We start from the raw sequence: 115343 nt of genomic DNA, 5'->3' as shown, positions 1-115343 counted from the left end.
GTACCCGGGTCGCCGACCAACAGGACATGTATGTCTCCCCTGATCCTCGTGCCATCCTGGAGTATCTTGGGTACGCCGCCTAGGAGTAGTAGTGCTATTGCCTCCTTTATGTCCCAGTATCCATATATGCCTGGCGCAATGCTCGCGATAATCTTCTCCCTTATCCATGGATCCCTGGCTAGCTCCCTGATCCTCTCCTCATCCTCCTTCGTTATCTCTATCTCCTCCAGGACCTTCTCCTGCACCTCGACATTGTTTGCATCAATATAGAAGGAGAAAACCGCCCTAGGGCCGCGCTTATCGATCGATGTCACAGGTGCTACGCGGAGGATCCCGATCACCACGACTCTGTCGCCGGGTCTCGCTGCGTCAACTATGTCGCCTGTCAACACGACCTCTATGCTGCGGGGTATCTGCCCGCCGGGAACCTCCTCGGGCTTCTCCTGTACGACTATTTTCTGCCAGTCTATGAAGACGCTTTTCTCAGGGATCAGCTCGAACCTGCCCGGTTTACCGCACACCGGACACAGCTGTGGTCTCTCAAGTCTCTCCCCCATTTCCCCCTCCTCTGGGTAGTGGAACTCGTGTACGCCTGTCTCAGGGTCTGCATGCCTGTATGTTGCCTTAACTATTCTTGCATCTATCCTGGTGACCCTTGTAACTATCCCTTCTATGGCTATCAGCTTACCAATGTAGTCGCTTGAAATATCCCTGATCCTCAGTGTCTCAGGCGGGTTCCTGAGCCTCGGGTAGAACTTCACAGCCTTCCTAGCGTACTCGGGGTAGTCTCTCTCCACGATCGAGCGTATTGCATCGCTGAAGCTCTCCAAGGCCTCGTCCGGCCTATCTATAAGTGTGTTCGCCAGCTCCCTGCTGTATCCTATTAGATCAGTGAAGTCCACGATGAGGCTTCTCTGCCCCATGCCCACCATTTGCCCTATTCTCTCCTCGTACTTGCGGAGCCCCTCCTTGGAGCGGTATGTGTCTATGAACTTCTTGAAGGCCTCTGTGAGCTCGGCGCCCCTTAAACCGGTTTCAAGGCTACTTTCCCGGCTCACCTACATCAACCCCGATTATCACCTTGAAGTACGTGTCTAGAAGCGTCCTTAGGCTGTTGAAGAATATCTTCTCCTCCAAGCTTAAGTTGTTCACGGCTTCAGCAGGATACCCTGGCGCCGTCAGGAAGCCCACTATTTTCTTAGCTCTCAAACGGGTGAGGGACACCAGTGCATCCCTATACATTTTCACGGATTCGCTGAGTTCTTCGAGGCGCCTAAGGTCACGGGACTTCCCATGCTCCTCCAGCGTCTCCTTTATCTTCTCCCCAAGCCTGCGGTAGAAGTATCCCTTCAACTCCTCGAATCGCGGCTGACTCTTATACCTGTCCTCAAGGAACAGGAGCTTCGCCAGCCTCTCCTTGTCGATGCCGTCCTCGGTTATCGTGGCATATCCTTTCGCCGCCAGCTCTCTGGCCACCCATCTCGGCACTATGTGCTCGGAGCCCTTTGCCAGCTCGACGAAGCCGTCCTCGATGAAAACAGTGATGCCTTGAACGGTGACGGTTATCTTGACCGGCTCCTCCTCGTAGTCCCTCGAGACAAAGCTGCCTGCAAGGAGGCCTACGAGCTCCAGTAAACCGTTCAAAACCGTTCACCAAGGTGATAGTTGATGTGTCATCCCTTTAATATCCTTGCACCCAATATAATCTATCCATGGAGGCTCAAGGTGTCTGGCTTGAGTGAGGCAGAGCTACTGTGGGCTGAAAAATACCGTCCTAGAACACTCGACGAAGTTGTGAACCAGAAGGAGATAGTTGTCAGGCTGAAGAAATTCGTTGAGGAGAAGAGCATACCCCACATGCTCTTCGCCGGGCCACCGGGTACGGGTAAGACGACTATGGCTCACTGCCTGGCACACGACCTCTACGGCGACGACTACAAGAAGTACATGCTGGAGTTGAACGCGTCGGATGAGAGGAAGATAGAGGTTATAAGGGGCAAGGTGAAGGAGTTCGCCAGGTCAAGGGTTGTCGGAGAGGTACCGTTCAAGATAGTCCTCCTCGATGAAGCAGACAACATGACGGCTGATGCACAGCAGGCGTTGAGGAGGCTCATGGAGCTCTATAGTGCTACAACCAGGTTCATCCTGACGGCTAACTACCCGAGTAAAATAATAGAGCCTATTCAGAGTAGGACAGCCATCTTCAGGTTCTCTCCCCTCAGGAAGGAGGATGTCGTGGAGAGGCTTAGATACATCTGCAACGCTGAGAAGGTTAAATGCGATGAGAGAGCCCTTGAAACAATATACGAGCTATCGGAGGGAGACATGAGGCGGGCTATAAACATCCTCCAGACAACCGCTGCCCTCGGGGAGGTAGTGGAGGAGGCTGTATACAAGGTTATAGGGCTAGCGCACCCCAGGGAGGTAAGGGAGATGCTGAACGAGGCTCTCTCAGGGAACTTCACGGAGGCAAGGAACAAGCTTAGAACACTCATGATAGAGTACGGGTTGAGCGGTGTCGACATCATCAGGCAGATACATAAGGAGATATTCAGCCAGGAGGTGAAGATACCTGACGAGATGAGGGTGCTGATAGCGGATCTAGCTGGAGAAATACAGTTCAGGCTTGTGGAGGGGGCGGACGACGAGATACAGTTGAACGCTTTCCTAGCGAGGCTAGCGTTAATAGGTAGAAAATTCAAGACGGGGTAACGCCTTGAGTCATCAAAGAGTGCCCTGGGTAATAAAGTATAGGCCGAGAACCCTCGAGGAGTTCGAAGACCAGGAGGAAGCGAAAGAAAAGCTGATAGCATGGCTGGAGTCATGGGAGAAAGGGGTACCCGGGAAGAAAGCAGCTCTTCTCCACGGTCCCCCTGGATGCGGTAAGACAAGCCTTGTAGAGGCTGTTGCAAGGAGCAAGGGCTACCAGCTCTTCGAAATGAACGCTAGTGATGCAAGGAGGAAGGAGGATATTGACAGGATAGTTAAGTTGGCGAGTAGATCCGGGGCGCTTACAGGGTCTAGGAAGATAATACTGCTCGATGAAGTCGACGGCATGGATCCAAGGGCTGACGCCGGAGGCATCGAAGCCCTTGTCGAGGTGATTAAGGCCACCGCGAACCCTATTATCATGACCGCTAACAACCCGTACTCACAGGCCCTACGCCCGTTAAGGGAGCTCTCCGAGGTAATAGGCTTCAAGAGGCTTAGCGAGAGCGTGGTCGTAAAGGTGTTGAAGAAGATATGTGGAGCCGAGAAGCTGTTCTGCGAGGATGAGGCGCTTAGGGAGATAGCTAGGAGGAGTGAGGGAGACCTGAGGAGCGCTATAAACGATCTTGAAGCATTGGCCGGTTTAAGCGGCGGCGTCACCGTGAATGCCGTTAAAGAGCTCTCCACGTATAGGAACAGGGTGTACGCTCCCTACGAGGCGTTGCAGAAGCTCTTCAATGCCAGATACATATTCCAGGCCAAGGAGTACGCGACATCAACCGATCTCGCACCAGACGAGTTCATAATATGGATCAACGAGCACATTCCGACATACTACGAGGACCCCGAGGAGGTGGCCAGAGCCTATGACGCGTTGAGCAGAGCAGACGTATACATGGGCAGGATAGTTAGAACCCAGAACTGGGATCTATTAAGCTACGTGCTGGAGATGATGGGGCCGGGCGTGGCCTTCGCGAGGAAAACATACAGGTATAGATGGAAGCCCTTCAAGTCGCCTGAGAGACTGAAGCTGATGAGCGAGGCCAAGCGCTCCAGGGAGATAAGGGAGAGCCTGGCTGAGCAGTTGTCCCGCCGTCTCCTAACCAGTAAGACCGTGGTAAGGAGTGATGTGATACCATTCCTCAGAGTGATATTCAGACACAACCCGAAGTACGCGGCGAAACTGGCCAAGGGCTACGGGCTACCGGAAGAGGTTGTAAAGTGGCTTGCAGGCACCCGGGGAAGCGAGATCCTAGGATACATGAGGAAGACGAGGACTAAGTAGAGCTCCCACCGCGTGAGCGAGCCCTGTAGGCTGCGATACCTCCCTTCAAGCTGTATGCTTTAAACCCTTTGCCACGGAGCTCCCTTGCAAGGAGGAGGCTGATACCGCCCGTGCTACAGTAGAGTACAACCGGCTTATCCCTTGGCAGCCTCTCGAAGTCAACCATGCTCAGGTGGAGGGCGCCTGGCAGTGCGTCACGCCTATACTCCTCATAGCTCCTCGCATCGATGACTATGGAGTCAGGCGGTATCGAGTCAACTTCCTCCCTGTAACCTGGCACAGCGTCTTCAGGCCTACCAGTGTGGAGGTCAACTATCCTCAGTTCCTCGACAACCTTATCTACGAGGCCCGCGTCCAGCCTCCCCAGTAGCTCCCTAAGCTTCTCAGGGCTCACCCTTGTCGCCACATGCGTGGGGGCTATAGCACATGCCTCAGCCACTCTTGACGAGTACTCGTAGAGCCCTATCCTCCTCGAGTACCCTACTATCTCCTCCTTATCGAAGCCTATCAAGGGTCTCAGCACAATGCAGCCTGGTGAAGCAGCGTATTCGGCAGCCCTCAGGTTTGCAAGCGTCTGACTAGATGCCTGGCCGAGTGCTTCACCCGTGACTAGGGCATCGTATCCCAGTCTCTCAGCAACCCTGCCCGCCACCATGTACATCAGTGCCCTTAGAACCACCTGCCTGTAGCTCCACTCGATCTTCCCCTCTATTTCAGCTATAAGAGGGGTGAAGTCAATGGTGATAAACCTTGGGTCATAACTGCTAAGCCACTCATCAGCCAGCTTCTTCGCAACGGCAAAGGCTTGACGGCTCACCTCGCTTGAACCCATCATATAGTGGAGGAAGTCGACTTCCAACCCTCTCTTAGCCATGAGCCATGCTGCCACAGGGGAGTCGAAGCCACCTGAGAACAAGACAAGGGCTCTTCCACCACTCCCGGTTGGAAGCCCGCCAGGGCCCTCGATGATCCTGCCGTGGAGGTAGGCTGTGCTACCCCTCACCTCAACCACGACCTCTACCTCAGGGTTCTCTAGGTCAACGCCCGCTGAGAAAGGCTTTAATGCAGCACCGATCTCCCTTGCTACATCAAGCGATGTGAAGCCGTGTCTACCGCTTCTCTTAACCCTTACAGCGAACCTCTTGCCTTTAACGTGTTCAATACTCCTGGAGGCAACCTCCCTCACAAGTTCCTCAAGGCTCGTGAACTCTATTGCCTGTACTTCTGAAACCCTGTGGACCCCGAAAACCCTGCTCAAGGCTTGAAGCGCGTCGCCCCCGGCCTCCACGAGGATCTTGGCATCGGTGAACCTGACCGCGGAGACCGTGATCCCTTTCCTGGCGAGCGTTCTCTTAATGTTCTCAGCGAGCATAGCGTAGAGTCTTGGACGGGTTCTAGGGGATTTAAGCGGTATTTCCCCGGCTACCGTTACAAGGTAGAGTGGCAAGGCCTGCCCCTTCCATAGCTCTCTAGGGCTGGAAACAGTTATTACTCTGCGGGATTATAACCATGTAGACGTAGCCTGGGGACATGTTTTCCACGGGCACGGGGAGCACTAGATGTATGGTGTAGGGATAACGGGCAGGGTGAGCCTCGGCGACAGCGTGGTCGAGTACGACCCGGGGCGTGGCAGGTACCGTAGGATGCGTAGCGATGGAGAAGTAGAGGTGTCGCTGGAAGTATTCGGCGAGCACAGCCTGGTGGCTGAACCAGTCCACTCCCTCTACGTGCCCGAGTTCATCACGAGGCACATTCTCATCGAGCTAGCTGATAAATCACTCATACCGCCCAGCTCCTCGATCGCTTTCACCGTTAAGATCCCCGTGGATCTAGGCGTCTTCGTCGTGGGAGACGACTACTATAGGCTGATAGATGTGATCCCCCTCGGCAAGTACTATAAGTACACGCTCTACGGGCCGCATGCAACGCTTGAAGAGATAACAGGGCTCATATGTAGACACTGGCGGAGCCAGCTACACTATGAGAAGCCTGTTACCGAGCCCGGTGAATGCATCCTTGAGGTTGAAGCAGTGAACGAGGCCGAGGAACCCTTATTCATCTCCAAGATCCTTGTGGACGCTTCATTCACCCCTCTCTTCTATGAGAGGGGCACGTTTAACTGTTACGCTGGCAGGGTGAGGCTCACCGTGAAGGGTAGGGGAAGGGGGGAAGTATCGTATCCCAGGATCCAGGTTCCCCCGGGCTACGTGAAGGCTGATGCACCAGCCGAGCTAAGGCCTCCCCCCGTGCCAGCTGTAATGTGGAGGACGGAGATGATGTGGGGGCTTTGAACATGGTTAACACATCATGGATCCTTCAGGCAGTGATAGACGCCCTTGCATCAATCGGGCTGGGCAGGGAGCTGGCTCTAAGGGTTTTCACAGGGCTCCTAGTGCTCGCCATAGGGTTCCTCCTAGTCAAGGTTCTAACGAGGTTCTCTGCCAAGGTTCTATTCAAGCTGTACCCTAGGCAGGTAACCCTCATAGTGTCGAGGCTCATATATTACACATTACTCTTCATAGTAGTAGTCACCTTTCTAGGCGTCCTAGGAGTCGACGTATCCGGCCTCGTGATCGCGGGAGGCTTCGCAGGCCTCGTGGTCGGCGTAGCCCTGCAGCCCGTCTTATCAAACGTGTTTGCAGGACTATACATTATCGCTGAGAAAGCCGTTCAGCCAGGCGACGCGGTGGAGATCGGGGGAGTAAGCGGTGAGGTCATAGCTCTATCAATAATGTTTACACGTATACGGACATGGGACGGGGTAGTAGTGACCCTGCCCAACAACATGCTCCTCTCCTCCAGCTTCAAGAACTACAGTAGGACTGTAGCGAAACGCGTGGAGGTTTCAATCCCCATAGCTTACAGCGGGGATGCCGAGATGGCTTACAGCGTGGTGAGGGAAGCCCTAGGGAAACTCACCTATGTACTCGTGGAGCCAGCACCCGACATCTTTGTTTCATCCATAGTTGACGGGGGACTCAACCTCACTGTTAGAGCATGGGTCCTAGACAAATACTACTACACGGCGATAAAGGAGCTCCCCTGGGCCATCACCAAGGCCCTCAAGGCCTCGGGAATAGAGATCCAGCCACCGAGGCTCGACATACGGCTTAAATCAATCCCGGAGCCGAGGTCAGGCAACCCGGTAGAGTCCAGTGGCTTAAAAACAAGGTGAAGAGGATTATGCCGTGGAAGCCTCCAGCCAGCACCACATGGTGGATGAGACATGGCATCCCTTACACTTCCAGCTCAGCGGGCTCAGCAGGCAGGAGGCTCCAGTGGCTTCCACATGCTTACCAAGATCGTAGAGTACTTCGAGCTAGAGTTACACAGGGAGCTCAGGGATGTCTCCCTTGAAGAGCTACTAGCATTACTCAAGGCACCCCGGAACCCCGGTGCAATACTTGTAGCTAGATTCACCATGGGGAATGGATCCGGGTGCATTGCTGCCTCGAATGCAGCTTACACTAATGTCCAGTGCGATGGATTCGAACCGAACCCCCTGCTCCCAGTGGCCGAGGCAAACATCTATATACTCAGGTTGAATCCCTCAGTCAAGGATGCTTATCAATCCATGGTGGCATGGGACGTGTTCTCCCAGTGCCTGGAGCCACTGTACCTTGCAGCAATATTCTTCAACAGGGATCAAGCCGTTAAAGGAGTTGAATGCGTGATGGAGAGGAGCAGTGAGATCGTGGAGCTCGCCGAGAGGCTTCGGGGAGCACTAGATAGGAGGGGGAGGAGGACGCTTACACTAGTGCTTAACAGTCTCTCACGATTAACGAGCGAGTTGAACGAGGCGGTTGACACGGGCAGCTGGGACACTGTGCCAGCGGTAGTGAACGAGCTTGCAGCCCTCCACGCCGAGCTCCTCGAAGCCTTAGCCAAGGCGAGGCCCACGGCCGCCCATTAAAGGGTGCGGCCCGCACCTCGTGGAACGTTCAGCAAGCTTTATCCATCCTCCTCTATTTAGCATCAAACGGTGGTGTACGTGAAGCTCGTAGACGCCTACAGCCTCCTCGAGAACATGGAGAACCTCCTCTACAAGCTACTTGAGTACAGGGATAGGGTTCTCGAGGAGGGTTCGGCACCCGGGAGAACCGTTGCAACCCCCCTCGTGAAATACGGCTTCGTCTCCATGCTTAAAGGCGGCGTGATAATGGATGTGACGAACCCTGAGCAGGCTGGAATAGCCGAGGATGCTGGTGCAGTCGGCGTCATGGTGCTGGATAAGCTCCCATACGATGTTAGAATGGCTGGCGGAGTAGCTAGGACGGCCGACGTCAAGGTGATCGAGGAGGTGATGAACACTATAACCATTCCTGTCTCAGCTAAATGCAGGATAGGGCATGAATGGGAGGCAAGGATCCTGGAGGAGATAGGCGTCGACCTCATAGATGAAAGCGAGGTTTTAACACCGGTTGATGAGAAGGCCCATATAGATAAATGGTTGTTTAAGACGCCCTTCGTCAACGGTGCGAGAAGCCTCCCTGAAGCACTGAGGAGAATACATGAGGGTGCATCAATGATTAGGACTAAGGGTGAGCCTGGAACGGGAAACGTTGCAGAGGCCGTTAGACACATGAAGCTCGTGAACAGAGACATCTATGTTCTCAACGGCTACTACAGGAACGGGGATTTAGAGGCTATAAGGATCTACTCGAGGGAGAACAAGGTTCCCTACGAGCTAGCCCTCCTCACGGCGAGACTCGGCAGGCTCCCCGTGGTGAACTTTGCGGCGGGAGGCGTCGCTACGCCGGCTGATGCAGCATTGATGATGTGGCTGGGTGCAGACGGGGTCTTCGTGGGCTCCGGCATATTCAAGAGCAGTGATCCGGAGGCGAGGGCCCACGCCATAGTCTTGGCTACAGCCTACTGGGACGACCCTGAGACAGTGCTGGAGGCTCAGAGAATGGTGTCCGAGAAAGCCTCGATGCTCGGCCTGGATGTCAGGCAGCTTAAACCCGAGGAGTTAATGCAGGTGCGCGGTGAGTAGCATGGTCAAGGTCGGCGTTCTCGCATTGCAGGGGGATTACCTGGAGCACTACCAGTTGCTCCGCTCGCTGAGCGGCGTCGAGGCAGTCCCCGTGAAGCATCCCAGGGAGCTTGAAGGAGTCGACGCACTAGTAATACCTGGAGGAGAGTCCACCACTATAGGTCTACTCGTGAGGAAAAAGGGCTTGGAGGAACCATTGAAGCAGTTCGCCGGGGAAGGCAAGCCTATACTCGCCACCTGTGCTGGAGCAATACTCCTAGCTAGAGAAGTGGTGGATAGAACGGTGGGTGAGACAGGGCAGTATACCCTAGGGTTAATGGATATAGCCGTGGTGAGGAACGCGTATGGGAGGCAGAGGGACTCATTCATAGCGAGCGTCACATTGAAGGATATCGGCGAGGTTAAAGCAGCATTCATCAGGGCCCCCATAATAGCTAGGGCTTATGGTTCAGCCGAGATAATTGGGTTCCTAGATGATCCAACCCTAGGCAGACACGGTGTCGCAGCACGCCAGGGAAACATGTATGCTGTAACATTCCACCCCGAGATAACAGGCGATATAAAGCTCTACAAACATATCATCCAGCAAGCCGGGAGGTAGGAGGATCACGGGTTGAACCAGGGTACAGGGCTTTTTTCACACTGCCTTAAATGCGGTGCCAGGAGTAGCGGGATACATCTTAAATGCCCTGTCTGCGGAGGCGTAACAATACTGGAGTACGAGGAGGCCTCGCCCACCGTTGACAGGAGTGAGGCCAGCATCTGGAGGTACAAGGGGCTACTACCAGGCTTCCCCCGCAGGGTCTCCATGGGCGAGGGCCTAACCCCTCTTAGAACGGTTGACGGAGTGATCGTTAAGAACGAACGGAAAAACCCCACGGGCTCATACTCTGACAGGGCTTCAAGCGTTATTGCAAGCTATATTGCTTCAACAGGGTGGAGGGGTGTTCTAAGAGTGGAGTATGTTGAGGACTTCGCGTACTCTCTCGCATACTATACCCGTGGACTCGTCAACGGGAGGATCCTCGTGGAAGACCCGTTGAACGCGGATGCCGACGAGCTGGTGAAGGCACATAAGCTGGGCTTCGGGATAGAGGTGTGCAACAGTAGTGAGGCCGACCTACCCTACATTAATCCATTAACCATCGAGGGGTTGAAGACTATTCTCCTCGAGATCCATGAGAGGAGGCTTAACGTGGAGAACATAGTGGTGCCCGTTGAAACCGGTACACTGGCTTTCTCGCTCTGCAAGGCGCTCAGGGAGCTCGGCGAGATGGGAATGCATCCAGGGTACATTGTAGTTGGGGCAACACTGAAAGGGTGGGGGAAGCCATGGCTTCTAAACCACTGTAAAGACAGCATTAGAGTGGAGGAGGTGGAGCCGGCTGAAGCCGTTGAATCCCTGCTGAAGCTGAGCAGGATGGGTTTGAGGACTAAGCTGGTTTCAGCACTGGCTTACGCGGTTGCGAGATCCATGGGTGGCTCGATAGCCGTGATCACTATTGGGGAGAAGCAGGTTAGGCAGCGTAGGTCAGTCAGCGGGCTTGGCATGGAGATACTGGGGATCCTGGAGAAACACGGGGATCTCACTGCTTACGAGGTGTGGAGGATGCTTGGAAAATACAGTTTAAGAGGAGTCTACAAGGCCCTGAGATCCCTTGAGGAACTGGGGCTTATATGCGTGAAACACGTTGTCAAAGGCGTTGGAAGGAAGGTTAAAACATACTCTGTATGCGAGGACACATACATAGTCGAATAACCCTCCAGGGTTCCAGTAGCGTTTTAAAAACCCGGGCCCGCATCACGTTAAAACATGACGCGTCAACACCTCTCCAGAATACCCGGTGGCAGGGTTCTCATAGTAGACTACGGCGGCCAGTATACGCACCTCATTGCTAGGAGGATAAGGGAGCTAGGCGTATACTCTGAGATAGTCTTCCACAGGGATGCTGGAAGCCTAGATGTTGAAGGCTACGACGCCGTAATACTCTCGGGGAGCCATTTAAGTGTGAGGAGCTTGAGCAGGGGAGACCTCGAGGTAGCTGAGAAGATCCTCTTCAACGGCTCTAAGCCATTGCTCGGCATATGCTTCGGCCACCAGTTGATAGGATACTTGCTCGGCGCCGATGTTGCATCGGGGTGCGGCGAGTACGGTAGAACCAGGGTGAGTATCACGGGTGGCGACGAGCTCTTCAACGGCTGGAGCAGTGAGGAGACGGTTTGGATGAGCCACGGTGAATGCGTGGAGAACCCTCCGGGGTCCCTTAGGATCCTGGCTGTCAGCGAGAACAGGGTTATCGCTGCATTCAAAGCAGTGGTGAACAATAGGGCTGTCTACGGTGTTCAATTCCACCCGGAGGTGCATCACACGGGGAAGGGGCGTTTACTGTTCGACAACTTCCTCAGGATAGCTGGTGCTAGGAGGGAGTGGAGGGTTGAAAACTACTACAGGTATCTCCTCGACGAGCTACGCAGGGAGGTAGTCGATGACGGGGTAGCGGTAGTCGGGGTAAGCGGTGGCATCGACTCAACGGTTACAGCTCTAATAGGGAGAAAGGTCTTCGGCGAGAAGCTTATCCCCGTGTTCGTAGACCACGGTTTGCTCAGGGAAGGTGAGAGGGAGTCAGTGGTTTCATCACTGGAGAAGCTTGGCTTAAACCCCCTGGTGGTCGATGCAGGCGAGAGGTTTATATCCAGGCTGGAGGGCGTCGTGGATTGCGAGGAGAGGCGTAGGGTCATCGGGGAGGAGTTCGCCAAGATATTCGCTGAGATCGTGGAGAAGGAGGGAGCCAGGTACTTCCTGCAGGGAACCACGTATCCCGACATCATAGAGAGCGGGGGAATACGTGGTGCAGCGTCAGTTATAAAGTCTCATCACAACGTCGGCGGGCTCCCCGAGTGGTTCAGGGACAGGGTCAAGGTTTTGGAGCCAATACGATACCTCTACAAGGATGAGGTGAGGGAGATAGCGCGACTCCTCAATGTGCCATGGGAGCTCGTGGAGAGACACCCGTACCCGGGACCAGGATTAGCCGTCAGGATCATTGGATCCTTTACAAGGAAGAAGCTGGAGATATGCAGGAAGGCGTCGAGAATAGTGGAGGATGTGCTCAGGGAGCACGGGTTCTACGGTAAGGTGTGGCAGGCTTTCGCCGTGGTTGGCGACGATAAATGGGTCGGTGTTAAAGGCGATGCAAGGAGCCACGGCTACATTGTGACCATCAGGGTTGTTGAGAGCGTTGACGGCATGACGGCTGATTACTCGAGGCTTCCATATGATGTCCTCGATGAGATCAGCAGGAGGATCACTAACAGCATACCGGATGTAAGCATGGTGACATACGCTGTGACATCCAAGCCACCGAGCACCATAGAGCCCTGCTGAGGCTGCCTCCCATGAAGGTGGTCTACCTGCCTTGGAGCAAGGCAATAGAGTTATGCTACAGGCTGGCATCAATGATATTGGATAACGGGAGACACTACGATACAGTGGTCGCAATATCCCGCGGCGGACTGTTGCCTGCGAGGATAATCAGCGATGTGATAGGTGTAGACGACTTCATAGTCCTCAGATCCAGGTTCTGGGGGATAGGGGGAAGGATACGTGAGGAGCCGGAGGTAGCGATGCATGAAGCCGTAAATGTGAGAGGCAAGGATGTAATAGTGGTTGACGAAGTAGTCGACACCGGTGCAACACTAGCCAAGATAACGAGGCTCGTGAAGGACATGGGGGCCCGCAGCGTTGAAACAGCTGTGTTACACTATAAGTCATCGAGCTCCTTTAAACCCGACTACTACGCTGAGAAAGTAGATGAATGGGCATGGATATTCTACCCGTGGTCGTTCAGTGAGACACTATACGGGTTGGCCAAGACGAGGGGAGGAGACATATATGAGGAGGCATTCAGGGTTCTAAGAGAGGTCAATGCAACAGAGCTGTACCTCGACCCCCACAGGATAAGGGAGTCCCTTAAAAGGTACACCGGGTGAGAGCAAGGTTTTTAAGCATCCTCTTCCATAGTGAAAGCGGGCATCTTGCTCGTAGTAGCGCTTGATCCACCTGTAAGGGAGAAGGGAAGGAGGAAGACAAGCCTACTCGTAGAGGAGTTAGATAAGTATGTCTCAGGCTACAAGATAGGACTCCCATTCCTCATCAAGCATGGCAGGAGAGGCATCAGGGAGCTCAGGAAGAGTACTGAGAAACCCATTATCGTGGACTTAAAGCTAGCCGACATAGGGGATGTAATGGCTGAGGTGCTGAGACACCTAGCCAGGCTAGGCGTAGACGCTGTCATAGCCCATGCTTTTACAGGCTATACAGGGGCTCTCGAGGACTTGTCGAAGGCATCGATGGCTACAGGCGTAGGCTTAATAATAGTGGTTTCCATGAGTCACAGGGGCTCGGAGGAATACATAGATAGACACGTGGATGAATTCCTCGAGCTTGCTGCAAGAATAAGGGCTAAAGGAGTGGTTGCACCGGCCACGAGGCCCAGGGTGATAAGGCATGTGAGAGAAGTGCTCGGGGACACCGTTGAGATATACTCGCCTGGCATAGGGATCCAGGGGGCTGAACCAGGCTCAGCCCTCTGTGCCGGAGCAAACTACGAGATCGTCGGAAGGCTCATAACGAGATCAGGGAACCCTGGTGAAACAGCTAGAGCCATCAGGGAGATGCAGCTGGAGAGGTGGTTGAAGTGTCGTGGATAAGCGTGGAGCTCTACAGGAAGGGGATGGTGAAGATAGGTAGCTTCAAATTATCGTCCGGGGTAGAGAGCCCCTTCTACATAGACTTGAGGAGGCTCTACATGCATCCAGAGCTGGCCAAGGCAATCACGCTTGAACTGATACGGGTAGTGGGACTCAGCGATGTCGACGCTGTTGTCGGCGTTGCAACAGCCGGGATACCTTTAGCGGCATATGTTTCATGTCTAACCGGTAAGCCCATGGCGTATGTGAGAAGCGAGAGAAAGAACCATGGAACCAACTCATTGATAGAGGGCGATGTCTCAGGTCTCAGGGTTCTAGTTGTAGACGATGTATCAACAACGGGTTCATCAATACTCAGAGCTATTGAAGCTGTCAGGGAGGCCGGGGGGACACCGATGAAAGCCGGCGTGATAGTTGACAGGGAGCAGGGTGCTAGGGGGGCTCTGGCCAGGCACGGCGTGGAGCTATACTGGCTCACCACTGCTAGAAGGATCTTCCAGGACATATACATGCACGGGTTGATCACGGAAGCCGTGTACAGGAGTGTAATCGAGTACCTTGACAAGTACAGCGTGGTCGAAGGGTGAATGCGAAATGTATACCCCTGCCAAGGTTGTTTCAACCGAGAGGCTGAGTAGCTCGATGTACATGAAGAAGGTGAAGCTATTAGACGGCGACACCGTGGAGCCGAAGCCTTTTCAATTCATCCTCATATGGGTCCCCGGCGTCGACCTACTGCCCATGAGCGTTGCAGGCTTCACCAGCGGCGAGATCACACTGGTGGTCAGGGAGAGAGGTGAGGGCACGAGGAAGCTGCTGCACTACGATGGCTTCCTCGGCGTCTCAGGCTTCCACGGTAAAGGATTCGAGCCATGGGGGTACAGGAGGATATTGTTCGTGGCAGGTGGCTCGGGAATAGCCCCCTTCTTCCACCTGGCTGAGAAGGCATGGGAGAAAGACATCGTGGTCGACGTGGTGTGGGGTGTGAGAGAGGCCGGTGAACTATTCAACCCGGCTAGGCTTCTCGGCAAGCCTAGGGGAGACGTGTACGTGGCAACCGAGGACTGCAGGGTAGGCTACTGTGGCAGGGCGTCGCATCTCGCCTCGAGGCTCGTAGCCGGGAACCCTGGTAAATGGGATGCCGTGATAGCCTCAGGCCCCATCGGCCTCCTTCGGGAAGCATGTGGTTCACTAGGAGGGTTCCTCGACGTCTACGTCAACCTGGAGGCATACGTCAAGTGCGGTGTGGGTGCATGTGGCTCCTGTGTTTTAAAACCACACGGCCTCCTCCTCTGCAGGCATGGCCCTGTCTTCAAGTGCAGTGAGGTCGAGGAGTTCCTTAAGGGTGGGACAGGTGCTTGAGGTATCTGTCGCCGGGCTGAGGCTTGAGCACCCAGTTATGAATGCAAGCGGCATACTTGGATCCGAGCCGGAGCACCTCGAGATCCTGGCTGGCTACGGTTTCTCAGCACTGGTCTCCAAGACCATCACGCTGAAGCCCCGGGAAGGCTATCCTCCGCCGATAATAGTGGAGCTGAGGAACAAGGGGCTGCTCAACGCTGTGGGACTGGCGAACCCGGGTGTCGAAGCCATAGGGGGCCTCGCCAAGGCGGCTAGAAGGCTGGGCAAGCCCCTAGTACTCAGCATAGGGGGCGGAGGCATCGACGAATTCGTCAAGCTGGCTGAGGCAGCCAGTGAAGCCGGGGTGGATGCAGTCGAGCTGAATCTGAGTTGTCCGCATGCAAGGGGCTACGGGCTCGAGCTCGGAGGCGATCCGGCACTCGTCTACACTATTGTCAAGAACACTGTGTCCGTGAGCTCCGCCCCTGTTGTAGCTAAACTAGGCCTCAGCGATAGAATAATGGAGTCCGCTGGTAAAGCCCTGGAGGGCGGGGCCAAAGCCCTCACGTTGATAAACACTGTGAAAGCCATGGCCATAGACGTGTATTCAAGGAAGCCCGTGTTGAGCAACAAGCATGGAGGGCTCTCAGGCCCCCCTATACACCCGATAGCGGTTAGAGTCGTCTACGACGTGTACAGGGAGTACAGGGCCGAGGTCATAGGCGTAGGCGGCGTATCCTCATGGATCGATGCGGCTGAACTAATCCTGGCGGGAGCGAGAGCAATACAGGTTGGCACAGCCGTGTTATTCAACGAGAAGGTAGTCGAAGAGATAAACAAGGGTCTACGCGAATGGGTCAGTACACTGGGGTACAGGAGGCTCGAGGAACTAGTGGGAACAGCGGTTGAGTAAGCATAGCGTAGACAAGGATTATAACTGAGAGCCTGCCCTTCAGGGCGGGGAGGAGGTCTAGTCAACACTTATGTAGCATATGGTGATGCTCGGCGACAGTAGTATCATCATTGCAAGGAAAGGCGGGGTCGGCATATACGTTGGTGGGTGACATACTGGTCGGCTACTTGTTCAGAATGGTGTTCACGGGGATATAGGGTTTCACGGTTAATCCCGGAGCATAGTCATGGATAAAATACGGTGTTGGCTGAGACTACTATTGGTGCATGCAGTTGACTGGAATAATACTGCTCCCCCCTCCACGGAGATTAACGGGGATGAGTGTCGAGGAGGCCCTCCTCTCCAGGAGGAGTATAAGGGAGTTCAAGGGTGAAGCCGTCAGGCTTGTGGATCTAGCGTTGATCCTCTGGGCCACGTACGGTGTGAACGACCCTGCCGAGGGCCTTCTGACAACTCCGAGTGCCGGCGCCACTTATCCTCTCAGAGTCTACCTTGTGGCGGGTGAAAAAGGTGTTGTCGACGGGGAGGCTTATCTCGAGGCCGGTGTATACAGGTACGAGCCGCGCAGACATGTACTCGTGCATGTGAGAAGCGGGGATGTCAGGGGGGAGCTGAGTAGGGCTGCATTAATGCAGGAGTATGTAGCGGGTGCACCCGTGAGCATCGTGTTGACGGCTGTATACGATGAGACGGTTAAGGTGTATGGGAGGAGGGGGAGGGAGAGGTATGTACCCATGGAGGCTGGGCATGCCTGTGAAAACACGTACCTTATGGCCACGGCACTAGGCTACGGTGCCGTCGCTGTAGGAGCCTTCAGGGATGAAGACGTGTTGAAGGCGATCGGGGCTGGGAAGGGTGAGACACCGCTATACGTGGTACCCATAGGTGTACCTGTTTCCCGCCGTGTAACCGGGTTCGACGGGCTGGCCGAGTACTTTGAGAGGGCTCGTTCCTGAAACATTTTTTAATGTGCACCATTTAGCATAGCTTGGTGCACAAAGAGGCGGTAAACAATGGCATGCTTCATAACCCCTCTCGTACTCGGAGTAATAGTTGAAGCCCTGAGGAGGCTTGCAAGCGGGGTGGGCAGGAAGCTGAGGATGGATATATGGTCGACAATGCTACTAGGCGGCTCCCTCGTCCTCGCGGTGGAGCACGTGTGGCATGGGGAGGTTGTGCCATGGCCTCCATTCCTCACAGCCATGGAGAATCCTGCTGACATACCTGTAATGTTCCACGAGATGCTCTATGTGGGAGGCTCCATGAGTGCAGCTGTGACAGCGGCATGGCTGGGGATACTGGCATACACTAGGAGCAAGCTCACCGCGCAGAGAACCCCGGTTAAGCAGTTGACCGGTGCCGTCGACCTCCGTGGCGCGGGGTGAGGCAACTAAATGCATCTACTAATACTCCTGGTAGCCGGTGTCGCAGCGACTGCTGCATGGCGCGTGTACAAGGGGGCTTACAGCCTCCACGTGCTGGCTCTAACGCTCTGGGCATCAGTATTGATGTTCACCGTTGACAAGGCCTATGCATACCTGGTTGAGGGCGAGGCCTTCGTAGATGCGAGTCCTGAAAGCATGGCTCTCGGAGCAGTACTGGTTGCAACTGCAATAGTGCTGTGGCTGCTTACATTAGCTTATGGAAAAATGAGGAGGGCTGGGTGAAAACCCTGAGACTTTTTTGAAAACCATGAGGCTAACCGCTTATTTCCTCAATGCTTATAGCTGACACAGGGCAGATCTCCGCTGCACTCTTAGCACACTCGTACAGTTCACCTGGGATCACTCCCACCGAGACCTCACTAGTGGTCTCCACACTGTATTTCGCTACAACCCTGTTCTTCCCGTTGTCATCCCCCAGCTCAAACACCTCGCTGCATGCAGCAACAGCCGCCCCGCATGCCAGGCATATAGAGCGGTTCACTATTACCTTGTACTTGGCCACCTGCCCCACCGTTTCACTGTATCACACGATCCCTTTTAACTATTCGCCTAGGGGGCGAGCCGTGCCGGCAGCGTGGTTGAAGAATACGACATACGTCAAGCGCCACCCTGCAACCTGTCTTCAACGATGTAGACCACAACGGTCGCTACGAGTAGGGAGAGCGATGACACCAGTAAATCCATGGGCTTCCCCGTTAACGCTGTGAGAAGAGCCTCCCTTATAGCCACTATGAAGCCTATCTCAGCCAGCGAGGAGAGCATGCTCTTCCCCAGCTTCCCGCTCAGTATACTCATACTCCTGATTATCTCGGCGTAAATTATTATCGTGAAAATATCCGTGACGAGAACCTGAATACCTGTTGAAGCCGGGTTCTCCAAGAGCACCAGTATGTCCCTTATAGTCACATAGATAGTTAATACTGTGAGAACACCTACCAACACCACTACAATCAACTCTATAACGCCAACCATGACACCGCTCAATCTAGCCAGGCGACCATGAATCCCTCCCACCTAAATGGCACCCCGATATCTATACACCCGGGGCTCAAGTAAATAAGGATTACCACCTTGAGGCGTTCCCTCTCCCACGGTACTTTTAGTTATTTCTAAGTGTTTTAATTCCGTGAGAGGGGTTAGCTCTCTGTGCGGGTTCACTAGCTTCGCCTACACTTCATGGGGCTTCCATCTGAGGAGAGGTATTTTAAACCGATGTTTATGGCTCCAATAATGTCTCTATCCAGGGTTAAACTGCTTCCCAGCCTAGCTAGCCTCAGATGTATTTTGATCACTCTTACTCTCCTCTCTCACCACAGGGCGGATCCTTGGGGGAGTGAATCGTTGCTGGGGCAAACCACTATACCGGTGGAAGCCCCTACTCGTATTTGTACTGGGATCAACCCGTCAGCATGGGTGGAAGGATAGCTATGGAAGTGAAGCTAGAGGTTGGAAAAGGCATTCTCCACAAGGTGGTTGCATAGAGTGGAGGGTGCTACAGGAATGGTTGTTATCGGGTTTTTAACCAGTAGCTGTATTAGTGTAGGGCATGGGAGAGGATTCCTTGACGAGGCTTGACTACAGGTTTATGGCTGTCGACTTGTTGAAGGCGTATAAGGAGTTAATGGATTACAGGATGCTCGAGGAGATCACGGGGCTTGACACGCAGTCCCTGTGGCGTTATGTGAGGAGAGGTGTTAAGCCTAACTCGAAGAGGGCTGCCAGCCTATTCAACAAGCTTACGAGCCGGGATCTGGTTGAGAACCTCGTTAAGCGTGAACTGGTAGAGGTTGGAAACGGGATCTACGGCTTGTATAGGGTCGCGTACAATATTCCGTTGCTCAAGGTGCTCTCATACGTGGCTTTCAGGGAATTCCGTGACTGCGGGGTCAATACTGTTGCAACGGTTGAGTCCGATGGGATACCGTTGGCGACCAGGATAGCTGAGGTGATGAATGCGAAGCTCGTTGTAGCCAAGCACCGTCCTGAAATAGGTGCCAAGGGATATCATCAGGCATCGTATATATCACGGGATCCGCCGGCGTACACAATCCTGTTCACGCCAGCTGATGCGTTATCGAGGAGGGACAGGGTTCTCATAGTCGACGACTTATTGAACACTGGGAAGACCTCGAGGGCGCTACTGCAGCTTGTTAAGGCCGCCGGGGCAAAACCCGTAGGCTTGTTCTCGATAATAAGCATAGGCGACTCCTGGCATAGAATACTCTCAAGGGAGCTTGAAAAAATATACGTGGTCCTAATGCTCACGGGCCTAGAAGCGGCTTGAAGCAGGCTACGAGGTGGCCTTTCTCAGCTTCAACAAGCCCCGGCTCCCTGACCCTGCATTCCTCTGAGGCGTAGGGGCATCTCGGATGGAAGCGGCATCCACTAGGTATGTTAAATGGATCCGGTATCTCACCCGTGATCTTTAATCTGGCGATTTTTCTCCCGTGGATCGATGGCACAGCTGAGAGGAGGGCTCTAGTGTAGGGGTGGAGGGGGTTCTCGAGAACCCTCCTTGAGTCGCCTACCTCGACCACCTTGCCGAGATACATTATGGCTATCCTATTGGAGATAAGTTTCGCAACGGATAAGTCGTGGGTTATGAAAACCATTGTAAGCCCGTATCTCTCCTTAAACCTCATCAATAGCTCCAGGATACCTGCCCTCAGGCTAACATCTATCATGCTCACGGGTTCATCCGCCACGAGAAACTCGGGTTCCACCAGCATGGCTCTCGCTATGGCTATTCTCTGCCTCTGCCCCCCGCTCAACTGGTGGGGATATCTCTCGAACACCTCTTCCGGCGGTGTCAAACCTACATCCTTAAGCATCTCCATGACCCTGATCCTGGCCTCCTCCGGGTTGGCCAACCTGTGGATCACGAGGGGTTTTGCAAGCTGGTCGCCTATCTTGACCCTGGGGTCCAGGCTACTGTAGGGATCCTGGTAGATCATCTGGGCCTTCAACCTTACATGTTTCTCTCTTTCCAGGAGCTCGTGGAGGGGTTTCCCATGGAAGAGCACTGTGCCTTTTGAGGGTTCTTCAAGCCCTATCATTATCCTTCCAAGAGTCGTCTTCCCGCTACCGCTCTCGCCCACTATCGATAGGACTTCGCCCCTGTAGACGTCGAGGGTTACTCCGTCTACAGCTTTTACGACTCTCCTCCTGCCTCTTAGGATCTCTCCAATATCCCTCTTCGGGTAGTAGTATTTGGCTACGTCCACTGTTTTCACGAGGGTCTCCATGCTTCCTCACCTCCTAAGGAGGCATGCGACATAGTGGCCGTTGCCCATGTCTATTAATGGGGGCTCCCTGACCCTGCATTCCTCTGAGGCGTAGGGGCATCTCGGATGGAAGCGGCATCCCTTGGGTGGATCCCTGAGATCCGGTGGGTTGCCTGGTATGGACTTAACTTGTTTATCGCTCCATAGGTCTGGTACACTCTCTATCAGGCCGGCAGTGTAGGGGTGTCCGGGTCTCTCCACTATATCCCTTGAGGCCCCGTACTCGACTACTTTGCCACCGTACATCACTACTATTCTATCCGATCTCTCCGATGCCAATGCGATGTCGTGTGTGATCAGGATTATCGAGGAGCCGGATGCCTTGATCCCGGTGAATAAGTCCATTATTTGATCCTGGACGATCACGTCTAGAGCCGTGGTGGGCTCATCCGCTATGACGAGGTCGGGTTTAAGGGCTATGGCCATCGCTATGGCTATTCTCTGCCTCTGCCCCCCGCTCAACTGGTGGGGGTAGGATTTAACTCTTGAGGCCGGTATACCGACTTCCTCGAGTAGTCTCGCAGCTTTCTCCAATGCCTCCTTATGGTTTAAACCCTGATGTGTCTCTATGACCTCGCTCAGCTGGTCTCCCACGGTTCTTAAGGGGTCGAGGCTCGTTAATGGATCCTGGAACACGAATCCGATTCTCCCACCCCTTATACTCCTCATCTCGCTTTCAGGGAGCTTCAGGAGATCCCTTCCCTTGAACACTATGGATCCACCGACGATCCTACCCGGGGGCGGTACGAGGTTCACTATACTGTAGGCCAGCGTACTCTTCCCGCTGCCGCTCTCACCCACTATGCTGACCCACTCACCTTCCTTGACCTCGATGCTGACCCCGTCAACGGCTCTCACAATGCCTGAGAGAGTGTAGAAGTATGTTTTCAACCCTTCAACCCGGAGCATTAAACCACCTCATTCACGGGTTTTAACCGAGAAGTAGTCGCTGAGCGCTTCACCTATGAGTGCGAAGCCCAGGCTCAAGAGCACTATGAAGAACCCTGGGAACATGCTTATCCACCAGTATCCATTGATTATCTCTCCCTGCCCGCTCCTCAGATCCAGGCCCCAGTCGGGCTGCGGCCACGTGATGCTTAAGCCGAGGTAGCCTAACGCCGCCTCCGTGAGCACGGCGTCCGCTGTGCTGAGGGTGAAGATCACCAGTATTGTCTGAGCCGAGTTACGGAGTATGCTCATCATTATGTGGTGTCCAGGGTATCCGAGTAGTCTCATCGCCTCTATGAACAGCATGTTCTTCAACCTTAATGCTTCAGACCTAACCATCCTGAAGTATGTGGGGACGTAGACCACGGCTAGTGAGATAGCCACGTTGAGCGGGCTGGGTCCAAGGACTGCTGCAACCGCTATGGCGAGAACAAGGCTGGGGAAGGCGTATATGCTGTCCATCACTGTGCTGAGAGCCCTGTCGAGTAGGCCGCCGTAGTAGCCTGAGACGACGCCGAGGGGCACTCCGATCCCCATTGAGAGCACGGCCGATAAAACCACGATGTATAGCACCACCCTGCTACCCCAGATGATCCTTGAGAGGACATCGTAGCCCACGTGGTTTACTCCGAATGGGTGTTCAAGCGATGGAGGCTGGTAGGGTGGTGCAACCCTTGCCACCGGGTCATATGGGGATATTAGTGGTGCTAGCACAGCCATTAACGCTATAGTGGACACTATGGCGAGGCCTGCGGCAGCCATAAACCTGGATGAGGGTGGAAAACCCTTCAACACTCTTCCAAGGATATTTCTCAGCATGGTCATTAATACCTCACCCTTGGATCTATCAGGGCGTAGACGGCGTCCACTACTAGGCTTACGAGGCCGACGATCAACGCGTAAACCACTACTACGCCCTGTATACTTGTATAATCCCTGTACTCTATTCTCTCAACAATGAACCTGCCTATTCCAGGCCAGCTGAAAGTAGTCTCGGTTAGTACTGCACCGCCGAGCAGCATTGCGACCTGGAGCCCCATGTAGGTTACCACCGGTATCAAGACGTTCTTAAAGGCGTAGCGGAGCACCCTGCCCTCCGGTATCCCTCTAGCCCTGTAAGATCTAATGAAGTCGCTTCTCAACACCTCAACCATGTTGTTCCTTACAAGCCTAGTGTAGGAGCCGCTTAGAACTATGCCGAGTGTCAGGCTTGGAAGCACTAGGTGTGCCACGGCGTCTGCGAAGGCCCCTGGGTCACCTGCTATCAGCGTGTCGATAAGCATGAACCCTGTCACGGGTTCAACATAGTATCTCGCGCTGAGCCTGCCGCCCGTAGGCAGGATCTTGAGTAGTACTCCGAAAACATATTGCAGCGTGATCCCGAGTATCGGTATGAAGAGCGAGTATGACACAATGCTGTAAACCCTCATGGCTGCATCCATCCTAGACCTGTTTTTCACTGCTGCAGCCAGCCCGGTTGACAAGCCAATGACTACTGAGACTATGAAGGCGAACACCGTTAACTCGATTGTCGCCGGCAGCCTTTCAGCCAGGTAGTCTGCGACGGGTTTTCCAACGGGGTTTGCAAGCGTTCTCCCGAAGTCCCCTTTGAAGACGCCGATGAGGTAGTCTACGTACTGCTGGTAGAGGGGTTTGTCAAGCCCTGCAAGCCTCCTAAGGTACTCGAGTTGCTCAGGAGATATGTTCTTCGTTCCCACGACTGCGAGGACAGGATCCCCTGGGAGAACCCTTAGGACTATGAATACAAGTGTGTAGAGTATGAGTACAGTAGGCACTATCATGAGCGCCCTTATAACAAGGTACCTGCCGAGGCCAGGCATAGGAGACACCCGGGGTTGCGTGGAGGAGGAGAAAAAACTATGTCTTATACACGGTCCAATAGTAGAAGAGCATGGTGGGACTGGGCTGAATACCCTCAACACCCTGCCTTGCCACTATGTAGAGCACTCCCTGGTATAGCGGTATGTAGGGTACATCCTCTCCCAGGATCTCCTGCACCTGTCTGTAGAGTTGCTCTCTGAGCGTCTGATTACCCGTGCTCGAGGCCTGCTCCAGTAGTTGATCCATAGTGGGGTTAGCGTAGCCTGTACCGGTCCAGGAGTTCGCCGTGCTCTTCAGGAAGGGTGTTGTATAGTCATCTGGATCCAGGTAGTCAGGGTACCATCCAAGCAGGTACATCATCATGTTGCCTTTCCTAGCGTAGTCAACATACGTGGACCACTCGGCACTCTTCACGGTCACCGTTATCAACCCGGTCTTCTCCAGCTGCTCCTTCAGGATGGCTGCTACATCCTTCTCGGTGTCACCGTAGTGTGTCGGCGTGTACCAGAGCTCTATGGTGAGCTTCTTGCTTTCACTGAAACCGGCCTGCCTGAGGAGGCTCCTCGCCAGCTCCAGGTTTCCATCACCATATTTCTCCTTGAACACGCTTACATAGCTCCACATTCCAACAGGTATCATGCTGTAGAGTGGCTGGCCAGCCCCCTTCAACGCCACCTCTATTATCTCGCTCCTGTTAATGGCTGCTGCCAGAGCCTGCCTCACCAGCTTGTTACTGGTGGGGTCGAGCCTCGTGTTGAGGCATATGTACCTTATGAATGTGCCCGGAACCTCGATCACCTTGACATCGCTTCTGCTTTTCAACGCGATTATGTCGGATGGGTTGAGGGTTCTCCACGCTACATCTATCTCCCCGCTTTCAAGTGCAAGCCTCAGCGCTGAGCTACTACCGTACTTCTTGATTATTATGGGGGCCTTCGGCTTCTCACCATAGTAGTATGGGTTGGGCTCCAGCCTTATCTCTACGTCCCTCTGGAAGGACGCTATCCTGTAGGGGCCTGCTCCCCCAGCCGTTTGATCACTGTCAACCTTGTCCTGGGCGTACTTCGGGTTCACTGGGAAGTAGGGTGGCGTCGTGAGCAGTGAGAGGAAGTAGGGTGTAGGCTTCCTAAGCTTGAAGACGACTGTTACGTCATCCGGTGCAGTCACATTTTCAACGAAGTCGGTGACCAGCCACGCTGGATCCCCGTTTATCCTCATGACTCTCTCAATACTTCTAACAACATCTCTCGCCGTGAGAGGCGTTCCATCGCTGAATTTCAAGCCGCTTCTAAGCTTAAACGTCCACGTCATTTGATCCTGGCTCGTGCTCCAGCTCTCGGCTAGGCCTGGAACAATGTTCAGGGTTCCCGGCTCGTATTTAACCAGGCCCTCCATTATGTTGCTGAGGATCTCCCATGTGAAGAAGTCGTATGCGTTGGCTGGGTCTAGGTCGGTGACCGAGTCCGTTACGCCTATTACAACGGGCTTGGCTTCCACCGGGGGTTTAACACCGGCTTGCCTCGAGGATACATACATGTAGACTGCTACCCCAGCCACTGCGACGGCTAACACGAGGATTACCGCGGCAACCTTACCCAGAGCCTTCAACTCCATCACACCAGAATCCTACTATAATGGGCCCGGGTATTTAAACATGGATGGATTTGCAGAGGGATGATGGATTCACCGGGGTCAACTAGGGGATGAGCCTCATCTCAAGTTGCCTCGACCTCCATCCCTGCCCTGAAGGGTTCAATGATTCCCTGCATCTCTTCAGGTTTACATTCATTAATCGTTTTGTGCCCGGGAGACGGGTGGTGGAGGAGTCCTAGGTGGGGGGGAATACTTTACCTCTCTAACTCCTCTACTTCACGGTACCAGGGCTTCGAAGTACCCACCTTGGATCTCTTAACCCAGTTCTTTGTCTTCGGCTTCGCCTCTATGGTTGCGAGGAGCCTGTCAAGTCTTCCAGTTATCAGGGTTGCATCCGCCTCCTGTATCTTACCCTGCTTCACCGCTTCAGCAAGTATATCCTTAACCTTCCCTATGTTTACCACGGCGTCATACCAGAAGCCCCAGTCGTCTGCAAGCGGGGTTGCAACGGCTTCCTCATCTATGCAGTCCGCTTTTCCCCCGCCTTCCCCGCAGAGCCTGTGTGCATGGAAGATGACGGCTAGGTCCACGAGGTCCTTCCAGTTTATCCTGTGTATCTGCAGCTTCTCGAGGACCAGGTAGGCTAAGGGGAGGGTTGGGTAGTCGAGCTCGAGCACGCCTTTACCGGGCTTGTCGCCTAGATACACGTCGTGGCTGAATTCAAGCTTATCGAAGAACACGTCCACATGGTAGAGTCCGCCTGGATGATGGTAGATCAGCCTCTTACCCGCGAACAAGGCTTTAACATATGGATCATACTTGAAGCCCAGCTCTTTCTCAAACAAGTCCATCACAGCCCCCCTCTGCTTACCGTAGGCAGCTAGGTCCAGATCCGTGAAGACAAGGCCCTTATCCTTGAACCTGCCGAGAGCGTCGTAGAGTCTAAGAGACTCGGGTTTATCCCTGCAATGAATATATATGCCGAGCGCACCCATGATCCTTAGGACTACGCCCCTCTCCCTCGCTTTCTCAACTATCCCGACTGCTTCCTCGGCGAAGCCCTCCGCGGGTAGTCCAACGAAGTGGTGTGTCAAGCCTAACCCTCCACCCTGTAGTAGTTGAGTAGCCTGCCTCCATCTATCTCTATAATGTAGCCTTTCAAAACCCCTTCACTATACTCGCTTCCAGGATTCACCACTATGGTTCTCCCCACCGTGTCCTGGCCGCCTGACTCATGTATGTGGCCGTGTAGGCCGATGAGGGGTTGATGCCTCTCTATAACCTTTCTCACAGCCTTTGAGCCCACGTGCTCGTACTGCGGGACCCCCGCCACGGTTACAACCCTTAGATCCCTGGTGAGCTTGGGCGCTAGGTCGAGCATCGTGTTATAGGGGGGTGCGTGGAAGTTGAATACGGCCTTAGAGGGATCCCTCAGCCTGGACACCTGTTTCTCAAGGTGTTTCTCGAGCTCCTTCTCCTCCAGCTCCCTCGGGGTCTTCCATGGCGTCGGGTTCACGAAGGGTGATGAAACTATCTCAACGCCCTGTAACTCTACAACTCTTTCCAAGGGGTATATGACGCCTTTATCCGCGTACGCCTTGATAATGTCGTCTATGAAGGGCTCGTCATCGTTACCCGGCATCACTATCACAGCTACCTTCCCCGTGTCCACCCTGCTGGTCAGGAAGTCTAGCCAGCTCCTAAACCTCTCAGCCATCTTCTCAAACATAACCTTGTTCACGGCGTCAGGGTTAGCCTTCAACTCCTCCAGTCCTCTTTCATCCACCCTTACATAGTAGGCTCCAGCCCCCTCGAGCCTCTCCTCGAACGACCTGACCTCGGCCTCACTCTTCATGACCCATCGGCTTCCAAAATACCTGGCCGTCCACGTGCCGTCGGGGTGGCTTACTATGGGTACGAGGACTTTACCGGTTAGGTCTCCTGCAAGGATGAGGGCGTTGACCCTGTATTCCTCAGAGGCCTTTATCCACTTCCTCCAGACAAGGGTTGAGCCGTGGACGTCAACGGAGAAGAATATGCGTAGCAATATATGCACCTCTCCACTGATGGTTAAAAAGGCTTAGGGTTATAAAAAAGCTTAGGCTGGAGGTATCTGACCATATATCTTCGAGGGGTCTATCCCCCTGGCCCTGTTCCTAGCCATCATTGCGACATATATTGCGATACCTATGGTTCCAGCCAGTATGTTGAGCATCTGCACTGTGGGCTCCGGGTACGATGTGTAGAGCATGAGCCACCAGCCGATCGCGAATACTATGATGCCTATCACGGAGGTAACGATCTTCGATTTGAAGACCGTTCTCTCGAATATGTCAGGCCTCCACCAGGGCATTAAGGCCAGCGCCAACCCCACAGGCCACACGAATATGAAGAGGCTGAAGTCGAGCCAGGATATCAGGGCTGTTGCAAGCTCGGAGCCAAGGCTCTCATAGTATGTGACCACTGCTCCGAGGACTCCGATTAAAGCTGTCACATGGTTAGCCCATGTCGGGGCAGCGAACCTCGGTGACACGGACGCCATTTTCTCGGGGAGAGCCCTGTCGAAGCTCATGGAGAAGAAGCCCCTGACGGCTGCCACCCAGACAGGTATCGCTGTGTTGAGGTACCAGAGGAAGTATGCTAAGCCAACCACTATGGAGAGCCATGGGTTGGGGAAGGCTATGGATACATAGAATGGAACAGATGGATCCGGTAGTGGCTTACCTGGCAGTATTGATTCAAGGACCTCCGGGTGCTCTGATTTAAGGTATGCGTAGGCCGCTAGGAAGTCGTATCCGAACACGTAGGGTAGCACCATCGCGTTGAACACGTAGAGCAGCATTACTGCGATATACCCTATCAGCAGTCCTCTCAAGTATGATCTAGATGGGTCTTTCACCTCGCTCCCAACGAAGGTGGTAACCTCCAGGCCTGTCCACGCCCAGAGGGTCCAGAAGAGCATGCCGTATGTTCCAGTGAACAAGGAGTTAGGTGTGAGTGCTGAGATGCCGTAGCTTCCAGCCGTCTTCTCGTCTAGTGCGGCACTAATTATCTTACTGCTGGCGCCCTCACCGTAGACAGCGTCGAAGGCCTTGGTCCCGGCGCCAGGCCCCAGGGAGGCTAAGGCTATCAGTGTTGCCAGCGTCACCACCAATGGTATTACCGTGCCTATCCTCATAGTCCACTTAATAACCTTCATCCCGCCCAGGTTGAGGAGCCAGAGGATGAAGACTAGTACCACAGCTACTATCAGCTGTATCACCGGGTCCACCATGGCGTTAGCGGCGTCGAGGAGCCCCTTGCTACCCGTTGCTATGCCTGCAACAGTTAACGGGCCGCTGAAGGCTTTCAGCCCTATGTACATAATGAAGCCAGCGCACATTGCTCCCCCGCCGCCCACTATGTAATACCAGAATGGGAGGTAGCCGAGGACGGGGTGAAGGGTTCTCGAGACCACAACATACATGCTGTTGGATCTAGGGAACGATGCCACTATAAGGTAGAAGGCTATTGTAAGCGGGAGGAATATGATGCCCGCCACTATGAATGCCAACGCGATGTTGCCTCCATAGGTGTCAGGGTATCCCAGGGCTTTCACAGCATAGTACGTCATTCCAGACGCAGCCGGAGTAGCTATGGACCACAGGGCTATATCGATCCAGGATAGTTCTCTTACGAGGCCGGATGCCCGCCTCGTGAAGACTACTTCCTCGCTCACTATCCCACCAATAGACCCCTAGCTACAAGTAGTATTCTTTACGAGGGGTGGGTTAATAAATATCTCTACGATGAAAACCCGGTTCAAACATACATTGATCCCGGCGGCAGCGAGCGTTGAAAACACTGCGGAGAACTACTCCCTGCAACCCATAGACACCTATAGCCTCCGCCAGGCCTCACGAGTCGCCGGCACGGAGCCGTGGACGCGTTAATCAGCCCCGTGGATCACGCTGGAAACAGTGGTGAACCTGCCGCCGGCTACATGTAGCAGGAAGCCGGCGGAAAGCGAGGGCTCCATGCCCGGGTATGCTTCAGGCGCATAGTGTTCCTTAACGACTTCACCGGCGAAGAACTCGTGGTCCCCGTAGACCCTGGAGTCCACCACTCTGCATTCAAGGTTTGCGACGGCATCCTCAACGAGCGGTGCCTTAACAACCTCTCCTCTCCTCAGCTTGAAGCCGAGCCTCGGTACCTTGGAGGGCCCGCTCTCTGTCCCGGCTAGCCAGACGCCTCTCAACATGCTAAGCGTTGGCACGGCTACAACGAACTCGCCATGCTTCTTCAGTAGTCTATGGGTATACCTCCGAGGCGACACCGACACCCCGACCATGAAGGGCTCACCGGACAAGACGACAACCCAGTCAGCGGTCATGACGTCGAAGTGCTCCGGGTAAACACCAGAGGTAACAAGGAATGTCCTAAGAGGGTAGAGGAGCCTGTAGGGTTTCTCCATGGATCCCCTCACCAAGCATCACTTCAGCATAGCAGGCTTATATCTCTTCAGCCGCCCTCATAGATTGAAACACCTGTATCGGGCAGTGATGACGCGCCGCGACGTTGCGAGGATTGCACCAGGCACCATGGTAGTGGAGGCTGACCTCCTCCCCGTCCTAAATTGGTTTCCCCGTTTAAGGGGTTCACTGATCCCCCTGCATCTCCCCGGGTTTACACACGTCATCTACGGGCAGACAGAGCGTCAGAGACCCCTGTCTCTACGAAGGATGGTACGGGTTCCGTGTGCTGTTTGGGGCGACTGCCCGTGAACCCTGGGTGAGGCGGGAGCCCCTGGATACGAGTGAATATAAAGATTGATACCTACTGGGCAAACATGTGGGATGCTTGAATTAGCGTCGTGAACCATACCTGATCCACGTGGCAGCCTTGTTTGTGGCGTAGAGTGCGCCGGCTGCAATGAGGGCTTTAACCACGTCTAGGGCTATGAAGGGGGCTATCCCCTGAGCCACAGCCATTGCGAGAGCCACGTGTAATGGAGCATTGGAGAGTATGGTGACCCATGCAGCCAGGTACGCTGCACCCAGCGCGTAGACAGCGGTGATGGAGGCTGCTAGGGCTGTGAGGAGCCTACGCGGTGTAACCAGGAGGCCTCCGCCAATGATCCAGCCTCCTACAGCGGCTGCAACGGTGAAGCCGAGTAGGTAGCCGAAGGTCGGTGAGGAAACATAGCCTGGCCCGCCACCGTAGGCGAAGACGGGTAGGCCTGCTAGACCTAGGAGAACATATGTTGCTGTAATCCTCCACGCCCTCCGGCCCAGCGCGAGGATCTCGTAGAATAAGACGAGGGTTTGAAGCGTGAAGGGAACCGGGGTGAAGGGTAGTATAAGCCTTATCCTTGCTGAGAGAGCTAGTCCGGCTACCCCGAGCACTATGATCAAGGCTTCACGCATCAATGCTTTCAACGCGATGCTACCCTGGGTCTTTGACTCTACGAGGACTTTCTGCTGGGGTACGCATATTGCTCCACGTTTCCGCTGCTTCATTCCTGTGCACCCGTTGAACCGACCCAGTGCCTGATCTCAGCGTGGCATTCTCAGGTTATTAAGCATTAACCACGTGGTCAACCATGGAGCGTCCTCGCCAACCTCACTATCTTACCGGCTACATCGGTAGCCGTCTCACCGAGGACGAGGAGCAACGGCTCCTTCCCGTGCTCACCGTAGTCGGCTATTATATCCGGGATCACTCCCCCGGTTCTCCTAACAGCCCATTCAACCCCCCACCTAGTTGTACCGCCTTCAACACGCTTCACCTCGGGTGGTTCAAGCCTCCTGTCGAAGTACGATGTCTTGAAGCCGAGTCCACGGGCGGCCTCCTCCCATCCATCAGGCATAGCTATGTCTGCTGCAGCCCTTATGGAGGGGTTGATTCTCATAGCTGTTAACACCGCGTTCGCAATATGCCTCGAGACCCCGAACTCGGGTTTCCCCGGCACCATTAAGCCATCCCTGTACCTTGTGATCCTGCCTGGAACCGCCGCTACATCCATGGGGGTTCTCGCATAGGGGTGCTCGATCGCCATCCCTATGTTGATGCCTACCTCTGGGACTAAGGCGTTAACAAGCTTCTCGTTATCCTTCAGCATCCTGACAGCCTCCTCCACGTTGACCAGCACCCTGTATCTCTCGGCGGGTATGTAGATGTATGCGGATGGGTTCACTGGCCCGTGGCCGCCGCCTACCTCCAAGCCGTATTCTATCGCTGTCTCAACGAGTTCACGGGCTACTCTGACAGCCTCCTCTATGCTTCTCCCCTTGGCTAGCCCAGCCGCTATTGCTGCTGAGAAACTGCACCCGGTCCCATGCTTCGTCCGCCTCTCTATTCTACGCCCCTTGAACTCCGTGATCCTGCCGGCGTGGTAGAGGACGTCGATAACTAGATCGCCCTTCATGTGGCCTCCTTTAACCACAACTGCTTCACACCCGTATCTCTCCGCTATTTCACGGGCAGCCCTCTCAGCGTCACCGATACCCTTGATCTCCTCTCCTAGTAGCACCTCTGCCTCAGGTATGTTGGGTGTTACCACTTTGGCTAGCCGTAGAAGCCTCTTCAACTCCTCCACGGCATCCTCGCGGAGCAGTCTGGCTCCAGACTTAGCTATCATCACTGGATCCACGACCAGTGGGAACCCGTATCTCTCAACCGCCTCCGCAACAACTCTTATTATGCCGCTGTTGCTCAGCATCCCTGTCTTAGCGGCGTCCACCCCTATGTCTTCCACCACGGCCTCTATCTGCGCCTTCACGATCTCCGGGGGCACATCGTGTATGGCTCTAACCTCCCTCGTGTTCTGGGCTGTGATACTGGTGATGGCTGAGGCGCCGTGCACCCCCATGGCTGCGAAGGTTTTAAGATCGGCTTGAACCCCGGCTCCGCCGCCGCTGTCACTGCCCGCTATGGTTAAAGCCACTGGGATCTGCTTCACCTGCCGCCACCCAGCTTCTCCATGACCTCGAAGAAGACCGGCCAGAAGGGGTCTTGAAGCGGCCTGTCAACCCTGCTGACCCCGGATGCATCCACGAGCTCCACGCCACTGCCCTCGACGACCTCGCCTATGACGGCTGCCTCAACCCCTGCCCTACGCAATGCCTCCAGTGCTTCGCTAACCCTACTCCTCTTCACAGTGGCTATCAGCGTCCCCTCGCTTATGGCTGCAAACGGGTCTATCTCCATCCCCGTGTACTTCTCGAAGGCCTTCAGCACCTTGGCTACATCGCCCCGTATGAAGAGCCTGTCCCTGTACACCCTGATCCCCACCCTGCTGGACTCGCTTACATCGTGGAGAGCCCCCCATACACCGTACTCTGTTGCATCATGCATGGCTGTTACAACGGTTTTAAGGCCGGCTCCCGCAAGGGCGAGGGCGTCGGGGACAACTGTCTGGAGCCAGAAGATCCCCTGGGCCTCCCTTGCGAAGCCACTGCCATACTCTGCTTCGAGCACGCTTGGAAACATGACGGAGAGTATGCCGGCTGCCTCAACAGCCGGCCCCTTAGTCATCAGGACTAGGTCGCCTGGCCTGGCATCCGCGGGTGTCACATAGTTCCCTCTCCCTGTCACACCCATCATCACGGCCCCGCCCAGCATCGGGTAGTCGACGCCGCCATACCTACCAGTGTGACCGCCCACTATCGCTATGCCGAGCTTCTCGCACTCCCTGTGTATCGCCATCCACAGGGTCTTCAACTCCTCATCCCTCATGGAGAGCGGGAGATTCAGGTCTATGAACAGGTATCTAGGGGGGACCCCTGATACAGCTACATCGCTGGCGAGTATGTGGACAGCGAACCAGCCACTCCTCTCCCACCCGTACTGGGGCACCACGAAAACCGGGTCGACCTCGAATATGAGGCTCTTATCCCCTACATCGACCACGGCGAAGTCGACGCCGTAGGAGGGGCCGACGGCCACTTCCCCGGCCACGGCCCCAAGGTGCGGGAATATTATTTCCTCGAATACTTTCTTATCCACTTTACCAATCCTATACGGGCCCACATGGATCACCCCAATATAAGCGCTAAGAGGGTGGAGACAGCCAGGGAGGGAAGGGTTGAACCCGTGATCGCACCGATATCCGAGAACAAGGGTATCTCAACCTCTGGGAGAATGCTGGAGGCCGAGAGGAGGATGTAGAGTACTGTGCCGGCGACCCATGCTACTAGTCCCCGGGTCTCCACGTGAACCACGGGATCCCTCCACTCAACGTAAGCCAACCTATTCCTGAGGAAGTCGGCTACCATAACCCCTGAGAGCGAGGTGAAGACTCCGCCTATGAGCAGTAGGAACCACTCGTATGACTCCACCGGGAAGACGAGGCCCACCCCTATGCCGAGGACGCCTGCGACAACTATATGCTTCCTTATATCGATACGCGGCAACGTGTTCTTGAGGCTGATCGCCGCACTGTAGACGTCGAGGAACGTGGTCGTCGTGGTTGACAACACCACTAGGAGCATTGCCGGCACGCCGAGCCCGTAGACAGCTATCACCCCAACCGGGTCGGGCTGGTTGACGAGGAGGTTGGATAACGCCCCTATAATGTAGAAGAGGCTGCTGGAGGCAAAGTAGCCTACATAGGTTCCCCAGAAAGCTGCCAGCCCGCTCCTAGAGAACCTCGAGTAGTCGGCTGCCACGGGAGCCCATGACACGGGCATGGCTGCAGCCAGGTCTACCCCGAGCCAGAACCTTTCATCGATAACTAAGGGTTCAGCGAGCAGCCGCGGCAGGTCACGGCTGGACGCAACCACTGCTGTGAGCCATGCCGACAGAACCGCTAACGCGGCTGCTGAAGCAAGCTCCACCCTCCTCCAGCCCTTCACCCCTGTAAGCGCCCAGGCAACAACTGCGAGGCCTATCAGCATTATTGAAGACGAGTAAACCATCCACCCCTTCAAACCCGAGGCCTCTGCTAGAACAGTCTCAGAGGCCCTGGCAGCGACAACCAGCATTACAGCCGTCCAGCCTACGAGCTGAAGGTAGTTGGCGATGGATGCTGCAATCGACCCCCTTGAACCCAAGCTGATCCTCGATAAAACCATTGTGGGCACACCCGAGTAGTAGCCCATCAGCGACACCGCAGCCAGGATCGTGTTGCCGAGCAAGTGCCCAAGGATGGTTGCCAAGATGGCTGAAGGCAGGTTAAGGCCCAGCACGCCCACCAGCATCGCGCCGGCCCAGAACTCCGCTATGCTTATCCCGGCGCCGAACCATATGCTGAAAACCTCTGGGAAGCCGAGGCTCCTCTCCCCGCGTGGGACGGGCTTCAAGTCCAGCTCATAGCCTGCCACACATTCCACCCGTGTTGACGGGGTATTGATTACAGGGTTAAAAATACTTTAATAATTAAGTTATCGTACCAGCATCCATGAAACACAGCCCAGGGAGGAGTCCACGGGTCACGGTACCGGGGAATTAAGTGGAGAAACATGATCCAGAACGCTTCCCATGTGCACTGACCTCCTCTCCCGTCTTGAAAGACACGGGCTCCCGGGTGCAACACATAAATAGATCATGTATGCTTAGACACATCTTCAGAGGGGAGATAAGTGGTCCTGGATCCAGGGCCCATACCGAGGCCTTTCACACTCAAGTACTTCCCCTTTAAAGCTGTCGAAGGCAGAGGTGCCAGGGTGCTTGACGCCGAGGGAAGGGAATTCATCGACTTCGTGTCGGGTGCAGCGGTCTACAATGTCGGGATTAACAGGGAGGAGGTTGTCAACGCCGTGGTTGACCAGGCTAGGAGGCTCCTCAACTATACATCCCTCTACTTCTACATGGAGGAGCCCGTTAGGCTTGCGAGAAAACTGGTGGAGGTGACTCCAGGCCGCTTCGATAAAAGAGTTGTCTACGGGTTCACGGGCTCCGATGCGGCTGAGATAGCTTTAACCTCATCCATGAACTACACTGGGAAGCCATGGCTCCTCTCCTTCACTGGATCATTCCACGGCACACTATACCTCTCGCTCTCAGCCAGCGGGATCTTCGCTGGCAGGGGGAGAGGGGCAGCCGTCTACAGGAGAGTCCTGTACGCCGAGTATCCGAATCCCTATAGGAATAAATGGGGGGTCGACGGCTACGAAAAGCCAGGCGAGCTCACAGCCCTCGCCCTAAGTGAGGTCGAGGAGAAAATCAGGGAGGCCAAGGGGGATGTGGCCGCCGTAATCTTCGAGCCCGTGGAAGGGGACGCAGGGGTCGTAGTGCCGCCTGCCGGGTTCCTAAAGGGTTTAAGGGAGGTGGCTGATCGCCACGGCGTAGTCTTAATAGGTGATGAAGTGCAGACCGGGATAGGGAGAACCGGGAGCATGTGGGCCGTGGAGCATTTCAGCGTGGAGCCAGACCTCCTCCTAGCTGGGAAGGCGCTTGGAGGCGGGATGCCTATATCAGCGGTAATCGGGAGAGCCGAGATCCTGGAGTCACAGCCCCTGCTTGGACTAGGCTTCACCAATATGGGGCACGCTGTATGCGCCAGGGCCGCATTAGCCACCATCGAGGTTGTTGAAAAGGAGCACCTAGCTGAGAGGGCAAGGGTTCTCGGAGAACACGCTTCCAAGAGGCTTAGAGAGATCGCTGAGAGGGTTGAAGCGGTGGGGGATGTGAGAGGCCTCGGCTTGATGATAGGTGTTGAAGTAGTGAGGGATAAGGCGTCGAGGAGGCCTGACAGGGCTACCGCACTGAAGACTTGCTGGAGGGCATGGGAGAAGGGACTCCTGGTAACGACTCTAGGGAGCCATGGAAACGTGTTGAGGATAATGCCCCCGCTCACTATATCCATGGAGGAGCTCGACAAGGGGATCGATGTGCTCGAGGAGTCGCTGCGCGACGCTGTCGAGGGCAGGGTGCCCGACGAGGTACTCGGGTTTATGCAGGGCTGGTGAAATACAGTAGGGTTATATAGTGATTGAGCCAATAGTATAGTGGGTGGACCCAGGGTGAGTATAGACGAACTCCTTACACAGGCGAAGGGCGATAGAAGCCTAGTGGAGAAGATCCTGAGCGTGTTCCCCGGGTACAAGGGGTATAAGGACAAGGAGGTCCTGAGGGAAACCGACAGGATCGTCAGGGAGAAGCTCTACACGCTTCTAAAGGATGCATCCGGCGAGCTCAGAGCCCTGTTCAGGGAGATAACCGGTGCCCAAGGCTACTCCACCCTAGCCGGGGAGGTTGAGAGACTCCTCTACAGGTGTGACGCGCTTGCCGAAAGAGTGAGGCACGCTCCCTACGGGTACAAGCCCTTCTTCAACGTGGTGAGGATCAACAGCGACGACCTCTACAGGCTACTACAGTACGATGCATCCCTTGCAGCCGGCGCAGTATCCCTGAGGAACACTGTGGCAAACGCGAGGAGAACACTTGCATCCATCGGGGTCGGAGGCCTCGATGTTAAGTCTATTGAGGAGGCAATCCGGGTACTCGAGGCAAAGCTCGATGAGAGAAACCTTGCACTGATGAAGGCGGTGGAGGTGGCCTAGGTGTCGAGGAGGACGAATGTCATCGAGTGGGTTAACCCCGGCCCAGACGACATACTATGGGTGTACCCGTATGAGGACATAAGGTGGGGCAGCGTTGTAGTGGTGCACGAGTATGAGGCAGCGGTCTTCATGAGGGATGGGAAGATATACGATGTCCTCCCACCGGGCAGGCACACTATTACAACCCAGAACATACCCCTCTTGACGAGAGCATACAACCTTGTCATGGGGTACGGTGAAACCCCCTTTAAAGCCAGGATAGTCTTCATCTCCCTTAAACAGTTCAAGGGGAGGTTCGGGACATCCACGAGAGTAAAGCTCGGCCCGCGCACCCTCTACATGACGGAGCTACAGGCCTACGGGGAATACTGGTTCAGGGTAGCCGACCCAGTCCTCTTCCTCACCCAGGTTGCCGGGGCCGTCCCAGAGCTCTCAACACCCGCTGTAACCGAGTTCCTCAGAGGCCTCTTCACAGAGCAGTTCATCCAGGAGCTCGCCAACTACACAGCGATAGATGTATACACGAGGCTCACAGAGGTGACCACGAGGATTAAGACAGGCACTATTTACGAGGCATTGAAGCAGAGGGGCATAGAGCTCATAGATGTGAAGATAGGCGGGGTCTCACTACCCCAGCTTGAGAAAATGGAGAAGGAGGATCCAACATACGGGCTACCCCTGCTCCTCGCGATACAGAAAGGCGAGGAAGACAAGGTTCTCGAGATAATAAGAACAGTGGAGACCATGAGGGCCCTCGGCAGGTCGCCCGGCGTGGGAGTTCTAGGAGCCCTCGTAGCCCTACCGCAGATGCTGCCGCAGACAATGGCTCCCCAGGTACAGCAACAACCCCAGCAGCCACAGGTGCAGCAACCCCAGCAGAAGTCGCCGACCGACAAGCTGAGGGAGCTTAAGAAAATGCTGGACGAAGGCCTCATAACCCGTGAGGAATACGAGCAGTTAAAGAAGGAGATACTCGAGGAGTTCAAGAGATCCTAGCGGTGGAGTGAATGGCATGGAAGATCTGGAAGAGCGATGCAGAACGCTTCGAGGAAGAGTACGGTAAAGCCTTAAACGAGAGGAACAAGGGTAACCTGGACGGGGCAGTCGAACACTTCAACAAGGCGGCGGAGATAGCCTCGGCCTCAGGGGACCAGGGGCTGAAGGCCAAGGGGGCTCTCGCAGCCGCCATGGCCAGCATATACTCCCTCGTTAAATCCCCGTCAGAGGCCGCGTTGAAGCAGGCTATGGCAAGCCTCCGCAGCCTCAACCCGGAGGCCGAGCTAGACCTAGCCCTACCCTATAGGGTTAAAGCCGGAGAGCTCTACAGGGAGCTCGAAGCCCTCTCAGCCTACCTCACGCTTCCCCGCATCGACATAGGGAAGCTCCGAGGCATGAAGCCCGGGGAGCTAGACGAGCTCTCCAAGAGATACGAGGAGGCTGCCGGCATACTCCTCCAGTATGGGAGGGATAAATTCCTGCTTGAAGACCTCCTCAAGCTCGACACACCTCAGAAAACCGCTCTAAGGCTCCTCGCACTCTCAAGGTTGATGAAGGCGGTTCTAGCCGAGAGAGAAGACCCTGGGAGAGCAGTCGAGCTCTACACGGAGGCCGTTGGATACTTGTCAAGCATAGCGGATCAAAGGTACTCGGCCACAGCGAGTAAATGGCTTGAGAAAGCAGGCAAGTCAACTAAGTGCTGGATATGCGGCAGAGACATGCAGGGCGAGGACGTGCACTTCGTGTACCTGCCGGCCACGATAACCCCGTATATTGCGAAGAGGTATGGTGAGGAAGCCCCGAACATGCTGGTTGAATCCGGGGGCGGCCAGTACATCGCGGTCTGCACAGCGTGCTACACCGCGATGTATAATCTAGGCGACGCCATATCGAGACACTACTATGAGCTAGCTATGAAAGCCCTCGAGGACGCTGTGAGAAGGCTTCAAATGGAGATAGACGCCTTGAGAAACGAGTGCAGGGCTAGATGGGTTGCCGGAGCAGGTAGACCAAGGTAGGTGGCTCCATGGGCGTCGAGCTCGTCGGACTTAGATGCGTTAAGTGCGGGGCCCCCCTACCCCAGCCTGAGAAAGGGTCTGAATACGTTAGATGCGAGTACTGTGGCACTGTTCAAAGAGTCGTCGACGCCTCCCAGTACACTGAGAGGTTGAAGAGCGAGATATATAGTTGGATAAGGGAGCTGCTCCCTGTTTCAACAGTAGGCGTGCAGACGATCGACGTGTTAGCCAGGCACAACATATTCATTGCGAACATAAAGCCAAGGATCCTCCCCGAGTACGCGTCCCTCAAGGCAAAGGTCTTAAAGCTGCTTTCAACACCCCTAGTGCTCCCCAGGGGAATAGGCTTGAAGCCGGATATAGACGACCCGAGGAAAGCCTTCGAGAAGCTGGCCAGGGTTGAAAGCCTCTCCCAGATGGTCGTAGTCGACGAGGACAGGGAGTTCTACAGCGGTGTTTACGCAACATACGTGTTGAACGCCCACTTATCCAACTACGTGGAGACGGCTTTAAGCGGCGACATTGATGCAGCAGTAAGGAACCTTGAGAAGCTTGCAGAGAGCCTGCCGGGCACGGGCGTTGAGGAGGCAGTGCTCCACAGGGTGAAAGGGGTTGCAAACGCCATGAAGGCGTGGAGCAGCCTGGAGAAAGGGGATTACACATCAGCCATGCCCCTGCTTGAAACAGCATCCCTAGAGCTATCTAAGGCTAGGAGCCTCGCCTCAGGCAGCCCGCAGCTAGCCATGATGCTGCCTCCGGTGGACGTCGAGTTAAAGCTGGTTGAAGCCATGAGGAATATAGCTGAATGCGAGAAAGCATTGTTCGAAGCAGGGAGGCAGCCCCAGGAGGCAGCAGCCTTCATAGCTAGATACATTAGAACCGTTGAAGAGGTTAGGAGCAGGGTTAAGAGAGACATAGGCGTGTACCTGGAGCTCTCCGAGAGCCTTAAGTCGCTATACCTGAGCAGGCTGGGCAGGGAGACCGTCGAGGTATTACCCGGGGAAGGCGAGGTAGCCCTCCCACTCTACGTTGTCTCAATATCATACACATTCGTCACGGGATCCCTTGTCTGGAAGAAGGGGCGTGAATACCGTGACCACCTCCTCGTCCTCGCAACACACCCCTACGCATCGAAGCCCGTGACAGACACATTCAGGCTTACAAGCGGCTTCCTAGACCGCTTAAAAGGCCGCGAGGAGAAGCTCACAGTGGACACCGTGTCCAAGGCCCTCTCCACATTGAAGAGAGACCACCTACGGGTCCCCGCCGTACCCCCATTAATAGACAGGGCTGCAGCCGAGGCACTGGTTGACTCATACCTGGCAAACGTCTCCTCAAGGCTCCAGGGAAAAGTGAAGACGGGTGCATCACACACTGAGAAACTGATCTACGCGCCGGCAAGGATAAGGGGAGGAGACATCTACATAGAGGCACTAGGCGAGACCCAGGTAGCCCTGGGCCCACACCTAGACGTAGTCTTAAAGCTGGCTGTGAGGTGATGCCTCATGGTCAAGATGGAGCACCATGTAGTAGCCGCGGCATTAATCCTCATACTAACAGTAGCGTTAACATACCGGTACCCCGTGGAGATAGCTGTATCAGCACTCCTAGTATTGCTCGGTGCATGGATAGCTGTCACAGGGCTCCTCGCGAAACCCGGGAGACATGAAGCCTCGGTGAAGACCCCTACAAGCCGTGTAGCATTCGGCGGCCTCACCGCGACGCTTGGAGCAGCACTCATGGTGAGCGCTGTGACAAAGGATGCCAGGGCCGCATTGATAGCCGTCATCACACTCCTATCACTCACAATCACAGCGGCCATAATTATTGAGAGAAAGCTCTAACCGGGTGCAGGTGGTTCCGTGGGAGCGGTTAGTTAAAAATGTTTTTCCCTATACTCCTAGAATCGTCTTCAGGAGCGCCATCCTCATGTAGAGGCCGTTCCTAGCCTGCTCGAAGTATATTGCTTGGGGAAGCACATCTACATCCGGCGTCAGCTCCCAGACCCTTGGCAGTGGATGCATTATCAACGGTATCCTCCCATACTTCCTGAGCGACTCATAGGATACCGTGTAGCTTCCCTTAAGCCTCTCATACTCCTCCGGGCTCATCCTCTCCTTCTGCAGCCTCGTCACGTAGAGGACGTCAACCCTGCTTACTACTTCATCGAGGCTCTCAGCGAACTCGTACCTTGTCCTCCTCTGGTCAAGTATCCTCAATACTTCTTCACGCGGCCTCAAGGCCGGCGGGGAGATGAAGTATATTGTTACATCCCTGAAGTTCGAGAGAATGTAGGATAGGCTTGAAACCGTTCTCCCATACTTCAAGTCCCCCATTAAGCCTATGGATACGCCGTCCACCCTGCCCAGGCTCCTCCATATAGTGTACACGTCGAGGAGGGCTTGCGTCGGGTGCTCATTATAGCCGTCGCCGGCGTTCACCACGGGGGCCCTACATATCTCGGCTGCCTTAGAGGCGAAGCCCGGCTCCCTATGCCTTACAACAATCACGTCTGGATTATAGCTGTCAACTGTTCTCAAAGTGTCCTCCGGGCTCTCGCCTTTAGCCCGGCTGGTAACCTCCTCGGGACCCAGGTCCACTACGCTGCCCCCGAGCCTCACCATTGCGAACTGGAAGCTCAGCCTCGTCCTAGTGCTCGGCTCGAAGAACGCTGTGAAAAGAATCCTCCCCTTGGCTGCCTCAATCCTCTCGCCGGCTTCAAGCCTTCTCCTGAGCTCCTCTGCAATCGTGATAAGCCTCTCTACATCGCTCCTAGTGAACTGGAGCGCTGATATTACATCCGAACCCTTATTCATCCCGGTGCACCATTCAGCTACTATAACCAGGGATCCTTATAGGCTTAACCCACACACCCTTCTGCTCCCCTGTGATAACGCCGTCTCTGAGGGCTACCCTGCCGCGGATGACCACGTGTCTCACCCTCCCCTTGAACCTCCACCCTGTGAACGGGGTTAGCTTATACTTGTATTCAAGCCACTCCTCTGTCACCAGGGTCTCCGAGCCTGGGTCCACTATCACGAGGTCTCCGTCGAACCCTACGTCGATGAAGCCTTTCCTAGGCCACAGCCCCCAGAGCTTAGCCGGGTTCTCCGCTAGGAGAAGCGGTATCCTGGTAAGCGGGATGATGTTTCTGAGCGCTAGATCCAGCATTGAAGGCAGGAGTGTCTGCACCCCGGGCATACCTGATGCAGCACTCCATATATCCCTCCTCTTCTCCTCGGGTGCGTGGGGCGCGTGATCCGAGCCAACGGTGTCCACTCCTCCTTTAGCCACGGCTTCAACGAGCCTCGCCCTGTGGACCCCTCCCCTTATAGGCGGGTTAACCTTGATGAGGCTACCGTACCTGGCGTAGTCCGGTTTATCCAGGAGGAGGTAGTGTGGACACGTCTCCCCGTAGATCTCCACGCCAGCCCGCTTAGCCTGTGAAACAGCTTCGAGAGCCTGGGCTGACGATATGTGGACTATAAGGGGCCTTCCCCCTGTGTGCTTAGCTATGGCTGCTATCTTGACTACACTGTACTCCTCGACCAGAGGGGGCCTTGCATCGTCGTGGAGCGCTGGATCCATTCCGCCAGTCGACCTTGCTTTCTCCGTGAAGTATGTTACCAACGCGTGGTCCTCGGCGTGGAATGCAACAGTGACACCCATCCTACCCGACTCCCGTAGCACCTCGTAGAGGCTGGGCTCGCTGGGCGGCGGTATGTTCCCGGTTGTGGGACCCATGAAGACCTTGAAGCCGGCTGCGCCTTCAGCTAGCATGTCTTCGAAGAGATGAGTGTTCCCATCGTGGAGAACCCCTAGGAGTGCGAAGTCGACGTACGCCTTCTGCTCCAGTAGCCTCGCCTTGGCGACCAGCTTACCGGGCTCGTCGACTGGTGGCAGGGTGTTAGGGTGCTCCACAACTGTTGTAACACCCCCTTTGAGTGCAGCCCTTGACCCATGTGTGAAGTCATCCTTGTACTCTAAGCCAGGCTCCCTCATGTGGACGTGTTCATCTATCACTCCCGGGAACACTAGCATGCCTGATGCATCGATCACCTCGTCGACGCCGCTGCTATCCAGGTGCCTCCCCACACTAGTTATGACGCCATCCTGGATCCTCACATCCGCCCTCAGCACGCCCTTCGAAGTGACTACGAGGCCGTTCCTCACGAGCAGGCTCATGGACACCACGTGCTCCATAAGCACTATCTAGGGATATAAGGCTTAGCCCTCGCTGAGCCAGCAATGTTTAAATCCCATCAGCACACTAGAGTATTCTCGAGGTGCACTTATGGGGGGTGCACTAAGCCTCCTGGAGAAATGGCTCTCAGCTAGAGAGCTCCTAGTAGTGGGTAAAAGAGTCACCAGGGTGGACTCCCTTGAAAAAGCACTGGGTAAAGCCATGTTCACAGAGGACTACTTCATAGACTACTTCATGGGTAACGCGCTCTACGTGAAGCAGGTTCTAAGCACGCATCCCCATGCAAGGCTGAAGGGCATCAGCCTCCCAGACGCTTTAAAGGGGAAAGGGGTCAGGTTGATCACGGCGAGGGATATACCAGGCGAGAACCAGGTGGGATACTCGCTCCCGGATCAACCATTACTGGCCGAGGGGAAAGTCAGATACCATGGTGAAGTAGTGGCTTTAGTCGCGTCGACAAGCCTGGACGACGCCTTAAGGGCTGTGGAGGAGGTCAGGGTTGACTACGAGCCACTGCCCTACGTGCTAGACCCGCTTGAAGCAATGGCGAGGAGCGATGTACTCGTCCACGAGGAGGCAGGCTCCAACATAGCGTTCAGGACAAGGGTTAGGAGAGGCAGTGTTGAGGAAGGGTTTTCACGTGCACACGTCGTCGTGGAAAACGAGTACAGGCTACACCACCAGGAGCACGCCTACCTTGAAACAGAGGCTGCGTTAGCGATCCCTAGCATGGAGAACGGTGTCACAGTCATAGGCGGCCTCCAGTACCCTCACCTAGGGCAGAGGATCGTTGCGAGAGTACTGGGGCTTCCCTCAAGCAGGGTGAAGATAATTGCGCCATACGTTGGCGGCGGCTTCGGAGGGAAGGATGATGAGGGCCCGTTGACCTGTGCTAAAGCAGCCCTCGTAGCCTATTTAACCGGTAAGCCAGCCCTCCTGGTCTACAGCAGGGAGGAGTCTATGAGGATCCATCCTAAGAGGGAGGCAGCGATCATAAGGTATAAGAGCGGCGCGGACTCAGAGGGCCGTTTAACAGCGATAGAGGTCACGATAATACATGACACCGGTGCATACGCTAATAGAGGGCCCTTCATACTCTGGCGGGCCACAATGCATGCATCAGGCCCCTACATTGTTCCCAATGCAAAGGTAGACGGCTACGCTGTCTACACGAATAAAGTGTACCAGGGCTCCTTCAGGGGCTTCGGGAACCTCTCCATACAGTTCGCTGTTGAGAGGCAGATGGATCAATTAGCAGAGAAACTCGGGCTCGACCCAGTGGAATTCAGATTAAGGAACATCGTTAGAGAAGGCTCACACACCATCACAGGGCAACTCCTAGACCACTCAGTCGGGGTCGCCGAGGCCCTCAAGAGGGTTGCAGAGGCCTCCAGGTGGCGTGAGAGAAGGCGCGAGATAGAGGAGTATAATAAATCCGGCGGCAGGTTCAAGAGGGGCATAGGGGTGGCTGTCGCCTGGCACGGTATAAGCACGTCGAGAGGGGTCCCAGACTGGTCGAACGCCTACGTCAAGATTGAGCAGGATGGCTCGGTAACCCTGTACACCGGGATAGTTGAGATAGGCCAGGGCTCCCCTAGCTCAGCACACGTCCAGATAGTCTCAGAGCTCCTCGGCGTGACACCAGACAGGGTTAGAGTAGTACATGGCTCGACGGATGCACCAGACGCTGGTGCGACACATGCATCCAGGGGGAGCAGTATAGGCGGGATAGGAGTGTACATGGCGGCAGCCGTCCTAAGGGAGAGGCTGGCCGGGTTGGCGTCGAGGATCATGGGTGTCCCAGTCGAAGACCTGGTTTTCGCCGGGAACAAGGTTTACTCGAGGAACAACCCTGATAAGCAGCTGCAGCTACGGGACCTAGTGAAGGAGGCTGTTGCAAGAGGCGTGGAGCTCTCTGCAACAGGCTACTTCTTCCTACCTAAGGGAAGGTTCGACGACTCCACCGGGCAGGGCTTCGCCTACCCAGCATACAGCTACATGGTGGTTGTGTCAGAGGTAGAGGTTGACACGTTGACTGGTGTAGTAAAGGTGACAAGGGTCTACCCGGGTCTCGCCGCAGGCAGAGTGATCAACCCTGTGCAGGTTGAAGGGCAGATCGAGGGGGCTATAGCCCAGGGCATCGGCTACACGTTGATGGAGAGATTAGTGTTCGATGAGAAAGGCGCGTTGATCAACGTTAACCTGACAGACTACGTGGTTCCCTCAATGAGGGATATGCCGGAGGTTGCTGAACCCGTCTATGTTGAAGACCTCTTCAAGTACGGGCCCTTCGGCGCTAAAGGCGTCGGCGAGATGGCGCTCATACCGATGCCGGCGTCGATCGCTAACGCGGTCAGCCATGCCTTAGGCGTCAATGTGACTGAAACCCCGTTGACGCCTGAGAAAGTGCTTAAGGCGATGGGGAGGCTGTGAGGTGGTACACGTGTTCTACCGTATCCCCGAGGTCAAGTACCATAGGCCTGCATCCCTTGAGGAAGCCCTTGAACTACTCGGCAAGCTGTCTGGGAAAGCGAGGATCCTGGCTGGAGGCACAGACCTAGTCCTCGATTTGAAGATCAAGAGGTATGATGTAAGCGATTTAATCGATGTGTCAGGGCTGAAGGAGCTGAAATACATCACCGATGAGGGAGGCGTGCTCAGGATAGGCGCGTTGACAACCATACAGGAGATAGCTGACTCCACCATTGTAGCGGAGAAGACACCATTGTTGAAGAAGGCGGCTGAGGAATTCGCATACTGGCAGGTGAGGAACATCGCCACTATAGGGGGCAACCTATGCAATGCTTCACCAGCAGCGGATACAGCGCCGCCTCTAATGGTTCACGAGGCATGGGTACGGGCTGTAAGCATGGATGGTGAGAGAAGAATACCTTTAAAAGAGTTCTTCAAGGGGCCTAGAACCACTGCTCTAAAACCAAACGAGATCCTCGCAGAGGTCTCCATACCCTACAGTCAAGGCGAGGCATGGAGGTACGCGTACCATAAGCTTGGAAGAAGAAGGGGGCACGACATCTCAGTCGTCTCAATAGCGGTGGCGGTAAGGGTGGAGGAAGGCGTCTTCCGTGATGTAAGGATAGCCTTAGGCTCCGTGGCGCCGACGCCTGTAAGGGCTTGGAGCGTAGAGGAGGAGTTGAAGGGGAGGGAGGCCAGTGTGGAGAACATTAACAGGGCGGTTGAGAAGATCACCGGTGACATTAAGCCGATAAGCGATGCAAGGGCCTCAGCAGAGTACAGGCTGCACGTCTCAAAAGAGTTGCTGAGGGATATGCTCACAGGGCTCGTGGAGGGTGGTAGACGGTGATCGTGAGGTTCAAGCTCAACGGTGTAGCAGTCGAGGTTGACGCACCGCCCAGTGAAATCCTCCTAGACACGCTGAGGCTCAGGCTCAAGGTGAGGAGTGTTAAGAGAGGCTGTGAAAGAGGCGAGTGTGGATCCTGCACCGTGCTACTCGACGGGAAACCAGTTGCCTCCTGCATGCTGCTGACACCTCAGGTGGAGGGAAGGAGCGTGGTCACCGTGGAGGGGCTTCAAGGCGACCCCTTGCTCGGCAAGCTCGTAGAGTCGTTCACTGAGAAAGGGGCTGTGCAATGCGGCTTCTGCACACCAGGCATACTTCTCACAGCATGGGCCGCTATAAGGGAGGGGAGGATCAGGGAGAGAAAGGATATCGCGGAATACATCGGCAACCTATGCAGGTGCACCGGTTACGTGAAGATCGCTGAAGCAGTGTGGAGCACTGTTGAAAAGGTGGGGAAGCAGTGTACTCCTTCATAGGTAAGAGGACTATTAGAAGGGATGCACTCGCCAAGACCAGTGGGACCCTCAGGTTCGTCAACGACCTGGAAGCCCCGGGGATGCTCATAGGGAGGATACTTAGAAGCCCATACGCCTTCGCCGACATCAAGAGGATCGATGTAAGCGAGGCTGAAAGAATCGGTGCAGTAACCCTCACACCTGATGAAGTCCCCCAGAAGCCCTTCAACCCGAGGCTCGTCAGCGTGCACGAGGTAACCTTCAAGGACACCTATGTGCTCACAAAGAAGCCCAGGTACATTGGGGACGCTGTGGCGGCTGTCGCAGCCCCCAGCGAGGAGTTAGCGCAGAGGGCTCTTGAATCCATTAGGGTGGAGTACGAGAGGATATATGAGCCCATCCTAGACCCGTTCAAGGCCATGGAGCCCGGGGCGCCCTTGATACATGAGAAGATAATGAAGGGGAGTGAATGGATCCGTGTCGAGGGAAACATAGCTGCATCACTAAACTATGTTGAGGGAGACGTCGACAAGGCTTTCCAGGAGTCCGATGTGGTCTTGGAGAGGAGGTTTAAGACTGGTAAGAGATACCATATGCAGCTGGAGCCCAAGGCAGTCCTCTGCGTTCCCGAGCCAGGCGGCAAGCTGACGATTTACTCTACAACCCAGTCAATCCATAACACGAGGATACTGGTGAGCCAGATCTTCGATATACCTTTAAGCAGGGTAAACGTTGTAAAGATCCCCATAGGCGGCTCCTTCGGCTCAAGCATCCAGGTCAACTACCTGGTTCCAATAGCAGTAGCCCTCTGCCTTAAATCCGGGAAACCCGTTAAGATAGCGTACACCCGTGAGGAAGACATACTAGACCACTCCAACTTCGTCTTCCACTTCAGGATAAAGGTGGGTGCGAAGAGAAACGGGGTTTTAACGGGTGCTGAATTCGAGAACACCCTCGACGTAGGGGCACACCAGGTGCAGCCCTACCCGCTCCTCGGCACCAGCCTGGGATGGTTTGTATCCATGTATAAATGGAGGAACATCAGGTATATTGGGAGAGCGGTCTACACGAATAAGACCCCGGCCTGCGCCCTAAGAGGCTACGGGGCGCCAGAGGTCCAGTGGGCTGTTGAAACAATCATGGATGAACTAGCTGAGGAGCTCGGGGTAGACCCTGTTGAACTCAGGTTGAAGAACTACGTGGGGAGAGGCGAAATATTCTGGGGGCAGGGTCCAACCGTTAAATCCATCATAAGATCCGACGGTGTCCCAGAGCTCCTTGAGAAAGGAAAGGAGCTGATAGGCTGGGATAAGAGGGGTGATCCAAGAGGGAAGAAGGGAAGGTTTAGAAGGGGGATCGGTGTTGCAAGAGGCTTCCACACCTCGGGGGCCGGCGGCCCCATAAGCGGCGAGGTCATAGATTACACCGGGTGCATACTGAAGCTCAACGAGGATGGAACCCTCGACTACATCACAGCGCTCCAGGACCACGGGGGCGGCACCCTGGATGCACACGTCAAGATTATCTCAGAGGTCCTAGGGGTCCCGCCTGAACTAGTGAACCTTGCATCAGCGTCAACCGAGAACACCCCGTACGATGTCTGCACGCATGCGTCACGCGGCACCTATGTCGGCGGCGAGGCTGCTAGAAGGGCTGCCGAGATAGTTAAATCCAAGATATTCGAGTACGCTGCGAGACTCGTGGGTAAAGCAGTGAACCCGGAGGCCTTCAAGATAAGGTATGACGAGGGCTTGAAGCAGGCGGTCGTATACATCGAGGGGACGGATGTAAGGATCCCGCTCAGCGAGATCGCGAGGGCGGCGTGGCAGAGGAACTGGGGCACTATAGGTGCATTCGTATCCTACAGGGCTACCTCGGCGCCACCGAGTTTCACGGTTTACTTCGTTGAAGTCGAAGTAGACACGTGGACGGGGAGGGTTAAACCCATCAGGGTTGTAGCCGGCGCTGACGTCGGCACACCCGTCAACCCTGACATGGTTGAAGGACAACTCCACGGGGGATTCGCCATGGCTTGGGGCATGGCTTTCACCGAGGACATGGTGTACGAGGAGAACGGTGAGCTCGCTGGGAGAGGGTTGATAACCGACTACAAGATACCCACGATAGCCGATGTGCCGGCCCCAGAGGACTTCAAGGTGATAATAGCCAGCAGTTATGAACCCACGGGTCCCTTCGGAGCCAAGGGGATAGGTGAAGCAGCCATGAACCCGGCCGTAGGCGCCATAGCGAACGCCGTGTACAACGCTATAGGAGTGAGGTTCTACGAGCTCCCAATCACCCCAGGCAAGATAGTTGAGGCGTTGCGTAAGGGTGGTGTACAGTGGGATTAAAGCCATCAATGATCAACTACAGGAACACCCATATAATCCCCTTCAGCTTCAACTACTATGAGCCAGCCTCACTGAGGGAAGCACTTGAAATTCTCAGCGAGCTCGGTGGTTCAGCACGGATCCTGGCTGGAGGCACTGATCTACTCGTGAAGATGAAGACCAGGCAGGTGGAGCCGAAGGCGGTAGTCAACATTAAGAGGATACGGGAGCTCAAAGGGATCACGGTTGAGGACGGCAGGGTCAGGATCAAGGCGTTGACAACACTGAGGGAGATAGAGGAATCCCCCATCGTGGCCAAGTATATCCCGGCCCTAAGGGACGCTGTGAAGCAGATGGCAAGCATCCAGGTGAGGAGCATGGCTACCATAGGGGGCAACCTATGCAATGCTTCACCAGCAGCAGACACGGCTCCACCCCTCCTCGTCCACAACGCCTCCGTGAAGATAGTTGGCTTAAACAGGGAGAGAACAGTGCCCTTGGCCAGCTTCTTCAAGGGACCCGGCTCCACAGTGCTGGAGCCAGGTGAAATCCTTGCAGAGGTAATCGTAGAGGCTGAGCCAGGGTCCTCAGCATTCATGAAGATCGGCAGGGTAGCCGTGGACCTCGCCGTGGCCAGTGCAGCCGTCTACGTTGAGCTCAACGGCGACATCGTTGAGGAGGCAAGGATCGCGGCTGGAGCAGTAGCACCAACACCCATAAGGTGCCCCGTAGCAGAGGGGGCTTTGAAAGGCAGGAGGCTGAGCGAGGTGGGCTTAAATGTATTCAAACCCATTGAAGGCGAGGTGAAGCCTATAAGCGATGCAAGGGCCTCGGCAGAGTACCGTAGGCACCTGGTAAGGATCCTCGCCCACGACGCGTTCTGGAGGGCCGTGGAGGCCTTGAAGAGGGATGCGGAATGAAGGTGTCCTTCAGGGTTAACGGTAAACCCGTCGAGCTAGACGTGGAGCCCAATGAGCTGTTAATCAACACGTTGAGGAACAGGCTGGGGCTCACTGGTGTGAAGTATGGATGCGGGATAGGCGAGTGCGGTGCATGCACAGTCCTAATAGACGGGGAGCCGGCTTTATCCTGCCTAGTGTTAACGGTTGACGTCAATGGAAGGGAGGTTGAAACCGTGGAGGGATTAACCAGTGAAAGAGAGCCAAGCCCCGTGCAGAAGGCGTTCATGGAGGAGGGGGCGGTTCAATGCGGGTACTGTACACCCGGCTTCATCGTGATGGCAGAGTACATGAGGAGGAGACGTGTGGAGCCATCCGACGAGAACATCAGGGAGTACCTTAAAGGCAACCTATGCAGGTGCACCGGTTACGTGAACATCTATAAGGCTGTGAGGAGAGCCCTGCAACAGGATCCACGGGGCAGCCCCGATGACTCTAAGGGTTAAAGTACTCCTCCTCGGAGTCCTCGCAGACGCTGCTGGAACACACATGGAGGAGCATGCCTTAAAGGATGGAAGCAGGGTGAGCGAGCTCATCGAAGCAGTCGTCAAGAGGCATAGTGGTCTCAAAGCCCTCGTCGAGACTCTTCCAGTGCTCAACATATATGTCAACGGGAGGCATGTAGACTTGAACCATGCCCTGGGAGACGGGGACGAGGTTGTCATAGCTCCCCCCTTCTACGAGGGGGGTTGAACAAGTACTCTCTCACCCCCCACATAGGTTTCCACAACCCTTATGCCTCTCAGCTCCCCTAAGGGGGTTTTAAACGGGTCTCTATCCACCACTATGAGGTCGGCTAGCTTCCCCTCTGTAAGCGTCCCTAGCTCCCCTTCTTCGCCCAGCACGTATGCTGAGCCATATGTATAGTAGTGGAGGGCCTCTTCAAGCGTCAACGCCTCGCCTCCCTCCCTCGCCACGGCAGCATAGATTGTTTCCCAGGGGTTAAGGGGCTCCACAGGTGCATCCGTTGAAAACCCTAATGCAACCCCTCTACCCGCCATGGTTTTAAACGGGTAGAGCCACTTCAATCTCTCGTCTCCAAGCCTTTGCCCAGCCCACCAGTCGGATACTGCGAAGCGGGGTTGCACTGATACAGCGATGCCGAGGCTTGATGCCTCGGCTACTTGTTCAGGCCTGATCACAGAGGCATGTTCAATCCTGTGTCTAACCCCGCTGCCCCTAGCACTCCTGTAAACATCCAGCACTAAGTCTACTGCTGCATCACCTATGGCGTGGACGGCGACCTGGAAGCCCGCCCTCGACGCCTCCTCCACTAGGCCTTCGAGCTCGCTCCTCGATATCAACTGCCTACCCGTGTTCAACGGGTCGTCACTGTATGGTTTCGAGAGCCACGCCGTCCTAGCCCCCAGGCTGCCGTCTGCGAAGGCTTTAACCCCCTTCACCCTCAGATACTCGCTTCCGAAGCCGCCTGTGAAGCCTAGTTTAGACAGCTCCCTTAGGAGGCCTGGCTCCACGTAGACCCTGACCCTCGGGTACCTCCACTCGGAGTGGAGTAGCATGAGGGCTCTAAGGGAATCCCCGCTGCAGCTCATGAAGCCCAGCGTGGTAACACCTAGTGATGCAGCGTACTCGAGCGCCCTCCGCATTAATAGGGCTTTCTCACGGGTATCCATGGATCCCTGGAGCACTCTTAAGGCTTCCCCAACAGCCCCCTCGAGGATCACGCCGGTTGCCTCCCCGGATTCATCCCTGACAACCCACGGCGACTCCACGTGGATTAAGCCCGCGAGCTCCATGGCCTTAGTGTTCAAAACGGCTGCGTGGCCGCAGACCCTGACAAGTATAACCGGCCTATCCACTACGGCTTCATCTAGATCCCAGCGGGTCGGCCACCTTTTCTCCCTGAAGAACTCTTGATCCCATCCACGGCCTACCACGGGTCCCCCGCTGTGTGAAGCAGCATACTCCCTCACCTTCTCCTTCAACTCCTCAATGCTTCCAACCCCTCTGAGGTCTAGTGTGGATAGCTGGAGCCCTACGCCGTCTAGATGCATGTGTGAATCTATGAAGCCGGGTAGTATGGTCTTCCCCTCTAGGTCTACTGCCTCGCCCCCGAGCATCCTGCAGAGAGCGAGGGCTTTCCCCTCCTCGCCAGCGTAGAGGACCCTGCCGTAGGCCACCGTGAGTGCTTCTTCAACCCTCAGGGGCTTGAACCCGGTGTAAACCCTGCCGTTCAGGAAGCACTTCACCCGGCTCAAACCATGCACCCATGCAACCCTTGTGACGAATTAGCGGGAACGCCTTAAATAACCCGCTGCACGGTTAAGCCGGCTGGAAACCCTCCTCGATAAAGGCCCTTACAACGTCTCCAACCAGCCCTGGATCCCTTACGTATACATGGATGGTTAAAGCGGCTCCAGCACCATGCTCCCTGAGAGCCCTAGCCATGGCTCTAGCCGACTCAGCTGGAGGCACCCCGCCGACACCGGCACCCATCAGGGGGAAGGCTATTTTCCTGAAGCCGTTTTCCAACACCTTCGACAATGCTGCCGCAGTAGCCTTGTACACGTTCACCGGGCTCGAAGCACCGCCTGGCTCCACAACCGTGGGAGCATGGATCACTGCTTTAACCCCGAGTGAGCCGCCGGTAGTTACTACTGCGCCACCTATAGGTATCGGGGCCTGTTTAACAGCCTCCTCCTCGATCACGTCTCCACCCTTTTTCCTTATAGCTAAGGCGACCCCGCCGCCCATGTACCCGTAGGTGTTCGCAGGGTTCACTAAGGCGTCTCCCTGGAACAACGTGATGTCCCCGGCAACCACCTCTACGATTAAACCCTTGAGCCTAAGCCGCATCCAGCTCACCCGATGTCTTAAACCACTGCTCGCCCAGGCACTTCACAACCGAAAGCCTCGTCTTTCAAGGCGGGGTTGAAGGTTTATAAGTTTGTTTTTTTTATGTATAGGTGATGGTGATGAGGAAACGTATTTAGCGATGAGGGGGCTACAACCCTTCGTGAACGAGGGGTTGTTCCCGAGCAGAGACAACCAGATGGGGGGATCTCTGGCCACCCCGACTGCCCCGCAAATGACAGATGTAAACCCGAACAAATGCGGGGAACCAGTGACCCGCCCCAAGGGAACCCTCGCCCCTTTAGGGCGGGGAGGAGGTCAGTGATTGATCCCTCACAGCGATCACGTGGTAGCTCTGCATGTTCCAGGCTGAAGGCGCCCTCCTAGCCACCTCAAGTATCCTGGTTAAATCCCCTTCATCTATATCCCTCTGCAGGAATACACGCGTAGACACATGTTTCATGGCTAGCTCGAAGACGCTCAAAGATGTCACCGTGAAGTGGTGAGCGAGGTAAATGTATTTATACCTAGTGTTAAACATGCATCAGGTTTATTACCGTCCTAGTTATCACCTTGCAACATGGGGTTCAGCATTGATAGAGGTTTCAGGTATCTTCAAGTCCTTCGGGGGGAGGAGGGTTCTCTCAGACGTCTCATTCAAAGTGGGGGATGGCGAGGTAGTGGGTTACGTCGGCTTGAATGGCGCTGGGAAAACCACTACTATACGGATAATAACGGGTGTATTGAACCCTGATAAGGGTGAAGTCTTAGTAGACGGCTACAGTGTGCTTAGAGAGAAGAGGAAGGCGTCTGAGAGGATTGGATGGGTTCCTGAGCTACCCATCTTTGAAACAGAGTTCAAGGCCCTGGATTACTTCGTATACCTGGCGGGCTACCATGGTTTAAGCCGTGGTGAAGCCGTGAGGCTTGGGAGGGAGCTGCTTGAGAAGGTGGGCTTAGGGGACGCAGTGTACAAGAGGCTCTCCGAGTACTCGCAGGGAATGAAGAAGAGGTTTGCACTGGCAGTCTCACTCATAGGCAACCCGCAGAACTTTGTTTTCGACGAGGTGTTAAACGGCTTAGACCCGCAGGGGATAGCGTTCTTCAGGGAGCTTACACGGGGGTTTAAGAAGGAGGGTAGAGCCGTGTTGTTCTCATCCCACATATTGAAGGAGGTTGAGCAGATAGCCGATAAAGTGGTCTTCATACATAAGGGGCGGATAATAGGGGTTTACACAATGGAGGATATCGCCAGGCTGGCGCAGCCCTCCATAAGGATCAGGCTGGTTGAACCCTCTGGGGAAGCCCTACGGGTGCTCGAGGGCTACGGGGAGATACGTGTAGAAGGCAGCGAGGTGGTCGTTAAGACGGATGCAAGCCCTGATGAAGTGATATCAAGGCTCGTGGAGAAAGGCGTGAAGCTCATGGAGTTCAGGAGGGAGGAAAGGGATCTCGAAAGCTTCTTCTTCGAGTTGATTAAGAAGGGGGAGGCTGGTTGAAGCCGTTCATCTACGACTTCAAGAGAGCCTTCATCAGGAAGGCCACGCTCACAGCACTCATACTCTTCATCATGGCCGGCGTCGGGTTAACATACATGGTGGCTCAGTCAATGCTGGCGGGGAGCCAGAGACTCCTATACAACGGGGTAGCGGTAGCCGAGCTGGATGCTGAGAGCAGGGTGCTGAGGGTCAACATAGGGCTCTACGACAACGAGCTTAAGCCTCTTTCACCATCCTTCACGGCCACCCTGGAGCTCGGTAATACATGGCTCCTCCTAGGGAGATACAGTATTGAGGGCACTGGACCCCTGGAGATACCTCTACCTGAATCACCCGTTCCCCTAACGGGATACAGGATCATCCCGCTCACCCTGAATGTAACTGCAATGCACGTAGGCTCCGTGGAGGTGAAGGAGACCATTACCATGAGGCTGACGCAGTCAAGCAGTAATGCGTCAAGATACTATGGGTGTGAAGCCATAGGCGCCCACGCCTTCTCATGGATTCACCCCGCTTCATCGCTCGAAGTATGTGGATCCATTATCCCGGCCGGCGGCAAACTATACGTGGTCATGGCTGCTGCAGGCGAGTTCCAAGGGGAGTTAAGCTTATACTACAGTATCAAGGAGTCGAACTACTCGTACACCTACTGGGAGTCAAGGGGCCCCATGGTAAGCAACATATCGGGGATGAGCTACCTTGGCACTATAAGGGAGGCTTTGAAGACATATGTGTACGAGGCCGCAGTGGACCCCAAGCTCCTTGAAAGCAGTAGGCCTGTTGAAATACGTCTAGCACTCCTCAGCCGGGAGGGTGAAATCCTCGGTGGACTGGAGATCTCCATGGGGCTGACTAATCCAGCTGTTGAAGCTATCACGGAGTTCGTGGCTGGAACCGGTGTAGGCTTGTTCTCAGGCTTCTTCCCGATAGTAGTACTCTACCTCGGCTACGTCCTCATAGCTAAGCCGAAAACCCAGGGTGCATTGGAGTTCATACTGGCTAGACCCATCACTAGGAGAGACCTGTACTTGACGAGGTATGCTGCAGGAGTACTCGTTGCACTAGCGGCCCCCGCAGTGTTCACCATAGCGCTCTACACAGGGGTCTACTCAACCCTCAGGGTGGCGTTGAACCCCCTGGACGCCTTACTCATATACCTCGGCCTCGCGGCGTCCCTAGCAGGCTTCTACACGCTCTGCTACTACATAGCTGTGGAAGCCAGGGGAGCCTCATACCTGGCTATCACGATAACCCTATACCTCCTCTACCTGATAGGCTTCCAGATACTTGGATTCATGATAGCGTTCACTGTCGGCCACAGCATTGAGGACTACTTGAAGCTAACGTATAAATTATACTACCTGAGCCCCATGAGGCTTGCAGACCTCGTGACAGCCCTAGTATTATACAGGCATGGATACCTGGGGGCAGCGGTACTCGAAGTAGTGAAACCAGAATACATAGCGGTAGCTACAGCAGCATGGATAATAGTGCCATTCACAGCTGGACTAGTGAGATTCAAGAGGAAAAACCTCGCAGGCTGAGACAGGAATCCATAAAGCAATAATGGGTTTTCAACCCTAATGTTTACTGGAAGCACCACACTTAATCATCTGCTATCATGTCCGGCGAAAGCCCTGGGTTCAAGCATTCAGGGAAGAATGGTTAACCTACTAGCAGTGGAGCTAGCTTTATTGAGAGCAGTATGAATGATGCCACTACGAGCAACACTATTGTAAGCGTGAGTGCATACCTGAGGAGGAACCTAGTGCCGTGATAGCTGGTCGGCGTAAGCGTGGACGCCACGTACAGTGTGGTTGCTGCCATTAGAACATACCATCCCCATGTGTAGGCATCCCTGCTGAAAGGTTGGATTATTAATGCCAACCCTATCAAGCCAACTATTAGGAGAGTTTTTTCGATGAATCCCCTAGAGGTCTTCATCACTTGTCACCCTCAGATAGTTCTATGATCCTTCCTTCTGGATCATAGAGCCTAATGTATGAGTCACGGATGCGTACGTAGACTTCCTCACCCACCTTGGGCGATAATTCCTCGAACCTCTTCGTATCCATGACCACCTTGAACTCTTGCCCACCCGCTTCAAGCGTGATAATGTAGCGTGTTCCAAGGAACTCTATCACGCTTACTCTGGAGGCAAAGCTCACCCCGCCGCCTCCACTGTGCCTTGATACAATGGCATTCTCGCCTCTGAATCCCAGGAGAACTCTGTCAAACCCTTTCTTCCTTAAGACTGCTGCCATATCCCTGTTCACATAGATCGCTGAACCCCCTATGGCTAAGCCCTCCCCACTAACCTGTACATCTATGAAGTTCATCCCGGGCTCCCCTAGGAACCAGCCGACATAGGTGTTCACGGGGTTATTGTATATTGCATCTGGCTCTCCAACCTGCTCCACTCTCCCGAAGCTCATGACCGCTATTCTATCGGCCAGGGTTAGTGCTTCGACCTGATCATGCGTTACATATATCACTGTTTGACCGAGCTCTCTCTGCACCCTCTTCAACTCGCTTCTCATGATTATCCTGCTCACGGGATCCAGTATTGTCAGTGGCTCATCAAGCAGGTATAGGTTGGGCTCCCTGGCCATAGCCCTAGCCAATGCCACCCTTTGCTTGTCAGCCACGCTTAACTTGTTAACGTGAAGATTCAGTTTATCTGATAAGCCAACTACCTCGGATATTTTTCTAACGCGTTCATAGATCTCCTTTCCCTTATACTTTCTCGATTTAAGTGGAAGGGCTATGTTCTCGTAGACCGTGGTTGGGTAAAGTGCGTAAAACTGGAACACCATTGCAACATTTCTGTATTCAGCTGGGTAGCCGGTTACATCAACCCCGTCGAAGAAAACCCTCCCCGTCGACGGCTTTTCGAGGCCGGCTATTATTCTGAGCAGGGTGGTCTTGCCGCAGCCGCTTGGGCCGAGGATAGCGAAGAATTCACCGCTCCTGATGAAAAGGTCTATGCCTTTCAGGGCCTCCACCTTCCCAAATTTTTTCGAGACGCCCCGTATCTCAACCGAGACCACTATCATCCTCCTCCTCAGAGTCACTCCCTGCGAACACTATTGTGTTCGATAGATCTATGCATACCTCTACCTCGTCCCCATACTTCAAATCCATGAGGGTGAACTCGGCTGGGTGCATTAGGCATTTAAAGATGCGGTCTGCCTCCGATGCATAGACTATGTACTCGCTCCCCCTGTACTCGGCACCAATGTACTTAGCTTTGATTCCCAGCCCTTTACACCCCCTGCTAGACCTAGAGATACTGCATCCATCAATGTATGAGGCGAGCGTGGCTTTTTCGATGCCTCTCCCGAGAATCAATTCCAATAGTTCACGCGGCAATGAAAGCCTCATTCTATTAATGCCCTCCACGACAAGCTCGCCGCCTCTCCACGCCACCTCGAGCTCGTTTAGTAGTCCCCCTGTGAGATACCGGGAGAGCCAGAGGCCCTTTGGCCTCCTGTATATGGTGAGTGGGTCTCCAACTTGGTATACTTTCCCCCAGCGGATGACAATTATCTTATCGCCGAGGGACAGCGCGTCGAGCGGGTCGCTTGTCGCTAGTACTATGGTTTTACCGAGTGCTTGCTTGAGCTTCTTAAACTCTGTTCTTAGGGCGTGTCTTATCTTCGCGTCGAGGTTGGCGAATGGTTCGTCAAGTAAATATATTGAGGCATCCTTAGCCAACGCCCTCGCCATAGCAACACGCTGCCTCTCGCCGCCGCTAAGCTTGTCGGCCTTCCTCTCGAGAAGATGCTCTATTTTGAGTACCCCGGCCAGCTCTCGAACCCTCCTATCTATCTCTTCAGGTGTTTTCTTAGCGGCAATAAGGGGCGACGCTATATTCTCGTAGACCGTTAAATGTGAGTAGAGGGCCAGGGTCTCAAACATCATTGAGACAGGTCTCTGTGAAGGAGGTTTATCATCTATTGACTCCCCGTTCAGTAGGATGCTTCCTTCATCCTGCCTTACGAGGCCGGCAATAATCTTCAGCAGTGTAGTCTTCCCGGAGCCAGGTGGCCCCAGTATAACGCATAACTCGCCCTGGTCTATGTGAAAGGAAACATCGTCGAGTATCTTCCTATCATTGTAACTCTTTGAAACTCCCCTGGCTTCCAGTAGAACCATGCACTTCACCTCTTAACGGTTCCGAATGTTAAGCCTCTCAGTATGTATCTCTGCAACCAGAACACTAGGAGTACTATGGGGAGAATATACACTACTTCTATGGATGCAACTCTCCCCCAGTTGAAGCCTCTCTCCCCCCTGATACTGCTCAGCAATACTGAGGTGGGCTTGGTCTCAATGCTACTGAGCAACAGTGCGAACAGGAATTCATTCCACACGGCTATCGCTGCGAATGCTGCAGAGGCAGCGAGCCCAGGGGTTATGGAGGGTAGGGTTATCTTGAACAATATGTACCATGTTGAGTGCCCATCCAGTATCGCAGCTTCATCTATATCTCTTGGGACATCATCTATGAAGCTCTTGATCATCCACAGGCTGAGTGGTAGGGTCATCATGGAGTAGACTAGTATCAAGCCCAGATAGGTTCCCTTTAATCCCAAATTATAGTACATTACGAAGATTGGTATTACAAGGGTTATACCGGGCATCATTCTAGTTGACAGTATATAGAACATTAGGAGGTTCTTACCCCTCATGTTAAACCGTGAGAACGCGTAGGCTGCTAGCACAGCGAGCAGTAAGGCTATGCCTGTCCCACCAGCAGTTAACACTATTGAGTTCACTATCGCTGAGAACGCACCGTAGTTATATGCCTCCACGAAGTTCTCCAGTGTGATTGCTGCAGGAATGAATAGGTTACCATACATATCCCACCTAGGTCTGAAAGCTATGGAGAACATGGCGTAAACTGGGAGCAACCATATGGAGGTGAGGATCAATAGGAGGAGGTATCTCAACACCTTCTTAACCCGGTAGCCTGTTAAATCCCTTACGACGCTCATCTCTCCCCACCACCCATCAGGTAGTGCATGAAGAGGTTCGTGGCGAAGATGACTATTACGAGCACCAGGTAGCTGAGGGCTGTTGCAGAGCCGAAGTCCCATCTCTCGAATGCGAGCTTGTATATGTGAACCGATATCAGCTCGGTGGTTGTACCAGGGCCACCCGCTGTGAGAACGTACACTGTGTCGAAGGTCTTCAGAGAATCCATGAACCTGAATATCAATGCTATGGCGAGCATAGGCTTCACGTAGGGCAGTATCACGAATCTGAAGACATATCTGAACCTTAAGCCATCTACTCTGCTTTGCTCTACGAGATCCTGCGGTATAGCGCTTATGCCAGCCATGATTAGAAACATCACGAAGGGCGTCCATATCCATGTCTCAACCAATATAACCATTAACATCGCATATGGGACCCCGATGGGGGATAATTCATTACTGAACCACAATGGGCTCACGCCGAGGTGCGAACGCAGAAACTGGTTGACAGGACCAAACATCTCGTCGAAGAGATACCTGAATATTAACGCTGATGCCACCGGGGCAATCATTAGTGGAATTGTCAAGGCTGTTATAACAACCTTCCTCCCCTTAAATTCGCCGAACAACAGCAGTGAGAACAGAAGTGCCAGCCCGAATTGAAGGATCAGACTATACCCTATGAAAACGCCTGTCTTAGCGAACCTGTCCCATGTCTCCTGGCTGGTGATCAAGTTGGCGTAGTTGCTTACCCAGACGAAATTTGGTTTTTGCCTGATAATAAGCGAGAAACTATAGAACGATAATCCAAGGCTCCAGACCAGTGGAAATATGTTGAACAACAACAATAGCATGAACGCGGGTAACACTAGGATCCAGGGGTTGGCATTTCTACCTCTACCGGCTTTAATCATGGATAACGCCCGCTGTTTCATGGTATAGTTATGGGGTCAGAGTTTTTAAATGTTTATGGAATGCGTGGCACTTTAAGTCTACATTGTGTAAGGTAAAGTTTATATATTCTTGTAAACAATATATTTCGGCGTGGAAATGGTGGGATCAATGAATAGAAACCTATTGATAGCTATAGTAGTTCTCGCCATAGTAGTTATTGGGGGCGTAGCATACTATCTAAGCACGCAGCAACCTAGGAAAGAAGTCACGATAGTTGTGTTAAGCCCTGAGTGGGAACCCGGCAAAATACTTGAGCAACTCTCAGCAAACTTCACCTCTTATGCGCAGGAGAAGCTCGGATACCCTGTGAAGGTGGTGTTTGATTTCACGCCCTGGGGAACGTACTATCAAAGGGTAACCAGCATAGTTACCGCTAGGAGCTCTGAAGCCGACATAATATTCTCCGACAGCCAATGGCTGGGCGAGCTATTTGAGGGAGGACATATCATAGACCTAACCGACTGGATCAATAACGACCCCGATATGAAGGCGGCTACGCAGGACACATACGAAAACCTTGTTAAATTCTACATGACGTATCCACAGGGAAGCAACAGGTATGTGGGTGTGCCCGGCTATGCTGATGCCGTGATGCTCCTCTACTATAGGAAAGACTTATTCAACGACCCCGTGGAGAGAGCTAATTTCAAAGCTAAGTACGGGTATGATCTCCCTTCAACACTAGAGGACTTCAAGAGACTTGACTGGCTGCAGTTAAAAGATATAGCGGAGTTCTTTACCAGGAGGGCTGGTGAAACCCTTGCAGGCCAGACGCTTACCGAGGACTTCTACGGTATAACACTAGTTCTATCCAGGGACTACGACTACATATCGTGCTCATTCCTAAGCATGTTCTGGAGCTGGGGTGCAGAACTATGGAACCCTTCAACCATGGATCCAAGGAGCTACATTAACAGTACACAGGGAGTTGAAGCATTACAGTTCCTCCACAATCTAACCAGGTATATGCCTCCATCCCCTGCAACATATGATTACGACAAAGTGATAACTACTTTCGCACAGGGCAAGGCAGCTATGACCGTCCTATGGCCCAGTATGGCTCCAGCACTCTTCGATCCAGCTACATCCCGCGTATCCGACAAGATCGGCGTTGCTATCCTACCTCAGCACAACGGTGTGAGATACATTACCCTCGGAGGACAGCCACTAGTCATCTCATCGTATAGTAACCACAAGGAGGAAGCTAAATTATTCATCAAATGGTTCTACACCGTTGCATATAAGGATTACTCGTTGAGAGTGGGCTTCACAGCTAGGAAATCAATAGCGCAAAGCAGCGACTTTGTAAACAGCAAGCCGTGGGCTAGGGCGTTCGTGGAGTCTCTGCCCTATGCAAAGGACTTCTGGAACATCCCCTTCTACGGTAGGATGCTCGAGATACAGCAGAAGTACTGGAACATGGTTGTAGCCGGCCAAATAGATCCTAAGACAGCTATGGACAAGATCGCAGAGGAGCAGTGGGGTGTTGTACAACAGTTCAAGAAGTGAGAGAGCATATAACTAGTACAAGGTGGCAGTGATGCTACGAGTAGGCTTCGTGGGCAGCGGCTTCGTTGCAAGATTCCATCTAAGAGCCTTCGCCAGCGTTCCAAACGCCATCGTGTCATCCGTGTACTCGCCGACAGGCAGACGAGACCTAGTAGCATTAGCCAGGGAAATAGGGTACCCTGAGCCAAGTGTTTACAGCGATCTAAGGGAGATGCTACGCAAGGAGAAGATTGACGCACTCTGGATACTCACGCCGAATCACACTAGGCTCGATGTGACAAGAACCATAGTTGAAGAGGTGACACAGGGCAGCAGTGTGAAAGCTGTCGCATACGAGAAACCTCTTGCCAGGAACCTCGAGGAGGCTGCTGGAATCTTGGAACTAGTGAGGAAAGCCGGCCTACTACACGGGTACCTGGAAAACCAGGTGTTCGCACCATCTGTTGTCAGGGGACGGGAGATAGCTTGGAGAAGGGGTGCAGCTCTCACCGGTAGACCATACTTGTCTAGAGCAGCCGAGGAACACGGAGGACCCCATAGTCACTGGTTCTGGAACCCAGCGTACTCCGGGGGCGGTGTGCTACTGGACATGGGTTGCCACAGTATTGAGGCTGGCAGATACCTACTCTCTGAACCCGGAAAGAACTATAAGGATTTGAAACCGGTTAAAGTAGTAGGCTTCACTGAAACACTAAAATGGCGTAGGCCGCTCTACGTGGAGAAACTGCTCAAGGCTCACGGTGTCGACTACCGTGTGATTCCAGTGGAGGACTATGCCAGGGTGGTTATCACTTACGAGGCCGAGGACGGTACGTTGGCTGTAGCAGAGTCGAGCAACGCGTGGAGCTTCGTGGGGCCAGGACTCAGGCTTACCTTCGAGCTCTTCGGACCCGAGTACTACATGTCTATCAATACGTTGCAGCCAGAGCTCTTTGTATTCTTCAGCAGGGAGGTAAAGGGTCCTGCAGGCGAGGATCTAGTTGAGAAGCAGGCAGCCGAGCAGGGATTGATGCCGGCACTACCCGATGAGGCATTCGCGTATGGATACATATACGAGGATCAAGAGTTCACCAGAGCGTTTGCGGAGAACAAGACACCGCGTGAAAACCTCTTCCACGCTGTTGAAGTAATGGAATTGTTGATGGCTGCATACAAGTCGGCTGAGATAGGTGAACCAGTGAAGCTACCCGATCCCTCGCTGAGGGAATATAGGCCACTGCCCTACAGGAGAGCACTTGAAGAGCATGGCGGGAAATAGCATTCCATAACCTAAGCCCTTCTTTTCCCTAACACCCGGGCTCTACTGCGGGCCTGGGTGAGATTTTATACTCCCAAAGCCCTGATATTATTCTCCACCATGCCTTCTCCTCGAGAACCATCTACCCGCATTAACGCATACATCTTTTTTTTAACTGTTCCACGCATCGCATGTATGAAGTGGTGGCCTTGTATGAGTAGCAGGTTGCTTACGGTGTTCATTATCCTGGGGCTTGTCTCATTGTTCGCCGACATGGCTTATGAGGGTGCTATCTCGGTGAGGGGGAGTTATCTCAGCGTTATCGGTGCCCCGGTTATTGCAGCCGGGTTAGCCGGCGTCGGCTGGCTCGCGAGTTATGGATCCAGGTTTCTCAGTGGTGTTGTAAGCGACTACTTCAGGAGGCCCAGGGTGCTCTGGCTACTCGTGTTCACAGGGTACTTTGTGAACGTTATTGCTATTCCTTTACTGGCGTTTACACGTAGATGGGAGCTCGTGATAGCCCTCATAGTGTTTGAGAGGCTGGGGAAGGGGTTGAGGGCGCCGGCGAGGGATGTAATCCTGGCTGAGGTGAGCGAGGGTATGGGTAAGGGACTCGGCTTCGGGATCCATGAGGCCATGGATCAGGCTGGAGCCGTGTTAGGCCCGTTGATCGCCTCCCTTATCCTGGCGTCGAGTAGTCAGGATTACTCAAGGGTTTTCACAGCCCTAGGGGTTCCGGGAGCGGTCGCAGTGATCCTTGTAGCGGCTGCATGGTTCCTCTACCCGTCTCCGAAATCCATTACTGCGAGAGGGGTGGGCGTCGGCTTCAAGGGCCTTACCCGTGGCTACTATGTTTACACATTAGGGTTCATATTCTTCGGCCTAGGCCTAGTGTCCTGGGATATAGTGGGCTACTATGCGAGGAGCACTGGGTTCACAGGCGACTATATTGCACTCCTCTACACTGTCGCAATGCTGGTCGACGGGGTGCTTGCAATCCCCTCCGGCATCCTCTACGACAGGGTTGGAGTGAGGAGCGCAGTGCTAGCGCCCCTCGCAGCCGCCGTTGCAGGCGTACTGCTACCGCTCCTCCAGGTGAACCCGTTTATACCAGTGGTGGCATGGGGGCTTGCCATGGGTGCCTACGAGACGAATGTAAGGGTGGCTGTAGCCGACCTCGTGCCACGCGAGAAGAGGGCGTTCGCCTATGGATTATACGGGCTTGCCGAGGGCCTAGCCGTCTTCACGGGGGGCATTATCCAGGCCGGTATACTTGGCTCAGCAGGTATCCAGGCGCTAGCCATCTACATCGCCGTGGTGGAGCTACTGGGTGCAGCCGTGTTCACAGTGGTGAGGTAGGGTTTTAAGCATGTGGCCTTGTTTTCATAATGTGACTGGAGGCGCGTGAAGGGTGAGTGCCGAAGGGTTCCTCGAGTGGCTGAGAAGTATTGAGGCGAAATGGCAGGCCAGGTGGAGGGAGAGCAGGGTTTTCCAGGCTGATCCAGTGCCCGGGAAACCCAAGTACTTTATAACCGTGCCATACCCCTACAGTAATGCACCGCTCCACATAGGCCATGGGAGGACATACACTATGGGCGATATTGTTGCAAGGTATAAGAGGCTGAAGGGCTTCAACGTCCTCTACCCGATGGCCTTCCACATAACCGGTACACCGGTGCTAGCTGTTTCAGAGATGATTGCACGCGGCGAGGAACGCGTGGTCAACATGTATAAATCCTACATAAAGTACTACGTGGACGATGAGTCAAGGGTTAACGAGATACTGGAGTCATTTAAGAACCCGTTGAACCTCGCAGTCTTCTTCGCTGAGAGAATACAGTCGGACTTCGACGCCCTAGGCTACAGCATAGACTGGAGGAGGAGGTTCCACACCGGTGAACCAATATACAACAGGTTTGTGACATGGCAGTTCATGAAGCTCAGGGAGAAAGGCTTGATCACCACGGGAGACCACGTGGTGACATACTGCCTCCTCCACAAGCAGCCTGAGGGAGAGGACGACATACAGGACGCCGACGTGAACCCGGTGGAGGTACTCGAATACACGGCCGTGAAGTTCCATGACAGGGAGAGAAACGCCTACCTCGCTGCAGCAACACTAAGGCCTGAAACAATCTATGGCGCCATCAACATATGGGTGAACCCTGCCGCGAAATACCTCGAGCTACTCTGGAGAGGGGAGAGGATCATAGTATCGGAGAAAGCATACGTGAAGCTCCTCCACCAGCACCCGGAGGATGAGATCAGGATCGTGGCAGAGATGCAGGGAAGGGAGCTGGTGGGTAGGAGAGTTGTCTCACCACTGGGCAGGGAGCTCATAGTGCTTCCAGCCGAGTTCGTGGATCCCGATAACGCTACAGGCATAGTTTACAGTGAGCCAAGCGACGCCCCCTACGACTATGTAGCCCTCCAGGAGTTGAAGGCTAGGAGAGAGATGCTGAAGGAGTATGGTGTGGACCCAGGGGTGGTCGACGCCCTGGAGCCGGTGAGAATCATAGAGGTACCAGGGTTAAGCGACCACCACGCCAAGGTAGCCGTGGAGAAAGCCGGGATCACTAGTCAACTAGATGCACGCCTAGAGGAGGTCACCAGGGAGGTGTACAGGGAGCAGTACTATAGCGGCGTGATGATTGTAGACGACCCGGTGCTTAAAGGGGTCCCAGTCAAGGAGGCCAGGGAAATAGTGAGAAGAAGGCTTCTCGAAGCTGGGCAGGCCTTCACGTTCTACGAGTTGAACAGGAAGGCCAGGTGCAGGGCGGGCGGTGAGATCATAGTGGCCAAGATAAAGGGGCAGTGGTTCCTCGACTACGGGGTCAAAGAGGTTAAGGAGAAGGTGAGGGAGTATATTGAGAGAGAGCTCACGGTGATCCCGGAGAAGTATAGGAAAGCCTTCCTAGACACACTTGAATGGCTTGACAAGAGGCCTTGTGCCAGGAAGAGGGGTATAGGCACTCCTCTCCCATGGTCGCCCGAGTGGATTATCGAGAGCCTCAGTGACTCAACAATATACATGGCGTTCTACACGGTGGTCCATAAGATCAGGGAGAACGGGGTGAAACCAGAGCAGTTGACCCCGGAGGTCTTCGACTACGTGTTCCTCGGCTTAGGCGACCCAGTCGAGGTATCGGCGAGAACCGGGATACCTCTAAGAGTGCTTGAAGAGATGAGGTCTGAGTTCACCTACTGGTACCCTGTAGACCACAGGCATACATCCATACCCCATATAAGCAACCACTTATCCTTCTACATAATACATCACGCAGTCATCTTCCCCCGTGAACACTGGCCCAGGATGATAACCCTGAATGAGACGGTTATACGTGAAGGCGCCAAGATGTCTAAGAGCAAGGGCAACGTGATACCTTTAAGAGATATAGCTAGACTCTACTCAGCGGATCTCTTCCGCCTATACATATCGTGGGCGGCCAGCCTAGACAGCGTGCTAGACTGGAGGGAGAGAGACGTCGCAGTGGTAGCGGACTCGCTTAGGAGGCTTGTGGAGCTCGCTAAAACGGCTTTAAGCACTGAGTGCAGGAACACTGGACTAGACGACCCGGTTTCCACATGGTTCATAGACCGCTTCAACCAGCTTGTGAAGGCTGCATCAGAGAGCATTGAGCACATGGAGATACGTGAATACGTGCAGAACTCGCTCTTCAACGTGCTCTCCCTGGTCGACAAGTACAGGGATATTGCGGGTGAGAAGTATATCTGCGGCGTTAAACAGGTGTTAAGAGACTGGATCACAGTGTTAAACCCGGTGATACCGCACATAACAGAGGAGATACATGAGTTAATGGGCGGCAAGGGCTTCCTCTCACTCAGCTCCTGGCCGTCTCCAAGGGAACCCGTGAACCCTGAGGTAGACGCGGCCGTGGACAACGCTATCATGCTGCAGGAGGATATAAGGGAGGTGGTCAGCCTACTGAAGAAGACTCCTTCAAGAATATACATTATTGTCGCACCGGAGTGGAAGAGGAAAGTAGCCCTTGAAGCGTTGAAGGGGGGATCCCTGAAGGAGGTCGTTGACTCCATGAGAACCACCTACGGGTTGAGGGGTAGGGAGGCAGAGATCGTAGAGGTCTACAACTACTTCAAGAAGCATCCAAACGAGCAGGTGAAGAACGTTGCAAGCCAGCTCGAGTACAGTATCTACAAGTACATGGCACCATACTATTCACGTAGATTCGGCGTCGAGGTGGAAGTGCTCTGGGAGGATGAAGCGAGGAGCAAGGGGATTCCGAAAGCTGAGAGAGCGCTGCCCCTGAAGCCCTCAATATTTATTGCATAGCGTCCGTTCGCTGTTTGCCCCTAGATAATCATCTTCATCTCTTCATGTTCACTCATATCCAGGGGCTTCCGCCTCGTCCATACCTCACGGGCCATCGGTATGGGGTCATGGGTGGCGGTCGAGCCCAACGTCACGGGGTCCCCCTCCATCTACAGGTAACCCCGCAGGGCTTGGAGCAGCGGGTTCCAGCACGCGACGGCGTCCCTGCGCCAATACTCACCGCCCTTACTGCACCTATCAACCCTTTAATCCACTGCTTTAAAAGCATTGGATCATTAGATGAAACTAGTGGTTGCAGAGGTGGTAGTTTGCCTACCCTGTTGATCAAGAACGCTGGCATACCGCTGTCCTCAGGCGACATCGTGGAGGCAAACATATATGTGGAGGACGGCGTGATCACCTATGTAGGTAAACGGGAGGCACAGGCCGACGAGGTTCTCGACGCCGGCGGGAGGATAACGGTACCAGGCGGCATAGATATACATGCCCACATCTATGATCAAGCCTACGCGGGGAACGAGGACTGGGAGACCGGGAGCCTTGCAGCCGCCTTCGGGGGTTTAACCACGGTTGTCGACATGCCGCTGAGAACCATTGTGGATAATGAGAGGGTTCTCGAGGAGAAGCTCGAGGAGGCCAGGAGAAACAGCTACCTGAACTATGGGGTCATAGGTGGCTTCATAAACGAGAAGAACTACACGGTTATACCTGAGCTCGCCCGCCGCGGTGTCAGACTCTTCAAGTTCTTCACCTGCAGGCCCTTCAAGATAAGTGATGACGCACTACCAGAGGCCTTTGAACACGTAGCCATAGCCAACGGTGTTGCAGTAGTGCACGCCGAGGACGAGGCATTAATAGGCTACTGGGAGAGAAAGCTGTCAACCCAGAACACTATCACCGCCTACCATTCAAGTAGAACCGGGAGCACTGAGGCGTCCGCAATATACAGGGTTGGATACATAGGGCTGGATGTCGGTGCAAGAGTACACATAGCACACCTCTCCAGCAGGGAGGGGGTTGAAGCAGTTGCAAACCTGAAAAAGAAGACAAGCATAACCAGCGAGGTGACCCCGCACCACTTGTTCTTCACGAGGGAGGACTCAGCCAGGTTCGGCGCATACCTCAAAGTAGCCCCTACACTCAAGAGCATTGAGGACAGGGATGCCCTCTGGAGAGGCCTGGAGGCAGGCGTCATAGACGCGTATGTAAGCGATAACGCCCCGGCTCCCCGCAGCATGAAGGAAGTCAATGTCTGGGAGGCGTGGGGAGGCGTCCCCAACCTAGAGGTGATGATGCCATTCCTCTTCACGTATGGAGTGCTCCAGAGGCGTCTCTCCCTTGCAAGATTCATAGAGGTCACAGCGAGGAATCCCGCCAGGATACTCGGAGTCTACCCGTTGAAGGGAGAGCTAGCCGTCGGCAGCCACGCAGACATAGTTGTCCTTGAAACCGGGAGCCCCAGGAAGATCACTGCTTCAACACACCACCATAAGGTTGACTGGACGCCATGGGAGGGGATGGAGCTCTATGGACACCCCTACCACTTGATAGTGAATGGGAGTGTACTCATAGAGGGGCGTGAACTAGTCGGTAAGAAAGGCCTCGGCATATACATAGGGGAGCTGAAGCCTAGGAGGAGGTAGTGTTGCATGGAGTACCTGATAGCGTTGCTCAGCTACTTTACTCAGTTAATCGCTATAATGAACCCTTTCTCAGCGATACCTACATTCATGTCCCTCACGGAGGGCCTCGACCACCGTAGGAGGATCGCGATAGTTAAGAAGGCGTATCTAGCTGGGCTCATACTGGTCACTGTTTTCACGCTTGTGGGACGCTACATCCTAGAGGCCTTCAACATCTCGGTTGCCAGCTTAAGGGTTGGCGGCGGCATAATATTGATGACTATAGCCTTAGACATGCTTGGCGACGACGTGAGGACTAAGAGGATGCATCCAGGCGACATAGCCGTGGTCCCCATAGCGACCCCATTAATAATAGGCCCCGGCACCATAACCACCATACTCCTACTGACCTCCTCCAGCACCGGTGTAGCCGAGGTAGCCTTGATCCTCCTTGCAGGTGTCACAGCTTGCTCAGCTACATTCCTGATACTTGGCTTAAGCGACGTGTTAACGAGGTTGCTGAGCATGTCTACTGTGAGGGCTATAGGCAGGTTCATGGCCTTGATCATTGCTGGGGTTGCAGTGGAGATGATAGTGCACGGGATCCACAGCTACTACATCGAGTTATTCAAGAGTTGAGTTTTTCCGTTTCAATACATACATCCACACCCCTACCCTGGAGAACCCTCCTCAACTCCCTTAAATCGCTTGGCGCAGTGCTCTTCGGCTGTAGAACCATGTCGCCGTGATACCTTCCAGGCACTATGGTTCTAAGCCTCAGGGACTCCACATTATACCCCATCGACTCAGCCGTCTCCACAACCCTCTCATACACCTCCAGCGGCGGTGCCTCGTCAGCCATGAATGATGAAAGCCTTCTCCCCTCCTCATATATCTCGTAGAATATGTATGATGTCAGCAGGACTGCCCCACCGTAGTCCACGAGGTAACTGTATAATGCTCCCCCGAGGCTTGCCACAACACCCACTAAGCCCTCGAGGAGCTCGCTCACAGTGAACGCCCCGTAAGCCCTGAGGGATGGGGGAGCCCTCCTGGAGGAGGCAACCGCCACACCATACATGAGCATGGCTGCGAGGGCCAGGTAGAACGCGTTGAGCTCAACCCTGTATTCTCTCACATAGTAGAGGCGGGCAACGCTGAGGCCTGCAACGAACCCGTAGGTGATGAGCATTGGCAGGACACCGATGTACTCGAATCGCTCGTGCCCGAAGTGATGGTCTGAGTCAGGCGGCGTATACGCGAGCCTCCTAAACCATAGTATTGAGATCAGTGAGGCCATGTTCGCCACGCTTGTCAAGGCGTCGACGAAGAGAGTGTTGCTCCCGTAGAGTACCCCGCCAAGTATCTTCATGACGCTGCCGGCGATCCCGGTTGCCGCAACCACCCATATTGTTCCCATGGCTTTAACTGCTCCCATCTACGCTGCCCCCATGACTCATAGCTGAGCGAACTCTTTATAACCTTTCAGGAGAATATAGTAGATAGCGTGGTGTAAGCCATGTACAAGGTTAAAATAGAGCCTAGGGAAAACTGCATCTCCGACATGGTGTGTGTCTCCATATGCCCAGACGTCTTCGAGATGAACCCCGACGACAATAAGTCACAGATCGTAGGGAAATACAGGGAGGGCGGCAACATCGCTGTAGGAGTCATCCCAGACGACCTCGCGCAGTGCGCACAGGACGCTGCAAACGCCTGCCCCGTCCAGATAATACACGTTGAGAAAGCCTAATTTTTTCCCTTTACACATCTCAATGAAATAACTGGATTCACGCATGCTCCTAGACCCGGTGGTTAAGCATGGATGAAGCTGGAATGCGTGAAGTAGCCGGGAGAATACTTTCAGGCAGCATAGAATACCCCACTGTCCTCGGGGAGTCATACGAGGACATAGTGGACTTCTACAGGGAGCTACTCTCCGAGCACGGTGTCCACGTCACCGTGCACAGGGTTCCCGACGAGCTTGTGAGGAAGACTCTGCCAAGGGAATTCAACCCTGAGAAACCCAGGTTCATATTACTGGCTAGAATAGGCAGCGGCGACAGGATTATACAGTTCAACGGGCACTACGATGTCGTTGCACCAGGCGAGGGCTGGGAGACCCCGCCCTTCAAGCCGGTTATCAGAGGCGACTTGGTCTACGGGCGTGGAGCAACAGATATGAAGGGTGGGATAGCGGCAGTGCTCACGGCAATGATCAGCTTAGCGGAGGGAAGGGAGCCAGGAGTAGTGGTTGAGGCTGCACTAGTGCCAGATGAGGAGATAGGGGGTAGGACCGGTACAGGCTACCTGGTCTCCGAGCTGGGGAGCAAGCCTGACTACGTGGTGATAGCCGAGCCATCCGGCCTCGACAACATATATATAGGGCACAGGGGCAACGTCTGGGGTATTGTGAAGACCTATGGGAGGCAGGCCCATGGCTCAGCCCCGTGGCTGGGTGACAATGCATTCGAGAAGATGATAGTGTTCGCCCAGGTTTTCCTCAAGAAGTACAGGGAGCTGATATCGCTGAGGAAGAGCAGCTACATGTATGAGGATGAAAGAGCCGCACAGCCCACGATTACGCCGGGCGGAGCCCTTTACGCACCGGGCTCAATAAACATTGTGCCCGGGGAAGCCGGCTTCAGCATAGACAGGAGGCTAATAGTCGAGGAGAAGGTTGAAGACGTGGCGAGGGAGATAAAGGACATGGTGGAGAAGGTGGCAGCCGAACTAGGGGTACAGGCATCCTTCACCCTTGTCGAGTCATCGCCCCCTGCCTTCACGCCTCCCAGCCACGAGTACACTGTGCTCCTGAGCAAGGTGGTGGAAAAGACCACTGGTGTGGAGCCCAGGAAAACCATATGTGTCGGTGGATTAGACCTCAGGTACTATACTTTGAAAGGAATACCCGCTGTATCCTACGGGCCAGGCGAGGTCGGGTTAGCACATAAGCCGAATGAATACATAAGGCTCAGCGATGTCGTAAAAGCGGCTGCAATATACGCTGAATACGTGAGGGAGTTCGAGAAGACGGGTGCACCGAGGAGTTGAGAAACGGGGAGATACTGGAGGTAGGCAACGAGCACACCGTGGAGCTCTCAAGGCTCCACAAGGCTCTACGCTGCATCGAGGACGCCCTGGATGAAACCGGTGTAAGCGATCTAAGGGCAGAGATAGCTGGCGGCAGGCTCATAGTTGAAAACACAGCTGGGCTCAGAGAAATCCTCAGTGACTGGGACTGCGGCTACCCGGTTGAATACGGGGACCCCGTTGGATCCTACAGACGCCTCTACAATAGGTCACTCGACCTCTACGTGAAGGGCCTCAGACCCTACTTAAGGCAATGGATCCATGAAACCTTCAACAATGGCTTCGAATACTACGGCATCGTAGGGGAGACCGGTGAAGCATACGTGTTGAGGAGCATGCAGCGCGGTAAAGTAGTTCTACCAAGGCTTCGACACGTTTTCGCAGCACACACGCATCCAGAGGAGCATGCAAACCCCAGCCCCAGGGATCTGTCGACGATACTTGAAGAGCTCTCAATAGGCGTCCTAGGCCACTGCGTGGAGTCACTGATCGATGGATTATGCATCATCAGGGTTAAACCAGTAGGGCTCGACGAGTACATAGAGGCGTTGAAGGCTCTGAGGAAGGGTGAATGGGCCTTTTTCTCGAAGGCTGGCTTTATAAGGCTTGCGAGAGTAATGTAGCTTAAACCAGGCTGGTTCAGGATGCCTAGGAGGATAATGGTTGCAGGGAGAGGGGAGGCGGCTGTAAGGATAGCCCGCACACTGGTTGAAAAAGGCTACCACCCGCTCGGCATCTACACGGAGAAGGATGAGGCAAGCCCCCATAGGAGATACATGCTGGAGGAGGCAAAGGTCTCAAGCTACATGGATGTAAAGGAGATAGTTGAAGCCGCATTAGAGCTCGGGGCTGAAGCAGTACACCCCTGCTACGGCTTCCTAGAGAACAACCCGGAGTTCCATAGGGAGGTCGCGAGGAGAGGACTCGTTCCCATAGGTCCGCCCCCGAGCCTTATTGAATTCACAAGGGACAAGCCGGCGGTTAAAACCCTCGCCGAGAAGCTCGATGTACCCACGCTACCATGGAGCATCGTGGACGATGACGCCGACCTCGAGGAGTTTGCGAGGGCACACGGCTACCCACTGGTGCTTAAGCCAGCTAGGGGTGCATGGGGCAGGGGGATCAGGGTGTTGTGGAGTGAGAAGGATGCAGAGCAGTTGAAAACCGCGGTCAAGGAAGCTGAGAAGCTCTATGGCGATCGAAGAATATACGTGGAGCCATACATGGGGAGCGCTAAGCTACTAGAGGTACAAGTCATCGGCGACGGGGAGAAAGTCATCCACCTCTATGAGAGGGAAGCCAGCCTGCAAGACGACTACTTGAAAACCGTGATTGAAGCACCGTCGAAAACCGTGTCAAAGGAGCTACGGGATAAGCTAGTGGGTTACGCTGTGGCGGTTGGCGAAGCCCTGAGGCTTAGGAATACTGCGACAGTGGAGTTCCTCTACGATGTCAGGAGCCGCACCCTCTTCCTCAACGAGGTTAACCCCGGCCTCTCCCCCGAACACGTTGCAACAGAGGCTGTAACAGGCGTAGACATAGTTGAGAAACAGGTGGAGGCAGCCCTCTACTCTGCACTAGACCTCAGGCAGGAGAACATATCTCTAAACGGGTGGGCCTTCGAAGCCAAGGTATTCAATAAGAAGCCTTTCAAAGGCGAGCCCTCAAGCGGCGTTGTAAAATCGTACAATGAGCCAGCCGGGCTCGGGGTAGCTGTGGACTCAGGCGTGGCGGCAGGCCTCAAGCTGAGTGAGGAATACGTGTTGCTGGCCAAGGTGCTCGCATGGGGCGGGAGCAGGGCGACGGCCCTGGGAAGGCTGAGGAGAGCGTTAAGCGAGATGAGCATTGATGGAGTGCAGACAAATATCCCTGTCCTCAGGGAGCTGCTCGCTCTGAGAGAGATTGAAGAGGGAGTCTACACGGTTAGACTCCTCGAGGAGAAGAGGGGCGAGCTGGAGTCGAAGCTCAGGGAGAAAATGCTACTCCACTCTATTGTAGCTGTGTCACTCATCGAGCATGGAGATAGGGATGCCAGGAAAACCCTTATGCAGGGCAAGCTGACCCCGGAGGCAGTAGCGGAGGAATCCGCGAGAGTGAAGCGCAGCGCCTGGTTCTACTATGCGAGGCTCAGGGAGAGGTTGAGGAGGAGGTAGGCGGGATCAAGATTCCATGTAGATGTATAAACGGTAGATACGTGTATGTAGGAAAGCTTTTTTAGCCATCAACCGGATTCCCTTAGCCCTGAACAAGTGGAAGGTGGTTAAATGAGCAAGGAGTCAAGGTTCGTCCTATGGCTTGAAGAAGTGAGAAAAGACGATGTACCCCTAGTAGGAGGAAAGAATGCGAATCTCGGTGAAATGATCAACGCGGGCATACCCGTCCCCCCAGGCTTCGCTGTCACAGCCTACGCCTTCAAATACTTCCTGGAGAAAACCGGGCTGGGCGAGAAGATATATGGGATGCTGAGGAAACTCGACGTCAACAACACCAAGGAGCTTGAGGAGACCACTGCCAGGATAAGAGAGATGATAATGAACCAGCCGATGCCCAAGGAGGTTGAGGACGAGATAAAGAAGTACTACTTGGAGCTAGCCGGGAAGCTTGGCTTGGATCCAGGCAAGCTAAGGGTAGCCGTTAGGAGTAGTGCGACAGCCGAGGATCTACCCGAGGCCAGCTTCGCCGGGCAGCAGGACACATACCTGAATGTATACGGTGCAGACAACGTCGTGTACTATGTGAAGAGGTGCTGGGCAAGCCTCTTCACAGCGAGGGCGACATTCTACCGTGTCGCACAGGGAATACCCCATGAGAGAACCTTCATGAGCGTCACGGTTCAGAAGATGGTTAACAGCAAGTCGGCTGGCGTAATGTTTACACTGCACCCGGTCACCGGGGACGAGAACGTCGTTGTAATAGAGGGTAGCTGGGGGCTCGGCGAGTCAGTGGTAGGCGGTAAGGTGACGCCCGACGAGTTCATCGTCGACAAGAAAACCCTCAGCATAGTTGAGCGACACTTGAACAAGAAGACCTTCATGATAACCTTCGACCCGGCACTAGGAAGAAACGTGCACTTGAAGTGGGATGAGCAGAAGGGGAGATGGGTATCCGAGGAAGGCGAGGGAGTCAACCCGCCTCTAACCCAGATAGCCCATCCAGATAAGCCGGCTCTCTCAGACGACGAGGTTAAGAGACTGGCTGAGCTAGCACTGCTGATCCAGAAGCACTATGGGAAGCACATGGATATAGAGTGGGCTATAGACTCAGACCTCCCGTTCCCAAGCAACGTGTTCATCGTACAGGCAAGGCCTGAAACCGTGTGGAGTACGAAGAAAGCCAAGGAGGCTGAGAAGAAGCCTACAGAGGTCAAGGGGAAGACCGTTAAGCTCGGCGAGGCAAAGGTGCTTGTGAAGGGTCTACCGGCTTCACCCGGAGTAGGTGCTGGAGTAGCCAGGGTTATATTCGACCCCAAGAGTAAGGAGGCCATGGAGTTCAAGGAGGGCGATATCCTGGTAACAAAGATGACGGATCCAGACTGGGTGCCGTTAATGAAGAAGGCGAGGGCAATAGTGACCGATGAGGGAGGCATGACGAGCCATGCTGCAATAGTCAGCCGTGAGCTAGGTATCCCGGCAGTGGTCGGCACGGGCAGTGCTACACAGGTGATAAAGACAGGTATAGAGGTCACGGTTGACGGTGGCAGAGGAGTAATATATGAAGGCATAGTTGAAGACCTCGTGAAGCCGAAGACCGAAGCCCCCCAGGTAGCTGGAGCAGTGGCATCGGTGGGTATAAGCCCAGAGCAGCTTCTACCACTATACCCTGTTACAGCGACAAAGATATACATGAACCTGGGTGAACCAGACGCCATCGAGAAGTACAAGGATCTACCCTTCGACGGCATAGGCTTAATGAGGATAGAGTTCATCTTCACTGACTGGGTGCAGTACCACCCATTATACCTGATCGAGATCGGTAAGCCCGAGATAGTGGTCAATAAGCTGGCTGAAGGCATAGCAAAGGTGGCACAGGCAATCTACCCGAGGCCCGTGGTCGTCAGGTTCAGCGACTTCAAGACAAACGAGTACCGTGGGCTGAAAGGCGGCGAAAAGTATGAGCCAGACGAGAGGAACCCAATGATCGGTTGGAGAGGAGTCAGCAGGTACATTCACCCCAAGTACGAGCCAGCATTCAGGCTAGAGGTAAGGGCCATTAGGAAGGTAAGGGAGGAAATGGGGTTAACCAACGTATGGGTAATGTTCCCGTTCGTGAGGACAACATGGGAGCTTGAGAAAGCCATCAAGATAATGGAGGAGGAGGGACTCAAGAGGAGCAAGGACTTCAAGGTATGGGCGATGGCCGAGGTACCCAGCATAGCACTACTAGCCGACGAGTTCGCCAAGTACGTCGACGGCTTCAGCATTGGCAGCAACGACCTCACACAGCTAGTGCTAGGTGCAGACAGGGATAGCAACATACTGGCTGAGATGGGCTACTTCGATGAGAGGGATCCAGCAGTACTGCAGGCGATAAGGATGATCATTGAGAAAGCCCACAGTAGAGGAGCCACTGTGAGCATATGTGGTCAGGCACCAAGCGTCTACCCGGAGATAGTGGAGTTCCTGGTGAAATATGGAATAGACAGTATAAGCGTGAACCCCGACGCCGTTATATCGACGAGGAGGCTGGTTGCAAGCATAGAGAGGAAGATCATGCTTGACGCAGTGAGGAATGCGAGACACATAAGGGAGTCAACCAGATTATTCGACACAGTCGGCTAACAGCTTTCACCCCGCCAAGCCCCCTATTTTTCAAACACTATGAGTCCTTACAAAACCCTTTCCCCTATACCGGGAACCCTTGCTTTTCAGTATGGGGAGGTCAGATAGCATTTATATGTGGATATATACCTTATATACAACCCCGGTGAAATACATGCCTAGGAAAGTGGTAATACTTGGCGCAAGCGGTAGGGACTTCCACAACTTCAACATGTTCTACAGGGATAACCCAGAGTACCGGGTGGTGGCATTCCTCCAGACACAGATACCAGGGATCTCTGGGAGACGATACCCGCCTTCCCTAGCCGGATCCCTATACCCTGACGGGATACCTATACTCAGCATGGACTACTTGGAGGAGGTTGTGCGAGTACACGGCGTTGAGGAGGCTGTACTAGCATACAGTGACCTAACATACAGTGAACTCGGCTCAGTGCTCTCACGAGCCGTTTCACTTGGACTATCCTTCAGGATCCATGGCCCAGCCGACACGATGCTGGAGAGCATAAGGCCCGTCATAGCTGTGACAGGGGTTAAGACTGGTGCAGGTAAAAGCATGGTTTCCAGGGAGGTGGCCCTTGAACTCAGGAGGAGGGGGCTTAAAACAGGCGTAGTGAGGCACCCGATGCCCTACGGCGACCTCGAGAAGTCTGCTGTCCAGAGCTTCCACAGCTTCGAGGACCTGGATAAATATAATGCCACCGTTGAGGAGAGGGAGGAGTACGAGCACTACTTGAAGCTGGGCTTCCCCGTGTACGCAGGGGTCGACTACGGTAGGATACTGCGGCTCCTGGAATCCGAGAACGATGTAATACTGTGGGACGGGGGGAACAATGACTGGCCGTTCTACAAGCCGGACTTCATGATAACCGTGGCTGACGCTATGAGGCCTGGCATCGAGGCCTCATCGTTCCCGGGTGAAGTCAACTTGCGGATGTGTGACGCCGTGATAATAAACAAGGTTGACCAGGCTAAACCGGGCGCTGTTGACAGGATCAAGGAGAGCATACTTGCAAGGAACCCTGACGCCCATGTAAGCCTCGGGGAAAGCGTGGTCACAGTGGACAACCCCAAGGTGATTGAGGGGAAGAAGGTGCTGGTGATAGAGGACTCGCCCACTGTAACCCATGGCGGGGCACCCTACGCAGCCGGCTATGTAGCGGCGTTGAAGCACGGTGCGCAACCCGTGGATCCAAGAGGCTTCGCAACCGGGTTCTTCAAGAAGATGTACGAGGAGTACCCGCACATGGGTCCCATACTCCCGAGCACAGGGTACAGGCCGGAGCAGCTCAGGGAGCTCGAGGAAACCATACGGAGAGCACCCGTCGACGCCGTAGTGCTGGGAACACCCTCCGATATCACGAAGCTCATAAAGGTGGATAAGCCTGTTGCAAGAGTGGAGTTCAGGCTGAGGATTGTTGAGGGACCCTCGATAAAGGAGTATGTGGATATGTTCCTTGAGAAGGCGAGGAAAAAAGCCTTGTAGCTCACTTCTTTTTCACAAATATTATCACGGCTAACTCTGCAACGGCTATAACCCCTAGCACTGCTGCAATATAGAGGTAAGCGTCGCCTCCTGGAGCCTCATGCTCCACTATTAGGGGAACCGTGGTCGTGTATGTCGATGTAACATTGCGTTGAACCGTTATAGTGGTCGGCGGAAGCTGCTGTGTCTCGGTGACAGTGGTCACCGAGGTCTCCGTGAGCGTTGTTGAATACGTGGAGGTAATGGTCTTAGTCGCCGTCCTGGTAATGTACGCTATCGATGTGGAGGTAACGGTTTCGGCTTTAACCACTTCCACCGGTGTCTCCACGGAGACGCTCCTCCCCTGCAAGTATTGTGAGAGATCCAGTTCCCTTGACCCACCGTTGACCACTATGGATCCATTGCTTGAAGCTATGTAGACATAGTAGTCGACGCCCTGGGAGACAAGGAGCCTGCCTGTAGCAGGGTCAAGCGCGAAGACCACACCGGATGAAGCCGGTATCCTGGCCACCACGTAGACGTCGAGACCCTGGGCTTTAAACCGTAGTCTTACAGGGTACTCCACAGGGTTACCGTAGACGTCTATCTTGGAGTTCGCCACCAGGTACGCGGTGGAGTTCAACGGTATAACCCTCAGGGTGCCGCTCCCCTCGCCGAGCTTCACAGGTGTATACGTGTATGTACCATTAGGGTACAGTGTTAACACTAGGTAGTGGAATGTACTTGAGCAAACGGCTCCAGGAGCCGATACATCGGTGCAGGAGTAGAGTGGTGCACCCGTGCCGCCGACTATGAGGAACTCTGTCCCATTGTACCTGTAGCTCACCCATGCATGAAAATGCGCCTGCAGCACGAGGGCCGGCCACCCGTTAGAGTTCATGTATCCAAGTAGCACGGTGTCGTAGCCCTGCTTCAGGTTATGGTTTACATTAGGGTAGAGGGGGCGGTGGAACCCTAGCAGTAGCATCCTGCCGCCTGTAGAGTTGTAGGCTGCCTGTATCTGCTGTCCCCATGTAGATATATCTGTCTCCGAGTCTATGAGGGCTATCCTCCACCCCGGTATATCGTCGACAACCATTGAATCCGGCCCTATGAACTGCCTCCAGAAGTCGAAGCCCGTCCCGTTCACACCACTATATGCCACATCATGGTTGCCCGGGGTCATCCAGATGTTTTCAAGCCTAGTCTTGTTGAGTATCTCGTAGAGCTTGACATATTGATCCAGTGTGCCGAGCCCAACATGGTCTCCAAGCCCTATGAAGGCGAGTGGAAGAGCGTTCTCAGCCTCGTTGACCGCCTGGTAGAAGACGCCCGGGGGATCCACGGCGTTGACGTCGGATGGCCTGTTATCCCCTATAATGATCAACGGGTACCATGGGAGGTTACCCGGTATCACCCTACGCGTTTTCTCATAGAGAGACAGGGGTGTTTGAGCACTGACTCCGGGAGGAGGCATCAGTGAAGGCAGCACGAGTAGCAGCAGTGTTATGACGAGTAGGCTTGAGTCTCTAGTCATTTAAGCCACCTCTCTGAACACTTGCTCCACGAGTGCATTGATACATGTAGTGAATTATAATGCTTATGACGCCCAGGGCTCTTAGTGCTCGGAGGTGTCAGGTATATAAGTATATGAAGCCGTAAGCAATTGAGTGAGCTGGCTCTCCATGGATGGTGTGGATAGTGGGCTTCAGGATAGCTGGTGAAACAGTGTACATACCGGATCTCTCGGCCCTCACGCAGGGAGCCGTATCCAGGTTGATCAGTGAGGGACGTGTAGTAGGCAAGGTTGTGATTCATAGATCCCTCATACAGATCCTCGAGTACCATGCATCCAAGGGCAGGGTGATCGGCTACACTGGTCTCGAGGAGGTTAAGAGGCTTAGAGAGCACAGCGACTCCGGTACAATAGGGCTCGAGATAACAGGGGAGAGGTTGAAAGGGCCTATCACAGATGAAGAGCAAGTGGTTAACGAGGTTAACGCTGTGGTAAGGGAGTACGCTTACTCGGTGAACGGGGTCCTCATCACTGGCAGCGAGCTCCAATACCAGGTGGCTAAGGCCATGGGCGTACAGGTGATCCTCGTAAGGGACAGGGAGCAGGGCAGGCTCGGCTTCGAAAGGTTCTTCACTGAGAACACTATGAGCATACATTTAAAGGAAGGCGTGGCACCCGTGGCGAAGGTGGGCAGGCCAGGTGAGTGGAGGTTCACTAGGCTCGGCGATAAACCGCTGACAAGACAGGAGATAGAGGAGATGGCTAACGAGATAATAGAGGCCACGAGGAGCAGGAGCGACGCCTTCATAGAGATAGATAGAGCCGGGTCAACCATAGTGCAGCTCGGCTCCTACAGGATAGTTATAACCAGGCCGCCTCTAAGCGATGGATGGGAGATAACAGCTGTGAGGCCTTTGAAGAAGCTGAGGCTTGAAGACTATAACCTCCCGGAGGAACTAGTGAAGAGGCTGAATGAAAGAGCTGAAGGCATACTCATAGCCGGTGCACCAGGAATGGGTAAGACAACGTTTGCCCAGGCTCTCGCAGAATACTACATGAGGATGAACAAGGTGGTTAAAACAGTGGAGTCACCGAGGGACATGATGCTCCCCCCTGATATAACACAGTACAGTAAGCACTACGCGGACATAGGTGAGCTACACGACATACTCCTACTCTCCAGGCCCGATTACACGGTGTTCGACGAGATGAGGACTGACGAGGACTTTAAGCTGTTCGCAGACCTAAGGCTGGCGGGCATAGGGATGATAGGCGTAGTGCACGCCACGAGCCCGATCGACGCTGTGCAGAGGTTCATAGGGAGGGTTGAGCTCGGCATGATACCATCGATAATAGACACAGTCATATTCATAAGGAACGGTCAGGTCGACAAGGTCTACGAGGTGAAGATGACGGTGAAGCTCCCAACGGGTCTACGTGAAGCAGAGCTCTCCAGGCCCGTCGTAGAGGTAAGGGATTTCCTGACAGGCGAACTAGAGTACGAGATCTACACGTTCGGTGAGCAGACAGTGGTTGTCCCGGTTAAAAAGCTTAAAGGCAAGCATCCAACCCACGAGAAGGTGATTGAAGAACTAGGCAAACTCATGCCGGAGGCAGATATAAGGTTTGAAAACGACGCCATCGTGGTCTCGATCACTAGGAGCGACCTGAGGAAATATAATAAGAAGATAAAGAGACTGAGGAAGATAGAGGAGAAGTACAACCTGCCCATCAGGGTGAGAATAGAGGAGTAGGCGTCGCAGCCCTCAAGTATAGTCAAGTATACTCTTATCGCCCTTAACCTGTGAGACGAGGGCTTTGAGCCTGAGTCCCTCACGCACGGCTTCAACAGGTATCTTATAGTTGCCCTCCCCGGCTTCCACAAGCCTGTCAAGCGGTACAAGGAACCACTCGCCCTCCCCAACATACTTGACCGCTATGAAGGGCATGGCACCAGCCCGCCTCGAGAACTCGGCGAGCTTCTCAACCTGCTCCCTCCTCACGTAGACTGGTTTCTCCTCCCTAAGCGTCTTCACCTCTAGTGCTATGACCCTGCCCCTGTAGATCGCGACTATGTCAGGGTACCTTAACACCCTTGCCCTGCTCCCGCTGGCAGGTGCTCTCACCACTGCGAAGCCGTGCTCCCAGAGCCTCCTGGCTAGATCCCTCTCGTGTTGAAAACCCCTGGACCTATTAGTCATGGCTCAGCACTCTCCCGGGTTACATTTATATTGTTTCAAAGGCTAAAATCATACCTATACGGGGTGTCTAGGCATGAGGATCACTAGCCTGCTACTACTAATCCTACTCTTATCTGGCTCAATACATGTAGCAATACATGTAGCGACAGGTGAGACGCCTCCAGCCATACCCTCCATCACGAGCGGCGTAGCCGAGATCATTACTGCAAACATAGGGCCCGTTGCCCCGGCAATAGTGTCCCCTGGAGACACATATACTATTGAGCTCAGACCCCAGTATAGTTCACTACCCGTAGACTCAGCATACATGTGGACTGTGAAACCCGTGGGCGATCAGCTAGTAGTGTTCAACTATACTTTGACATTGACCACGCAGGGGTCGGGAAGATACTCTCTTTCAATACCCTCCACGGCGGAAGAGGGCCTCTACGACCTGGTTCTCAAGGCTGGTTCAACCAGCTACACAGTGCCCAGATCCATATGGGTTGTGAAGTCGTGGCCAACCGTGCTGAGGTTTATTGAGAACACCGATATACACTTCATAACAGGGCAGCCCGATGTCTTCACAGGTGACACATGTCGTTTCGCCGGGTTCACGATAGACAACCTCCTCTCCCCACACTTCATCCTGTGGCTGGGCGATACAGCCGACACGGCTTCATCCAACGAGTATGTAATGGCCTCAGCCTACAGGTATGCATACCTGTACAATATACCGGTGCTTGGAATAGCGGGGAACCACGACTACTCCTCGGGAGGCTCATACTACACCAACTACCTGGGGCCGACAAAGTGGTTCAGGGTTCTCGCCGGTAAGCTACTGATTATAGGCATATGGTCCCCTGAGCAAGGCTACCCGTCATGGGAGGACCTGGCGTTCGCCGAGGAGGTGCTCAAGAACTACAGTAGCATACCATACAAGATGATACTGGTGCATCACCCACCCTTCTACTACCAGGGGGAACTCTACACGAGGTATGATGATGAAACAGTGCTCAAGCCCTACGTACCCGGCGGCCCCTCAACGCCTCTAAGCAGCTATTGGTCAACCAATATGACTGCATTCAGGTACTTCCTGAAGATGGTTGAAGACTACAATGTTACAATGGTTCTCTCAGGCCACACCCATAGAGACTTCTTCGTGAAGTACACGAGCACAAGGACTGGGACGACAACACTGTTCCTCACGTTTACAACACTGGCACATGGCTCGGCCTCCTACGATGGATTAAGCCTCATGGAGCTCGACCTAAGTACAGGTAGCCTCAGCTTCCCCCTGGCGCCTCCAACATTCACGGGGTTCAAGAACTCTACTAGGGCACTTGCATTGAACAGTATACCTATAGGAGTATACCCTGTCGCAAACAGTCTCGGATGGAGTAATCTCACATTCACATATATGAACGCCATATACTCCACGGGCGGGTATAGCTTCAGGCTTGAAAACAACAATCTCTCATGGATAAACTTCTCTGGGAGACTAGTCTGGAGCCTCCCATGGAGCACTAGTTCATTCAATTACACAGTGCAATGGGCGTTCAACGGTGCATCCATACGGATAATAGACTACAAGATCATCGAGGGCAGGCTCTACCTGCTCATCGAGCTGAACCTGCCTTACCAGGCCGGTATATCGTTCACTATATATGGTGCGCCCGACGCGAAGCCGCCTACAGCGATCCTCAAGAAGATTGTACCATCGACGCCCAGGGTTAACGCAACGGCCACAATATACGTGGATCTATCCGATGAAGGCTGGGGCATAAGCCCATACAATTTAAGTGTCAGGCTGGGCGATAGGGTGATAACCCGTAGCCCGATACCGGGAGACAACACGTTCACGATGACTCCGTCAACCTACACCGAGCAGTTCAACAGAATGAGCCTCGTGATAACAGTCAGGGTTGAGTCAGCCACCACCGTGACCCTGCCTCTCACAATTCAGGTGGCTGACAACGCTGGGAATACGGGTAGCTATGTCTTCAATATAACATTCCAGGCTGCCACGACGACAACTCAGCCGGCGACAACCACAACGACGACTACAACGACGACTCAGCCAGCAACCACTACTACAACAACGACACAGCCGGTAACCACGACGACAACTCAGCAGACCACTACAACTACCACTACTACGACAACTACAACAACGACGACTACGACCACTACTACGACAACAACGTCACCGGCTACTACAACAGAAACCGGGGTTGCCCAGGCATCAGGCTCGACGCTGGTAATCGCTGTTGTTGCAGTAGTCGTGGTCGCAGTGGTTGCTTTCCTCCTGCTGAGGAGCCTGCGCGGCGGGTAACCCGTGGGTTTCTTGACACGCATGTATTAATTAATGTTTTTTAACCAGCCCCTACATAACTACTATATCATGGCGAGGTGCCGTTAGAGATGCATAGAATACTTGTCTCACTCTTAATAATATCACTCCTACTACTACCGGGGATCGCTATCCTTCCACGTGCAGAAACCCAGCAGCCATTGAAAACGGTGACGGTAGCCGTTGACCTGGCACATGGAGAGAGCGATAAATACCTCAACTACATAATGGGTAACCTTACATTCGTCAACTGGAAGATCATCCCTAAGGGTTCAACCATAAACAGCGATGTATTGAAGGATGTCGACATACTGTTGATCGGGCAGCCCACTGTGGCTTTCACACCCGATGAATTGGATGCTATAAGCAAGTGGCTTGACACCGGTAGAAAAGCCCTATACGTGGCCGGGGACAGCGACTACGGCGGTGGACCCACCACGATAGACAATGTGAACAAGCTGTTAGAGTACATAGGTGCGAAGCTGAGGCTTGAGCAGGCCGCTGCATACTCCGATCCATCCATGAACTACACCTATAAGGGTGTAACATACCCGACATGTACCGCTGCATACTACAGGATGCTGGCATTCGTCGAACCCGACAACATCCCAGGCCTCAGTACATGGATGCTGGATCAAGGGGTAACGAAGCCCATCCTCATGCACGGGCCCGGCGTAGTCATATGGGTTGACGAGAACGGGAACTACCGTGACCCCGTAAAGGACACTTTCCCAGGGCTCATCAGGATAGCATGGTTCCATAAAGCATACATAGGTGACAACAAGCCGCCTGCACCATACGTCTACAACCCGGTGACCTATGGGCAGGGAGCCGGCTGGTTCGACTTCGTGGCATACGCAGCCGAGTACTGGAGCAGTAAGAACGTCGTGATAACCGTTGCCTCGGAATCCCTGTACGGCGACTACGAGCCGGCATGGGCTTCAAGCTACTACAATGTCTCACTCGACGGGCCGAGGTTCGTTGAGAACCTCTTGAAGTGGTGGATTAAACTAGTGGTTCAGCCAAGCTACATGGCTGACAAAGTCCTCGAAGTCAACGATCCCTCAGGCGATGACAAGGGCCAGGGCACTCTACGCTACCCCACGAACCCCGTGTTCAAGCCGGGCGTCTTCGACATGTTGAAGTTCACGGTTCTACAGGACAAGGAGTACATATATCTGCAGATCCAGGTGAAGGATCTGGGAGGCAACCCGTGGGGCGGGCCCAACGGGTTCTGCCTACAGCACATCCAAGTATACATTAAGACCACGGATAATACTCTCCCAGTGAACACGTCGACCATGGGGCTCTACGTGAACCTTGCACCAGGCTGGAACTATGCATTAGCGGCTGTACCAGGCTGGGGCAACACCCCGTTCCCGGATGGAGAGGTCTCAGCGCTCTTCAAGGCTGATGGCTCCCTCATAGCCGACGAGTACAATAATGGAACACTCTTCGACGTCTACGCGTTCACCAATGCCAACATAATAGAGGTCAAGATAGCTAAGAGCCTACTAGGGGACACCGGTAACATAGGCAACTGGATATGGTATGTCTTCCTAACCAGCTACGATGGCTTCGGAGAGAAGAAGATACGCGGTATACAGGCAGGCGACCCCGGTGAATGGGCGCTGGGAGGCGGAGACCCGCAGGCACTGCTTGCAAATGTGCAGCCAAAGGTAGTGGACCTACTAGCCCCCTCGGAGCAGGAGCAGTATACAATGCTCTCCAGCTACGATACAGCAGCCGGTAAACCAGCCACAGTCTACGGTGTAAAGGGCGGGTCAATATACTACCCACCCGTAACCGTTACCACGACCATCACCACAACCGTTACGACTACACAAACCTATGTGAGCACAACCACCGAGACCGTGACGACAACCCAGGTCTCAACAACAACGCTTACTTCGACAACGACATCCATATCAACCCAGCTCGACGTGACCACCACAGGGATAATAGCCGTGATCACACTGGTAATAGGCATAGCAGTAGGCATGTTGTTCAAGAAGAAGTAGGATGATGAAGCAACCGAGACTTTTTTCCAACACCACACCTTTCCCTATTCGCTTCAATCCCGGGAACACTTCTACAACTGGAAGCCGCGTCCTCCAAGGCGGGAGAGTGGAAACCAGTGTGCTCCTTGAAGCACTCATCCCTTAGAGCCGAGAGATTAGAAGCTGGGTGAGGGTATCAAATTTAAAATAATGGAGGCTTAATTATTACTAAATGAGAGGTCTTTGAAGAAGGTGAGCACCGTGAACCGTGCACTTACCACTACTCAGGCATTAATACTTGTCCTAGCATTAATCGTAGCAGCGATCGGTGCACTAGTGATTATACGACTGCTCCCGCCTCCTCAAACCACTACGACGACTACCCAGCCGGCGACAACCACGACGACGACTACAACAACGACGACTCAGCCAGCAACCACTACTACAACAACGACTGGTAAGCCAACATACGCTGAGTACCCGTGGCTGGATCAATTGAAACAGCTGACTAGTGAGAGAGGCGTTAAGCTAATAGTGATAACGAGGCATGAGCAATCCATTCTAACAGCTACAAGGAACGCCTTCCTAAACTCCCCTGTGGCAAGGGAGCTAGGTATAACGGATATACAGTTCGTGGCAGCCCCAGCCGAGCTTTGGACGAGCTACATAGATAACGCGGCTAAAGCAGGCACACCGATAGATGTGGCATGGGGAGGGGGGCCAACGCTGTTCAATAACCTCGATGCAGCCGGGTACCTGCTCCCAGTTGACCCAAGTAAACCCGAGTTCAACGCAGTGATGTACGAGCTGAATAAGATACCTAAAACCATAGGTGGTGCAGAGACGTTTAAAGTCGATGGGAACGGATTAATACACTGGATCGGTGCAAGCGTGAGCAGCTTCGGGTTCACAGTCAACCTAGTCCGCCTCAACCAATACGGCTTACCCATGCCCCAGAAGTGGGAGGATCTAGCCAGCCCGCAGTACGCGAGGTACCTGCCAGACATACCGCAGATCGCGACGGCTGATCCAACCATGAGCACCAGTAACACAAGGATATTCGAGATCATCCTGCAGGCCAAGGGCTGGGAGGAGGGCTGGAGGATCCTCACCCTGCTCGCAGCCAACGCAGTCATATATCAGGGCAGCAGTGACGCCCGCGACGCGGTGATAAGGGGTGATGTCGCAGTTGGCACAACAATAGACTTCTACGGCTACATGGCTCAACAGGTCAACCCGAACTGCAAGTACATTGCCCCCCAGGGGGAAACCATAGTTAACAGTGACCCGATAGCACTAGTGAAGACTACTAAGCACCTGGTACACGCCGTAGCGTTCATGGCATGGGTGCTCAACGAGTATGGTGGACAGCAGATCTGGCTACTGCAGGACATCAACAGGCTCCCCGTGAACCCTAAGGTTTTTGAAACACAGGCAGGGCAGAGCAGGCAGGATCTAAAGCAGGCCTTGCAGGACGCCATGTACTCGCAGAGCATCCCCTTCAATGAAACACTCTCAGCGAGCTGGGTGAACGCGGTGATATACTACTTCAAGGCAACCCTCGTTAACCCACACGACGACCTGAAGGCTACATGGGCCCGGATAGCCCAGGCCTACCTTGATGGAAAGATAAGCAGGGAGTGGTTCACGTATCTAACCAAGTACATCTCGAAACCGTTGAGCTTCAAGGACCCGGTGACAGGCAGCACGGTTTCATTCACCGTGGACTACGCGATCTCCATAAACCAGAAGATGATGAGCGATGCCTCAGTATACCAGGCCTTAATGAGCCAGTGGGAGAGCCTTGCAAGGGAGAGATACCTCAACGCTTTGAACCTGCTGCAGGATGCCCTAGCAGGGAAGCCCGTGCCCTCAGGGCCGTGAAGCCTTGTCACAGGCTAGTTGTGTTTTTTAAGTCTCCACCCTATTTATTACAGGTAAACCTGCTTGGAGGGTGCGGTGTTGAGTAGGGGGAGTATACTACTGTTAGCTGTTAGCATAGTGTTCCTTACAGCATCACTCATAGGTGACGCACTGCTGGACACGGGTTCATCCAAGTTAGTCAACTACGCATTGATGCTGGCCGGGCTAGCAGCAGGAGCTTTAATGGTTGCCAGGGGCCTCTACAACTATGAATCAGTAAAATATAGTTTCACGATGAGCTTCCTTGCACTAGTGTTCCTGATATACATCTTCGTGATCCTTTTGATAGATGCATACGGCTACCCGCAGAGCTTCGCAGTCCTTCTAACACCCTACACCGGCGTAGCTGTAGCAGGCTATCTCAGGGGCAAGATAGCTGAGGCAAGGGAGAAAGCAAGGATACGTGGCGAAGGAGTACCGTTGACGCGTAGAATAAGGAACACTGTGAGCCAGCTTGATGCAACCATGTGGTTCTTCACGGTGTTCGGGCTAGCTTACCTCACGCTCTTCATGGTTGTACCAATAGTGCTCGTACTAATGTACTCGTTTACACCGCCGGCCGGCGGGGAGTGGTGGAGCAACTTCTACAGTGTCCTGAGGACACGTAGCTATGTCAACCTGGATCCCATTGTCAAAGACTGGTGGAGGATGATCGAGATCCCGGGTGTTGGAAAAATACTTGTTGTGAGGGGAGTAGACTATGGCCCAGTCGTCAACAGCCTGGTGGTTGCATCCATCGTGACAGTGTTCGCTACACTCCTGGGAATCATAGTGGCATTCGTGCTGGCACGCTACAGGTTCCCTGGCCACACCCTGCTAAGGATCCTGGCTATAGTGCCGTTGTTCAACACGCCCTTCATAAACTCCTACGTGGTTAAGCTGATATGGGGGCAGGACGGGCCTGTCTCATCACTCTTCAACACGTTCTTCGGCTTCAAGCTGAGGGTTGAAGGCATAGTCGGCGTCATGCTGGCCCAGATAGTGACATTCTTCCCAATAGTCTACCTGAACGCCTACAACAGCTTCATCAACATAGATCCCTCTACAGAGGAGCAGGCCGAAAACCTCGGCGCCAAGGGCTTCAGGCTCTTCAGAACCGTCACGCTACCCTTAGCGTTGCCCGGTATAGCAGCCGGCTCAATACTGGTCTTCGTCTTCAGCCTCGAGGACCTCGGCGCCCCAATAGTGTTCAATGTGCAGAGCCTCATGAGCTACAAGATATACATGGGTATTAGAACGACCACTGGACTCATATCTCCCGAGGTGGCCGCCCTAGGCGTAGTACTACTCTTGCTGACGCTTGTCTCGTTCCTGGCGATCAGGAACTATGTGGGTATGAGGAGCTATGCTATGATAAGCAGGGGCGGCAGGCTTAACCCGAGGGTGAGGCGACCCGGCTTACTCGGCATGATCGCCGTGTACCTCGCAGTGTTCCCCGTAGTATTGTTCGCTATGCTACCGCAGGTAGGCGTCGTACTGGTGTCGCTCGGGGTCTTGAAGCCCTACCCTGGTGCAACAGGGATAGAGTTATCCATGCCCAGCGACATCTTCCAGTACATTGGGAAAGTACTCTCCGATCCAAGCATATACAGGTACCTTGTCAACACGTTGCTATACGCCGGCGTCTCCGTCCTCATAGCCGTCTTCCTGGCGACAGCCGTGGGCTACAGTGTCAGCAGGCTGAAGATCAAGTGGCTTGCAAACATCCTTGACTCCCTGTCGACCTCGCCACTAGCCATACCTGGACTCGTGCTCGCACTAGGCTACTACTACTTCTTCTACATCCTGGCAAACGCGTTGTCGCAACTGGTGCCTGGCGCAGTGACATACCTGTTGCCCGGCAGCCTCTCCTTCGCTACATGGCTAGTGTTCATTATAGCGTTCAGCGTGAGGAGGCTACCGTACGTTGTGAGATCGGTTTTCGCCGGCTTCCAGCAGGTGCATGAAAACCTGGAGGAGGCGGCAATGAACCTGGGTGCATCCAGGATGAGAGTGGTCTTCGGCGTCATCCTACCCTTCATAATCGGGTACATTCTGAGCGGGGCTCTCCTAGGCTTCATCTACATGGCGACCGAGGTCTCAACCAGCATAACCTTCGGCGGCATGAACGATGCCTACGCGCCGCTGACATACTACATGGCCCAGAACATAGCTGGTGCTGCAGGGCAGGGCCCAATGCTGGTGGCCGCGATGGGCACGATACTGATACTAATACAGCTCGTGGTGGTGGTGATAGTGGTTTACGTATTTAAACAGAGGTACGCATTCATAGGTGTATAAACAGGGGGAGGGATCAGGGCTTTGACAAGGGTCAGGCTCGAAGGGGTTTCAAAATACTATGGAGCCGTTGTAGCAGCTGAGGACGTGAACATAGAGATCCAGAGCGGCGAGTTTTTCACATTACTCGGGCCAAGCGGGTGCGGTAAGACAACCACCCTGAGGATCATAGCGGGCTTCGAAACCCCTGACAAAGGCAGAGTCTACTTCGACGACGAAGACGTCACATTCGTCAAGCCCTACAAGAGGAATACCTCAATGGTGTTCCAGAACTACGCACTATGGCCCCACATGACCGTCTACGAGAACGTGGCATACGGGTTGAAGCTGAGGAAGAAGGAGCTCGGGTTAACGGATGAAGACATAAGGAAGATGGTGAAGGAGGCCCTGGAACTAGTGAAGCTTTCAGGCATGGAGAACAGGTACCCGTTACAGCTGTCGGGAGGACAGCAGCAAAGGGTTGCACTCGCGAGAGCACTAGTAGTGAAGCCCAGGGTACTCCTCTTAGACGAGCCCCTCAGCAACCTAGATGCAAAGCTGAGGATCGAGATGAGGGAGGAGCTTAGGAAGCTCCAGAGGAGCTTAAACCTTACAACCATATATGTTATACACGACCAGGTGGAGGCAATGAGCCTCAGCGACCGGATAGCAGTGATGAACAAGGGCAGGGTGGTACAGGTGGGCTCACCCAAGGAACTATACTTCAAGCCCAGGAGCCTCTTCGTAGCCGACTTCCTCGGTAGAAGCAGCATCTACCCCGGTGAGCTCGTATCGCAGAGCGGCGAGTATGCTGAGGCGAGACTAGCTGACGCCGACATCATTGTAAGAGGTGTGACACCAGTTGAGAAGCTGCCTAGAAAGGTCTCCGTGGTCATACGGCCAGAGATAATCCGCCTAGGCGGCGGGAGGGCTGAGGAAGGAGACACCGTGGTTAAAGGCGTAGTCGACTTCGCCATGTTCCTCGGTGAGAAAGTTGAGGCAAGGGTTAAAATAGGCAATCTACCACTACTAGTCTACCTGCCAAACACTGTTGATGTAAGCACCGGCAACGAGGTTGAGCTAACCCTGCCATGGAGGAACATCATTATCCTTCCATCAGACTAGCCTTCGAGAAACGCTTCTCCACCCACCTGCTTTTAAACCAGCCTTTACCCTATCCTCCTTCAATAAACCACCCTAATCGACCTTAATGAAAGGCTTCAACCCCAGTTGCGAGTACATGCCTTCCACACGGATTGCCTCCTCATCGAGGAGACCATGTAGGGATGGATTCGTCGCGATGCGTTAAACCCTGCATCTCCTTCAGGAGTTTTGAAACCCCCATGTTCAACGGGAATGGCACAAGGAGGAATAAGAGTAGTCTTGAATCACCCTCCGTCAAGGAGTACACTGCCTCCCTTACGGGTGCACAAGGGTTCTCGAGGTAGCCCTGGAGGAAGGCCTCAATCCTCTCAAGGTAAGCCCTTTGATTCGTCACGCAGCTACTGTAGCAGCTTATCCCCAGGGTTGATGCGAACACCACTAGATCCCATGAAAAATGCTCCTTCCTCCACGTCTCCACTGCTTGCTCAGCGTCAACGATGTAGACCCAGCCGTCGTTGCTCACGAAGTTCGACACCTTCGTGTCGCCGAGGGCCCAGCCGGAGCAGTGTAGCATGCCCAGGGATCTCCCTAAGACCCTGAAAACCTGTGGGCTTGTGGAGGAGTCTACTTCCTCGCCCTCCACGTAGTCCCTGATTATCCTGACACCAATGTAGTCGACTACACGGAGACCCGGCTTCATGAAGCCTGGTGTATCCGTCCTCAGAAAGGATACCTCTCTCTCCATGCGGCTCCTAGGGTTGAAGACGAATGGATACATTTTAACCGGTGTCGAAGAAAGGTTCACGACTAGCCACTTTATCAGCCCTGCCTCCCCGCCATACTCCTTTAAAACAAGCTTCTCGGAGTCCACCACTAGGATCCTTGACTGCTTGGAGAAGCCGTCGAGGAGCTCAAGTATGTTGGTGTTCAACGCGTTCACTCCACCAGGTATTCTGGGGGCTCTATTATCCTCTCTCCAGCCACAACCTGGTCGATGCTGTGGATGACCCCTCCCTCCTTCTCGATAGCGTCCCTTACATCCTCGAAGCTGATGTCGCTTCCTTCAACCATGACGAGGATGTTCTGCGTGTCGACGTCAACCTCTTTCACAGTGATGCTGACGGAGCTGACCCCGGTTATCTCCACTATGGATTTAGCCAGATCCACTATGGATGTACCCCTAACCGGGTAGAGCACGTCTAGTATAATTCTCTTCAACAACTCCTACACCGGGGCCTCGAGCCCCTTGTAATACATCTATACTCCGCGGCTTAAAAACATGGATGTGCCCAGGGGAGTCGCCCCCGCTCATCCCAATCCCTCTAAGGGAGTGTTGCAGGGGCCGTCCTCCACTATTATTCAAGCCATGCACATGCTTATAACCCTGATTCCTCACAGCCCTAACTGGGCACTCTGCTCTCGTGGCTGGGTGTTTAATCCGGGCCTCCTCCCTGCATCGAGGGATGAGGTTTTCGATTGTAACTATATGCAAACATCTTCATGAAAACACTATGCCTGTTTCATTTAAATATTCCTGTATCGAGCTCCCCCCTAGCCCCGGGATTTATTTATTAATGAGGACGACAACACTTGATCTATGTGGTGTCCAACGCCATGATAACGACGAAGGCGCGCAGCGATTTCAGCGACTCCATCATCGTCAACGACAACATTATAGAGATCTCGTTGAAGCCTAGGAAAAGAATGATATCGCTTAGAGTCAGCGAGGATGACTTAGAGATCATAGATAAGTTCGCCGCTAGGAATGGATCCGTGTCGAGGACATACCTGCTAACAAAGCTCGTTGAGGCGGTGGCAGAGGGGTTGAGGAGGAGCAACGGTAATGTCTCATCAATCGTGATATCCTTTAAAGGAGGGTCGTCTGAAACCGTCTCCATACAGTTGAACATCAAGTAGCCTGGCCCTGCTGACCGCCAGCGGGCTGGGGAGGCGGTATCTTACCGCTCTTCATCAAGTCTATGATTAGCTTCACTATGTCGGCTGGCAGACTTATCTGGTGTGCCAACTGCTCCACCATCATGTTGTCCCCGTACTTCTGTATGGCCTCCCTGACTGCTTCAACCGGCTCAATATAGTAGACTCTCCTACCCTCCTTCACCTTAGCCACTATGCCTATCTTGTTCAGCCTCGACAAGTACCTGGACTCTATCGTCCTAGCTCTCCCAGTGTACTTAGCCACGTCGTCGGCTGTCACCTTCTTCAACGTGATCACCGCGTCCAGGGTCTTCAGTAAAGGTAGCGTTAGAACTATGCCACGCTTCATCAGGAAGCGTATATCATATATGCTCTCATACTCAGGGCTGCTCATGAAGCCGGACGCCCCCTATTCAACCCCTGCCCTGTTAACAGGGCTCTCGAAGGGCATGCTGGCACACCCGGCCCACCGAGCCCGGGGACCCATCAACCCGGGCTTAAACGGGTCCAGGCGTGTCCAGGCCCCTGTAGAGTGATGATCACGGGGAGATATATAAGTCTTTCCCCGCCGGCTTCCCCGTATTTAAATAGGTGTACGAGTAATTATGATTGAGGATAAGTGGTGGCACCTAATGAGCCTACCCAGGGGGAGATACTTCGAGTCCATGTTCTCGAGCATCAGGGAGCACGCTAGAACCGTGGAGATAGGTGTTTCAAAGCTCAGCGAGCTGGTTTCAAGCATCCAGGGCGGCGTGGAAACTGTTTCAAGACTCTACGGTGAACTCAACAGGGTTGAGGAACACGGGGATGAGTTGAAGAGGAGCATCATGGAGGAGTTGAAGGCAACCTACCTGCATCCAGACGACAGGGAGAACCTGCTCAGGTTCGTCCTCTCCCTGGACGACGCCCTGGGATACGCTAAGTCAGCGGGTAAAAGGATACTGATAGCCGTTGAATCGGGTATAGTGATCGATGAGAAAATACAGGCCTTAATGAAGGAGATGACTGAGAAAAGCCTCACAGCCTCACGAAAGATCATCGAGCTATTCGAATCCATGAGCAGGGATCCTGCGAGAGCACTATCCATATCGCACGAGGTGGAGGAGCTGGAGGAGAAGATAGATGAGCTCAGGCTTGAGGCAATAGCCATGATATACTCGGCCTGCAGCAGGGAGGTGAAGCCAGAGTGCCTGGTGCTCCCCCAGATAGTCGACGACATCGAGGGGATAAGCGACGTCTTCGAAGACATAGCGGACATCTACAGGTTGTTCGCTGTATCCCGTTGAGGGCTGCCCCACCACGGGTGTATGCATGATAGCCTGCATCGTGCCTGCAGCCGGGTTCAGCACGAGATTCCCATGGAACAAGATGCTCTACACGCTGGATAAACCACTCGTGGTTCAAACACTGGAGAACATATCTGCCTCCACATATGTATCCCGGGTAATCCTTGTCACAGGGCATGAATCAAGCAGGGTATCCAGGGTTGTAGAAGAGCATGCCTCAAGCAGGTTGAAGGAAAGGCTTAGAGTAGTATACAACCCGGACTACGCGGCCGGCATGAGCTCCAGTGTTAGAAAAGGGCTTGAATCAATACGGGATGAAGCACGCTCCTTAAAGGGGATCATGGTGAACCCCGGTGACGCAGCATGGATCCATCCCGGAGTATACGACTATGTAGCCCTCAGGTTCCTCGAGTCAGGGAAGAAGATCGCTGTCGCATCCTACCGGGGGAGGAGAGGGCACCCCATAATATTTTCAAGCGACCTCTACGCGGAGCTAACGGCTATAGACGAGGAGACACAGGGGCTTAAAGCAGTGGTGAGGAGACACTTGGATGACACACTACTCGTTGAAACAGGGTATCCAGGCGTGCTCCTAGACTTGGATACAGTGCTCGACTTAAACAGGGTTAAAGAGTACTCATGGAGGTAGCCGAGCCATGAGCATGCAGCTCAGGGAGAGAGGGCTAGCCGTCAAGCTGGCTGAAAGGATAAGGGAGGAGTCTAAAAGGGTTCTCTCGGAGCACGGGGGAGACGAGATTAGAATAATGAACTTCTGCGGGACACACGAGTGGACTATAACGCACTACGGGCTTAGATCCCTGATGCCTCCATGGATAAACCTGATCGCTGGACCCGGATGCCCGGTCTGCATAACCCCCGGCTACTATATAGATGTACTCGTCGACGTCAGCTTCGAGAAGGACACTGTCGTCTTAACATACGGGGATGCCTTCAAGCTACCTGGCTCCAGGGGGAAGCAGCCGAGGAGCCTTTTCCACGCGAAGGCCATGGGGGGCAATGTGAAGGTGGTTTATAGTTTCCGGGACGCGATAACGGAGGCGGCAAGGGAGCCGGGGAGGAGACACGTGTTCCTCGCCGTAGGCTTCGAGACCACGATGCCTTCCACAGCAATACCTCTTGCAGCCGGCGAGGTCCCCGGGAACCTCTATGTTCTCTCAGCCTACAGGTTGACGCCGCCTATAATGAGGTTTCTCGCCGAGGCGCATCCAGAGGTGAGGCTCGACGGGGTTATAGCACCGGGCCACGTGTCCACTGTGATCGGGGCGGAGGCGTGGAGGTTTATTGCTGATGAATACGGTATCCCAGTAGTGGTCTCCGGCTTCGAGCCCCTCGACGTCCTGCTCTCAATATACATGATTATAAGGAACCTTGCGGAGGGGAAGCCTAGGCTCATGAACGAGTACAGCAGGGTGGTTGCCCCGGAGGGAAACAAGTACGCGTTGAACGCCATGTGGGAGGTTTACGAGGCGAGGGACAGCTACTGGCGTGGCATAGGGGTTGTACCCTTAAGCGGTGCGGTACACAGGCCCCGGTATAGTGGACACGACTTCTTCGAGTCGACGGGGCTCAGGGAGACCGTGACTGACGATAAGCATCCTGGATGCATATGCGACAAGGTTGTCCTAGGGCTGGCGAAGCCAACTCAATGCCCGCTCTTCATGAAGGCCTGCACCCCCGGCAACCCCTATGGCCCATGCATGGTTAGCTCTGAGGGAACCTGCAGGATATGGGCTGAGAACACTCCTCTCCTCCATGGAGCGGTGGCATGGAATGCTGGAGAAAATAGTGATCCTAGACGGGTACACTGATGAACCAGCCGGCCTAGGGGTGCCTCCATACATAAACACTTATCCAAGGCTCATAGCGGGTGCTGTATGGAACAGGGTTAGAGACGCAGAGATAAGGTACTGGACCATAGATGAGGCGAGGCGGAGCCTCGGAGCCTTCATTGAGGAGGCGAGGAAAAGCAGCCTCCTCGTCGTTGTAAGCGGTGTGGAAGTACCCGGCAGGTACCTGGGCGGCAGGCCCCTGAGCCTCCGGGAGCTTGAAACAATCCTCCTCCTAACCAGGGGAGTCGACAAGATCCTGGTTGGGCCTGCTGCAAGATACGGGTTTGCTAGCGGTGGAGGAAGCATCGCTGTCGAGTCGAAGAGGCTGAAAAACCTTTTCACAGAGATTGTGACAGGCGACCCAGAGGTCTACATGGATGAACTGGTTCAACACGGCTTCGAGAAGGCGCGTCCATGGCTCCTCAGGGAAAGCTACGAGTTGGCTGATAAAGCGTTCAAACTAGGGGCAAGGATAGTCCTCCAGCACCCCAACTACGGGAGAAACCTCATCGTGGAAGTGGAGACGTACAGGGGTTGCAGCAGGTGGCTTACAGGAGGCTGCTCCTTCTGCATCGAGCCCAGGTACGGTAGGCCCATCATGAGGGGGTTGAAAGGGATAGTGGAGGAGGCTGAAGCCCTGTACTCCCTTGGGGTGAGGCACATCAGGCTGGGGAGGCAGCCGGATATATTGGCCTACATGTCGGAGGATACTGGTAGAGAGGAGTTCCCGCGCCCGAACCCGGAGGCCCTTGAAAAACTCTTCCACGGGATAAGGAGCGTTGCCCCAGGCCTTGTAACGCTGCACATCGATAACGTGAACCCGGGCACTATTGTAAGCCATGTCGATGAATCCGTGAAGGCTTTGAAAACCATTGTAAAGTATCACACTCCAGGCGATGTAGCAGCCCTGGGAATAGAGAGCTTCGATGAGAAAGTGGTTAAAGCAAACAACCTGAAGGTGGGGCCGGAGGAAGCCCTGGAGGCCATACGCATAGTTAACAGGGTTGGCGGGCTGAGAGGGTGGAACGGGATGCCCCATCTGCTTCCAGGTGTAAACCTGATATACGGGCTCCCAGGCGAGAGCAGGGAGACATACCGTGTGAACCTCGAGTACTTGACGAGGATTATGAAGGAGGGGTTGATGGTTAGGAGGCTCAACATCCGCAGGGTGGCCGTCCTCGAGAACACACCGCTCTGGCTTAAGAGAAGCGAGGTAGAATACCTGCTGAGGAAGCATGAAGGCCTCTACAGGTTGCACCGTGTTAAAGTCATGAGGCTGTTCGATAAAGCCATGTTGAAGCGGATCCTACCCCCCGGCACCCTTCTCTACGGCCTCATCGCTGAGAAACACGTAGCGGGGTACACTATGGCCAGGTTCCCGGGAAGCTACCCTGTCGCCGTCAAGGTCAAGGGGCTTATACCCGTCTGGAGCACTATCACGGCGCGTGTCAAAGGGTACTCGGCTAAAAGCGTTGTAGGTGAAGCGGTAGCCGTCCAGCCATGTCCAAGCAGCATGGGCGGCTAAAGGTACTTCCCGTTTCTCTCAACAACCTCTATCTTTGGCTCCCCGTCAACCTCATCCATGATTATCTCGGGGGCACCGTAGATTAAGTTATGCTTCATCGTCAAGGGATCCTGGTATGCACCCGTGTCAAGTATCGCGACATAATAGTTCTCCCCTTTCACCGGGAGGTGTAGCGGGACACCGCCCAGCTTAAGCCTCTTATATGGAGCCATCACCAGTCTTAGATCCATACGGGTGAACCAGTCATCGGCTTTAACATGCATCCTCACATGGCTCACATACTCGCCTATCTCACCCATGCTGTCACATGTTAGATCCCCGAGCACGGCGACGACATCCGGCTTCTCGTTAAGCCTTTGAACCGGTGCAACCTGGAAGTACTGGTTGACGAGCACGGAGTCAGGTATGTCGGCGAATATGGAGAGGTTGAGTATGTATCTCTTCGAGGGAGATGTAGCCAGCTTGTAGAGGAATGGGTCGTTTATAACCTCGTCGACACTGGAGGGCTCGGCCCTCAAGAGCTCACTGAGCTTCAACACTACTTCCTCCCGGATCTTTGAGACCAGGTCCTCTGCAAGCTCCCTCTCCTCCAGCGTGTACTGCTGCCCCTGGCTCCCCCTGTGTATGAGCCGCCTATACTCCTTTAAAACAGCTTTTAAATCCCGGATCGTCCTTACTCCTCGAAGAACATCCTCCACCACACTCGTACCCGTTGAGGAAAGCTGCTCCGCCGAGTAGGGGCGTACATCCACTACTTTAGCAACCACTATCCTGTGGGCTGCCACAATATACCTGCCGCCCTCGTAGACGAGCACCGGGTGCTTGTCCAGCCTGCTGAAAACCCTCAGCATGTGGTTGAAGTAGTCGACCACGGTGTAGTCAGGTGACTCTATTGAACCACTCCTCGTATCCAGGTAGGGGTAGGCTAGTCCACCACCGGGGTCAACGAGCTCCAGCCTGCTGAAGCCGTTGGCGGTTAGCTGGACATATATGTTGTAGACCTCGTTGATGAATGCCTCCACATCACTCCACTTGTAGATCTGGGAGCCGGCGTGCACGTGGAGCAGCCTAGCCCTCTCCTCTATCCACTTATACTCCTCCCTCAGCTTCACAAGCGTGTTCACTGTTAGACCGAACTTGCCTTCAAGCCCCGCTGAGTGAGCCCACTTACCCCCAGGCTTGAAAAGAGGCTTTATCCTTAACCCGACCTCGAGCTCCGGGTGCTTGGAGAGAATGTCGAGGTCGTGCTCGCTTTCAACATCCACCACGACCCTCCAGCCTTTCTCCCTGAAGCCCTCCAGTATTCTCGCCACGTTATCCGATAAGACCCCATCGTACACCAGTATCCTTGGGCCTTTCCCAGCGTACTTGGAGAGGAGCTCCAGCTCCCCGATGGAGCCTGTGTTGAAGCCCCACCCGTATTTCTCACCATACCTCCAGATAGCGTCGATCACTATGTCTATAGGGTTAACCTTCATGGGGAAAACGGGTTGGAGACCTCCTTTGAAACCATGGATCCTGGCTAGCTCTGTGAAGGTCTCGTAGACCAGTCGCATCGCTTTACCTATTAACGGGAGCACCCTTATGTAGGCCACGTCGAAACCATACTTCTCCATTACATCCTTGATCCTCACGCTGCTGCCTCCAATAGAGATAGCGAGGTAGCCTTCGTCGTCAACTGTTATCGTGTCGCCCCTTATACTGTGGTTCAGCCCCCACAGCTCCCTTGCAACGTCGAGACTCCATTCACTACTACTCATTTCCCTATCATACACCCAGACCAGGGTAATCGTGTTCAACATTTATAGTAATGGATTTTTAAGCTTATCCTATTGGGCCTCGCCAGCTGAGACATACGTGTACGCCGTGGACTCGTAGAGCCCCTCCTTCTCCTCCCTCGCCTCCCTCAGCTCGTTGAAGACCTTTTCCTCGAGGATCTCGAGGATGGCCTTCAACCTGGCCTTATCCTCCTCGCTGAGGTCGCTTGAATCCACACGGGACTCAACCACCTTCAACTCCTCCAGTAGTCTAAGGTACTTGAATAATAGTAGTTCCTCGAGCTCCCTAGCCCTTAAATTCACGTGTGCATCTATCCCCATTGAAACCCCGCTGGTATTATCGTGTATTGAAGCGTTTTAAAGAGGGCTCTACAGTAATAAGGGGATAATACTGCCTGAAACACCTGGTTGAAGCCGTTTCCACAGCAGCATGGATCTCGCTTTAAGACCCGGGGTGTAGAGGAGGGCCCGGTGGAGCCCTTGGAGGCACGGTTGGACTACAGGGTTAGGGCACTCATAGATGCGTCAAGCAGTCTCAAAGGGGTTGGAGTAGACCCCTGGAGTATCAGGGCACTGCTATCCCCCTACGACTATGAGTCCATAGTCTACGAGGGCGTTAAACACCCCCGTGTGACAGTGTGGGGTGTAGGCGGGGGCGAGTGGGGGAGGCTTAACACGGGTAGCGCTGTGGCGGCCGCGGGAGGGCTCCTCGTGGCACGCGCCGGGAGAGGGTTCAGGGTTGAAGCAGGCGGTGTGAAGCACTATGCGTCGAAGGTGGCCGTGGCCTCTGCTCCGGGTGCAGCCGTGGTAGCCTTCTACGTTAACAGGTATTCCTCGATAGCTTATTCAACCCCTCTCGCCTCAGGCGTTATCGAAGAAGCCTATAGGGGTGAGCCAGCGGCCTGCTCCATCGGCTACAGGCTGGCTACATGCGTCTTCAGAGACGGGAGGAGCCTACTGGTTGCCGAGGGGAGGCTGCTCGAGGTAGGGGTCCCCGTGGAGGCTGTGGCCTTACACGAGGGGAAAGCCATAGTTGAATCCGGGGGCTGGCTGCTCGAGGTGGATGGCAACGGGTTTAAACCCCTGGTGAAGGCTAGAGGGGTTTTCGCAGGGTTAACCGGGTGCAGCCTCCTCTTGAACACTGGTGGACGGCTCAGCGTCCTCGATGGAGCCTCCCTGACACCCCTCATGGATGCCGTGGATGGGTCTGCATCAGGCCACGGCGACGTGATCGTGGTGGATAAGGGTGTAGCCCTGGAGATCCATGAGTCCACAGGCGTGTTAAAGGCCTCCATCCCTAAGACGCCTGAGGCGAGGTGCTGGGCTACCCCGGCGGGGGTCCTCTGCTGCAGGAGGGCTTTCTGCGGTCTCGTGGAGCCGGGTGTGGAGGCGGTGAGGCTTGAACCCGTTGTAAACGGGGTGCGTGCAGTGAGGCTTGAATCCACTGTACCTGTATGGGTCAACGGGGAACCCGTAGGGGAGTCAAGGATAATCCGGGTTGATGGAGGAGTCTTAAAGCCCGCTGTAATCAGGGTTGAAGCAAGACACCTCCTCGGCGACATAGTGCTCGAAGCCGTGGCGCCAGGCGTGAAGCCCAGTGTCACAGGGGAGGCTGTTGCATGGGTCTCGGAGACAGGGCACTCCTGTGGTGGAATAGGCGTCCTCGAGGTCAGGGTTGAACACGGCGAGCTACCTCCAGGAGTATCCCTCTATGCAACGGTGGATGGGAGGAGGCTGAGGGTTGACCGCGTCCTCGAGGCATGCATACAGCGCCCGGTTCACGAGGTGGTTGTCGAGGCAGTCGATGATTCAGGGGGGAGTGTGGAGGTGGCTAGGATACCGGTTGAAACCGTTGAGGCACGTACACCGAGGCTCGGCTACAGGGTTATAGAGGAGGGTGAGGGGCCGCTTGTACTCATCGAGACGGATGCCGTGGTCGAGAGGGCTCTAGCATGCAACCGGAACGGTTGCACACCGGTGAAACCCGTGAAGCATGGAGACGGCTACGTGGTTAAGCCGCCTGGCGGCAGGCTACCCGAGTACATTATTGTGAAGTTGTCGTGGATGGGTTTCAAGCGGCTTGAGAAAATAAGCCTTGATGAAGAGCAGGGGAGGCGCCGGGGCTAGGGTTGAAGCGCGATCGTTAAGATAATTGTTTTCAACGCGCCGGAGCCACTGGCGTACCCGTACACCTGGATCGATGATTTGAAAACAGCGTTGAGCGGTAGGGTCACCGTGGAGAACTGGGCTGGTATCAGGCTGCCCGATGCCCCTGCAACCAGGGGCACGGTGTTAACCTGGATGCCGTCCACTATTATCCTTGTCACAGTGATCGATGCGGAGTAAGTGTAGAGCGTGATGGACTCGAGGACACCGCTCCCAGAGTAGTTGAATAACGGTTTCTCAGAGGGGTAAACCGGGACGTCGACCACGTGGATCCTTACATCCCTGTAGCCCTGTGCCTGGAGAGCTTGCTCCACTGGATCCCATGTTGTGAAACCACCGTTCACCGTGAAGACCCCTACCGTAGCCGACCCCTGGGCGAGCCTGGCTGCTGCATCGGCTGGAAGAACATATGTCGCCTCCATGCCTGGAGCAAGCTCCACAGGGGTATCATTCGAGTAGAGCACGCTGCTTGAATCATAGACGATGAGGCTCCTTACAACCGTACTCGTCGTAGACCTAAGCGTTAACGCTGCGCCTTCAAGGGAGAAGTAAATGTTCTCACTCCTCCTTAAGGCATCCGAGGACACTGCTGAGCCAACAGTGTTGACGACGCTGTACGCCTGGTTAACCATGGCCCTGTAAACCCCTACCCCTGCAACCAGCAGCATCGCCATGACTAGTGCACCGTAGACCTCTGCCTGCCCCCTCACCGCGTCACCACCCTCCCCTCGACAGCCACGCCGTCAACATACATCACCACCGGGGGCTTAAGCGAGGCGTTAACCGTGGCCACACATGTCTTAAACCACGCTGACCCACAGTACTCGAGGAGGTTGATCGCGAGCCCGCTGGAGTCGTGGAGCATGAGGCTCCTAGGCGGCTTCTCAACGTAAACGTAGAGCCTGAAGCCTGAGCCATCGCGGAGGAGGTAGAGTACCCCGGTGTTGCCGGGTGCTGCATAACCCTCTACTCCACCGGCCTCCCGTAGCGCTACGCTGGCCAGGTATGCTAGGGCAGGGGCCACCGCTACGAGCAGGATTATTGAGGCGGCTGCACTGGTAGCGGCTTCCACATCCACCACCCCGCTGTGGACACCCTGGAGGAGTCTAATATTGAGTTAGAGGGCCACGTAGAGCAGGGTGAGCAACCCTGGTATCAGCGTGCTGATGTTCCTCCCGAAAACCAGCTTCGATGCAGCCACACCTGTCGCAAGGAGGTCAACATACCCGGTGAGCCACGCGACGCCCGTGGACGGGGCGAGCACGGTGAGCGCTTTAACCAGTATGGGTGAGGCGAGCACGGCTGCAGCCGTAATGGTTGAGGCGGCGAGGTAAGCCCAGAGAGCCCTCAGGGAGTCATTGAGGAAAACCGTGAACACAGCGTAGACGTCTGGGTCGGCTTCCCCAAGCCCCCTGTGGAACCCTATTACCTCAGCCACGTAGTCAACGATCCATAAGCGGGCGGGCTTCGACGCCATGGATTCGAGGAGGCCGGTGTCATAGAGGTGGAGGGATCTATGCACCCTCACATGCCTCATCGAGTCCTCGGCAACCCTCCCAAGCCCCCTGACCCCGGCGGCAGCCGTGTACGCTAGGAGGAAGCCGGGCACGCCGAGTAAGACTGCTACTACACTGGTGGAGGCCGCCAGCCACCGGGGGACCCATCCACCCGTGTAGAAGCCGTAGGCCAGCGGCGTTGCCAGCGCGAGGAGGCCGGCTGCCTCCAGCGCTAGGAGTAAGCGTGCTACACGTGCATCGACAACGAGCCTGAATGGTAGAGGGTAGTCAGGTATCAGCACGGCGGCCGCGAACACGGCTGCTAGGAGGGATGCGAGAATATAGCTGGCCACGGCTCCACCCATGAGGAGCGTGAAGCCCACGGTCAGGGCTGGGGCGACCGCAGCCGTCAACGCTGCGATAACACCCATCTCACCCCTCCTCTCAAGCATCCTGGAGACATTAGACCACTCGTCTCTAACTGCTTCACCAGCACTCCTAAGCATGTATTCCAGGACCGTGCCCGTTGAAAGAGCCGAAGAATACCCTGCGAGGAAGAGCCTGGTTCTCCCACCTGCCACGGTGGAGGCGTTGCGGAGCGCGTCCCCTGCACCGAGAAGGCTTGATAGGGCTGAGAACCTTTCACCCAGCTCCCTCAACCCCTTGAAGACCCTTGAAGACGAGGCGTGCTCGAGGAGCTGGAGGGGTTCGAGCCCGGTTCTACACGCTGATGCAGCTGCAACAATGTAGAAGGGGAGCTCGGCATCCATCAAGCCACGGAGGCTTCTCGCCGATGCAACAGTATCCACAACTGGTAGCCAGGCGGCTGCCACGGGTGCGAGCCCGGCTACAAGGATCACCCATCCCGTCAACCCGTTCACAGCGGCAAGGAAGATTATTAAAGGCGATGCGAGCAGGGCGGCTACAGCTGTAGCCAACTCTACTCGGGCACGCCTATATCTCTCAACCCGTGGATCCACTAGGAGAGCCATCTCCCTGTACGCTGCCAGGGCTGCCTCAGCCACGCGTCTAATGCTCTGCAACCCCTCCACCCAGCCTCCTGCTACGCTTGAGGATATCGGTTAAACCGGCTTCAAGCCCATCCCTCTCCCTAACCCATACATCCACGTAGCCGACTCCTCCTTCACCCGGGATGAGCTCCGAGACCCTTTTAACCACCCTCCTAGGCTTCTCAGCGAACCCCATGAATGCAACCGCTGTGAACATTGCGACCTGCTGAGGGGAGAGGCTGATGGGCGGCGAGGTCAACCTGGCTACAACCTCCTCCGGGCTGCCCCCGTGGAACGTGGTTAAACCACCCATCCCCGACAGCATTGCCTGCACGAGGACCCTTGCCTCAGCCCCCCGTGTCTCCCCGACCACTATGAGCCTTGTAGCCGAGGATCTAAGGGCTGCCTTAGCGAGGTCGAAGAGATCCACTTTCACAGCCCCTAGCTCGGCGCTAGTATACCTGGCCCACGCGCTCCCCATGGGTGGATCCACCTCACCCGTGTCCTCTATGATGACTATCTTCCAGTTCAAAGGTATGTAGGAGTAGAGGATCGACCTGAGGAGGGTTGTCTTACCTGAGCCAGGGGGGCCGGCTATTATCAGGCTCATCCCTTTCTCCACGAGCATCCTGAAGTACTCTGCAACGGAAGCCGGGAGCACGCCTTCCTCGATGAGGCGGGTCATGGAGGGGGGTGAACGAGGCTTCTTCCTCACAGCTATCTCGGGGCGGTGGGGTGCGGTGAGCGCGGAGACTATGTGGACCCTGTGCCCGCCGTCCTCCAGGGGTAGCTGTGCATCCACTATGGGTCTGGACGCGGACACATATGTACCGCACTTCAAGGCTATCAACTGCTGGAGCTCTGCAACCTCCTCCAGGGAGCCTACCTTGAGATTTGTTTCAATGAAGTCAACGCGTGGATCACTGGCGGCAAGCCTGTGTCTAACCCATATTGGGCCGGGCCCGGTTACAGAGATATCCTCGACGAAGGGGTCGTCGAGGAGGACCTGGAGCACCCTGTAGCCGAGCAGCGTTCTCGCAGCGTACACTGCTTCCGGAACCAGGGTTCTCTCAACCCCGAGGACCCCTGCAATGACGTCGCTTAAATCCATGCCTCTACGGGCAAGCATCACTATATCCCTCAGCCTTGACTCGACGAGCCCTACAATCCTTTGATCCAGGAGGGGCGTGGCCTCATACCTGTAGACCCCTGCATCCACGTAGAGCCTCACCCTGTAGGCTCCAACAGTGTACTCTGCGAGGATTCCTTCAGCCGGCATGCCGACCACCAGGGGAGTGAAGGGTGAAGGAGGCTTGCAGGGGGAACTAGCCCCCTGCAGCGAAAACCACTTGGGAACGGCCTGAGGAGAGATCGGTTACGCCTACAAGTACCTTGGACACTGAAACACCGGGCTGCAGGGACACTGGGAGCACGAGGTAGACGTCGCTTCTCCCACCAGCTGTCAGCGGCGTCATCTGCGGCGTCACCTGGGTTCCGTTTGAGAGAACTATTGTTACACTCGTCACGTTGAGGCCTCCGGGCAGGAGGTTGCTCACCACGAGTGCCACTACACCGGTGCCGGGTGCACTATAGGAGACAGTGTACCTTGCCACAGCTATATCGGTTGACGGCAGCTTAGAGCTCTGGTAGTCTATGTATGATTTAACGCCGAAGGCTGCGACCACCGCTATCATTATCATCACTATTATGGCTGTCACCTCGCTTATACCTCTAACACCCCTAGTCATAGAGGCCACCGTGTTGACCAAGAGCCGGGACTCAAATAAGGAGGAGCCACTCGGCTACGTGGAACCCTGGATCCTGCCGTCGCCGAGCACGAGGAGCCTGGAGCCTAGTTGAGGTCCCGTGCCGGTGGTGGTTGCAAGTATCGAGGCTTTCTCGGCTGCCACATAGTTCTTCAATAGGTCTACAACGAGGCCGGATGAATGGTCGTCGAGGCTTGAAAACGGCTCATCCATCACGAGCAGCCTCGGCTTCTTCGCAAGAGCCCTCGCTATGGCGACCCTCTGCCTCTGCCCTGCTGAAAGCCTGTAAGGGTAGTCGCCGCCCCTACCCTTCAGCTCCAGTGCGTCAAGCAGCTCGGCCACCCTTCTCCTCCTCTCCTCCCTACCCCATCCCAGGATCACAAGGGGGAGCTCGATGTTCCTCCACACGGTGAGCCACGGTATCAGCGTGTACTGCTGATCCACGTAGCCTATGTAGAGGAGCCTGAGCCTAGCCATCGAGGCCTCGCTACTGAACCCGGCGTCTCTCCCGTGGAGCCTCACTGATCCCGCATCAGGCTTCTCCATGAGGGACGCTATCCTGCAGAGAGTCGTCTTACCGGAGCCATTCCTACCCTTCACAGTGACTGCTTCACCCTCCTCTACCTCGAGGTTCACTCCTGATAAGACTGTGACACCAGTATAGGTCTTCCACACATTCCTCAACTCGAGTACTCTCATGGTGGACACCAGTAGAGGCTGTATGCGTGAGACGAGTAGACGACGGGGGTTTCCCCGAGCAGCCTCCGGGCTGTATCAGTCAGCCTGTAGACGCTGGATGCCTCTGCAAACCCCTTCAACACGTTTTCACTGCTTACAGCGATAATGGAGTTCGAGGGGCAGCGGCCAGTGTAGAGTAGTCTGAGGAGGAGCGCTGTGTCGACACGTAGCCTCATCTCCTCCATATAGTAGAGCTTAGCGTCCCCGATGACCCCCGTATCCCCCGTGAAGGACTCGAGGAACCCGGCGGCAGCCGAGTCCCCGTCCCTGTAAACCCAGTAGAAGCTGGCTTGATCCATCCCTAGGAGGAGCTGGGCCATGACGCCGGAGGCGATTATGAAGCCTGCTAGGGCGATGACGCATGCAGTCCTCGTCTCCTTGACCACTGTGAAGCCAAGGTATATGGCTGCATAGTTTAAAACCCTGTGTGCAATACTCCCCATACCCGGCTTCGAGAAAGCCGTGAACGAGAGGACCCCGGCGGCTGAAACCGCTGCAGCATTGCTGAGCACTGTCTCCCTCCTCGGGGTTGAAAGCACGAGTATGAAGCCGGCGGCGTATGGGATTATGGAGGATGCATCATAACTGTAGAAGCCCCAGCTCAGCCAGACAGCCGGGGCCACTGCAGCCGTGAGGAGGAGGCCTGATACAACACCCCTCCAGGCAGGCGACTCAGGCCTGCCCCGGCTCGCAGCGTAGATAGCGGTGTAGAGGGCGAGGTACAGGGCGGCTGTAACCATGTCCCAGGGGTCCACGGCTTCCGCAATAATCCTGGAGCCCGCTGCCTCCATATACGTGTAAGCCATGGCAGCCGTGAGGAGTGAGTAGGGGATAGCCCTCCTGTAGAAGCCGGATGCCCTGAGACCCCTGGTGAACGCGTCAACCAGCTCGAGGACCCCTGCCTCGGCGAAGATTACAATAGTCATCAATGTGGACAAGTGGTGTGTAACCACCTGGGCTGCTGCAAGCAAGGGGAGAGCGGTTAGAAACCCCAGCCGGCTGCCCGCCAGGATCACGAGTGCGGCTGAAGCCATCAACGGGTAGGAGTACACCTCCTTGAGGGCGGCAGACGTGAAGACGGTGAACGATGGCAGAGCCATCATGGCGGCCGTGGAGAGCACGCTGCCCCCGAGCCTCCTTGCGACAGCGTAGAACCCTGTGCACATGGCGATCGATAAGGCTGCAGCCATGAGGATCCCGTAGACGAAGGGTACATTGAGCCCTGTGAGAAGCGAGGCTACTGCTGAAGCCAATGCTATGCCGGGCCACCTGTTATTGTAGCCGTCGAACGCTGAGTCATCATATATCTTCACCCATGGCTCTGAGACAAGCCTCTCGCTCACCCTGATCAACGGCCATACATCAGTGGAGAAGGGGTGGAGTGTGTAGAGGAAGGGGGCTACATGGATTAGCAGTGTAGCCGTGAACACGAGGAAGACGAGGAAGCTCCTCCCGCTCACTCAACCCTCCACCCCGCTACTGCAACCGTGAGGATCACGATGCCGGCTGCCAGGGACGCTGCGTAGGCAGCTGGGTCAACTCCCCCGTGCACAGGGTGAAGCAGGAGCCTCACACCCGGGTCAACTCTCCCGGCGAGCAGGTAGGCGAGAAGCCATGAGGAGGATGCTGCAAGCGCCTCAACCGCTAGAACCGAGAGCTTAATCCTCCTGGCTGACACACCGATCAACCTGAGCACCCTTACCTCCCCTGCTATCAAGCGGGGTGCGTAGACGCCTACAGCGTAGAGGGATGATGCAACTATGGTTGACACAGCTATGTCGACTGCTGAAACAACCACGCTGCTGAAGCCCAGTGTTGAAAGATACGCGTCTGAGACGGATCTATAGGCGGCGGCCCTCGCAGCCGGGCCTGCATGACTCAACACCACGATTAACGCACCGGCCAGGTTGCCTGGCACACTGAGCCCGGGAAGCCTCGAGGCGTTGACGCTGGAGGCGTTGAAGTAGACCACGGAGGCGTAGCCTGGTGGAGCACCCCTCAACAATAGCACCGTGCCCATGGAGCAGGCGAGCTCATACCTGTAGGGCTCGGAGTCGGCGACGCCCTCAATGTACACGGGTACCCGGCGCCCGTTGAACGGGGAGGTCAACAAGACCACGTCCCCTGCCCTGACCCCCAGGATCCCCGAGGCCTCCGACCCCACTATGCAGCAGTTCTCGCAGCCTCCAGGCAAGCCGGGTCCACTACCACCTCCACCTGAACCCGGTGTTCCTCTCACTATAAGGAACACCCCGTTGTACTCTGCCAGCGTGAACAGCTCGTAGCGCGACGCCTTCACACCTAACGCCTCCTCAGCCATGGTTACGTTGACGAGTGCTGTGAACGGGCTCAGCGAGTACCCTGTCACAGCTACCTCACCGCTTCCAAGACGCGTGAGCCCCCCGTAGAAGCCTAGGACGCCCTGGGTTACGGAGAGCATTAAGGCGATTGCTGCTGCGACGGGGAGTGCGAGCACTAGGGTTGCAGCGTACACTCTCACATATATCCCTGGTGTCACGGCTGGCCAGCCCTCCGGGCACAGTACACCGTGGCCCCTAGGAGGAGGGAGGCCACGGTGACCAGGTATGGTGTAACCGCTGCCTGGGTCCCAAGAGGCCTGTACGGGATGTAGATTGAAAGAGACCCCATGGCTGTTAAGGAGGCATGCGCCGCCAGCACACCCATCGAGACCCCTGTGACCGCTGCGGGAAGGGAGAGCGAGAACAGTGAGGTGAGGCAGGCGAGTGTTAGGGAGGCTGAGGACACGCCAGTGGCTCTGAGAGCCCTGTATTCTTCTTCAAGCCTTGACAACACGTTGTATGAGGCCACTGAGGCTACTGGAGCATAGGCGAGGACAAGGGCCTCCACGATAGCCGAGAGTACGCGGGAGGCCTCAGCCACCAGTGACGCCTCGGCGTCGGCGAGCGTTGGAGCCGGCTGCGACGCGTTGAAAACCATGCAGTGTGAGGCCTCCTCCCCGCTAAGGATGCTTGAAGGCACAACTATGTAAGGGGAGTACACGCTTCCACTACAGGTTTCATTAATCCTCACGGTTACACCGTTAATGGAGACGTTGAGGCTTCCTCCGTAGACCCGGGCCGCGTCAACCCCTATGCAGGCCTCCCCGCCTCCAACGGCTACAACCATCACGCTGTACACGGCGCTACCTGTCGACACGGTTGCCCTGCATGCCAGCCCCGTTAAACCGGGTTCAAGGGCTTCACGTGTCGAAGGCTTGACGATGAACTCCTCCACGTAGAGGTGGACTGCGTCCACCACGGTTTCCAATGCGACTGCAAGCGCTATCGGTGTGGACACTGCGAGTATCAGCCATGCTGCAACCCCTTTCCTCACGGCTGAAACCGTTAGGATCGCCGCCGACGCCAGTATGCTTCTCAAGCCCGGGGTCCTCCGCCTCAATGGATTCATCCACCCTGCTACTATGCCCAGCCCGGCTTATATTGTCGCCTTGTTGAAGCAGGATCACGGTGAGCGTGTAGATGTAGGCGGCTATGAGGCCTTCAAGCCTCATGGATCTCCTAGGGTGCGTTATGCTGGCTGCCGTGATGAGCAGGAGGAGTGCTGAGAGAGCGAGGAAGCCGGCTGAATGCGTTGCAAGCCACGCGTACGCTGAGAGTATCCCTGGGATAAGCGTGGCGGTGTTCCTGAGCCTCAGGGGGCCGATGAGCCTTTCATCCATGAGTGACGCCTCCTCCAGGTATATGAAGCGGTGGAGCCGGGCCTCCAAGCTACCCTCCCCCCGTTGAGAACTCTTCAAGCTCCTCCCTTGTCGCAGCCACCTGGATGAAGAGGCGTTTACCCCCGGCCTTGAGGAGTCCCCGGCCCGGCGGCGCGTTAACCAGTGAGTCTGCCTCGGGGTCGCTCAGCCTGTACACTGCTTTAACCGTGTCCCTCCCCTCGGGCTCCTGCCTCAGGATCAACGCTGTAGCAGACTGCTCGAGTATGCTGCGCCCCTGCGGGGTTCTCGCAAGGTCCTCTGCACGCTGGGTTACATATATGAATGCCGACCCATGCTTCCTCCCCCTTCTAGCTATGTTTTCAAGGAGCCCCATGATGGATGGGGTTTCAAGGAAGAGCCATGCCTCATCAATGAAGAACACTGATCTCCGGGTCCTGGAGAGCAGCTTATTATATGCGTAGACGCTGATCAAGGAGCTTATCAAGGCCTTCAACCGCTTAGACCTCACCTTCCCCAGCCCGAAGACCGTTGAACCCTCGAGCCTCGGCAGCCTCCCAGTATACACGTATACGTCGGGCGGGGCAGTAGCCCCCTCCAGCAGCCTCCTCAAGGAGCCCTCCAGCGACTCCACGAAGCCACCTATGTCCCCGGCTACCTCCGCCTTCACGAAGAGCTCCCTCCTCAAAGCCCCGTGGAGGCGGGGTGGCACAGCGTAGAGGTCTGCGAGGAGATCCGCCACCTGCCCGAGCTCGAGGACGCCCTCGGAGAGTAATCTAACAGGGTCTAAGCCGAGCTCCTGCCCCTCCACTATTTCAACCGGTGAAGCCCCGAGGAGCCCCGCTATCCTCGTGTACTCGGACTCCGGGTCGACGCCGACATACGTGATGCGTTTATCCATCTCCCTCAGCCTCTTCAAGAACACCTTGACCGCCATGGATTTACCGGCACCGGAGACCCCGAGGATCACGAAGTTCAAGTTGGGCTTGCTCCAGAGGTCGAGCACCACGGGGGACCCGGAGGCCGACACCCCTAGGAAGACGCCCTGCTCGTCGCGCAGCTCCTCGTCGACCAGGGGGAAGAAGGATTTAAGCGAGTAGGTGTCAGCATACTTTTTCTCAAGCCCGGCGACCCAGCCACGGGTCTTAAACCCGTAGAGATCCAGCTGGATGGGCGGTGCATCAGCCTCGAGGCCGTAGCTCTTCAAAAGGTTTTTCAACACGCCGGCCGACTCCTCAAGCCCCCTTAGGCTGGGAGCGGTCACCGTTAGCATCAGGTGGAACTCGTAGAGGTCAGCTCCCTCGATAACCCTGGATGCCAGCTCGCCGGCTAACTCGACGCTGGCCTCCTCCCTGGCACCGAGGACCCCGAGCCTCCGCCTCCTCACGGAGTCAGCCATGGAGAGAGCCCTACTCCTTGAGACACGCTTAAACACCAGGGCGACCTCGTCGCATGCTGTGAGGAGAGCGTATGTGAAACCCTCTGGGAGGCTTAAAGGATACTTGTAGACAACGTAGATCCTCGCAAGCCTCCCGTCATCCAGCATCATTGTTGAAGCACCCTTCAACCCTGCTACACGGGGCCTCAAGGGCTCAGCCCTCACAGCGTTGAACCCTGAGAGATCCAGGTTGAAGGGGGCTAGCGCATAGTACTCGTAGCGTGAGGCATCGAACACGTAGTCCCTGTACCTGTACTCCTCCCGGAGCCTCCTGGATAAGACGACGCCGCTCCCGATGACGGATAGGAGTGAAGCCCACTCGGAGAGAACGGCATCCCTCTCCCCGTCGCTCAACGTGAAGAATGAAACCCCTTTAAGCCTCCACCACGAGTACTGCATCAACCACACCCCTTCAGATGGGTTGCCGGGGGTTAAATAGGGATGGATCCAGCCCTCCTTATTTGACGCCCCGGGCAATGGCTCCACAGCGGTGTGGATCCATGGGGTTGAAGCACGTAGCCCTATACTCCATACCCGTCACAGTTACACCTGAACCCCCGCCAGGCATAGGTGAAGCCGTTTCAAGGATACTTAGCTGGCTCTACTGGCTTGCATGGATGGCTGTCGCCGGGGCAGGCGTCTACGGTGTCTTGAAGACTGTGATGGGTGACACGGAGGAGGGTAGAAGGCTCATCCTGGGTGCTGTCGCAGGCGCAGTGCTCCTCGCATTCCTCTGGGTGATAATCTCAGCCCTCGTCTCATAGCCACCGGTGGGCAAGCTTGCTCTACCACGTGCTCCCAAGGATAGGGGTTGAACTAGACCCCCGTGTCCTAGGCTACAGGTTCACATACTGCCTCGAGAACACTGGTAGCCGGCTGCGAGTCTACCTGGAGACCGAGACCCCTAGGGAGGCGTTGTCAAGGTTCCTGCACGTGGAGGAGTACGATGCATCACTGCTCCACAGGGAGCTGGGTTCAAGGCTATATGTCTCCGAGGCAAGGCTCAGGTCTAAAAGAGACTTCTGGCTCCACGACACCGTTATACGGGGCCTACCCGACCTCGCCTCCTCGCTGAAGGCCCCCGGCCTCATGTGCCTGGGGTTCTCGAGGAGCCGTGTGCTTGAATCAATATACTACTCGAGGGCACGCAGCCTCCTCAAGCATGCGGGGCGCAGGGACCCCGCCCTCAGGGCTGAAGCCGGAGCCATAGTGGAGAGGGCTGGGAGAGGCGTGTGGAGTATTAGAGTGCTCTGCGCGGCCGGGAGCAGGCGGGTTCTCGAGGAGTGCGAGGAGAGATTATCGAATGCTTCGCCGACAGCCCTGAAATGGGTTAGAGGCGTCGTGGAGGATCCAGGGGGCCTCGCGGAGAGGTTGAAGCCGCTGGAACCAGGCATCCTAGCCCGCCTCGCACCCTGGGGTATACCGGTTGCCTGCGGCAGCACAGTGTACAGCATGGTTGAGCTGCCTGATCCAGGCGTGCACCCAGTTGGCTTCACGAGGGGGAGCCCCCTCCCCGACGCTGTCCCCGTGAGGAGTGAAGGAGACTCCTTCAGGATAGGTGTAACGGAGTCCGGGAGGGAGGTTAGACTAGGGATCCGGGATCTAGAGAGACACGTATACGTTGTCGGGCAGACGGGGAGCGGTAAGACAAGCCTCCTCAAGCTACTCGTCCACAGGCTGCACGGGCTCGGCGGGGCAGCCATCATATTGGTCGACCCCCACGGCGACATGTCAAGGGAGCTCGCCGGGGAAATACCTGGAGCAGTGTTCCTCGACCCTGTTGACGCGCCATACGGCGTCAACCCGCTGGATCTCCCGAGGCACAGGGACAGGGAGTACGCTGTCTCAGTGGCAATAGATGTATTGCTAACCGTGTTCCAAGAGGTGTTGAAGCTGATGAGCACAGCTGTGAATGTGAGATACCTGCTACGCGTCATCCTGAGAGCCCTGTACGCTGAAAGCGACTCCCCCACCATGGCGGACGTCTACGAGGCCATCCTAGGGCTCTACAGTGGTAGACTAGTGCTCGGCGACCCAGGGGACCCGGAGTGGAGGAGGCAGCTCGAGGTCTTACGGAGCATGCAGAGGCAGACACTTATCTCAGCGCTCTCAAGGCTGGAGCCATACGCCAGGGACGGCTTCCTCAGGAGGCTCACGAGTAGGACAACAATAGATGTCGGTGGAATGCTTTCACCCGGCTCCCTCACATTGTTCTCAACGCCTAAAGCAGTGTTAGGCGAGGATCTCGCCAGGCTCGTAGCCTCCACCGTTGTTTTAAAGATCTGGAGCGAGGTGCTTGCAAGAGCAAGGCTCGGCGAACCCAGGACACACGTGTTCCTCGTGATCGACGAGTTCCAGTTCGTAGCCGACCTCCCAGTAGTCGACACAATGCTATCCGAGGCAAGGAAGTACGGGCTACACCTCGTAATAGCACACCAGCATACAGGGCAGCTCCCAGGCAGCCTCCTCCAGTCAATACTCACCAACACAGGCGTGAAGCTCGTCTTCCAGGTAGCCGGTGGAGACGTTGAGAAGCTCAGCATGGTGGACGCCGACTTCTCGAAGCAGCTCTCCAAGGCGTTGACATCCCTGGCGGCAGGCACAGCTGTACTCAAGCTCTCCGCGGGTCCAGGAGAGCAGCCGCCCCCGCCAATCATGGTGAGGCTGGATAAACCCAGCTAACCCTCCGGTACACCAGGGGAGGAGGGGTGGGGAAAAACTATGGTAGAGGCGGGGGAGCCTGGGCTGCCTGAGGCTGCTCCTGTGCAGGAGGCTTCGCTGAGAAGAAGGCTATCGCCGCTATTATCCAGGCGACCAATAGTATTATGGCGCCAACCAGTATTATCGTTAAGACAGCGCCGATCAGTATGAGGAGGCCGGCGGTGCCGAAGAGTTTCTCACCGGATTTAGCTGCCAGCGTGTCGAAGGATTTCCTGAAGAATACTGCCGCCACCACTAGGAATATGAATAACACTACTAACCCTATGAATAAGCCGGCGAGGAAGCCGAGGCCGGCTCCCATTTCATGGAGCCCGCCGCCTAAGCCCAGTCCGAGTCCCATGCTGAACATTGATGCACCGATCAACACTATGAATACTACGAGGCCTATGAACTCTATTATCACAGCGTACAGTGCATTGGTGAATATGGTGTCATCCCGGTATGCTTCAGACAGTCCTTTCAACCCTATTAGTAGCAGTATCAGGCCTATCAACGCTAGGATCGGTGTG

General features: G+C 54.8%; 109 protein-coding genes (2 of these 109 only partly in view). 61 read left to right on the top strand and 48 right to left on the bottom strand.

The window, feature by feature from the left end; genetic code table 11:
* Both mcm and gins23 read right to left on the bottom strand, forming a co-directional pair.
* A protein-coding gene (mcm, locus tag DESMU_RS02940) for a minichromosome maintenance protein MCM (RefSeq protein ID WP_013562109.1) crosses the window boundary here: on the bottom strand, positions 1-1058 show its 5' portion. It extends 1045 nt beyond the left edge of the window; 1058 of the gene's 2103 nt are visible here — the first part of the coding sequence; its start codon is at positions 1056-1058; the stop codon falls past the left edge of the window.
* A complete protein-coding gene (gene gins23 / locus DESMU_RS02935) occupies positions 1042-1644 on the bottom strand; it encodes a DNA replication protein Gins23 (RefSeq protein WP_013562108.1) in 603 nt (200 codons plus the stop codon). The genes mcm and gins23 overlap by 17 nt, the downstream gene beginning before the upstream one ends.
* Before the next feature lie 90 nt (positions 1645-1734).
* On the opposite strand from gins23, the gene DESMU_RS02930 reads away from it, so the two are divergent.
* Positions 1735-2712, top strand: a complete 978-nt coding sequence (locus DESMU_RS02930; protein ID WP_048078518.1) for a replication factor C small subunit — start codon at positions 1735-1737, stop codon at positions 2710-2712.
* A 4-nt stretch (positions 2713-2716) separates the two neighbouring features.
* Positions 2717-3994 (top strand): replication factor C large subunit, encoded by a 1278-nt coding sequence (locus DESMU_RS02925; RefSeq protein WP_013562106.1) that lies wholly within the window; start codon positions 2717-2719, stop codon positions 3992-3994.
* Here DESMU_RS02925 and DESMU_RS02920 read toward each other — a convergent pair.
* Positions 3987-5441, bottom strand: coding sequence for a tRNA 4-thiouridine(8) synthase ThiI (locus DESMU_RS02920; RefSeq protein WP_013562105.1), 1455 nt, complete (start codon positions 5439-5441; stop codon positions 3987-3989). The two genes, DESMU_RS02925 and DESMU_RS02920, sit on opposite strands and share 8 nt — an antisense overlap.
* A 112-nt stretch (positions 5442-5553) precedes the next feature.
* Between DESMU_RS02920 and DESMU_RS02915 the strand changes: the two genes are divergently transcribed.
* From DESMU_RS02915 to DESMU_RS02845, 15 genes are all read left to right on the top strand, one after another.
* Positions 5554-6285, top strand: a complete 732-nt coding sequence (locus DESMU_RS02915) for a DUF432 domain-containing protein (RefSeq protein ID WP_013562104.1) — start codon at positions 5554-5556, stop codon at positions 6283-6285.
* A 2-nt stretch (positions 6286-6287) separates the two neighbouring features.
* Positions 6288-7169, top strand: coding sequence for a mechanosensitive ion channel family protein (locus DESMU_RS02910; protein ID WP_013562103.1), 882 nt, complete (start codon positions 6288-6290; stop codon positions 7167-7169).
* 51 nt (positions 7170-7220) lie between these two features.
* Positions 7221-7907, top strand: a complete 687-nt coding sequence (locus tag DESMU_RS02905; RefSeq protein WP_013562102.1) for a hypothetical protein — start codon at positions 7221-7223, stop codon at positions 7905-7907.
* Between the two features lie 78 nt (positions 7908-7985).
* Positions 7986-8990: a pyridoxal 5'-phosphate synthase lyase subunit PdxS gene (pdxS, locus tag DESMU_RS02900; RefSeq protein ID WP_013562101.1), complete on the top strand. Its 1005-nt coding sequence runs from the start codon at positions 7986-7988 to the stop codon at positions 8988-8990.
* 1 nt (position 8991) lies between these two features.
* A complete protein-coding gene (gene pdxT, locus DESMU_RS02895) occupies positions 8992-9591 on the top strand; it encodes a pyridoxal 5'-phosphate synthase glutaminase subunit PdxT (RefSeq protein ID WP_013562100.1) in 600 nt (199 codons plus the stop codon).
* A gap of 12 nt (positions 9592-9603) precedes the next feature.
* On the top strand, positions 9604-10749 hold the full coding sequence (locus DESMU_RS02890; protein WP_013562099.1) for a pyridoxal-5'-phosphate-dependent protein subunit beta: 1146 nt from the start codon (positions 9604-9606) through the stop codon (positions 10747-10749).
* Positions 10750-10803: 54 nt separating this feature from the next.
* Complete coding sequence (gene guaA / locus DESMU_RS02885) at positions 10804-12375, top strand: glutamine-hydrolyzing GMP synthase (RefSeq protein WP_013562098.1); 1572 nt, start codon at positions 10804-10806, stop codon at positions 12373-12375.
* An 11-nt stretch (positions 12376-12386) separates the two neighbouring features.
* Entirely contained in the window at positions 12387-12980 is a 594-nt protein-coding gene (locus DESMU_RS02880; protein WP_013562097.1) for a phosphoribosyltransferase, read from the top strand.
* A gap of 30 nt (positions 12981-13010) precedes the next feature.
* Positions 13011-13700 (top strand): orotidine-5'-phosphate decarboxylase, encoded by a 690-nt coding sequence (gene pyrF, locus DESMU_RS02875; RefSeq protein ID WP_245526483.1) that lies wholly within the window; start codon positions 13011-13013, stop codon positions 13698-13700.
* Positions 13688-14287, top strand: coding sequence for an orotate phosphoribosyltransferase (gene pyrE / locus DESMU_RS02870; RefSeq protein WP_013562095.1), 600 nt, complete (start codon positions 13688-13690; stop codon positions 14285-14287). Before pyrF ends, pyrE begins: the two co-directional genes overlap by 13 nt.
* 7 nt (positions 14288-14294) lie before the next feature.
* Entirely contained in the window at positions 14295-15062 is a 768-nt protein-coding gene (locus tag DESMU_RS02865; protein WP_013562094.1) for an iron-sulfur cluster-binding protein, read from the top strand.
* The gene (gene pyrD / locus DESMU_RS02860) at positions 15055-15954 is read left to right on the top strand and encodes a dihydroorotate dehydrogenase PyrD (protein WP_013562093.1); all 900 of its coding nucleotides are present in this window, start codon (positions 15055-15057) and stop codon (positions 15952-15954) included. The genes DESMU_RS02865 and pyrD overlap by 8 nt, the downstream gene beginning before the upstream one ends.
* A 272-nt stretch (positions 15955-16226) precedes the next feature.
* Positions 16227-16910, top strand: a complete 684-nt coding sequence (locus tag DESMU_RS02855; RefSeq protein ID WP_013562092.1) for a SagB/ThcOx family dehydrogenase — start codon at positions 16227-16229, stop codon at positions 16908-16910.
* A gap of 57 nt (positions 16911-16967) precedes the next feature.
* Positions 16968-17339, top strand: a complete 372-nt coding sequence (locus tag DESMU_RS02850) for a hypothetical protein (RefSeq protein ID WP_013562091.1) — start codon at positions 16968-16970, stop codon at positions 17337-17339.
* Positions 17340-17348: 9 nt separating this feature from the next.
* Positions 17349-17621, top strand: coding sequence for a hypothetical protein (locus DESMU_RS02845; RefSeq protein WP_013562090.1), 273 nt, complete (start codon positions 17349-17351; stop codon positions 17619-17621).
* 31 nt (positions 17622-17652) lie between these two features.
* Here the strand turns inward: DESMU_RS02845 and DESMU_RS02840 are convergent, their stop codons facing one another.
* The 3 genes from DESMU_RS02840 to DESMU_RS07265 all read right to left on the bottom strand — a co-directional run bounded on the left by DESMU_RS02840 (position 17653) and on the right by DESMU_RS07265 (position 18691).
* Complete coding sequence (locus DESMU_RS02840) at positions 17653-17910, bottom strand: ferredoxin (RefSeq protein ID WP_245526482.1); 258 nt, start codon at positions 17908-17910, stop codon at positions 17653-17655.
* 86 nt (positions 17911-17996) lie between these two features.
* Entirely contained in the window at positions 17997-18413 is a 417-nt protein-coding gene (locus DESMU_RS02835) for a phosphate-starvation-inducible PsiE family protein (protein WP_013562088.1), read from the bottom strand.
* A 143-nt stretch (positions 18414-18556) separates the two neighbouring features.
* A complete protein-coding gene (locus tag DESMU_RS07265; protein WP_275451557.1) occupies positions 18557-18691 on the bottom strand; it encodes a hypothetical protein in 135 nt (44 codons plus the stop codon).
* A gap of 93 nt (positions 18692-18784) precedes the next feature.
* On the opposite strand from DESMU_RS07265, the gene DESMU_RS07030 reads away from it, so the two are divergent.
* Complete coding sequence (locus DESMU_RS07030) at positions 18785-18880, top strand: DUF1297 domain-containing protein (RefSeq protein ID WP_245526481.1); 96 nt, start codon at positions 18785-18787, stop codon at positions 18878-18880.
* A 65-nt stretch (positions 18881-18945) separates the two neighbouring features.
* On the top strand, positions 18946-19683 hold the full coding sequence (locus DESMU_RS02830) for a phosphoribosyltransferase family protein (protein WP_013562087.1): 738 nt from the start codon (positions 18946-18948) through the stop codon (positions 19681-19683).
* Here the strand turns inward: DESMU_RS02830 and DESMU_RS02825 are convergent.
* From DESMU_RS02825 to DESMU_RS02790, 8 genes are all read right to left on the bottom strand, one after another.
* Positions 19661-20644, bottom strand: a complete 984-nt coding sequence (locus DESMU_RS02825) for an ABC transporter ATP-binding protein (protein ID WP_013562086.1) — start codon at positions 20642-20644, stop codon at positions 19661-19663. The genes DESMU_RS02830 and DESMU_RS02825 overlap by 23 nt on opposite strands.
* A 6-nt stretch (positions 20645-20650) precedes the next feature.
* The gene (locus DESMU_RS02820; RefSeq protein ID WP_013562085.1) at positions 20651-21592 is read right to left on the bottom strand and encodes an ABC transporter ATP-binding protein; all 942 of its coding nucleotides are present in this window, start codon (positions 21590-21592) and stop codon (positions 20651-20653) included.
* 9 nt (positions 21593-21601) lie between these two features.
* A complete protein-coding gene (locus DESMU_RS02815; RefSeq protein WP_013562084.1) occupies positions 21602-22456 on the bottom strand; it encodes an ABC transporter permease in 855 nt (284 codons plus the stop codon).
* The gene (locus tag DESMU_RS02810) at positions 22456-23472 is read right to left on the bottom strand and encodes an ABC transporter permease (RefSeq protein ID WP_013562083.1); all 1017 of its coding nucleotides are present in this window, start codon (positions 23470-23472) and stop codon (positions 22456-22458) included. The genes DESMU_RS02815 and DESMU_RS02810 overlap by 1 nt, the downstream gene beginning before the upstream one ends.
* A gap of 37 nt (positions 23473-23509) precedes the next feature.
* Positions 23510-25087: an ABC transporter substrate-binding protein gene (locus DESMU_RS02805; RefSeq protein WP_048078521.1), complete on the bottom strand. Its 1578-nt coding sequence runs from the start codon at positions 25085-25087 to the stop codon at positions 23510-23512.
* A gap of 233 nt (positions 25088-25320) precedes the next feature.
* Entirely contained in the window at positions 25321-26160 is an 840-nt protein-coding gene (locus tag DESMU_RS02800; RefSeq protein ID WP_013562081.1) for a hypothetical protein, read from the bottom strand.
* Positions 26161-26162: 2 nt separating this feature from the next.
* Complete coding sequence (locus tag DESMU_RS02795; RefSeq protein ID WP_245526480.1) at positions 26163-27122, bottom strand: metallophosphoesterase family protein; 960 nt, start codon at positions 27120-27122, stop codon at positions 26163-26165.
* A gap of 42 nt (positions 27123-27164) precedes the next feature.
* Complete coding sequence (locus DESMU_RS02790) at positions 27165-28784, bottom strand: APC family permease (RefSeq protein ID WP_013562079.1); 1620 nt, start codon at positions 28782-28784, stop codon at positions 27165-27167.
* Between the two features lie 70 nt (positions 28785-28854).
* On the opposite strand from DESMU_RS02790, the gene DESMU_RS07165 reads away from it, so the two are divergent.
* Positions 28855-28998 carry a hypothetical protein gene (locus DESMU_RS07165; protein ID WP_154657793.1) on the top strand — a complete coding sequence of 48 codons (144 nt, stop codon included), beginning with the start codon at positions 28855-28857 and terminating at the stop codon, positions 28996-28998.
* Here the strand turns inward: DESMU_RS07165 and DESMU_RS02785 are convergent.
* The 5 genes from DESMU_RS02785 to cytX form a co-directional block, all read right to left on the bottom strand.
* On the bottom strand, positions 28995-29531 hold the full coding sequence (locus DESMU_RS02785) for a flavin reductase family protein (protein ID WP_245526512.1): 537 nt from the start codon (positions 29529-29531) through the stop codon (positions 28995-28997). The two genes, DESMU_RS07165 and DESMU_RS02785, sit on opposite strands and share 4 nt — an antisense overlap.
* A gap of 379 nt (positions 29532-29910) precedes the next feature.
* Positions 29911-30564, bottom strand: a complete 654-nt coding sequence (locus DESMU_RS02780; RefSeq protein WP_013562077.1) for a biotin transporter BioY — start codon at positions 30562-30564, stop codon at positions 29911-29913.
* 77 nt (positions 30565-30641) lie between these two features.
* The gene (locus DESMU_RS02775) at positions 30642-32006 is read right to left on the bottom strand and encodes a bifunctional hydroxymethylpyrimidine kinase/phosphomethylpyrimidine kinase (protein WP_013562076.1); all 1365 of its coding nucleotides are present in this window, start codon (positions 32004-32006) and stop codon (positions 30642-30644) included.
* Positions 32003-33076 carry an AIR synthase family protein gene (locus DESMU_RS02770; protein ID WP_013562075.1) on the bottom strand — a complete coding sequence of 358 codons (1074 nt, stop codon included), beginning with the start codon at positions 33074-33076 and terminating at the stop codon, positions 32003-32005. The genes DESMU_RS02775 and DESMU_RS02770 overlap by 4 nt, the downstream gene beginning before the upstream one ends.
* A gap of 5 nt (positions 33077-33081) precedes the next feature.
* Entirely contained in the window at positions 33082-34368 is a 1287-nt protein-coding gene (cytX, locus tag DESMU_RS02765; RefSeq protein WP_013562074.1) for a putative hydroxymethylpyrimidine transporter CytX, read from the bottom strand.
* 258 nt (positions 34369-34626) lie between these two features.
* Between cytX and DESMU_RS02760 the strand changes: the two genes are divergently transcribed.
* The 6 genes from DESMU_RS02760 to DESMU_RS02735 are packed head-to-tail and all read left to right on the top strand — an operon-like array spanning position 34627 to position 40408.
* Positions 34627-35955, top strand: coding sequence for an aspartate aminotransferase family protein (locus DESMU_RS02760; RefSeq protein ID WP_013562073.1), 1329 nt, complete (start codon positions 34627-34629; stop codon positions 35953-35955).
* A gap of 39 nt (positions 35956-35994) precedes the next feature.
* Positions 35995-36549, top strand: a complete 555-nt coding sequence (locus tag DESMU_RS02755) for a hypothetical protein (RefSeq protein WP_152648966.1) — start codon at positions 35995-35997, stop codon at positions 36547-36549.
* Complete coding sequence (locus DESMU_RS02750) at positions 36550-37545, top strand: SPFH domain-containing protein (RefSeq protein WP_013562071.1); 996 nt, start codon at positions 36550-36552, stop codon at positions 37543-37545.
* A gap of 11 nt (positions 37546-37556) precedes the next feature.
* Complete coding sequence (locus tag DESMU_RS02745; RefSeq protein ID WP_013562070.1) at positions 37557-38564, top strand: hypothetical protein; 1008 nt, start codon at positions 37557-37559, stop codon at positions 38562-38564.
* Between the two features lie 8 nt (positions 38565-38572).
* Positions 38573-40063, top strand: a complete 1491-nt coding sequence (locus tag DESMU_RS02740) for a TFIIB-type zinc ribbon-containing protein (RefSeq protein WP_013562069.1) — start codon at positions 38573-38575, stop codon at positions 40061-40063.
* Positions 40064-40069: 6 nt separating this feature from the next.
* Positions 40070-40408: a hypothetical protein gene (locus tag DESMU_RS02735; RefSeq protein ID WP_013562068.1), complete on the top strand. Its 339-nt coding sequence runs from the start codon at positions 40070-40072 to the stop codon at positions 40406-40408.
* A gap of 48 nt (positions 40409-40456) precedes the next feature.
* On the opposite strand, the gene pyrB is transcribed toward DESMU_RS02735, so the two are convergent.
* A complete protein-coding gene (gene pyrB / locus DESMU_RS02730) occupies positions 40457-41380 on the bottom strand; it encodes an aspartate carbamoyltransferase (RefSeq protein ID WP_013562067.1) in 924 nt (307 codons plus the stop codon).
* Between the two features lie 13 nt (positions 41381-41393).
* Entirely contained in the window at positions 41394-42767 is a 1374-nt protein-coding gene (locus DESMU_RS02725) for a dihydroorotase (protein WP_245526479.1), read from the bottom strand.
* A gap of 91 nt (positions 42768-42858) precedes the next feature.
* Here DESMU_RS02725 and DESMU_RS02720 point away from each other — a divergent pair, with 91 nt between their 5' ends.
* The 7 genes from DESMU_RS02720 to DESMU_RS02690 are packed head-to-tail and all read left to right on the top strand — an operon-like array spanning position 42859 to position 50524.
* Positions 42859-45201, top strand: coding sequence for a xanthine dehydrogenase family protein molybdopterin-binding subunit (locus DESMU_RS02720; RefSeq protein WP_013562065.1), 2343 nt, complete (start codon positions 42859-42861; stop codon positions 45199-45201).
* A 10-nt stretch (positions 45202-45211) separates the two neighbouring features.
* The gene (locus tag DESMU_RS02715; RefSeq protein WP_013562064.1) at positions 45212-46090 is read left to right on the top strand and encodes an FAD binding domain-containing protein; all 879 of its coding nucleotides are present in this window, start codon (positions 45212-45214) and stop codon (positions 46088-46090) included.
* Entirely contained in the window at positions 46087-46563 is a 477-nt protein-coding gene (locus tag DESMU_RS02710) for a (2Fe-2S)-binding protein (RefSeq protein ID WP_013562063.1), read from the top strand. The genes DESMU_RS02715 and DESMU_RS02710 overlap by 4 nt, the downstream gene beginning before the upstream one ends.
* Complete coding sequence (locus DESMU_RS02705; protein WP_013562062.1) at positions 46548-48893, top strand: xanthine dehydrogenase family protein molybdopterin-binding subunit; 2346 nt, start codon at positions 46548-46550, stop codon at positions 48891-48893. Before DESMU_RS02710 ends, DESMU_RS02705 begins: the two co-directional genes overlap by 16 nt.
* Complete coding sequence (locus tag DESMU_RS02700) at positions 48884-49792, top strand: FAD binding domain-containing protein (protein ID WP_013562061.1); 909 nt, start codon at positions 48884-48886, stop codon at positions 49790-49792. Before DESMU_RS02705 ends, DESMU_RS02700 begins: the two co-directional genes overlap by 10 nt.
* Entirely contained in the window at positions 49789-50277 is a 489-nt protein-coding gene (locus DESMU_RS02695; RefSeq protein ID WP_013562060.1) for a (2Fe-2S)-binding protein, read from the top strand. The genes DESMU_RS02700 and DESMU_RS02695 overlap by 4 nt, the downstream gene beginning before the upstream one ends.
* Positions 50261-50524, top strand: coding sequence for a MoaD/ThiS family protein (locus tag DESMU_RS02690; RefSeq protein WP_013562059.1), 264 nt, complete (start codon positions 50261-50263; stop codon positions 50522-50524). Before DESMU_RS02695 ends, DESMU_RS02690 begins: the two co-directional genes overlap by 17 nt.
* On the opposite strand, the gene DESMU_RS02685 is transcribed toward DESMU_RS02690, so the two are convergent.
* The 3 genes from DESMU_RS02685 to DESMU_RS02675 form a co-directional block, all read right to left on the bottom strand.
* Entirely contained in the window at positions 50509-52050 is a 1542-nt protein-coding gene (locus tag DESMU_RS02685; protein WP_013562058.1) for an amidohydrolase, read from the bottom strand. The two genes, DESMU_RS02690 and DESMU_RS02685, sit on opposite strands and share 16 nt — an antisense overlap.
* 64 nt (positions 52051-52114) lie before the next feature.
* On the bottom strand, positions 52115-52648 hold the full coding sequence (locus tag DESMU_RS02680; RefSeq protein WP_013562057.1) for a macro domain-containing protein: 534 nt from the start codon (positions 52646-52648) through the stop codon (positions 52115-52117).
* A 298-nt stretch (positions 52649-52946) separates the two neighbouring features.
* Complete coding sequence (locus DESMU_RS02675; RefSeq protein ID WP_048078523.1) at positions 52947-53129, bottom strand: nitroreductase family protein; 183 nt, start codon at positions 53127-53129, stop codon at positions 52947-52949.
* A gap of 55 nt (positions 53130-53184) precedes the next feature.
* On the opposite strand from DESMU_RS02675, the gene DESMU_RS02670 reads away from it, so the two are divergent.
* Together DESMU_RS02670 and DESMU_RS02665 are read left to right on the top strand one after the other, a co-directional pair.
* Positions 53185-54144 (top strand): ABC transporter ATP-binding protein, encoded by a 960-nt coding sequence (locus DESMU_RS02670; protein ID WP_245526478.1) that lies wholly within the window; start codon positions 53185-53187, stop codon positions 54142-54144.
* Entirely contained in the window at positions 54141-55688 is a 1548-nt protein-coding gene (locus tag DESMU_RS02665; protein ID WP_013562055.1) for an ABC transporter permease subunit, read from the top strand. Before DESMU_RS02670 ends, DESMU_RS02665 begins: the two co-directional genes overlap by 4 nt.
* Positions 55689-55809: 121 nt before the next feature.
* Here the strand turns inward: DESMU_RS02665 and DESMU_RS02660 are convergent, their stop codons facing one another.
* Genes DESMU_RS02660 through DESMU_RS02640 form a run of 5 tightly spaced genes read right to left on the bottom strand, consistent with a single transcriptional unit; the run spans position 55810 to position 60061 of the window.
* A complete protein-coding gene (locus DESMU_RS02660; protein WP_013562054.1) occupies positions 55810-56088 on the bottom strand; it encodes a hypothetical protein in 279 nt (92 codons plus the stop codon).
* Positions 56088-57218 carry an ABC transporter ATP-binding protein gene (locus DESMU_RS02655; protein ID WP_013562053.1) on the bottom strand — a complete coding sequence of 377 codons (1131 nt, stop codon included), beginning with the start codon at positions 57216-57218 and terminating at the stop codon, positions 56088-56090. Before DESMU_RS02655 ends, DESMU_RS02660 begins: the two co-directional genes overlap by 1 nt.
* On the bottom strand, positions 57181-58302 hold the full coding sequence (locus tag DESMU_RS02650) for an ABC transporter ATP-binding protein (RefSeq protein ID WP_013562052.1): 1122 nt from the start codon (positions 58300-58302) through the stop codon (positions 57181-57183). The genes DESMU_RS02655 and DESMU_RS02650 overlap by 38 nt, the downstream gene beginning before the upstream one ends.
* A 5-nt stretch (positions 58303-58307) precedes the next feature.
* Positions 58308-59144 carry a carbohydrate ABC transporter permease gene (locus tag DESMU_RS02645; protein ID WP_013562051.1) on the bottom strand — a complete coding sequence of 279 codons (837 nt, stop codon included), beginning with the start codon at positions 59142-59144 and terminating at the stop codon, positions 58308-58310.
* Entirely contained in the window at positions 59141-60061 is a 921-nt protein-coding gene (locus DESMU_RS02640; protein ID WP_245526477.1) for a carbohydrate ABC transporter permease, read from the bottom strand. Before DESMU_RS02640 ends, DESMU_RS02645 begins: the two co-directional genes overlap by 4 nt.
* 115 nt (positions 60062-60176) lie before the next feature.
* Between DESMU_RS02640 and DESMU_RS02635 the strand changes: the two genes are divergently transcribed.
* From DESMU_RS02635 to DESMU_RS02610, 6 genes are all read left to right on the top strand, one after another.
* A complete protein-coding gene (locus DESMU_RS02635) occupies positions 60177-61589 on the top strand; it encodes an ABC transporter substrate-binding protein (RefSeq protein WP_245526476.1) in 1413 nt (470 codons plus the stop codon).
* A 31-nt stretch (positions 61590-61620) separates the two neighbouring features.
* Complete coding sequence (locus tag DESMU_RS02630) at positions 61621-62847, top strand: Gfo/Idh/MocA family protein (RefSeq protein WP_013562048.1); 1227 nt, start codon at positions 61621-61623, stop codon at positions 62845-62847.
* Between the two features lie 192 nt (positions 62848-63039).
* Positions 63040-64185, top strand: a complete 1146-nt coding sequence (locus DESMU_RS02625) for an MFS transporter (RefSeq protein WP_013562047.1) — start codon at positions 63040-63042, stop codon at positions 64183-64185.
* Between the two features lie 52 nt (positions 64186-64237).
* Positions 64238-67138: a leucine--tRNA ligase gene (gene leuS / locus DESMU_RS02620; protein WP_013562046.1), complete on the top strand. Its 2901-nt coding sequence runs from the start codon at positions 64238-64240 to the stop codon at positions 67136-67138.
* 308 nt (positions 67139-67446) lie between these two features.
* On the top strand, positions 67447-68781 hold the full coding sequence (locus DESMU_RS02615) for a dihydroorotase (RefSeq protein ID WP_013562045.1): 1335 nt from the start codon (positions 67447-67449) through the stop codon (positions 68779-68781).
* Positions 68782-68787: 6 nt separating this feature from the next.
* Positions 68788-69399: a MarC family protein gene (locus tag DESMU_RS02610; RefSeq protein ID WP_013562044.1), complete on the top strand. Its 612-nt coding sequence runs from the start codon at positions 68788-68790 to the stop codon at positions 69397-69399.
* Here the strand turns inward: DESMU_RS02610 and DESMU_RS02605 are convergent.
* On the bottom strand, positions 69389-70198 hold the full coding sequence (locus DESMU_RS02605) for a cation diffusion facilitator family transporter (RefSeq protein WP_013562043.1): 810 nt from the start codon (positions 70196-70198) through the stop codon (positions 69389-69391). The two genes, DESMU_RS02610 and DESMU_RS02605, sit on opposite strands and share 11 nt — an antisense overlap.
* 81 nt (positions 70199-70279) lie before the next feature.
* On the opposite strand from DESMU_RS02605, the gene DESMU_RS02600 reads away from it, so the two are divergent.
* From DESMU_RS02600 to DESMU_RS02575, 6 genes are all read left to right on the top strand, one after another.
* The gene (locus DESMU_RS02600; RefSeq protein WP_013562042.1) at positions 70280-70513 is read left to right on the top strand and encodes a ferredoxin; all 234 of its coding nucleotides are present in this window, start codon (positions 70280-70282) and stop codon (positions 70511-70513) included.
* A gap of 68 nt (positions 70514-70581) precedes the next feature.
* On the top strand, positions 70582-71814 hold the full coding sequence (locus DESMU_RS02595) for a M20 family metallopeptidase (protein ID WP_013562041.1): 1233 nt from the start codon (positions 70582-70584) through the stop codon (positions 71812-71814).
* Positions 71811-72476, top strand: a complete 666-nt coding sequence (locus DESMU_RS02590; RefSeq protein ID WP_013562040.1) for a hypothetical protein — start codon at positions 71811-71813, stop codon at positions 72474-72476. The genes DESMU_RS02595 and DESMU_RS02590 overlap by 4 nt, the downstream gene beginning before the upstream one ends.
* Before the next feature lie 21 nt (positions 72477-72497).
* Entirely contained in the window at positions 72498-74006 is a 1509-nt protein-coding gene (locus DESMU_RS02585) for an ATP-binding protein (protein ID WP_013562039.1), read from the top strand.
* A gap of 111 nt (positions 74007-74117) precedes the next feature.
* Positions 74118-76631: a phosphoenolpyruvate synthase gene (gene ppsA, locus DESMU_RS02580; protein WP_013562038.1), complete on the top strand. Its 2514-nt coding sequence runs from the start codon at positions 74118-74120 to the stop codon at positions 76629-76631.
* 154 nt (positions 76632-76785) lie between these two features.
* Positions 76786-78117: a cyclic 2,3-diphosphoglycerate synthase gene (locus tag DESMU_RS02575; RefSeq protein WP_013562037.1), complete on the top strand. Its 1332-nt coding sequence runs from the start codon at positions 76786-76788 to the stop codon at positions 78115-78117.
* A gap of 1 nt (position 78118) precedes the next feature.
* Here DESMU_RS02575 and DESMU_RS02570 read toward each other — a convergent pair whose 3' ends face one another.
* On the bottom strand, positions 78119-79633 hold the full coding sequence (locus DESMU_RS02570) for a metallophosphoesterase family protein (RefSeq protein ID WP_013562036.1): 1515 nt from the start codon (positions 79631-79633) through the stop codon (positions 78119-78121).
* A 152-nt stretch (positions 79634-79785) separates the two neighbouring features.
* Here DESMU_RS02570 and DESMU_RS02565 point away from each other — a divergent pair, with 152 nt between their 5' ends.
* A complete protein-coding gene (locus tag DESMU_RS02565) occupies positions 79786-81366 on the top strand; it encodes a PINc/VapC family ATPase (protein ID WP_048813438.1) in 1581 nt (526 codons plus the stop codon).
* Positions 81367-81378: 12 nt separating this feature from the next.
* On the opposite strand, the gene hjc is transcribed toward DESMU_RS02565, so the two are convergent.
* Positions 81379-81813, bottom strand: a complete 435-nt coding sequence (gene hjc, locus DESMU_RS02560) for a Holliday junction resolvase Hjc (RefSeq protein WP_013562034.1) — start codon at positions 81811-81813, stop codon at positions 81379-81381.
* A gap of 73 nt (positions 81814-81886) precedes the next feature.
* Here hjc and DESMU_RS02555 point away from each other — a divergent pair, with 73 nt between their 5' ends.
* From DESMU_RS02555 to DESMU_RS02535, 5 genes are all read left to right on the top strand, one after another.
* Positions 81887-84127, top strand: a complete 2241-nt coding sequence (locus DESMU_RS02555) for a metallophosphoesterase family protein (protein WP_013562033.1) — start codon at positions 81887-81889, stop codon at positions 84125-84127.
* An 89-nt stretch (positions 84128-84216) separates the two neighbouring features.
* A complete protein-coding gene (locus tag DESMU_RS02550; RefSeq protein WP_013562032.1) occupies positions 84217-86166 on the top strand; it encodes a glucodextranase DOMON-like domain-containing protein in 1950 nt (649 codons plus the stop codon).
* A 240-nt stretch (positions 86167-86406) separates the two neighbouring features.
* Positions 86407-88029 (top strand): ABC transporter substrate-binding protein, encoded by a 1623-nt coding sequence (locus tag DESMU_RS02545; RefSeq protein ID WP_013562031.1) that lies wholly within the window; start codon positions 86407-86409, stop codon positions 88027-88029.
* A 78-nt stretch (positions 88030-88107) separates the two neighbouring features.
* Positions 88108-90348: an ABC transporter permease gene (locus tag DESMU_RS02540; protein ID WP_013562030.1), complete on the top strand. Its 2241-nt coding sequence runs from the start codon at positions 88108-88110 to the stop codon at positions 90346-90348.
* Positions 90349-90369: 21 nt separating this feature from the next.
* Positions 90370-91449 carry an ABC transporter ATP-binding protein gene (locus DESMU_RS02535; protein ID WP_013562029.1) on the top strand — a complete coding sequence of 360 codons (1080 nt, stop codon included), beginning with the start codon at positions 90370-90372 and terminating at the stop codon, positions 91447-91449.
* A 139-nt stretch (positions 91450-91588) separates the two neighbouring features.
* Here the strand turns inward: DESMU_RS02535 and DESMU_RS02530 are convergent, their stop codons facing one another.
* A complete protein-coding gene (locus DESMU_RS02530; RefSeq protein ID WP_187286343.1) occupies positions 91589-92368 on the bottom strand; it encodes a BUD32 family EKC/KEOPS complex subunit in 780 nt (259 codons plus the stop codon).
* Positions 92365-92649 carry a DUF211 domain-containing protein gene (locus DESMU_RS02525; RefSeq protein ID WP_013562027.1) on the bottom strand — a complete coding sequence of 95 codons (285 nt, stop codon included), beginning with the start codon at positions 92647-92649 and terminating at the stop codon, positions 92365-92367. The genes DESMU_RS02530 and DESMU_RS02525 overlap by 4 nt, the downstream gene beginning before the upstream one ends.
* A 378-nt stretch (positions 92650-93027) precedes the next feature.
* Here DESMU_RS02525 and DESMU_RS02520 point away from each other — a divergent pair, with 378 nt between their 5' ends.
* Complete coding sequence (locus tag DESMU_RS02520; RefSeq protein ID WP_245526510.1) at positions 93028-93345, top strand: hypothetical protein; 318 nt, start codon at positions 93028-93030, stop codon at positions 93343-93345.
* Here the strand turns inward: DESMU_RS02520 and DESMU_RS02515 are convergent.
* A complete protein-coding gene (locus DESMU_RS02515; RefSeq protein WP_013562025.1) occupies positions 93338-93757 on the bottom strand; it encodes a helix-turn-helix domain-containing protein in 420 nt (139 codons plus the stop codon). The genes DESMU_RS02520 and DESMU_RS02515 overlap by 8 nt on opposite strands.
* 238 nt (positions 93758-93995) lie before the next feature.
* Between DESMU_RS02515 and DESMU_RS02510 the strand changes: the two genes are divergently transcribed.
* Genes DESMU_RS02510 through DESMU_RS02495 form a run of 4 tightly spaced genes read left to right on the top strand, consistent with a single transcriptional unit; the run spans position 93996 to position 98024 of the window.
* Positions 93996-94649, top strand: coding sequence for a DUF47 domain-containing protein (locus DESMU_RS02510; RefSeq protein WP_013562024.1), 654 nt, complete (start codon positions 93996-93998; stop codon positions 94647-94649).
* Positions 94650-94674: 25 nt separating this feature from the next.
* Positions 94675-95298, top strand: a complete 624-nt coding sequence (locus tag DESMU_RS02505; RefSeq protein WP_013562023.1) for a nucleotidyltransferase family protein — start codon at positions 94675-94677, stop codon at positions 95296-95298.
* Positions 95299-95305: 7 nt separating this feature from the next.
* Positions 95306-96478 (top strand): hydrogenase formation protein HypD, encoded by a 1173-nt coding sequence (gene hypD, locus DESMU_RS02500; protein ID WP_013562022.1) that lies wholly within the window; start codon positions 95306-95308, stop codon positions 96476-96478.
* Entirely contained in the window at positions 96441-98024 is a 1584-nt protein-coding gene (locus DESMU_RS02495; protein ID WP_013562021.1) for a radical SAM protein, read from the top strand. The genes hypD and DESMU_RS02495 overlap by 38 nt, the downstream gene beginning before the upstream one ends.
* On the opposite strand, the gene DESMU_RS02490 is transcribed toward DESMU_RS02495, so the two are convergent.
* Positions 98021-99799 carry a type III PLP-dependent enzyme domain-containing protein gene (locus DESMU_RS02490; RefSeq protein WP_245526474.1) on the bottom strand — a complete coding sequence of 593 codons (1779 nt, stop codon included), beginning with the start codon at positions 99797-99799 and terminating at the stop codon, positions 98021-98023. The genes DESMU_RS02495 and DESMU_RS02490 overlap by 4 nt on opposite strands.
* A 54-nt stretch (positions 99800-99853) precedes the next feature.
* Positions 99854-100123 (bottom strand): hypothetical protein, encoded by a 270-nt coding sequence (locus DESMU_RS02485; RefSeq protein ID WP_013562019.1) that lies wholly within the window; start codon positions 100121-100123, stop codon positions 99854-99856.
* Positions 100124-100282: 159 nt separating this feature from the next.
* Here DESMU_RS02485 and DESMU_RS02480 point away from each other — a divergent pair, with 159 nt between their 5' ends.
* Complete coding sequence (locus tag DESMU_RS02480; RefSeq protein WP_013562018.1) at positions 100283-101929, top strand: hypothetical protein; 1647 nt, start codon at positions 100283-100285, stop codon at positions 101927-101929.
* Here DESMU_RS02480 and DESMU_RS02475 read toward each other — a convergent pair.
* The 10 genes from DESMU_RS02475 to DESMU_RS02425 form a co-directional block, all read right to left on the bottom strand.
* Complete coding sequence (locus DESMU_RS02475; RefSeq protein ID WP_013562017.1) at positions 101926-102678, bottom strand: hypothetical protein; 753 nt, start codon at positions 102676-102678, stop codon at positions 101926-101928. The two genes, DESMU_RS02480 and DESMU_RS02475, sit on opposite strands and share 4 nt — an antisense overlap.
* On the bottom strand, positions 102675-103049 hold the full coding sequence (locus DESMU_RS02470; RefSeq protein WP_048078536.1) for a hypothetical protein: 375 nt from the start codon (positions 103047-103049) through the stop codon (positions 102675-102677). The genes DESMU_RS02475 and DESMU_RS02470 overlap by 4 nt, the downstream gene beginning before the upstream one ends.
* A 36-nt stretch (positions 103050-103085) precedes the next feature.
* Positions 103086-104507 (bottom strand): hypothetical protein, encoded by a 1422-nt coding sequence (locus DESMU_RS02465; protein ID WP_013562015.1) that lies wholly within the window; start codon positions 104505-104507, stop codon positions 103086-103088.
* Positions 104494-105753 carry a type II/IV secretion system ATPase subunit gene (locus DESMU_RS02460; protein WP_013562014.1) on the bottom strand — a complete coding sequence of 420 codons (1260 nt, stop codon included), beginning with the start codon at positions 105751-105753 and terminating at the stop codon, positions 104494-104496. Before DESMU_RS02460 ends, DESMU_RS02465 begins: the two co-directional genes overlap by 14 nt.
* 46 nt (positions 105754-105799) lie before the next feature.
* Positions 105800-106222: an archaellin/type IV pilin N-terminal domain-containing protein gene (locus DESMU_RS02455; protein WP_013562013.1), complete on the bottom strand. Its 423-nt coding sequence runs from the start codon at positions 106220-106222 to the stop codon at positions 105800-105802.
* A gap of 54 nt (positions 106223-106276) precedes the next feature.
* Positions 106277-106939 carry an ABC transporter ATP-binding protein gene (locus DESMU_RS02450; protein ID WP_013562012.1) on the bottom strand — a complete coding sequence of 221 codons (663 nt, stop codon included), beginning with the start codon at positions 106937-106939 and terminating at the stop codon, positions 106277-106279.
* The gene (locus DESMU_RS02445) at positions 106936-108438 is read right to left on the bottom strand and encodes a hypothetical protein (RefSeq protein ID WP_013562011.1); all 1503 of its coding nucleotides are present in this window, start codon (positions 108436-108438) and stop codon (positions 106936-106938) included. Before DESMU_RS02445 ends, DESMU_RS02450 begins: the two co-directional genes overlap by 4 nt.
* The gene (locus tag DESMU_RS02440; protein WP_013562010.1) at positions 108435-109496 is read right to left on the bottom strand and encodes a hypothetical protein; all 1062 of its coding nucleotides are present in this window, start codon (positions 109494-109496) and stop codon (positions 108435-108437) included. Before DESMU_RS02440 ends, DESMU_RS02445 begins: the two co-directional genes overlap by 4 nt.
* Complete coding sequence (locus tag DESMU_RS02435; RefSeq protein WP_013562009.1) at positions 109493-110398, bottom strand: hypothetical protein; 906 nt, start codon at positions 110396-110398, stop codon at positions 109493-109495. Before DESMU_RS02435 ends, DESMU_RS02440 begins: the two co-directional genes overlap by 4 nt.
* A 329-nt stretch (positions 110399-110727) precedes the next feature.
* Positions 110728-112512: a VirB4 family type IV secretion system protein gene (locus DESMU_RS02425; RefSeq protein ID WP_013562007.1), complete on the bottom strand. Its 1785-nt coding sequence runs from the start codon at positions 112510-112512 to the stop codon at positions 110728-110730.
* Positions 112513-112613: 101 nt separating this feature from the next.
* On the opposite strand from DESMU_RS02425, the gene DESMU_RS02420 reads away from it, so the two are divergent.
* Positions 112614-112877: a hypothetical protein gene (locus tag DESMU_RS02420; protein ID WP_013562006.1), complete on the top strand. Its 264-nt coding sequence runs from the start codon at positions 112614-112616 to the stop codon at positions 112875-112877.
* A 16-nt stretch (positions 112878-112893) separates the two neighbouring features.
* Complete coding sequence (locus tag DESMU_RS02415) at positions 112894-114795, top strand: ATP-binding protein (RefSeq protein WP_013562005.1); 1902 nt, start codon at positions 112894-112896, stop codon at positions 114793-114795.
* Between the two features lie 37 nt (positions 114796-114832).
* Here the strand turns inward: DESMU_RS02415 and DESMU_RS02410 are convergent, their stop codons facing one another.
* Positions 114833-115343, bottom strand: the 3' portion of a protein-coding gene (locus DESMU_RS02410; protein WP_013562004.1) for a DUF996 domain-containing protein. It continues 65 nt past the right edge of the window; the window shows 511 of its 576 coding nt (coding positions 66-576); the start codon falls outside the window, past its right edge; its stop codon occupies positions 114833-114835.

It is taken from the genome of Desulfurococcus mucosus DSM 2162 (assembly GCF_000186365.1).
Classification (GTDB): domain Archaea; phylum Thermoproteota; class Thermoprotei_A; order Sulfolobales; family Desulfurococcaceae; genus Desulfurococcus; species Desulfurococcus mucosus.
This window is presented reverse-complemented; position numbering and strand designations above follow the sequence as displayed.

Excerpts from the sequence above, each read along its gene's own strand:
- DESMU_RS02915 (WP_013562104.1), top strand. The coding sequence starts at position 5,554 with ATGTATGGTGTAGGGATAACGGGCAGGGTGAGCCTCGGCGACAGCGTG.
- DESMU_RS02910 (WP_013562103.1), top strand. The coding sequence starts at position 6,288 with ATGGTTAACACATCATGGATCCTTCAGGCAGTGATAGACGCCCTTGCA.
- DESMU_RS02905 (WP_013562102.1), top strand. The coding sequence starts at position 7,221 with ATGGCATCCCTTACACTTCCAGCTCAGCGGGCTCAGCAGGCAGGAGGC.
- pdxT (WP_013562100.1), top strand. The coding sequence starts at position 8,992 with ATGGTCAAGGTCGGCGTTCTCGCATTGCAGGGGGATTACCTGGAGCAC.
- guaA (WP_013562098.1), top strand. The coding sequence starts at position 10,804 with ATGACGCGTCAACACCTCTCCAGAATACCCGGTGGCAGGGTTCTCATA.
- DESMU_RS02880 (WP_013562097.1), top strand. The coding sequence starts at position 12,387 with ATGAAGGTGGTCTACCTGCCTTGGAGCAAGGCAATAGAGTTATGCTAC.
- DESMU_RS02865 (WP_013562094.1), top strand. The coding sequence starts at position 14,295 with ATGTATACCCCTGCCAAGGTTGTTTCAACCGAGAGGCTGAGTAGCTCG.
- DESMU_RS02850 (WP_013562091.1), top strand. The coding sequence starts at position 16,968 with ATGGCATGCTTCATAACCCCTCTCGTACTCGGAGTAATAGTTGAAGCC.
- DESMU_RS02845 (WP_013562090.1), top strand. The coding sequence starts at position 17,349 with ATGCATCTACTAATACTCCTGGTAGCCGGTGTCGCAGCGACTGCTGCA.
- DESMU_RS02830 (WP_013562087.1), top strand. The coding sequence starts at position 18,946 with ATGGGAGAGGATTCCTTGACGAGGCTTGACTACAGGTTTATGGCTGTC.
- DESMU_RS02825 (WP_013562086.1), bottom strand. The coding sequence starts at position 20,644 with ATGGAGACCCTCGTGAAAACAGTGGACGTAGCCAAATACTACTACCCG.
- DESMU_RS02820 (WP_013562085.1), bottom strand. The coding sequence starts at position 21,592 with ATGCTCCGGGTTGAAGGGTTGAAAACATACTTCTACACTCTCTCAGGC.
- DESMU_RS02815 (WP_013562084.1), bottom strand. The coding sequence starts at position 22,456 with ATGACCATGCTGAGAAATATCCTTGGAAGAGTGTTGAAGGGTTTTCCA.
- DESMU_RS02810 (WP_013562083.1), bottom strand. The coding sequence starts at position 23,472 with ATGCCTGGCCTCGGCAGGTACCTTGTTATAAGGGCGCTCATGATAGTG.
- DESMU_RS02805 (WP_048078521.1), bottom strand. The coding sequence starts at position 25,087 with ATGGAGTTGAAGGCTCTGGGTAAGGTTGCCGCGGTAATCCTCGTGTTA.
- DESMU_RS07165 (WP_154657793.1), top strand. The coding sequence starts at position 28,855 with ATGAAAACCCGGTTCAAACATACATTGATCCCGGCGGCAGCGAGCGTT.
- DESMU_RS02780 (WP_013562077.1), bottom strand. The coding sequence starts at position 30,564 with ATGAAGCAGCGGAAACGTGGAGCAATATGCGTACCCCAGCAGAAAGTC.
- DESMU_RS02745 (WP_013562070.1), top strand. The coding sequence starts at position 37,557 with ATGGCATGGAAGATCTGGAAGAGCGATGCAGAACGCTTCGAGGAAGAG.
- DESMU_RS02740 (WP_013562069.1), top strand. The coding sequence starts at position 38,573 with ATGGGCGTCGAGCTCGTCGGACTTAGATGCGTTAAGTGCGGGGCCCCC.
- DESMU_RS02735 (WP_013562068.1), top strand. The coding sequence starts at position 40,070 with ATGGTCAAGATGGAGCACCATGTAGTAGCCGCGGCATTAATCCTCATA.
- pyrB (WP_013562067.1), bottom strand. The coding sequence starts at position 41,380 with ATGAATAAGGGTTCGGATGTAATATCAGCGCTCCAGTTCACTAGGAGC.
- DESMU_RS02725 (WP_245526479.1), bottom strand. The coding sequence starts at position 42,767 with ATGGAGCACGTGGTGTCCATGAGCCTGCTCGTGAGGAACGGCCTCGTA.
- DESMU_RS02720 (WP_013562065.1), top strand. The coding sequence starts at position 42,859 with ATGGGGGGTGCACTAAGCCTCCTGGAGAAATGGCTCTCAGCTAGAGAG.
- DESMU_RS02695 (WP_013562060.1), top strand. The coding sequence starts at position 49,789 with ATGAAGGTGTCCTTCAGGGTTAACGGTAAACCCGTCGAGCTAGACGTG.
- DESMU_RS02690 (WP_013562059.1), top strand. The coding sequence starts at position 50,261 with ATGACTCTAAGGGTTAAAGTACTCCTCCTCGGAGTCCTCGCAGACGCT.
- DESMU_RS02680 (WP_013562057.1), bottom strand. The coding sequence starts at position 52,648 with ATGCGGCTTAGGCTCAAGGGTTTAATCGTAGAGGTGGTTGCCGGGGAC.
- DESMU_RS02670 (WP_245526478.1), top strand. The coding sequence starts at position 53,185 with ATGCATCAGGTTTATTACCGTCCTAGTTATCACCTTGCAACATGGGGT.
- DESMU_RS02660 (WP_013562054.1), bottom strand. The coding sequence starts at position 56,088 with ATGAAGACCTCTAGGGGATTCATCGAAAAAACTCTCCTAATAGTTGGC.
- DESMU_RS02650 (WP_013562052.1), bottom strand. The coding sequence starts at position 58,302 with ATGGTTCTACTGGAAGCCAGGGGAGTTTCAAAGAGTTACAATGATAGG.
- DESMU_RS02645 (WP_013562051.1), bottom strand. The coding sequence starts at position 59,144 with ATGAGCGTCGTAAGGGATTTAACAGGCTACCGGGTTAAGAAGGTGTTG.
- DESMU_RS02640 (WP_245526477.1), bottom strand. The coding sequence starts at position 60,061 with ATGAAACAGCGGGCGTTATCCATGATTAAAGCCGGTAGAGGTAGAAAT.
- DESMU_RS02635 (WP_245526476.1), top strand. The coding sequence starts at position 60,177 with ATGGTGGGATCAATGAATAGAAACCTATTGATAGCTATAGTAGTTCTC.
- DESMU_RS02630 (WP_013562048.1), top strand. The coding sequence starts at position 61,621 with ATGCTACGAGTAGGCTTCGTGGGCAGCGGCTTCGTTGCAAGATTCCAT.
- DESMU_RS02625 (WP_013562047.1), top strand. The coding sequence starts at position 63,040 with ATGAGTAGCAGGTTGCTTACGGTGTTCATTATCCTGGGGCTTGTCTCA.
- DESMU_RS02610 (WP_013562044.1), top strand. The coding sequence starts at position 68,788 with ATGGAGTACCTGATAGCGTTGCTCAGCTACTTTACTCAGTTAATCGCT.
- DESMU_RS02605 (WP_013562043.1), bottom strand. The coding sequence starts at position 70,198 with ATGGGAGCAGTTAAAGCCATGGGAACAATATGGGTGGTTGCGGCAACC.
- DESMU_RS02600 (WP_013562042.1), top strand. The coding sequence starts at position 70,280 with ATGTACAAGGTTAAAATAGAGCCTAGGGAAAACTGCATCTCCGACATG.
- DESMU_RS02595 (WP_013562041.1), top strand. The coding sequence starts at position 70,582 with ATGGATGAAGCTGGAATGCGTGAAGTAGCCGGGAGAATACTTTCAGGC.
- DESMU_RS02585 (WP_013562039.1), top strand. The coding sequence starts at position 72,498 with ATGCCTAGGAGGATAATGGTTGCAGGGAGAGGGGAGGCGGCTGTAAGG.
- ppsA (WP_013562038.1), top strand. The coding sequence starts at position 74,118 with ATGAGCAAGGAGTCAAGGTTCGTCCTATGGCTTGAAGAAGTGAGAAAA.
- DESMU_RS02575 (WP_013562037.1), top strand. The coding sequence starts at position 76,786 with ATGCCTAGGAAAGTGGTAATACTTGGCGCAAGCGGTAGGGACTTCCAC.
- DESMU_RS02570 (WP_013562036.1), bottom strand. The coding sequence starts at position 79,633 with ATGACTAGAGACTCAAGCCTACTCGTCATAACACTGCTGCTACTCGTG.
- DESMU_RS02565 (WP_048813438.1), top strand. The coding sequence starts at position 79,786 with ATGGTGTGGATAGTGGGCTTCAGGATAGCTGGTGAAACAGTGTACATA.
- hjc (WP_013562034.1), bottom strand. The coding sequence starts at position 81,813 with ATGACTAATAGGTCCAGGGGTTTTCAACACGAGAGGGATCTAGCCAGG.
- DESMU_RS02555 (WP_013562033.1), top strand. The coding sequence starts at position 81,887 with ATGAGGATCACTAGCCTGCTACTACTAATCCTACTCTTATCTGGCTCA.
- DESMU_RS02550 (WP_013562032.1), top strand. The coding sequence starts at position 84,217 with ATGCATAGAATACTTGTCTCACTCTTAATAATATCACTCCTACTACTA.
- DESMU_RS02515 (WP_013562025.1), bottom strand. The coding sequence starts at position 93,757 with ATGAGCAGCCCTGAGTATGAGAGCATATATGATATACGCTTCCTGATG.
- DESMU_RS02510 (WP_013562024.1), top strand. The coding sequence starts at position 93,996 with ATGAGCCTACCCAGGGGGAGATACTTCGAGTCCATGTTCTCGAGCATC.
- DESMU_RS02505 (WP_013562023.1), top strand. The coding sequence starts at position 94,675 with ATGATAGCCTGCATCGTGCCTGCAGCCGGGTTCAGCACGAGATTCCCA.
- hypD (WP_013562022.1), top strand. The coding sequence starts at position 95,306 with ATGAGCATGCAGCTCAGGGAGAGAGGGCTAGCCGTCAAGCTGGCTGAA.
- DESMU_RS02495 (WP_013562021.1), top strand. The coding sequence starts at position 96,441 with ATGCTGGAGAAAATAGTGATCCTAGACGGGTACACTGATGAACCAGCC.
- DESMU_RS02485 (WP_013562019.1), bottom strand. The coding sequence starts at position 100,123 with ATGGGGATAGATGCACACGTGAATTTAAGGGCTAGGGAGCTCGAGGAA.
- DESMU_RS02460 (WP_013562014.1), bottom strand. The coding sequence starts at position 105,753 with ATGCCGGCTGAAGGAATCCTCGCAGAGTACACTGTTGGAGCCTACAGG.
- DESMU_RS02455 (WP_013562013.1), bottom strand. The coding sequence starts at position 106,222 with ATGACTAGGGGTGTTAGAGGTATAAGCGAGGTGACAGCCATAATAGTG.
- DESMU_RS02450 (WP_013562012.1), bottom strand. The coding sequence starts at position 106,939 with ATGAGAGTACTCGAGTTGAGGAATGTGTGGAAGACCTATACTGGTGTC.
- DESMU_RS02425 (WP_013562007.1), bottom strand. The coding sequence starts at position 112,512 with ATGCAGTACTCGTGGTGGAGGCTTAAAGGGGTTTCATTCTTCACGTTG.
- DESMU_RS02420 (WP_013562006.1), top strand. The coding sequence starts at position 112,614 with ATGGGGTTGAAGCACGTAGCCCTATACTCCATACCCGTCACAGTTACA.